This is a genomic window from Sphingopyxis sp. GW821-FHT10B01 (assembly GCF_059415685.1).
Map to the genome: position 1 here is coordinate 115344 of NZ_JBWKNS010000003.1, position 111865 is coordinate 227208.

At 64.1% G+C, this 111865-nt stretch carries 111 protein-coding genes and 1 tRNA gene (2 of these 112 only partly in view); 58 read left to right on the plus strand and 54 right to left on the minus strand.

Going from position 1 to position 111865, the window contains the following annotated elements; all coding sequences use genetic code 11:
* From AC07NV_RS09510 to AC07NV_RS09530, 5 genes are all read left to right on the plus strand, one after another.
* A protein-coding gene (locus AC07NV_RS09510) for an RNA polymerase sigma factor (RefSeq protein ID WP_495166106.1) crosses the window boundary here: on the plus strand, positions 1–287 show its end. It extends 289 nt beyond the left edge of the window; the window shows 287 of its 576 coding nt (coding positions 290–576); the start codon falls outside the window, past its left edge; its stop codon occupies positions 285–287.
* Positions 262–1230 carry a FecR family protein gene (locus AC07NV_RS09515; protein ID WP_495166107.1) on the plus strand — a complete coding sequence of 323 codons (969 nt, stop codon included), beginning with the start codon at positions 262–264 and terminating at the stop codon, positions 1228–1230. The genes AC07NV_RS09510 and AC07NV_RS09515 overlap by 26 nt, the downstream gene beginning before the upstream one ends.
* A gap of 111 nt (positions 1231–1341) precedes the next feature.
* A complete protein-coding gene (locus tag AC07NV_RS09520) occupies positions 1342–4557 on the plus strand; it encodes a TonB-dependent receptor (protein WP_495166108.1) in 3216 nt (1071 codons plus the stop codon).
* A gap of 23 nt (positions 4558–4580) precedes the next feature.
* Positions 4581–5090: a hypothetical protein gene (locus AC07NV_RS09525; RefSeq protein ID WP_495166109.1), complete on the plus strand. Its 510-nt coding sequence runs from the start codon at positions 4581–4583 to the stop codon at positions 5088–5090.
* Positions 5087–7573, plus strand: a complete 2487-nt coding sequence (locus AC07NV_RS09530; RefSeq protein WP_495166110.1) for a prolyl oligopeptidase family serine peptidase — start codon at positions 5087–5089, stop codon at positions 7571–7573. The genes AC07NV_RS09525 and AC07NV_RS09530 overlap by 4 nt, the downstream gene beginning before the upstream one ends.
* Positions 7574–7579: 6 nt before the next feature.
* Here the strand turns inward: AC07NV_RS09530 and AC07NV_RS09535 are convergent, their stop codons facing one another.
* From AC07NV_RS09535 to AC07NV_RS09550, 4 genes are all read right to left on the minus strand, one after another.
* A complete protein-coding gene (locus AC07NV_RS09535; RefSeq protein ID WP_495166111.1) occupies positions 7580–8413 on the minus strand; it encodes a hypothetical protein in 834 nt (277 codons plus the stop codon).
* Positions 8410–9747 (minus strand): lipopolysaccharide biosynthesis protein, encoded by a 1338-nt coding sequence (locus AC07NV_RS09540; protein WP_495166112.1) that lies wholly within the window; start codon positions 9745–9747, stop codon positions 8410–8412. Before AC07NV_RS09540 ends, AC07NV_RS09535 begins: the two co-directional genes overlap by 4 nt.
* Before the next feature lie 14 nt (positions 9748–9761).
* Entirely contained in the window at positions 9762–10406 is a 645-nt protein-coding gene (locus AC07NV_RS09545) for a nucleoside triphosphate hydrolase (protein ID WP_495166113.1), read from the minus strand.
* Between the two features lie 102 nt (positions 10407–10508).
* The gene (locus tag AC07NV_RS09550) at positions 10509–11174 is read right to left on the minus strand and encodes a nucleoside/nucleotide kinase family protein (RefSeq protein ID WP_495166114.1); all 666 of its coding nucleotides are present in this window, start codon (positions 11172–11174) and stop codon (positions 10509–10511) included.
* Between the two features lie 326 nt (positions 11175–11500).
* Here AC07NV_RS09550 and AC07NV_RS09555 point away from each other — a divergent pair, with 326 nt between their 5' ends.
* The 3 genes from AC07NV_RS09555 to AC07NV_RS09565 all read left to right on the plus strand — a co-directional run bounded on the left by AC07NV_RS09555 (position 11501) and on the right by AC07NV_RS09565 (position 16159).
* Positions 11501–12169, plus strand: a complete 669-nt coding sequence (locus AC07NV_RS09555) for a response regulator transcription factor (protein WP_495166115.1) — start codon at positions 11501–11503, stop codon at positions 12167–12169.
* A 17-nt stretch (positions 12170–12186) separates the two neighbouring features.
* Entirely contained in the window at positions 12187–13539 is a 1353-nt protein-coding gene (locus tag AC07NV_RS09560) for a sensor histidine kinase (RefSeq protein ID WP_495166116.1), read from the plus strand.
* 121 nt (positions 13540–13660) lie between these two features.
* Positions 13661–16159, plus strand: coding sequence for a M28 family peptidase (locus AC07NV_RS09565; RefSeq protein ID WP_495166117.1), 2499 nt, complete (start codon positions 13661–13663; stop codon positions 16157–16159).
* Between the two features lie 68 nt (positions 16160–16227).
* Here AC07NV_RS09565 and AC07NV_RS09570 read toward each other — a convergent pair whose 3' ends face one another.
* Entirely contained in the window at positions 16228–16503 is a 276-nt protein-coding gene (locus AC07NV_RS09570; protein WP_495166118.1) for an HU family DNA-binding protein, read from the minus strand.
* Positions 16504–16745: 242 nt separating this feature from the next.
* Here AC07NV_RS09570 and AC07NV_RS09575 point away from each other — a divergent pair, with 242 nt between their 5' ends.
* Positions 16746–17732 carry an MBL fold metallo-hydrolase gene (locus tag AC07NV_RS09575; protein ID WP_495166119.1) on the plus strand — a complete coding sequence of 329 codons (987 nt, stop codon included), beginning with the start codon at positions 16746–16748 and terminating at the stop codon, positions 17730–17732.
* A gap of 31 nt (positions 17733–17763) precedes the next feature.
* Here AC07NV_RS09575 and AC07NV_RS09580 read toward each other — a convergent pair whose 3' ends face one another.
* From AC07NV_RS09580 to phhA, 4 genes are all read right to left on the minus strand, one after another.
* Positions 17764–19575 carry a DUF885 domain-containing protein gene (locus AC07NV_RS09580; protein WP_495166120.1) on the minus strand — a complete coding sequence of 604 codons (1812 nt, stop codon included), beginning with the start codon at positions 19573–19575 and terminating at the stop codon, positions 17764–17766.
* Positions 19576–19722: 147 nt separating this feature from the next.
* A complete protein-coding gene (locus AC07NV_RS09585) occupies positions 19723–20019 on the minus strand; it encodes a 4a-hydroxytetrahydrobiopterin dehydratase (protein WP_495166121.1) in 297 nt (98 codons plus the stop codon).
* 41 nt (positions 20020–20060) lie between these two features.
* The gene (locus AC07NV_RS09590) at positions 20061–21260 is read right to left on the minus strand and encodes an amino acid aminotransferase (RefSeq protein WP_495166122.1); all 1200 of its coding nucleotides are present in this window, start codon (positions 21258–21260) and stop codon (positions 20061–20063) included.
* Entirely contained in the window at positions 21257–22123 is an 867-nt protein-coding gene (gene phhA, locus AC07NV_RS09595) for a phenylalanine 4-monooxygenase (RefSeq protein WP_495166123.1), read from the minus strand. Before phhA ends, AC07NV_RS09590 begins: the two co-directional genes overlap by 4 nt.
* 94 nt (positions 22124–22217) lie before the next feature.
* Here phhA and AC07NV_RS09600 point away from each other — a divergent pair, with 94 nt between their 5' ends.
* Complete coding sequence (locus tag AC07NV_RS09600; protein ID WP_495166124.1) at positions 22218–22688, plus strand: Lrp/AsnC family transcriptional regulator; 471 nt, start codon at positions 22218–22220, stop codon at positions 22686–22688.
* 62 nt (positions 22689–22750) lie between these two features.
* Here the strand turns inward: AC07NV_RS09600 and AC07NV_RS09605 are convergent, their stop codons facing one another.
* The 3 genes from AC07NV_RS09605 to leuC are packed head-to-tail and all read right to left on the minus strand — an operon-like array spanning position 22751 to position 25700.
* A complete protein-coding gene (locus AC07NV_RS09605; protein ID WP_495166125.1) occupies positions 22751–23656 on the minus strand; it encodes an alpha/beta fold hydrolase in 906 nt (301 codons plus the stop codon).
* On the minus strand, positions 23653–24264 hold the full coding sequence (gene leuD / locus AC07NV_RS09610; protein ID WP_495166126.1) for a 3-isopropylmalate dehydratase small subunit: 612 nt from the start codon (positions 24262–24264) through the stop codon (positions 23653–23655). The genes AC07NV_RS09605 and leuD overlap by 4 nt, the downstream gene beginning before the upstream one ends.
* Entirely contained in the window at positions 24264–25700 is a 1437-nt protein-coding gene (gene leuC / locus AC07NV_RS09615; protein ID WP_495166696.1) for a 3-isopropylmalate dehydratase large subunit, read from the minus strand. Before leuC ends, leuD begins: the two co-directional genes overlap by 1 nt.
* Before the next feature lie 102 nt (positions 25701–25802).
* Here leuC and AC07NV_RS09620 point away from each other — a divergent pair, with 102 nt between their 5' ends.
* From AC07NV_RS09620 to AC07NV_RS09640, 5 genes are all read left to right on the plus strand, one after another.
* Positions 25803–26720 (plus strand): LysR family transcriptional regulator, encoded by a 918-nt coding sequence (locus AC07NV_RS09620; protein WP_495166127.1) that lies wholly within the window; start codon positions 25803–25805, stop codon positions 26718–26720.
* Positions 26721–26983: 263 nt separating this feature from the next.
* On the plus strand, positions 26984–29905 hold the full coding sequence (locus AC07NV_RS09625) for a TonB-dependent receptor plug domain-containing protein (RefSeq protein ID WP_495166128.1): 2922 nt from the start codon (positions 26984–26986) through the stop codon (positions 29903–29905).
* A 98-nt stretch (positions 29906–30003) separates the two neighbouring features.
* Positions 30004–31611 carry an AbgT family transporter gene (locus tag AC07NV_RS09630; RefSeq protein ID WP_495166129.1) on the plus strand — a complete coding sequence of 536 codons (1608 nt, stop codon included), beginning with the start codon at positions 30004–30006 and terminating at the stop codon, positions 31609–31611.
* Between the two features lie 11 nt (positions 31612–31622).
* Entirely contained in the window at positions 31623–32828 is a 1206-nt protein-coding gene (locus AC07NV_RS09635; protein ID WP_495166130.1) for a M20 aminoacylase family protein, read from the plus strand.
* A 13-nt stretch (positions 32829–32841) separates the two neighbouring features.
* On the plus strand, positions 32842–35277 hold the full coding sequence (locus tag AC07NV_RS09640; protein ID WP_495166131.1) for a penicillin acylase family protein: 2436 nt from the start codon (positions 32842–32844) through the stop codon (positions 35275–35277).
* 45 nt (positions 35278–35322) lie between these two features.
* Here the strand turns inward: AC07NV_RS09640 and AC07NV_RS09645 are convergent, their stop codons facing one another.
* A complete protein-coding gene (locus tag AC07NV_RS09645; RefSeq protein ID WP_495166132.1) occupies positions 35323–37380 on the minus strand; it encodes a S9 family peptidase in 2058 nt (685 codons plus the stop codon).
* A gap of 353 nt (positions 37381–37733) precedes the next feature.
* On the opposite strand from AC07NV_RS09645, the gene AC07NV_RS09650 reads away from it, so the two are divergent.
* Positions 37734–37810, plus strand: a tRNA-Met gene (locus AC07NV_RS09650).
* Positions 37811–37848: 38 nt separating this feature from the next.
* Here AC07NV_RS09650 and AC07NV_RS09655 read toward each other — a convergent pair.
* From AC07NV_RS09655 to AC07NV_RS09690, 8 genes are all read right to left on the minus strand, one after another.
* Positions 37849–38334, minus strand: coding sequence for a 2'-5' RNA ligase family protein (locus AC07NV_RS09655; protein ID WP_495166133.1), 486 nt, complete (start codon positions 38332–38334; stop codon positions 37849–37851).
* 73 nt (positions 38335–38407) lie between these two features.
* The gene (locus AC07NV_RS09660) at positions 38408–38968 is read right to left on the minus strand and encodes a peroxiredoxin (protein WP_495166134.1); all 561 of its coding nucleotides are present in this window, start codon (positions 38966–38968) and stop codon (positions 38408–38410) included.
* 145 nt (positions 38969–39113) lie between these two features.
* Positions 39114–39863 (minus strand): alpha/beta fold hydrolase, encoded by a 750-nt coding sequence (locus AC07NV_RS09665; RefSeq protein WP_495166135.1) that lies wholly within the window; start codon positions 39861–39863, stop codon positions 39114–39116.
* A gap of 103 nt (positions 39864–39966) precedes the next feature.
* Entirely contained in the window at positions 39967–40887 is a 921-nt protein-coding gene (gene mltG / locus AC07NV_RS09670) for an endolytic transglycosylase MltG (protein WP_495166136.1), read from the minus strand.
* Positions 40888–41190: 303 nt separating this feature from the next.
* On the minus strand, positions 41191–42450 hold the full coding sequence (gene fabF / locus AC07NV_RS09675; RefSeq protein ID WP_495166137.1) for a beta-ketoacyl-ACP synthase II: 1260 nt from the start codon (positions 42448–42450) through the stop codon (positions 41191–41193).
* Between the two features lie 179 nt (positions 42451–42629).
* Positions 42630–42866: an acyl carrier protein gene (locus AC07NV_RS09680; RefSeq protein ID WP_003039428.1), complete on the minus strand. Its 237-nt coding sequence runs from the start codon at positions 42864–42866 to the stop codon at positions 42630–42632.
* 239 nt (positions 42867–43105) lie between these two features.
* Complete coding sequence (locus AC07NV_RS09685; protein WP_495166138.1) at positions 43106–44869, minus strand: tetratricopeptide repeat protein; 1764 nt, start codon at positions 44867–44869, stop codon at positions 43106–43108.
* Between the two features lie 636 nt (positions 44870–45505).
* Complete coding sequence (locus AC07NV_RS09690; RefSeq protein ID WP_495166139.1) at positions 45506–46021, minus strand: DUF3617 domain-containing protein; 516 nt, start codon at positions 46019–46021, stop codon at positions 45506–45508.
* A gap of 89 nt (positions 46022–46110) precedes the next feature.
* Here AC07NV_RS09690 and uvrB point away from each other — a divergent pair, with 89 nt between their 5' ends.
* The 5 genes from uvrB to AC07NV_RS09715 all read left to right on the plus strand — a co-directional run bounded on the left by uvrB (position 46111) and on the right by AC07NV_RS09715 (position 51011).
* A complete protein-coding gene (gene uvrB, locus AC07NV_RS09695; RefSeq protein ID WP_495166140.1) occupies positions 46111–48297 on the plus strand; it encodes an excinuclease ABC subunit UvrB in 2187 nt (728 codons plus the stop codon).
* Positions 48298–48344: 47 nt separating this feature from the next.
* A complete protein-coding gene (locus AC07NV_RS09700) occupies positions 48345–48779 on the plus strand; it encodes a hypothetical protein (protein WP_495166141.1) in 435 nt (144 codons plus the stop codon).
* Positions 48776–49141, plus strand: coding sequence for a type II toxin-antitoxin system RelE/ParE family toxin (locus AC07NV_RS09705; protein ID WP_495166142.1), 366 nt, complete (start codon positions 48776–48778; stop codon positions 49139–49141). Before AC07NV_RS09700 ends, AC07NV_RS09705 begins: the two co-directional genes overlap by 4 nt.
* Complete coding sequence (locus tag AC07NV_RS09710) at positions 49119–49409, plus strand: addiction module antidote protein (protein ID WP_495166697.1); 291 nt, start codon at positions 49119–49121, stop codon at positions 49407–49409. The genes AC07NV_RS09705 and AC07NV_RS09710 overlap by 23 nt, the downstream gene beginning before the upstream one ends.
* Before the next feature lie 96 nt (positions 49410–49505).
* Positions 49506–51011: a S10 family peptidase gene (locus AC07NV_RS09715; RefSeq protein ID WP_495166143.1), complete on the plus strand. Its 1506-nt coding sequence runs from the start codon at positions 49506–49508 to the stop codon at positions 51009–51011.
* A 254-nt stretch (positions 51012–51265) separates the two neighbouring features.
* Here AC07NV_RS09715 and AC07NV_RS09720 read toward each other — a convergent pair whose 3' ends face one another.
* On the minus strand, positions 51266–51703 hold the full coding sequence (locus tag AC07NV_RS09720) for a hypothetical protein (RefSeq protein WP_495166144.1): 438 nt from the start codon (positions 51701–51703) through the stop codon (positions 51266–51268).
* A 153-nt stretch (positions 51704–51856) separates the two neighbouring features.
* On the opposite strand from AC07NV_RS09720, the gene AC07NV_RS09725 reads away from it, so the two are divergent.
* Complete coding sequence (locus AC07NV_RS09725; protein ID WP_495166145.1) at positions 51857–52558, plus strand: NRDE family protein; 702 nt, start codon at positions 51857–51859, stop codon at positions 52556–52558.
* A 98-nt stretch (positions 52559–52656) separates the two neighbouring features.
* Here AC07NV_RS09725 and infC read toward each other — a convergent pair whose 3' ends face one another.
* Together infC and AC07NV_RS09735 are read right to left on the minus strand one after the other, a co-directional pair.
* Complete coding sequence (infC, locus tag AC07NV_RS09730; protein ID WP_495166146.1) at positions 52657–53193, minus strand: translation initiation factor IF-3; 537 nt, start codon at positions 53191–53193, stop codon at positions 52657–52659.
* 158 nt (positions 53194–53351) lie between these two features.
* The gene (locus AC07NV_RS09735; protein ID WP_495166147.1) at positions 53352–54488 is read right to left on the minus strand and encodes a penicillin-binding protein activator; all 1137 of its coding nucleotides are present in this window, start codon (positions 54486–54488) and stop codon (positions 53352–53354) included.
* A 76-nt stretch (positions 54489–54564) separates the two neighbouring features.
* On the opposite strand from AC07NV_RS09735, the gene rsmI reads away from it, so the two are divergent.
* From rsmI to AC07NV_RS09755, 4 genes are read left to right on the plus strand one after another with little or no spacing between them, the layout of a single operon-like run.
* Positions 54565–55425, plus strand: coding sequence for a 16S rRNA (cytidine(1402)-2'-O)-methyltransferase (gene rsmI, locus AC07NV_RS09740; protein ID WP_495166148.1), 861 nt, complete (start codon positions 54565–54567; stop codon positions 55423–55425).
* A complete protein-coding gene (locus AC07NV_RS09745) occupies positions 55422–55772 on the plus strand; it encodes a YraN family protein (protein WP_495166149.1) in 351 nt (116 codons plus the stop codon). Before rsmI ends, AC07NV_RS09745 begins: the two co-directional genes overlap by 4 nt.
* Before the next feature lie 10 nt (positions 55773–55782).
* Complete coding sequence (gene gshB / locus AC07NV_RS09750) at positions 55783–56733, plus strand: glutathione synthase (RefSeq protein WP_495166150.1); 951 nt, start codon at positions 55783–55785, stop codon at positions 56731–56733.
* A 24-nt stretch (positions 56734–56757) separates the two neighbouring features.
* Positions 56758–57366: a DedA family protein gene (locus AC07NV_RS09755; protein WP_495166151.1), complete on the plus strand. Its 609-nt coding sequence runs from the start codon at positions 56758–56760 to the stop codon at positions 57364–57366.
* Here AC07NV_RS09755 and AC07NV_RS09760 read toward each other — a convergent pair.
* The 6 genes from AC07NV_RS09760 to AC07NV_RS09785 form a co-directional block, all read right to left on the minus strand.
* Positions 57363–58241 carry a tyrosine recombinase XerC gene (locus AC07NV_RS09760; protein WP_495166152.1) on the minus strand — a complete coding sequence of 293 codons (879 nt, stop codon included), beginning with the start codon at positions 58239–58241 and terminating at the stop codon, positions 57363–57365. The two genes, AC07NV_RS09755 and AC07NV_RS09760, sit on opposite strands and share 4 nt — an antisense overlap.
* A gap of 120 nt (positions 58242–58361) precedes the next feature.
* A complete protein-coding gene (gene hemW / locus AC07NV_RS09765) occupies positions 58362–59507 on the minus strand; it encodes a radical SAM family heme chaperone HemW (RefSeq protein WP_495166153.1) in 1146 nt (381 codons plus the stop codon).
* A 58-nt stretch (positions 59508–59565) separates the two neighbouring features.
* Positions 59566–60084 carry a DUF2239 family protein gene (locus tag AC07NV_RS09770; RefSeq protein ID WP_495166154.1) on the minus strand — a complete coding sequence of 173 codons (519 nt, stop codon included), beginning with the start codon at positions 60082–60084 and terminating at the stop codon, positions 59566–59568.
* A gap of 58 nt (positions 60085–60142) precedes the next feature.
* Positions 60143–60772 carry an RdgB/HAM1 family non-canonical purine NTP pyrophosphatase gene (gene rdgB / locus AC07NV_RS09775; RefSeq protein WP_495166155.1) on the minus strand — a complete coding sequence of 210 codons (630 nt, stop codon included), beginning with the start codon at positions 60770–60772 and terminating at the stop codon, positions 60143–60145.
* A gap of 92 nt (positions 60773–60864) precedes the next feature.
* Positions 60865–61581 (minus strand): ribonuclease PH, encoded by a 717-nt coding sequence (rph, locus tag AC07NV_RS09780; protein WP_495166156.1) that lies wholly within the window; start codon positions 61579–61581, stop codon positions 60865–60867.
* 48 nt (positions 61582–61629) lie between these two features.
* Positions 61630–62430, minus strand: coding sequence for a dienelactone hydrolase family protein (locus AC07NV_RS09785; protein WP_495166157.1), 801 nt, complete (start codon positions 62428–62430; stop codon positions 61630–61632).
* A gap of 89 nt (positions 62431–62519) precedes the next feature.
* Here AC07NV_RS09785 and hrcA point away from each other — a divergent pair, with 89 nt between their 5' ends.
* Together hrcA and grpE are read left to right on the plus strand one after the other, a co-directional pair.
* Entirely contained in the window at positions 62520–63563 is a 1044-nt protein-coding gene (hrcA, locus tag AC07NV_RS09790; RefSeq protein ID WP_495166158.1) for a heat-inducible transcriptional repressor HrcA, read from the plus strand.
* A gap of 4 nt (positions 63564–63567) precedes the next feature.
* A complete protein-coding gene (gene grpE, locus AC07NV_RS09795) occupies positions 63568–64113 on the plus strand; it encodes a nucleotide exchange factor GrpE (protein WP_495166159.1) in 546 nt (181 codons plus the stop codon).
* Between the two features lie 74 nt (positions 64114–64187).
* Here the strand turns inward: grpE and def are convergent, their stop codons facing one another.
* Entirely contained in the window at positions 64188–64721 is a 534-nt protein-coding gene (def, locus tag AC07NV_RS09800) for a peptide deformylase (protein WP_495166160.1), read from the minus strand.
* Between the two features lie 31 nt (positions 64722–64752).
* Positions 64753–65349, minus strand: coding sequence for a recombination mediator RecR (gene recR / locus AC07NV_RS09805; protein WP_495166161.1), 597 nt, complete (start codon positions 65347–65349; stop codon positions 64753–64755).
* A 117-nt stretch (positions 65350–65466) separates the two neighbouring features.
* Between recR and fmt the strand changes: the two genes are divergently transcribed.
* Both fmt and truA read left to right on the plus strand, forming a co-directional pair.
* Positions 65467–66387 carry a methionyl-tRNA formyltransferase gene (gene fmt, locus AC07NV_RS09810; protein ID WP_495166162.1) on the plus strand — a complete coding sequence of 307 codons (921 nt, stop codon included), beginning with the start codon at positions 65467–65469 and terminating at the stop codon, positions 66385–66387.
* Positions 66388–66499: 112 nt separating this feature from the next.
* On the plus strand, positions 66500–67243 hold the full coding sequence (gene truA / locus AC07NV_RS09815) for a tRNA pseudouridine(38-40) synthase TruA (protein WP_495166163.1): 744 nt from the start codon (positions 66500–66502) through the stop codon (positions 67241–67243).
* 137 nt (positions 67244–67380) lie between these two features.
* On the opposite strand, the gene AC07NV_RS09820 is transcribed toward truA, so the two are convergent.
* Positions 67381–67908, minus strand: coding sequence for a CarD family transcriptional regulator (locus AC07NV_RS09820; RefSeq protein ID WP_120215896.1), 528 nt, complete (start codon positions 67906–67908; stop codon positions 67381–67383).
* 315 nt (positions 67909–68223) lie between these two features.
* Here AC07NV_RS09820 and AC07NV_RS09825 point away from each other — a divergent pair, with 315 nt between their 5' ends.
* Positions 68224–69042, plus strand: coding sequence for an SDR family NAD(P)-dependent oxidoreductase (locus tag AC07NV_RS09825; RefSeq protein WP_495166164.1), 819 nt, complete (start codon positions 68224–68226; stop codon positions 69040–69042).
* 260 nt (positions 69043–69302) lie between these two features.
* Here AC07NV_RS09825 and AC07NV_RS09830 read toward each other — a convergent pair whose 3' ends face one another.
* The 6 genes from AC07NV_RS09830 to hisG all read right to left on the minus strand — a co-directional run bounded on the left by AC07NV_RS09830 (position 69303) and on the right by hisG (position 76211).
* Positions 69303–71420 (minus strand): sodium-translocating pyrophosphatase, encoded by a 2118-nt coding sequence (locus tag AC07NV_RS09830; protein ID WP_495166165.1) that lies wholly within the window; start codon positions 71418–71420, stop codon positions 69303–69305.
* Between the two features lie 155 nt (positions 71421–71575).
* A complete protein-coding gene (locus tag AC07NV_RS09835; RefSeq protein WP_495166166.1) occupies positions 71576–72640 on the minus strand; it encodes a tetratricopeptide repeat protein in 1065 nt (354 codons plus the stop codon).
* Positions 72641–72774: 134 nt separating this feature from the next.
* Positions 72775–73704 (minus strand): thiamine-phosphate kinase, encoded by a 930-nt coding sequence (gene thiL, locus AC07NV_RS09840; protein ID WP_495166167.1) that lies wholly within the window; start codon positions 73702–73704, stop codon positions 72775–72777.
* A 111-nt stretch (positions 73705–73815) separates the two neighbouring features.
* Positions 73816–74265 (minus strand): transcription antitermination factor NusB, encoded by a 450-nt coding sequence (nusB, locus tag AC07NV_RS09845; protein ID WP_495166168.1) that lies wholly within the window; start codon positions 74263–74265, stop codon positions 73816–73818.
* A gap of 10 nt (positions 74266–74275) precedes the next feature.
* Positions 74276–75568, minus strand: a complete 1293-nt coding sequence (hisD, locus tag AC07NV_RS09850) for a histidinol dehydrogenase (RefSeq protein WP_495166169.1) — start codon at positions 75566–75568, stop codon at positions 74276–74278.
* On the minus strand, positions 75555–76211 hold the full coding sequence (gene hisG, locus AC07NV_RS09855) for an ATP phosphoribosyltransferase (protein ID WP_495166170.1): 657 nt from the start codon (positions 76209–76211) through the stop codon (positions 75555–75557). The genes hisD and hisG overlap by 14 nt, the downstream gene beginning before the upstream one ends.
* 38 nt (positions 76212–76249) lie before the next feature.
* On the opposite strand from hisG, the gene AC07NV_RS09860 reads away from it, so the two are divergent.
* Both AC07NV_RS09860 and AC07NV_RS09865 read left to right on the plus strand, forming a co-directional pair.
* Positions 76250–77329, plus strand: coding sequence for a DUF2332 domain-containing protein (locus AC07NV_RS09860; RefSeq protein ID WP_495166171.1), 1080 nt, complete (start codon positions 76250–76252; stop codon positions 77327–77329).
* Positions 77330–77383: 54 nt separating this feature from the next.
* The gene (locus AC07NV_RS09865) at positions 77384–77731 is read left to right on the plus strand and encodes a hypothetical protein (protein ID WP_495166172.1); all 348 of its coding nucleotides are present in this window, start codon (positions 77384–77386) and stop codon (positions 77729–77731) included.
* 27 nt (positions 77732–77758) lie between these two features.
* Here the strand turns inward: AC07NV_RS09865 and AC07NV_RS09870 are convergent, their stop codons facing one another.
* Both AC07NV_RS09870 and AC07NV_RS09875 read right to left on the minus strand, forming a co-directional pair.
* Positions 77759–78208, minus strand: a complete 450-nt coding sequence (locus AC07NV_RS09870) for a DUF1465 family protein (RefSeq protein WP_495166173.1) — start codon at positions 78206–78208, stop codon at positions 77759–77761.
* A 111-nt stretch (positions 78209–78319) separates the two neighbouring features.
* A complete protein-coding gene (locus AC07NV_RS09875) occupies positions 78320–78517 on the minus strand; it encodes a YdcH family protein (protein WP_495166174.1) in 198 nt (65 codons plus the stop codon).
* 124 nt (positions 78518–78641) lie between these two features.
* Between AC07NV_RS09875 and AC07NV_RS09880 the strand changes: the two genes are divergently transcribed.
* Positions 78642–78800 (plus strand): DUF465 domain-containing protein, encoded by a 159-nt coding sequence (locus AC07NV_RS09880; RefSeq protein ID WP_495166175.1) that lies wholly within the window; start codon positions 78642–78644, stop codon positions 78798–78800.
* A gap of 49 nt (positions 78801–78849) precedes the next feature.
* On the opposite strand, the gene AC07NV_RS09885 is transcribed toward AC07NV_RS09880, so the two are convergent.
* Entirely contained in the window at positions 78850–79218 is a 369-nt protein-coding gene (locus tag AC07NV_RS09885) for a PilZ domain-containing protein (protein WP_495166176.1), read from the minus strand.
* 109 nt (positions 79219–79327) lie between these two features.
* A complete protein-coding gene (gene dksA / locus AC07NV_RS09890) occupies positions 79328–79789 on the minus strand; it encodes an RNA polymerase-binding protein DksA (protein ID WP_495166177.1) in 462 nt (153 codons plus the stop codon).
* A gap of 450 nt (positions 79790–80239) precedes the next feature.
* Between dksA and AC07NV_RS09895 the strand changes: the two genes are divergently transcribed.
* From AC07NV_RS09895 to AC07NV_RS09920, 6 genes are all read left to right on the plus strand, one after another.
* Positions 80240–81370 (plus strand): PEP-CTERM sorting domain-containing protein, encoded by a 1131-nt coding sequence (locus tag AC07NV_RS09895; RefSeq protein ID WP_495166178.1) that lies wholly within the window; start codon positions 80240–80242, stop codon positions 81368–81370.
* A gap of 125 nt (positions 81371–81495) precedes the next feature.
* Complete coding sequence (locus tag AC07NV_RS09900) at positions 81496–81840, plus strand: ArsR/SmtB family transcription factor (protein WP_495166179.1); 345 nt, start codon at positions 81496–81498, stop codon at positions 81838–81840.
* Complete coding sequence (locus AC07NV_RS09905) at positions 81837–82301, plus strand: SRPBCC domain-containing protein (RefSeq protein WP_495166180.1); 465 nt, start codon at positions 81837–81839, stop codon at positions 82299–82301. The genes AC07NV_RS09900 and AC07NV_RS09905 overlap by 4 nt, the downstream gene beginning before the upstream one ends.
* A 42-nt stretch (positions 82302–82343) precedes the next feature.
* Positions 82344–83624, plus strand: a complete 1281-nt coding sequence (gene serS, locus AC07NV_RS09910) for a serine--tRNA ligase (RefSeq protein ID WP_495166181.1) — start codon at positions 82344–82346, stop codon at positions 83622–83624.
* 96 nt (positions 83625–83720) lie between these two features.
* Positions 83721–84491, plus strand: coding sequence for a 5'/3'-nucleotidase SurE (gene surE / locus AC07NV_RS09915; RefSeq protein ID WP_495166182.1), 771 nt, complete (start codon positions 83721–83723; stop codon positions 84489–84491).
* A 33-nt stretch (positions 84492–84524) separates the two neighbouring features.
* Positions 84525–85592 (plus strand): potassium channel family protein, encoded by a 1068-nt coding sequence (locus AC07NV_RS09920; protein WP_495166183.1) that lies wholly within the window; start codon positions 84525–84527, stop codon positions 85590–85592.
* A gap of 9 nt (positions 85593–85601) precedes the next feature.
* Here the strand turns inward: AC07NV_RS09920 and AC07NV_RS09925 are convergent, their stop codons facing one another.
* Positions 85602–85928, minus strand: a complete 327-nt coding sequence (locus AC07NV_RS09925) for a DUF423 domain-containing protein (RefSeq protein WP_495166184.1) — start codon at positions 85926–85928, stop codon at positions 85602–85604.
* Positions 85929–85993: 65 nt separating this feature from the next.
* Between AC07NV_RS09925 and AC07NV_RS09930 the strand changes: the two genes are divergently transcribed.
* From AC07NV_RS09930 to AC07NV_RS09940, 3 genes are all read left to right on the plus strand, one after another.
* Positions 85994–86701 (plus strand): esterase/lipase family protein, encoded by a 708-nt coding sequence (locus tag AC07NV_RS09930; RefSeq protein WP_495166185.1) that lies wholly within the window; start codon positions 85994–85996, stop codon positions 86699–86701.
* Positions 86702–86869: 168 nt separating this feature from the next.
* Positions 86870–88237: a 30S ribosomal protein S12 methylthiotransferase RimO gene (gene rimO / locus AC07NV_RS09935; RefSeq protein WP_495166186.1), complete on the plus strand. Its 1368-nt coding sequence runs from the start codon at positions 86870–86872 to the stop codon at positions 88235–88237.
* 534 nt (positions 88238–88771) lie between these two features.
* A complete protein-coding gene (locus AC07NV_RS09940; protein WP_495166187.1) occupies positions 88772–90250 on the plus strand; it encodes a DUF4403 family protein in 1479 nt (492 codons plus the stop codon).
* A gap of 1 nt (position 90251) precedes the next feature.
* Here AC07NV_RS09940 and AC07NV_RS09945 read toward each other — a convergent pair whose 3' ends face one another.
* The 3 genes from AC07NV_RS09945 to AC07NV_RS09955 form a co-directional block, all read right to left on the minus strand.
* The gene (locus tag AC07NV_RS09945) at positions 90252–90713 is read right to left on the minus strand and encodes a DUF1579 domain-containing protein (RefSeq protein WP_495166188.1); all 462 of its coding nucleotides are present in this window, start codon (positions 90711–90713) and stop codon (positions 90252–90254) included.
* Between the two features lie 71 nt (positions 90714–90784).
* Positions 90785–91798 (minus strand): inorganic phosphate transporter, encoded by a 1014-nt coding sequence (locus AC07NV_RS09950; RefSeq protein ID WP_039572497.1) that lies wholly within the window; start codon positions 91796–91798, stop codon positions 90785–90787.
* Between the two features lie 141 nt (positions 91799–91939).
* On the minus strand, positions 91940–93064 hold the full coding sequence (locus tag AC07NV_RS09955; protein WP_495166189.1) for a DUF47 family protein: 1125 nt from the start codon (positions 93062–93064) through the stop codon (positions 91940–91942).
* A gap of 193 nt (positions 93065–93257) precedes the next feature.
* Between AC07NV_RS09955 and AC07NV_RS09960 the strand changes: the two genes are divergently transcribed.
* A complete protein-coding gene (locus AC07NV_RS09960) occupies positions 93258–94796 on the plus strand; it encodes a flavin-containing monooxygenase (protein ID WP_495166698.1) in 1539 nt (512 codons plus the stop codon).
* A gap of 26 nt (positions 94797–94822) precedes the next feature.
* On the opposite strand, the gene AC07NV_RS09965 is transcribed toward AC07NV_RS09960, so the two are convergent.
* On the minus strand, positions 94823–95656 hold the full coding sequence (locus AC07NV_RS09965) for a DUF4163 domain-containing protein (protein ID WP_495166190.1): 834 nt from the start codon (positions 95654–95656) through the stop codon (positions 94823–94825).
* A 55-nt stretch (positions 95657–95711) separates the two neighbouring features.
* Here AC07NV_RS09965 and AC07NV_RS09970 point away from each other — a divergent pair, with 55 nt between their 5' ends.
* The 3 genes from AC07NV_RS09970 (at position 95712) to argC (ending at position 99067) form a co-directional block, all read left to right on the plus strand.
* Positions 95712–97115 carry a leucyl aminopeptidase family protein gene (locus tag AC07NV_RS09970; RefSeq protein WP_495166191.1) on the plus strand — a complete coding sequence of 468 codons (1404 nt, stop codon included), beginning with the start codon at positions 95712–95714 and terminating at the stop codon, positions 97113–97115.
* A gap of 85 nt (positions 97116–97200) precedes the next feature.
* Positions 97201–98145 carry a C40 family peptidase gene (locus AC07NV_RS09975; RefSeq protein WP_495166192.1) on the plus strand — a complete coding sequence of 315 codons (945 nt, stop codon included), beginning with the start codon at positions 97201–97203 and terminating at the stop codon, positions 98143–98145.
* 4 nt (positions 98146–98149) lie between these two features.
* Complete coding sequence (argC, locus tag AC07NV_RS09980) at positions 98150–99067, plus strand: N-acetyl-gamma-glutamyl-phosphate reductase (RefSeq protein WP_495166193.1); 918 nt, start codon at positions 98150–98152, stop codon at positions 99065–99067.
* 3 nt (positions 99068–99070) lie between these two features.
* Here the strand turns inward: argC and AC07NV_RS09985 are convergent, their stop codons facing one another.
* Positions 99071–99286, minus strand: a complete 216-nt coding sequence (locus AC07NV_RS09985; protein WP_495166194.1) for a hypothetical protein — start codon at positions 99284–99286, stop codon at positions 99071–99073.
* Between the two features lie 183 nt (positions 99287–99469).
* Between AC07NV_RS09985 and AC07NV_RS09990 the strand changes: the two genes are divergently transcribed.
* On the plus strand, positions 99470–100810 hold the full coding sequence (locus AC07NV_RS09990; protein ID WP_495166195.1) for a PQQ-dependent sugar dehydrogenase: 1341 nt from the start codon (positions 99470–99472) through the stop codon (positions 100808–100810).
* Positions 100811–100861: 51 nt separating this feature from the next.
* Here the strand turns inward: AC07NV_RS09990 and dnaN are convergent, their stop codons facing one another.
* Complete coding sequence (gene dnaN / locus AC07NV_RS09995; protein WP_495166196.1) at positions 100862–101977, minus strand: DNA polymerase III subunit beta; 1116 nt, start codon at positions 101975–101977, stop codon at positions 100862–100864.
* Positions 101978–102147: 170 nt separating this feature from the next.
* Between dnaN and AC07NV_RS10000 the strand changes: the two genes are divergently transcribed.
* Positions 102148–102645, plus strand: coding sequence for a hypothetical protein (locus tag AC07NV_RS10000; protein WP_495166197.1), 498 nt, complete (start codon positions 102148–102150; stop codon positions 102643–102645).
* A 741-nt stretch (positions 102646–103386) separates the two neighbouring features.
* On the opposite strand, the gene AC07NV_RS10005 is transcribed toward AC07NV_RS10000, so the two are convergent.
* Positions 103387–104268: a LysR family transcriptional regulator gene (locus tag AC07NV_RS10005; RefSeq protein WP_495166198.1), complete on the minus strand. Its 882-nt coding sequence runs from the start codon at positions 104266–104268 to the stop codon at positions 103387–103389.
* 152 nt (positions 104269–104420) lie between these two features.
* Here AC07NV_RS10005 and AC07NV_RS10010 point away from each other — a divergent pair, with 152 nt between their 5' ends.
* Positions 104421–104750 carry a UrcA family protein gene (locus tag AC07NV_RS10010; protein ID WP_495166199.1) on the plus strand — a complete coding sequence of 110 codons (330 nt, stop codon included), beginning with the start codon at positions 104421–104423 and terminating at the stop codon, positions 104748–104750.
* 149 nt (positions 104751–104899) lie between these two features.
* Here the strand turns inward: AC07NV_RS10010 and AC07NV_RS10015 are convergent, their stop codons facing one another.
* Entirely contained in the window at positions 104900–105088 is a 189-nt protein-coding gene (locus AC07NV_RS10015) for a hypothetical protein (protein ID WP_495166200.1), read from the minus strand.
* A gap of 70 nt (positions 105089–105158) precedes the next feature.
* A complete protein-coding gene (locus tag AC07NV_RS10020; RefSeq protein WP_495166201.1) occupies positions 105159–105551 on the minus strand; it encodes a winged helix-turn-helix transcriptional regulator in 393 nt (130 codons plus the stop codon).
* 113 nt (positions 105552–105664) lie between these two features.
* Here AC07NV_RS10020 and AC07NV_RS10025 point away from each other — a divergent pair, with 113 nt between their 5' ends.
* From AC07NV_RS10025 to AC07NV_RS10050, 6 genes are all read left to right on the plus strand, one after another.
* The gene (locus AC07NV_RS10025) at positions 105665–106408 is read left to right on the plus strand and encodes an SDR family oxidoreductase (protein ID WP_495166202.1); all 744 of its coding nucleotides are present in this window, start codon (positions 105665–105667) and stop codon (positions 106406–106408) included.
* A 279-nt stretch (positions 106409–106687) separates the two neighbouring features.
* Positions 106688–107008: a hypothetical protein gene (locus AC07NV_RS10030; RefSeq protein ID WP_495166203.1), complete on the plus strand. Its 321-nt coding sequence runs from the start codon at positions 106688–106690 to the stop codon at positions 107006–107008.
* A 74-nt stretch (positions 107009–107082) separates the two neighbouring features.
* The gene (locus tag AC07NV_RS10035; RefSeq protein WP_495166204.1) at positions 107083–107889 is read left to right on the plus strand and encodes an AraC family transcriptional regulator; all 807 of its coding nucleotides are present in this window, start codon (positions 107083–107085) and stop codon (positions 107887–107889) included.
* A 30-nt stretch (positions 107890–107919) separates the two neighbouring features.
* Positions 107920–109167, plus strand: coding sequence for a 23S rRNA (adenine(2503)-C(2))-methyltransferase RlmN (gene rlmN, locus AC07NV_RS10040; protein ID WP_495166205.1), 1248 nt, complete (start codon positions 107920–107922; stop codon positions 109165–109167).
* A 238-nt stretch (positions 109168–109405) separates the two neighbouring features.
* Positions 109406–109861, plus strand: coding sequence for an outer membrane beta-barrel protein (locus AC07NV_RS10045; RefSeq protein WP_495166206.1), 456 nt, complete (start codon positions 109406–109408; stop codon positions 109859–109861).
* An 86-nt stretch (positions 109862–109947) separates the two neighbouring features.
* Entirely contained in the window at positions 109948–110271 is a 324-nt protein-coding gene (locus tag AC07NV_RS10050; RefSeq protein WP_495166207.1) for a YnfA family protein, read from the plus strand.
* On the opposite strand, the gene AC07NV_RS10055 is transcribed toward AC07NV_RS10050, so the two are convergent.
* Positions 110268–110981 carry an arylesterase gene (locus AC07NV_RS10055; RefSeq protein WP_495166208.1) on the minus strand — a complete coding sequence of 238 codons (714 nt, stop codon included), beginning with the start codon at positions 110979–110981 and terminating at the stop codon, positions 110268–110270. The genes AC07NV_RS10050 and AC07NV_RS10055 overlap by 4 nt on opposite strands.
* A gap of 16 nt (positions 110982–110997) precedes the next feature.
* Between AC07NV_RS10055 and AC07NV_RS10060 the strand changes: the two genes are divergently transcribed.
* Both AC07NV_RS10060 and AC07NV_RS10065 read left to right on the plus strand, forming a co-directional pair.
* The gene (locus AC07NV_RS10060; RefSeq protein ID WP_495166209.1) at positions 110998–111699 is read left to right on the plus strand and encodes an ABC transporter ATP-binding protein; all 702 of its coding nucleotides are present in this window, start codon (positions 110998–111000) and stop codon (positions 111697–111699) included.
* Positions 111700–111862: 163 nt separating this feature from the next.
* On the plus strand, positions 111863–111865 hold the beginning of the coding sequence (locus AC07NV_RS10065) for an ABC transporter permease (protein ID WP_495166210.1). 2499 nt of this gene lie beyond the right edge of the window; only the first 3 of its 2502 coding nucleotides appear in the window; its start codon is at positions 111863–111865; its stop codon lies off the right edge, out of view.

Genomic DNA, 111865 nt, shown 5'->3' on the forward strand with positions numbered 1-111865 from the left:
CGGACGATCCCTCGCCCGAGCGCGTCACCGCGGCAAAGCGCGAGCTCGAGATGGTGCAGCGGGTTATCGCCGGGCTGCCCGAACGGTGCCGGCGGATATTCGAGATGCGCAAGATCGAGGGCCTGTCCCAGCGGGAGATCGCGGACAGGCTCAAGGTCAGTGAAAATATTGTGGAAAATGACGGGGTGAAGGGCCTCCGCCTGATCATGCAGGCGATGCGTGAGAGCGGCGAGCTTCGAACTCCGGGAGAGAAGGCAGGCAATGGGCAAGCGGCAAAGCGCGTCTGAAATAGAGGAGCAGGCGGCCACCTGGATCTGGCGGCTCGACCGCGAAGGTCGCACGCCCATGCTTCTCGCCGAACTCGACGGCTGGCTTGGCGCGGATACGCGCCGCCGCGGCGCGTTGCTGCAGGCCGAAGCGACATGGATGATGCTCGACCGTGCGAGCCAGATTCCCGTGACCGAGGATGTGTCGTCCGCGCCTGCAATGGAGCCCCGTCGCTGGTGGCGCCGCGCATGGTTCGGCGTTGGCGGCTCGATCGCGGCATCGATTGCGGCCGCCTTTCTTTTCCTCCTGCAGCCCGATGCGCGCTACGATACCGGGGTCGGCGAGATTCGCCGCGTGCAACTCGCGGACGGTTCGTCGGTGGTGATCAACACGCAGAGCGCGGTGGATTTTGACGAGAAGGCGCGGCGCCGGATCGTCCGGATGACGCACGGCGAGGCGTGGTTCAAGGTGGCCAAGGACCGCACGCGGCCCTTCGTCGTCGAGGCGGGAAGCGTGCGCGTGCAGGCGGTCGGCACCGCATTTTCGGTGCGACGCAGGACCAACGGCGCGGAAATACTCGTGACCGAAGGTGTCGTCGAAACCTGGGTGACCGGCGCCGAGGGCCACCGCGTGCGCATCGCAGCCGGCGAGCGCGGCTTTGTCGCCGACAATGCCGCAATCCGGACCCGGGCGGCCGAGCCGACTGAAATCGATCGCACGCTGGCATGGCGAAACGGCAAGATCGACCTTCACGGCGAAACGCTCGGCTGGGCGGCCGCCGAGTTCAATCGATACAATAGCCGTGACCAGATCGTCGTTCACCCGTCAATTGCCGGCGAGCGACTGTTCGGGGTGTTCCGCACCGACGACCCGCACGGCTTTGCCGCCGCCGTCGCGATCAGTCTGGGCGACAAGGTATCGCGGACGGCGGACGGCACGATCATGCTTTCGCCCGCCAATTAGGCCACCCGCACGTCGATGACGAAAAAAAGACGGTTTGCGGAAAAGGAAATGGCACCGTCCGCCGTCTGTATCTTCGGGGCGTAATTGCGCGACGTTATCGAAGGGGGTTCTATGTCTTTCCGGTCCATCCATCTACACGCGGGTTTGTCCGCCACGGCGGTTGTCGCGTCGATCATGCTCGCCACGCCCGCTGCGGCACAGGTCAAGCGCTTCGACCTTGCGGCCCAGCCGGCTGCGGCCGGTGTCGCCGCGTTCGCGCGTCAAGGCGACGTGCAGGTTCTGATCTCCGCGAAAGACGCGCGTGGACGCCGCACCAATGCCGTGCGCGGAACGCTGAATGTCTCGCAGGCCCTCGACCAACTGCTGCGCGGGACCGGTCTGGTTGCGCGCCTGACGGGATCGCAAACCTATACGGTTGTCGCGGACCGGCAACCGGTGGCCGAACCCGCGTCGGTGACCGAAACGGTCGAGCCCGAACCGATCCTCGTCACCGGGTCGCGCATCCGCGCCACGACAAAGCAGGCCCCCGCCCCCATCATGGTGGTCAAGGGCACGGACATTCTCGGCAAGACCGGGCGCATCTCGCTCGGCGACGAAATCAACGAACTGCCGCAGTTCCGTTCGACGCTGTCGCAGGCCGCCTCGACGGGGAACCAGCCGCCCAGCCAGGTCGGCCTCAATCAGCTCGATCTTCGCGGCCTCGGCACATCGCGCACGTTGGTACTGCAGAACGGCCGGCGTCATGTCGCCGGGTCGCAGGTCGTTTCACAACCCGACATCAACGCCATTCCGGTCGAACTGCTCGATCATGTCGAGATCCTGACCGGCGGTGCTTCGGCGGTCTATGGCGCCGACGCGATCGCGGGCGTGGTCAACTTCGTGATCAAGGATGATTTCGAGGGAGTCGCCGCGCGCGCGCAGGGCGGCATCAGCGCCCGGGGCGACGCCGGAGCCTATATGGCATCGATCACCGCCGGGACGAATTTCGCCGACGGCCGGGGGAATGTTGCGGCGAGCGTGTCCTTTTCCCAGCGCGAGCAACTCCGCTACAGCGCGCGCTCCTTCTCGCGCGACCAGGCGAGCTTCGTGCCCAACATCCTCGATACCGATCGCACCGCTCCTCCCGGTACACCGGCCGACGGCATTCCCGACCAGATATTGATCAAGAAATTGCGACTGCTCGCCAACTCCAATGGCGGAACCGTCGTGCGCAGCACGACGACCAACCCGCCTGCCATTTACCGGTTTGCGCCCAACGGCAGCTTGAACCCGGCCAATTTCGGCAACGGCCATTTTCTGCCGCTCGCGCCGGTCAGCGACGGCGGCGACGGGCTCAACTCGATCGGCACCGCCACCCTGTTGCCCGATAACCAGCGCATCGCGTTCAACCTGTTTGGTCATTACGACCTGACGGACTCGATCCGGCTGTTCGCCGAGGGCAAGATGAACCGGCAAAAGGCGAGCACCTGGGGTCAGGCAACGGCGAGCACGCTGACCATTTCGACCGACAACCCCTTCCTGACCGATCAGGCAAAAGCGGTGCTTTCCACGCTGATCCCCGGCGGCGGCACCTTCAGCATGAACCGCGTCAACGATGACATCGGCGTTCAGGGCGAACGGACCGAACGGACGACATGGCGCGGCGTGGTCGGTCTGAAGGGAGACCTTTCGGATCGCTGGAACTTCGAAATCTCCTATAATTACGGCCGCACCGAAATCACGTCGGACTTCCTTAACAGCATCTATCCCGCCCGCCTGACGCTTGCTGCCGACGCGGTGCGTGACACCGCGGGCGTACTGGGAACCCGCGGCGCCATCGTCTGCCGCGCCCGGCTCCAGGCCGGCGGCGTTGCGACCGGGAATGCAGCGATCGACACTTGCGTCGCCGCCAATCTGTTCGGCAACGGGGCCATCAGCGACGCCGCGCGCGACTATGTCAGCGTCGACACGCGCGCCACGGGCTTGTTGCAGCAACATATTGTGAGCGGGTTCATCGGCGGCGACACCGGGGGCTTCTTCACCCTCCCCGGCGGGCCGGTCAAACTCGTCGCGGGTTTCGAATATCGCGACGAAAGCACGCGTTACGCGCCCGATGCCCGTGACCTTTCGGGCCAGACGAGCTTCGTCGGCTTCCAGCCGATCAGGGGCTCGCTCGACGTGATCGAAGGCTATGGCGAAGTGAAGCTGCCGCTGCTCGCCGATGTCCCCGGCGCACGGCTGCTCGAGTTCAGCGGCGCGGTCCGCGTCGCCAAATACAGCCTCGCCGGCGTCAATACCGAAATATCGTGGGGCGGCGGTGCGGTCTACGAACCTCTGGACGGGCTGCGGTTTCGCGGTTCCTATCAGCGGGCGGCCCGCGCACCGAACCTGGCCGAACTGTTCCAGCCGACGGTGGGGACGCGTTTCAGCGTTCTGGATCCCTGCTCGGTCGGTAACCTCAATCAGGGCACCTCGACGCGGACAGACAATTGCCGGGCGCTCGGCATCCCCGTCGGCTTCGTCGCCGGCACGATCGGTTCGACGGTTCCGGGCTCGACCGGTGGCAATCCCGATCTCGATGTCGAAAAGGGCACGACCTGGACAGCCGGCGTCGTGCTGATGCCGCGCTTCCTGCCCGGCTTCTCGCTGACCGTCGACTATTATAATATCAAACTGACCGACGCGATCACCTCGATCCCGGTGAACACGATCATCAACCAGTGCGTGGATTCGCCGACGACCGCGAACGTCTTCTGTCCGCTGATCACCCGCAATGCCACGACGCACGAGATCACCGATATCCGGCAGCGCGCGGTCAACCTGACCAAGCTGACCGCATCGGGCATCGACGTCGAGGCGGCCTATGGCCTTCCGGTCGGACCCGGACGGCTCGATTTTCGCGCCGCGGCGAGTTATGTGATCAAGCGCGACGATTATCTGTCGCCGACCCAGCCGGACTTTCCCACCCAGCAGGTCGAAACGGTCTCGCGGCCGCGCCTTTCTGCGAATTTCAGCACCACCCTCAGCCTCGGCTCGCTCAGCATCGGCCACGACGTGCGCTATTTCTCCAGCCAGTATCGCGGACCGGTCGCCAATTTCGAAAGCGTTGGCGGCAAACCCCCGCTGAACCCGGACTCGCTGCCCCCCGAATATCGCAAGACCGGTGATCGCTTTGTCCATGACCTGCGGCTCGGTGCGACGATCGGCGACAGCAGCGAATTCTATTTCGGCGTCGACAATCTTTTCGACAGCAAGCCGCCGCTCGGCATCTATGGCGCGGGCTTTGGCGGGGCCAATTTCGATAACGTCGGGCGCTTTTTCTACACCGGCGTTTCGCTCAAATTCTGACATCGGCCAGCCAGGAGGCGACCATGCGATCCATCACGAAGCGACTGACTTTCGCGGCCGTACTGCTCGCTGCGTCGCAGCCTGCGCTAGCCCTTGATCCCAGCTGGACCGGCACCTGGCGCGGCGTGCTCGAAAATTATCCCGGCAAGCAGGGCGCTGAGCGGATCGACGTGACCTTCGAAGCGGGCAAGCTGCCGGAGAAGGAAGGCGACTGCACCACGTGGCGTACGCGCTACCTCGCCGGCGCGGAAACCCGCCATCTCAAGGACTACCGCCTTTGCCGGCTGGCGGGGGACGGCGAATATACCGTCGATGAAGGCGATGGCATCAAGCTGCCCACGCGGCTGCTCGGCGACACGCTCTATGCGATCTTCAAGTTCGACAATCATCTGCTGACCGTCATCACGCGCAAGCGCGGCGATGCGCTTGAGCAGGAGATTATCTCGGCCGACGATCAGCCGGCGAGCAGCGGCGTGGTTACGCTCCACCCGCGCTCGGTCCAGCGGAGCAAGCTGCATCGGGTCCAGCCGTGAGGGCATGGCGGGCGCTGCTCGTGGCGGCCCCCGCGGTGCTGCTGATCGCAGCCGCGCCGCCGCAAAGCGATGACCCGTTTCTCTGGATGGAAGAGGTGCAGGGTCCGCGTGCGCTCGATTGGGTCGGGCACCAGAACGCCCGGTCGAAAAAAATACTGGAAGCCGGCAAGAATTTTCAACGCTGGCAGGAAGAAGCCGGCACGATCCTGAACGATCGCAATCGGCTGGCCATCCCGCAGCCGGCGGGTTCGAACATCCTGAATTTCTGGCAGGATACCAAAAACATACGCGGGATATGGCGCACCGCGGACCGGCAGAGCTTCGCAGGCGGCGAACCGCAATGGCGGACATTGCTCGACCTCGACGCCCTTGCCGCGGAGGAAAAGCGCAACTGGGTGTGGCGCGGTGCCACCTGCCTCGGCCCCGATTATCGGCGCTGCATGGTCGCCTTGTCCGACGGCGGAAAGGATGCGGTCGTCTGGCGCGAGTTCGATCTGGCGCAGTCACATTTCGTCGCCGACGGCTTCGTTACGGCAGAGGCCAAGACCGATATCGTCTGGCAGGACGCCGATCATCTGCTGCTGGTGTCCGATTTCGGCGAAGGCACTCTCAACACGTCGGGTTACGGGCGGCAGCTCCGGCGCTGGACGCGCGACCACCCGCTGGCGGACGCGGCGCTGGTCTATGAGGCGCCGTCGACCGACGTCTGGCTGCGCCCGATCGTCGAGCGCGACGGCGACACCCGCCATGTGCTGATCCAGCGCAATCGCACGACCTGGGCCTCCCAATTGCTGTATCTCGCGAGCGACGGGCGCACGCATGCCGTTCCATTGCCCGAAGATGCGACCTATCGCGCCATCATCGGCGACCGGTTGATCGCACAGCTGCAATCGACGCTCCGCGCCGGCGGCCGCGAACTGGGCGCGGGCACGCTCGTCGCCTACCGCCTCGGCGACCCCGCCGCGACGCTCGAGCCGGTCTACGAGCCCGCCGCCGGCGAGGCGGTCGTCTCCGTCGCCGCGACGCGATCGACGCTTTATGTCTCCCTGCTCCACAATGTCTCAGCGCGATTGATCGCACTTCGCCAGAATGCAGAGGGCTGGCGGTCGACGGCGGTGCCCGTCGCCCCCGACAGCGCGCTCGGATTTGCCGGCGCGGACCGCGACGGAGAGAGTTTCTTCTACATCGTCCAGGGGCTCACCCGGCCCGAGACACTCTACGCCCTTGCCGATGGATCGGCGCCGCGCCGCGTCGCGTCGGTGCCGCCCCGCTTCGACGCCGCGCGCTACACCGCCGAACAGCGATGGGCGGTGTCGGACGACGGCACCCGCATACCCTATTTCCTCGTTCGCCCGCGCGACGCGAAAGGGCCGATTCCGACGCTCGTCAGCGCTTATGGCGGCTTTCGCCAGCCATCGCTGCCGACATATCTACCCGCGATGGGCCAGCTGTGGGTCGAGGCGGGGAACGCCTATGCCATCGCCAACATCCGCGGCGGCGGCGAGTTTGGTCCCTTCTGGCACGCCGCAGCGGTCGGCGCGGGACGGCAACGGTCGTTCGACGACCTGCACGCAGTCGCCGCGGCGCTGCGGTCGTCCCGCGCCGCATCGACCGTCGGCATCTATGGCGGATCGAACGGCGGCCTGCTCGTTGGCGCGGCCCTGTTGCAGCAGCCGGGCCTATACGACGCCGCGGTGATGAATGTGCCGCTGACCGACATGAAACGGTACAGCAAGCTGCTCGCGGGCGCCTCGTGGATGGCCGAATATGGCGACCCCGATCGCGCCGAAGACTGGGGCTGGCTTCGCCGCTATTCGCCCTATCACAATATCCTGCCCCACCGCGTCTATCCGCGTCCTTTCATCCTGACCTCGACCAAGGATGACCGCGTCCACCCGGCCCATGCGCGGAAATTCGCCGCGCGGCTGGAGGAACAGGGACATGCCTTCTACTATTACGAAAATGTCGACGGCGGCCATGCGGGAACCGCCAATCGCAGCGAGCAGGCGTATCGTACCGCGCTGATCCTGACCTATCTGGAACGCGAACTCGGCCGCAAACCCGCGCCGCCCACAACAACCCTCGATGCCACAGCCCTGAATGCGCAACAGGCGTATCTGTCCGGCCCGGCAGCCGGTCCGGGATGGACGTCGACGGCGAGCGGGCTTCGCTACCGCATCCTCCGCACTGCCGACGCGAACGCCCCCCGGCCGCAGCCCGACGACCGCGTCACGGTCCATTATGAAGGGCGCTTAATCGACGGGCGCGTTTTTGACAGCTCCTATGCGCGCGGCGAGCCCGTCAGCTTCCCCGTCGCCGGCGTGGTCCGGGGATGGCGCGAAGCCTTGCCCTTGATGCGCGTGGGCGAGCAGTGGGAAATCGCCCTTCCCGCCTATCTGGGCTATGGGTTTGTCGGCCGGGGCGAAATTCCGGGCGGCGCCACGCTGATCTTCAAGATCGAGCTGCTGGCTCTGGCGCAATAGCGGACGCTATTGCCCAACGGCAAAAGTATCCGTCAAAGCCTCCAGTCGGCTGCGGATATCGTCGGGCAACGGGAACGCATCCCGATGATAGTCCCGATGGCCGGCGACGGCCTGTTCGACAAGATCATCGTGCATACTGCCCATGAGACCATTGATGGCGCTGAGGAAGCGCGACATTCGGTACATCTGCGGGTCGGGTTCGATCGTGCGCATCGTGTCGTAAAACGAGACTTGCCGGCTGACGATCTTGCGCATGACGTGAAAGCTGTGCCCGTTCGGCAATCCAGCCGCCAGCAACACCTTCAGCCGACCGAATTCTGCGCTGCGAAACGCGAGAAAGCCATCGGCATCGTCCAGACGGACAGCGTCGGCTTCGCGCTGCACCGCGGCCCACACGGGCCAGCAAAGGAGCAGGCGCAAGAGCAGGCCATATCCCAGCACGCTCCGCCTTCGCCGGTTACGGAACGCGTCCTGCAAATGCCCCATCACGGCGACGGTCGAACGGAACAGGAGCGGCGCCTTGTGTCGTTCGCCATATAGAACGAATGCGAAGCGGAGATGTTTGTAGCGGGCCCGGACATGTTTGTAAGCGACCCGGGAATCATGCGGCAGATCCCCACTGACAAGTAGCTTTCCAACCAGATGAAGCATATCGCCGCGCCGCGCACCGTCGCGCCAGAATTCTATGCACAGATCAAGGCAGCAACGCATTTCTTCCTGCGTGCAGGCGAAAGGGATCGGGTCGGGCAGGCTGACAACGGGATCGACGACATCGTCCATCTCGACGGCCTCGAAAAGCCTGTCCAACATTTCGCGCGAGTAGATCTTGCTGCCGGTCACGTCCGGACGCCCTGTGCCATGAGGTGCGAAAGCGTCGCGCGCCCGCGATAAGCGCTCAGGGTCGGTATCAGCATGAACACGGCCTTCAGGCAAACCCCCGCCACATAGGCCAGACCCGCGCCCACCAGTCCGAACAGGTGGATCAGAACGAAGAGCAATGCAGCATAACCCAGCGCCGCCGCCCCTTCGGCCACCATGGCCGCACGCTGCTGACCGGCCATGTAGAGCAGGGATTCGAGCGGGAACCCCATCATCGTGACGATCAGCGAAACAGTCATCAGCTGGAGCAGGTCAAAGGCTTCGAGGTAGCGATTGCCGAACACAAGGCCGATCAACGGCTCCCCACCCCCCAACACGAGGATCAGGATCAACAGCGCGACAAATCCGGATATGAGCGCGCTGCGTATGCCGAGCAGCCATGGGTGACTGCTGGCGGGGTCGAGCCTCATGATCTCGGGATAAAAGCTGCGCGACATCAGATCGGCGGGCTTGCCCGCGGCGTCGAAGAAGGTCGCGGCGATCTTGAAGAGCCCGGCACTGGCGGGTCCGAGCATGGCACCGACGATGAGATTGCTGACGGGTCCCCACGCCGCCCAGATCGAGTGGGCGATGTTGGTCGTCCAGACAAAATCCCACGCGCCGGACAGTCGGCGCGCGGGAACGAACAGGCCGGGGCGGAGAGCCTTCCGGATCTCCTTGCGACGCAGTTCTCTGACTGCCAGATACCAGAGGCAGAGATCACCGGCGAGATCGGCGAGATACCAGGTCAGCACGAACCCAACGAAACCGAAACCCCCTGCATAGGAAATGACACCGCCAACGGCCCGCAGCAACGGGGTAATCAATTGCTGTATCGCTATCTGGTCGAACCGGTCGAGGACGCGCAGGATACCGGTCGGCGTGGCGGCGGTCATCGTCGGGATCAGCGTGCAATAGAGCATCGCCGCGCTCATATCGTCCGCCTTGATACCGAACCGCTCCCCAAGGAACGGCAACAGGATCAGGCCAGCCGCCATCCCCAGCAAGCCGCTCACCAGATCGAGTCCGAAAGCGAAACCGGTCACATTCCGGAATTCGTCGATATCGTCGCGTCCGAGCGCCGGCGTGCCATAGCGGACAATGAACTGCCAGGTCTGGAATTTGACGATCGCACCGACGCCGTTCGCATAGGAATGGATCAGCACAAGCACGCCGAAAAACTCCGGCGTCATGCCGCGCCCGGCACAGGCAAGCGCGATCAGACCGAGCAGCGCTCCCACCAACTTGCTCGACCCCAGATAAGAGGCGTTGCGCATGATTGAACGCAGCACGCTATCGGAAAACCAGTGTTTCATGGCGAGGCTCTTTTTCACGCTGCCTCCGGCCAGCCGCCATCGAAACGCGACAGCCGCGCGTCGATGGCGGCTCGTGCCTGCGCCAGCACCTCTTCCAGCGACTGTTCGGCATCGATCTCGACGATGGGAGCGCCCTCGAAGCTGAGCAGCGGCACGTCTGCGATCTTGCGGGCCAGCGAAGACAGACGATGATCGGCCTTCCGCGCTGCCGCAACCTCCAGAGACACATTGAGGCGCAGAACAAGGTCGGGTGCGTAAGCGACCATGGCAGCGAAATGCCGCCGTTCCGAACGGGCCAGCAAGCCGACCAGCCCGGTCCGGCGCGCTTTCGCAAGGCCCAATCCGTCCATGGGGCCCGGCTGGGCCAGTTGTGGAAACCGGTCGGCAATAATCGCATTGCCTTCACCGCGCAGGCGCATCATGCGCCGGAACCGGCGGACACGCCGCATCGAGAAAGCATAAATCACCAGCGCGGCGAGCAGCCCCGGCCCCTTGTCGGTTTGTGCCTTCTGCGCTTTGGCGTGGATCGATTTGTCCAGCCGCCCGCCCAGCAAAGGAAAGCGCGAAATCCGGCGACCGATGTTACCCGATTGCTTGCCAAGGTGGCAGATTTGCGTCGGGGTGCGTGCGTTCATCCATATGCGAAGCGCCTCGGTCACTGTGGATTTTCCGGATCCATCGCAACCGATGACGGCAATGAGAGGAGGAAGGGAAGGACTGTTCAAGGAAAAACTGCCGAAAATGAGGGATTGGCCATGGCGTCAGGTAGTCAGCCCGTTGCGCCGCAACACGGCCAGGATCGTCTGAAGAACTTCGTGATAAGGCCGGGTGGCATCGACATCGACGATCGGCGCCCCGGCAAAACGCAAGGCCGGCACCACGGCGAGCTTCCTTTCAATGAGGTCGCGCCGATGGTCAGCCTTACGCGTCAACGCCGTCTCGGCGTCGATGTTCAGCCGGATGACGACCGTTGGTTTGCATGCCGCCATTTGCGCGTAAAGGACGCGTTCGCGCGAAGCGAGGCGCTCGACCAGAGCCGACCCCCTGCGGGTCCAGGACAAGCCCGGACCATCGAAACTCCCGGGCACCTCGGCCTGCGGATAGCGGTCGGTAATGACCTGCACACCCTCGCCGCGATGACCAAGAAGCTTCCGAAAGCGCCGATAACGGGCAAGCGAAAAGGCATACATCACCAACGCCGTCACGAGCCCCGGCAAACGCTTGTCCGGGTTGTCATGGGCCTTGCGGGCTTTGCCCGAAAGATACTGTTCTACGAACCGGCCGATGACGGGAGCCTCGGCAATCCGGCGGCCAAGCTCGCCTGTGCCCAGCCCGAGATAGACCGAATGCGTCGGCGCCTGCCGGTCGAGAAGCGCGACAAGATCACGCGCGAGCGTGGATTTTCCTGACCCGTCACAGCCGACCAACGCAACGCAAGGTGCGAGCCCCCGACGCGGCCGCGCGACGTCAGACGGGAGTGCAACGTCGCGCGGATAACTGTATGAGTTCGCGCGTAGATTGCTCTGCATTTGCATTTTTTCGGTCGCTCTTGTTTCGCACGGCCATCGTGGCCACAGCTCGGTCTTGGAGGTGAAGAGGCGCCCTAGACGCCGAAGCTGATGCGAAGCTGATGACTCCGAAAAAATAGCGGTGTGATTTGACGCACGCTCCGGAACTGCGATAATCCCGCCACTCTCGACCCGCGGCCCCCTGCCGGTCCGTCGGCGTCACCCGATTTGCCTGGAGCCTTGCCTTGCCCCGCCTGCTGGCTGCAGAAGACGATGCCGACCTTGGCTTGGCGATGAAGCGGGCGCTCGAACTCGACGGTAATGTCGTCGACCTCTTCACGCGCGGCGACGAGGTCCTCGCGGCCGTGCGCGTCAACAGCTATGACATCATTCTTCTGGATATCGGGCTTCCGGACCTCTCGGGGCTGGAAGTGCTTCAACACCTCCGATCGTCGGGAGACGCAACGCCGGTGATCGTCATCACCGCTTTCGACCGCACACCGCACCGGGTTGCGGGGCTTGACGCCGGCGCCGACGACTATGTGGTAAAGCCAGTGGACATGGAAGAGCTGGCCGCGCGCATTCGCTCGCAGCTGCGCCGCAAGGACCGCCGGCAGGATGACAGCATCAGCATCGGCGATGTCACGCTGGATTTCACCGGTCATGTCGCAACGTTGAACGGCGCGGACGTGCCGCTCACGGCCAAGGAATATCGGCTGCTCGCCCTGCTCATGCGACGCAGCCGGAGATTTGTTTCCAAGGCGGATCTCGAGGGCGAACTCTACGACCAGGACCAGTGGGTGGAATCGAATACGGTCGAAGTCGCCATTTCGTCGCTGCGGCGCAAGTTCGGGCGCGACTTCATCCGCACGGCACGCGGCCTCGGTTACATGGTGGGCGGACAGGAAAAGTGAGGCGCTCATCGCTCTCGATGCGGCTCTACCGGCGCTTGCTTCTCCTGCTCGCGCTGACCGGCTTTGCGATGGGCGCCATTCTATATACCGTCGCCAACAAAGAAGTCGGCCGCGCCGCCGACGCCCAACTCGTGAACGCCTCGCGCATGCTCTACATGATGATGCAGGACGAAATCGCCTCTGCGTTGCTCACAACCCACGGACACGAGCTTGCAGGGGACGGGGATCATTTGCTGACGGTCGAGGAACGCAAGGCCTTCCGGGCGTCATACGACTGGTACATGTTCGTCATATTCTGGGATGGCGAGCCCATCGCCCAGTCAGGCTGGGCAGCACCGATCAAGCTGGTTCCCCGCAAAACAGGCCTGCACGATTTCACGGCAGGCGACGATCGGTGGCGAAGCTATGGTTTGCATGGACGCGATCCCCGTCTGCTAATCGTTGTCGCCGAGCGCGACGCAATGCGCGAATTTGCGATCCTTCCCGTCTTGCGCCAGCTTGCGTTACCGATGTTTCTGCTCATCGCAGCCGGGATGGCTGTGCTGTGGTGGACTTTGCGCAAGGGCCTGTCGGAAGTCGATCGGCTGGCCGTGACCCTCAACGCGCGCTCGCTTTCCGACCTCTCGCCGCTGGTGCCGGCCGAATGGTCGAAGGATCTCGAACCGCTGATCATAGCGCTGAACAAGTTGTTCGCGCGCCTGGGGCAGGCTTACGAACTGGAGCAGGACTTTACAGATGATGTCGCCCACGAGCTGCGGACACCGCTGGCGGCGATGCGGGCTCAAGCACAACTGGTCCGAAAAATGGCGCCCCCTCCCCTCATGGAGGATGTTGGCCGGCTGATTGCGATCGTGGATCGCGCGAATGCGCTGATCGACGGCATGCTGACGCTGGCTCGACTCAACGCCACTTCGGTTTCCGTCCGCTCCGTCGACATCCATGCGCTGGTAGGCGAGGTCGTCGCCGACGCGCTGGGACAACTGCCTGCGGATGCTATGGAATTCAACGTGACCCCGGATCATGTGGTGCGCTGGCGGTGCGATCCCACACCCTTGCAAATAGCGCTCTCGGCAGTGATCGAGAATGCCACGCGCCATGCGCGCGCAGGTGCACGCGTCGATATTGCGATCACACGCAGCACCGATCGCCTTGTTATTACTGTCGGGGATCGGGGCCCCGGCGTGAAGCCGGCAGACCGCGACCGTCTGTTCCGCCGATTCGAGCGCGGCGTTTCCACCTCGTCCGGAAGCGGACTTGGACTGTCCATAGCCATGAAGGCTATCATCCTATCGGGCGGCTCGATCCGTCTGGAAGATCGCGGCGGCGCCGGCCTGCTGGTCATTCTCACCCTACCGGGATCCATGGACTAGAACCGGAAGGAATAATCGTCGAAGTTCCCTCGACAAGCTATCCGGCCTTGACCAGACATAAACCCGACATGCCGGGGCTCATGCTGAGTGCAAAGCCAGGGTTGACGCGGACGGGTACCGGATGATCAACCCGGCCATTGCCATGAAAGTCAAAATTCCGATGCAGTCCGCCTCTTCCGCTTCCGGGCTCGAACATCCCCCCCACCGGTCGCGGCGCTGGCTGTTGACGCTGCTTATCCTTGTCGCGGGTGTTGCACTTGCGGCGCTGGCCAACCGGTTGCCTCCACCTGCACCTGAAACGGCACCGGCAAGTCAATTTTCCGCAGGGCGGGCGATGATCGACGTACGGGCCATCGCGGCACGGCCCCATCCGATAGGCTCTCCGGAAATCGAGGAAACCCGAAGCTATCTTATGACCCGGATGTCCGCGTTGGGGCTCGATCCACAAATACGCGACCAGACGGCGATCGTTACGCGGCGTTATTCCGGCGATTTCGCGATCGGCGGGCGCGTGCGCAATATCGTGGGAGAACTGAAGGGCACCGATCCCGCCTTGCCTGCGGTGATAGTGATGGCGCACTATGATACCGCCCCCCTCTCGCCTGGTGCAGGCGATGATACGTCGGGCATCGCCGTCGCCCTCGAAGTTGCGCGCGGTCTGAACGCTGGGGCGCCGCTGCGACGATCGGTCATCTTTCTCTTTACGGATGGCGAGGAAGTGGGCCTCCTGGGTGCAACCGCCTTCTTCGAAAGTGACCCACTGCGCCGCCGTGCCGGTCTTGTCATCAATCTGGAAGCCCGCGGCGATAGCGGTAAAACGCTGATGTTCCAGACCAGTCCCGACAATCGCGCACTTGTCGAAATTTATCGTCGCCATGCCCGTACACCTGCCGCTGACTCCCTGATGGTGACGATTTACAAGCGGATGCCCAACGACACGGACCTGACGGCAGCGCTCGACAAGGGCCACCCCGGCATGAATTTCGCCTTCGCGGGGCATCAAATGGCCTATCATAGCCCACTCTCGACGGCAGAAAGCCTGAACCCTGCCAGCCTGCAGCATATGGGCGATCAGGTGCTCCCGGTCGTGCGCGCATTCGCGCGAGCGGACACGATCGATGCCCAAAAGGAAGACATGATATTCGCCGACCTCTTCGGCCAATATCTGATCGCCTATCCGCCTTGGGCAGGTTGGTTGCTGACGATCACAGCGGCCTTGGCGGCATTCACCCTGACCGGAATCGGCTTGGCGCGCGGCAGGATCGGCTGGCGCGATACGCTGGCCGGTGCGGGGGGCCTCCTGACATTGCTGCTCGGAATCGCGGCCGTTCTGATGGTCGCCCTCCGGCTTCTGTCCTTCCTGTTGCGCGGCGTGACGTCCCCCTACGCTCTGATCGGCCAATTCGCCTGGACGCTTCCGGCTACGATATTGCTTGGTGCAGGAAGCGGCGGGCTGCTCCTTTACGCCGCCGCCAACGGCCGCCGCTGGCCGGCCGCAGTGCTGTTGGCCGCAACGGGCATCGTTGCCGCTGTATCGGGCAGCTTCAGCCTGACACCGCTGTTGCTCGGAATCGCGGCCGCCGTTGCCGCCGCCGCAAGCCTTGCTCGACATGTTTCGCTCAATGGCTGGTTCGCAGGGGCCGTCACCCTGCTCGGCCTTCTTGCAATCGCATTGCAGATCATGTTGCCCAGCGGCGCGCATGTTCTGGCCTGGCCGCTCCTGCTTCTGCTGCCATCGCTGGCCTTGCTTCTCTTCTCGTCGACAGGGGCCTCCAGGCCGATCGAACAGCTTGTGATGGCCCTGCCGGCAGCGTTGCTCGCCGGCCTCATGGCGCGATCGACCTATGATTTCTTCGTGCTGATCGGTACGACGCTGCCCGCCGTCACGGCGCCGTTCATCGTAGTCGCCCTGCTGGCGCTGGTCCCGCTCGTGTGGCCGTTGCGCAGCCTGCGCCTGGTTGGCGGCATCTGCGTCGCTGGTGGCATGGCCATCTGCGCCGCAGTCGGAATCAACGGACAAAGCCCATCCGCCCGAAGCCCCGAAATGGTCGAAGCCTTCCATCTGGCGGAGATTGACGAAGGCCGCGCCAGTTGGGTCAGCGGCAAACTCGATCGCACTGGCTGGGTGGCTGCGGTGCTAGCGCAAGACGGCGGCACCCCGAGGCTTCAGTCGATCGCACCCCTCGCGAAAGACGATCATTGGGTTGCCCGAGCAAGGCCAGCGGCTTTTATAAAGCCTCAGCTGTCCCTGTCTGTCACGGGCGAAGGACGCTCGCGCATTATCGATCTCGGCGCCGCCAATACCAATGGCGGCCGTTACATGCGGATATTCGTCAAACCGTCGGTTGATCTGTCCGGCGTACGGATCATGGGTCGGCCCGTTCCAGGCACGCTGAAAGCCGGGGTCTGGTCACAGTTCATATATCACGCCAGTGGTGCTGGCGCGGTTCGCCTGTCCATCGCAGCGCCCAAGGCGTCGGGAAGCATCGAGGCAAAGTTGCTGGAAGTACGCGACGGCTGGCCACGAGGCAGCAAACCGCCGCCCCTGCCCCCGCACGTCATGGGTTTCCGCCGGGCCGGCAACAGCATGATCGTCACCAACGCGAGCCTGAAGTGGTAAGGCGCCAGGGTGCTTTCTGATCCGGCACGCCCCTTTCCCCGCCAGCCATGCTGGCGGGGAGGGTCGGATCAGCCGTTCAGACGGTCTTTGATAGCCTTGGCGGCCCCAAAGGTAAGCTTCTTCGAGGCTGCGATCTGGATCGTCGCTCCGGTCGAGGGGTTGCGGCCTTCACGTGCCGCCGATTCCTTGACCTTGAACTTGCCGAAGCCGTTGACCGACACTTCGTCGCCCTTGGCAGCGGCATCGGAAATCGCGGCGAAGACGGCGTCGACGGCCTTCTTGGCGTCGGCCTTGCTCAGGTCGAGCGAGGCTGCGACGGCGTCCGAAAGTTCGGCATGGTTCATCTAAAATCTCCTGAAACACCCGGGCCCATCCCGGACGGTGGGTCGCTATAGTCAGCAGCCGCGGCGAATGCCACGATGTTCAACGAAGAAATATGGCGGCTCGTCCGAAGGATCGCGGAAGAATAGCTCGGTGAAGCGACGCCGCGCGGCACCCGTTCGCTTCCCGAAGACCCAGACCTTGTTGCACAGCCAAGGAGGACCATATCGAGTCAAGCCGATCCGTTCAGGAGCAGAGCAACCGCATGTCCGCGCGCAATCGATACTATTCAGGGCCTATCTCCGATCATTTCGACGGAACCCGCTTCCTCAACCCCGCGGGTGAACCGGAGACAGACCGGTCGTTCGGTGACCTTCTCCGCTGGCGAAGGACCGCACCGGACAATCCATGGCCAGCCTCGGTCGACGTCACGCCGGTGGTGCCCGACGGCCGGGTGGAGCGTTTGCGCGTCACGATGGTGGGTCATGCAACGCTGCTGATCCAGATCGCCGGCCTCAACATCCTGACCGACCCGGTCTGGTCGGACCGTGCAAGCCCCCTTGGCTTTGCCGGTCCACGGCGCGTTACGTCGCCAGGCGTCGAACTGGCTGCGCTGCCGCCCATCGACGCGATCTTGCTTTCGCACAATCATTACGACCACCTCGACATGGCGTCGCTGAAAGCGCTCCATGCCCGGCACGATCCCTTGATTATCACGCCGCTGGGCAACGATACCATCGTCCATCGCCACCTTCCAACGGCGCGAATTCAGGCGGGCGATTGGGGCGATCATTTCGACGTCGCGCCGGGAGCAAGGGTGCATATCGTGCCCGCCCTGCACTGGTCATCGCGCGGCCCGCGCGACCGCCGGATGGCATTGTGGGGCGGCTTCATGCTCGAAGCGGCGGGCAAGCGGATCTATTTCGCAGGCGACACCGGATATGGCACCGGCAATATCTTCCGGACAATCGGCGCGCGCTTCGGCACGGTCGACCTCGCCATCCTGCCCATCGGCGCCTATGATCCGCGCTGGTTCATGGGGGCACAGCATTGCGACCCCGAAGAGGCGATCCGGATCATGGTCGACGTCGGGGCCAACGCCGCCGTTGGCATGCACTGGGGAACGTTCAAACTGACCGACGAAGACCGCGTCGATCCCGAGCGCCGCCTTGCCGCGGGCCTGACCGCGCACGGGATCGAGCCCGGCCGTTTCCGCGCCCTGCACCCGGCAGACGTCGTCGATTTCAGCTAGGCCGGCAACGCTCCATCCGCTCCCGGCTCCGTTACCGGCCTTTCGCGGCGATGTAGCGGTTGACCTGCTCCTCGAGCACGCTGAGCGGCAGCGCACCCTCGCTCAATATCGCTTCGTGGAATTCGCGAATATCGAAGCGCGACCCGAGATCGCGCTCGGCGCGCGCACGCAGTTCGGCGATCTTGAGCTGGCCGACCATGTAGCTCGTCGCCTGTCCCGGCCAGTTGAAATAGCGGTCGACTTCGCGCGCGATGTCGGTGTCCGACACCGAAGAATTCGCCTTGAAATAGGCAATCGCCTGGTCGCGCGTCCAGCGCTTCGAATGGATGCCAGTGTCGAGCACCAGCCGGATCGCGCGCCATACCTGCAGCGATAGCATCCCGAACCGGTCATAGGGTCCCTTGTACACGCCCATCTCGTTCGCCAACCGCTCGGAATAAAGCCCCCACCCTTCGACGTACGCGCCATAACCGCCAAACTTGCGGAACTTGGGGATGCCGGCCAGTTCCTGCTGGCGGGCTATCTGGAAATGATGGCCAGGGGCGCCTTCGTGCGCGGCAATTCCCGCGACCTGCACCTTCTGCGTCTGGTTCATGTCGACCAGATTGACGTAATAGATGCCCGGGCGCGATCCGTCCGCCGAGGGCGGGTTATAGAAGGCGGTCGACGCGGTCGCCTCGCGCCACTTCTCGACCGCGCGCACTTCCAGCGCCGCCTTAGGCAGGACGCTGAAATAGCGCGGCGCCGCGGCCATCGCCGCCGCGATCACGGCGCGCGCATCCTTCAGATAGTCTTCGCGGCCCGCCTCGGTGTTCGGATATTTGAACTGCGGGTCGGTACGGATATGGTCGAAAAACTGCTCGAGCGTCCCGTCGAACCCGACCTCGCGCTTGATTGCTTCCATTTCCTGGCGGATCGCTGCGACTTGCTTGAGCCCGAGGTCGTGGATCTGGTCTGCAGTCAGGTTGGTGGTCGTCGAGCCCTTCAGCCGGTCGGCATAATAGGCGTCGCCACCCGGCAGGCTCCAGACGCCGAAATTTCCCTTGGACTTGGGTGCGACTTCGTCGATCGCCGCGATCAGCACGCCATAGCCGCTGCGGAACGGCCCTGTCAGCACCGCGCTCGCATCGCTCAGCAGCTTCGCCTTTACCGCAGCAGGTGCATCGAGAGCCGTGACCTTCTTGCGGAAATCGGCGAGCAGCGTCGAATCCGAGCTGCCGTCGAACGGCGCCCCGACAAGAACCTTCATCGCATCGGCGCGGGCGGGTGCGAAATTGACCTTGTTGGGAATGATACCCGCCGCGGCCTGCTCACGCATCGTCGCCGCAACCTCGCGCATCACGCGATCGGTATCGCGAAGCCGCGCAATATACGCCTCGGCATCGGCGACGGTGTCGATCTTGTGGTTGTTGATCAGCAGCACCGGGATGTCGCCCGCGGGGCTGCCGTTGGTCGTGACGGGAAAGCGCAGTTTGCGAAAGGCAAAGGATTCGCGGCGGCGCTCGACATCATATTCGAACAGGCGGTAGCTGACCCGTGCACTCTCGCTCAGCTGTTCGGGCCGAAAGCGCGCGTGCATGTCCTTGAGCTGCCGTTCGGCGAGGTCCTGTTCGCGCACTGCGCCAGCGTCGGTGTAATCGTCGAGCCGGCCATAGTTGGTCTTGAACCCGAGCTGCGTCTGCGTTTCGGGCGCGAGGCCCACGCGCTCATCGAACGCCTTGTCGAGGAATTCGAGCAGCGCCGCGTCCTGGGCGTTTGCGGTCGCCGCCTGCGCCATCGCGGGCGCATGGACGGGAACGAGCGGGATTGCGGATGTCAGCAGCAAGGCAAGGGCAAGGCGCATGAAATTCTCCTGTTGAATGCCCGCTTGTTACGCAGCGCCCCGGACGACGCAATCGTCGTTCCGCTTTTTGGGCTCACAGCATCGTGAAATATCGTCCGAAACCCGGATGCTCCCGCGTTTTGCACGCCTTGCTGTCGGGATGCGCCCCTAGGAGGAAGCCCCCCACAGACGGTCGATTTCGGCCGCCATCCCGATATCGCGGTGCGAGACGCCGTCGGCATCATGCGTCGTGAGCCAGATATCGATGCGATTATAGACGTTCGACCATTCGGGATGATGGTCACGCTTCTCGGCAAGGATTGCAATTTGCGTCATCAGGCCGAAAGCGTCCACGAAATCCCGCGTTTCGATGCGCCGGTAGAGCGCTTTGCGCGTCTCGTCATAGGTCCAGGCGGGAAGTCCGTTCACCGCGTCCCGAAGCGCTTCGCCTTCCAGCCCGTCCATCGCCTATCCTCCCCTATTGGTCACGGCGATTCTCGCGCCAGTCACCGTGCGAGACGCGCGAGAAAATATGGCGCAAGCGCCGCAGCGAAACGCGCGATCGTTTCCTCGCCCAGTCCCGCGATATTGATGCGGCCGTTGCCGGCCATGTAGATCGCGTGCCGCTCGCGCAGCTCGATCACCGCTTGCGGGGACAAGGGCAGCATCGCGAACAGGCCCTGCTGACGGCCGACCGGTTCGAGCCGCGGGTGGCTGGCGGCGAGCAGGCAGCGGAGGTCGACGATCCGTCCGCACATCGTCGACAATTCGGTCTGCCAGTCGCGGCGCAGGTCGGGATCGTCGAGGATCATGCGCACGACCGCCGCGCCATGATCGGGCGGCATCGACCAGTTGATGCGCGCCAGCGCATAGAGGTTGGACCGCACCGTCCCGGCGATAGCGGCGGTGGGTGTCTGCACCCACAAGGCCCCGACCCGTTCGCGATAGAGGCCGAAATTCTTGTCGCAGCTATAGGCAATCACCGCCTCGGGCACGCGTGCAAGGAACGCCCGCATCCCCGCAACATCCTCGTCGAGCCCCGCCCCCAGCCCCTGGTAGGCGAGATCGATGAAGGGCAACAGGCCGCGCGCAATCACGAGGTCGGCCAGCGCCGACCACTGGTCGACGGTGAAGGACAGGCCGGTCGGATTGTGACAGCAGCCGTGGAGCAACAGCATGTCGCCCGCATCGGCCGCCGACAGATCCTCCAGCATCGCGCCGAAATCCACGTCGGACGTCGCGGGATCGAAAAAGCGGTGCTGGCGCACCGGCAGGCCCGCGCCAGTGAACAGCGGAATATGATTGGCCCAGGTCGGAACGCCGACCCAGATCGCCCGCCCCGGCGCCGCGCGGGCAAGAATCTCCGCCCCGAGGCGCAGCGCCCCGGTCCCGCCGGGTGTCTGCAGGCCGACCAACGTCGGCGATGCCGCCAGCGCCGGCCCCATCGCGACCGCAGCGAGCAGGTCCGTGAAGCGTGCATCGCCTTCGGGTCCCAGATAGGATTTGCTCGGCTGCTCGGCGACAAGGCGGCGCTCGGCGTCCTTGACCGCGCCGAAGACCGGGGTCTTGCCCCCGGCATCGCGATAGACGCCAACGCCGACGTCGATCTTGCCGGGCCGCGGGTCCGCGGCGTGAAGGCCGATCAGCGCGAGCAGGCCGTCGGGCGCTTCGGGCGCCAGTGCGCCGAAAATCGAACGCCCGGTCATGCGGCCTGCTCCTGCGAACGGGCATAAGCCTGCGTGCCGCGCGTGAGCAGCCGGTCGGTGGGCAGGATGAGGTCGACCGGAAATGCATCCGCCCCCTCGAGCTCGGCATAGAGCGGGGCGAAATCGGTGCGCAGCGTCTGTTCGAGCAGATCCTCGAAACTGTCGATGACGAAATAGGTCTGCTGGTAATCGTCGATGCGATAGTCCGTCCGCATCAGCCGCTTGAGATCGAAACCGAGCCGGTTCGGCGATGCATCGTCGAGCGCAAAGGTCGACTCGCCATAGGAGGACACGATGCCCGCGCCATAGATGCGCAGCCCCTCGGCGGTGTCGATGAGCCCGAATTCGACCGTATACCAGTAAAGGCGCGCGAGCTTGTCGATCGCCCCATGCGCCTGCGCGCGCTGCCCGCCCTGCCCATAGGCCTGCATATAATCGGCGAACACGGGATTCGCGAGCAGCGGCACATGGCCGAAGACATCGTGAAAAATATCGGGTTCCTGAAGATAGTCGAGTTGTTCCGGGGTGCGGATGAAATTGCCCGACACAAAGCGCCGGTTCGCGAGATGGTCGAAAAATACATCGTCGGGCACCAGCCCCGGAACCGCGACGACCTGCCACCCGGTCGCGCGCATGAGGCGCTCGTTCAGTTCATCGAAATCGGGAATGCCAGGCTTCGAAAGCCGGAGGATATCCAGGCCTTCGAGAAATTCCGGCGCAACGCGGCCCGGCAACATCTTGGCCTGCCGTTCGAACAGCCGGTCCCACATCGCATGCTCGGCGGAAGAATAATCCTTCCATCCCTGTGCGATCGTCCAATCGTCCGCGGCCCCCGCAGGCCGCTCAAGAATTTTGCTCGTCATGCGAATGGTTTGGCACATAATTCGCGAAATTGTGTTTCAATACGCATGATATTTGATAGTCATGTGAATAAAATATTTCGGATTTTTCCATATTATGAAACAAACTTCTCCCCTCGATGACATCGATCGCCGCATCCTTCGCGCATTGCAGGTCGACGCGCTCCTCAGCCATGCAGATCTCGCCGACCGCGTGGGCAGTTCGACCGCCTCCTGCTGGCGGCGCGTCCGGGCGCTCGAGGCAGCAGGCATCCTCGGCCCGGCCGTCCGGCTGCTCGATGCGGCGAAGGTGAATTGCGGGGTCAATATCATCTGCAACGTCCGCATGCGCAGCCACGCGCGCGAAAAGACCGCCGCTTTCGAGGCGTTTATTGCCGGTCGATCCGAAGTCATGGACTGCTATTCGATGTCGGGCGAATGGGATTATCTGCTCCGCATCGTCGCGGCCGATGTCGCCGGCTATGAACATTTCCTCATGCGCGTTCTGCTCGACCATCCGAGCGTCGCGACGGCGTCCTCGCACTTCGCGCTGTCGCAGACCAAATATTCGACGCGGCTCCCCGTCTGAACCTTTCGATCAGAAATCCGTAATCACGCTGATGCCCGGCCGGACGAACCGCCCCATCCCGGCTAGCCCGCCTCATCCGCAAAGAAGTCGTCCAGCGCCGAGAGCAGCGCCTCCGGCGCTTCCTCCTGCGGGCTATGGCCGCATGCGATCGCATGTCCCTCGACATGGCGCGCCTTCGACCGCCATGTTTCCGGAACATCGAACAGCGCCCCGACGGTCCCGAGCCCGCCCCAAAGAACAAGCAGCGGCGCTTCGATTTTGCAGTCGCTGTCCACCTCGTCATGCTCGAGGTCGATACTGGCCGCAGCGCGATAATCCTCGCAGATCGCATGCCGCGTCGCGGGATCGCGATAGCAGCGGCGATATTCGGCGAGCACGCGCGGATCGAGCGAGTCCGCTATCTTGGTCTGGCCCGAAATATGACGGTCGAGAAAGAAATCGGGGTCGGCCGAAATCAGCCGTTCGGGCAGGTCGAAGGGCTGGATCAGGAAGAACCACCAGAAATAGCGCGTCGCGAACTCGCGGCTGGTTTCGGCATACATCGTCGCCGTCGGCGCGATGTCGAGCAGGACCAACCGCGTGACCCGGTCGGGGTGGTCGAGCGCCATGCGGTGCGCGACGCGCGCACCGCGGTCGTGCGCGACCACCGCAAAGTGATCGAAACCGAGCGCGGTCATGACCGCCACCTGATCGGCCGCCATTTCGCGCTTGGAATAATTGCGATGATCGGGATCGCCTGCGGGCTTGTCGCTGTCGCCATACCCGCGAAGATCGGTGGCAACGACGGTGAAGCGCTGCGCCAGCTCGGGCGCGACCTTGTACCAGGTCAGATGCGTTTGCGGGTGGCCGTGGAGTAGCAGCAGCGGCGGCCCCTTCCCGCCGACCGCCGCGCGAATACGGGTGCCGCCGGCATCGATATCCTGCCAGCGAAAGCCCGGCATCAGATCGGGATATTCCGGGCGCGTCATTGCGCGGACGGCCCGGCCAGCCACGGATTGTTTGCCAGATAGGCCTGCTCGAACTCGCGGATGCGGTCGGCATGGGTCAGCGTCTCGCCGATCCGGTCGAGCCCGAGCATCAACGCCTGACGAACCGCGGGGTCGACGGCAAAGCAGATGATGCGGTCGGCGATCTCGATACGCTCCTGTTCGAGGTCGATGGTCAATTGTCCGGCCCCATCGTCGAGCATATCCGACAGCAAGGCAATATCGGACAGCGGAAGCGCCAGAAGCAGCAACCCGTTGTTCGCCGCATTGTCCGCAAATATCGCCCCGAACGATGTGCCGACAATCGCACGGATGCCATATTGCAGCATGCCCCATACCGCATGTTCGCGTGACGAACCGCAGCCGAAATTCGGACCCGCAAGCAGGAATCGCGTGTCCGCACCCCGGTTCAGAATGAAGTCGCTCCGGCGCGCCCCCGCAGCATCGAAACGCAGGTCGTGGAAAAGCCCGTCGGCGAGCCCCGAACGGTCGATCCCCTTGAGGAACGCCTTGGGCATGATCACGTCGGTATCGATATTGGCGCCGGGCATCGCCGCAATGCCGCCCGACAGGCGAAGAAAGCGCTCCATCACAGCAGCTCCTGCACGGCGAACGCGCGCACATCGGCAAGCTTTCCGGTCACCGCCGCCGCCGCCACCATCGCCGGGCTCATCAGGTGCGTGCGCCCGCCAACACCCTGCCGTCCCTCGAAATTGCGATTGGTACTCGACGCGCAGCGCTCGCCCGGTGCGAGGGTATCATCATTCATCGCAAGGCACAGCGAACAGCCCGACTGGCGCCACTCGAACCCGGCGTCGACGAAAATGCGGTCCAGCCCTTCTTCTTCGGCTTCGCGGCGCACGGTGCTGCTCCCCGGCGAGATCATCGCGCGGACCCCCGGCGCGACCTTGCGCCCCTTCAATATCCGCGCCGCGTCGCGAATATCGGTCAGGCGCGCATTGGTGCACGAGCCGATGAAGGCGCGGTCGATCGGAATATCCTGAAGCGCCATGTGCGATTCCAGGCCCATATAGGCGATCGCGCGCGCCGCATCCTCGCGGCGGTGCGCGGGCATGGCGGCGGGATCGGGAACCCGGTCGGTGATCGCCAGCGCCTGATCGGGGCTGGTGCCCCAGCTCACCATCGGCGGCACATCTTCGGCCGCAAGGAACAGCTCGGCGTCGAAGCGCGCATTGGCGTCGCTGCACAGGTCGACCCAGCTTTCGCGCGCGAGCGCCAGCATCTCGGGCGACGGCGCGCGTGGACCTTTGGCGACATAGTCGATCACCTTGTCGTCGGGTGCCATCAGCGCAACGCGCGCACCGCATTCGACCGCCATGTTGCAGATCGTCATGCGTGCCTCGACCCCCATCGCCGCGATCGCCGCTCCCGCGAATTCGACGGCATGGCCCGCCGCTCCGTCGGCGCCGATCCGGCGGATCACTTCCATGATCACGTCCTTTGCCGTCACCCCCGGCGCCAGTTCGCCATCGACGGTGACGCGCATCGTTTTCAACCGGCGATAGATCAGCGTCTGGCTGGCGAGCAGATGCTCGATATCCGACGTGCCGATGCCGAATCCGACGACGCCGAACGCACCGTAGGTCGTCGAATGGCTGTCGCCCGCCGCGATCACCATCCCCGGCAGAACCAGTCCCAGTTCGGGCATCACGACATGTTCGATCCCCTGGCGCGGGTGGAGCACATCGAAAATCTCGATCCCGAAATCGCGGCCATTCTCGATCAGATATTCGATCTGGCGTGCGGCGCCAGCGTCGAGCGTGCCTTCGCCGTGAACGGGGGCCGTCGAATTCACATGATCGACGACGCCGAGCGATGCAGCGGGACGCCAGAGCTTCCGGCCCGCGTCGCGCAAACCACTGAAGGCTTGCGGGCTTGTATATTCGTTGAGCACTGTTCTATCGATATAGAGCAACAGGCGCTCGCCCGCGCCTTCGGTGCCGCCCAACGACAATATCCGGTGTTGATCGATGATTTTGTCGTAAAGCGTCTTTGGCAACGACATACTTCTGCCCTTCATGCGGTTTCGCGAGGCAGGGCTTAGCTTGCCCTGTTCCGGCGAAGCCAATGCCGGGACAGTATCAATTGATGCGACAGATGGATTCTTATGGATATCATGTGGCTAGAGGACTTCATCAAGCTCGCTGATGAAGGCAATTTCTCCCGCGCCGCCGAGGGGCGCAACCTGACCCAGCCGGCATTCAGCCGGCGAATCCGCGCGCTCGAGGATTGGGTCGGCGCGACCCTGGTCGACCGCGACACCCACCGGATCGCATTGACCGAAGCGGGGCTGGCCTTTCGCGTGCTCGCCGAGGATATTCTGCGGCGCCTCGCACTCGGCCGCGACAATGTCCGCGAAATCGGCGGCACGCTCAGCAACGAAATCCGCTTTGCGTCGACGCATGCCCTGTCGACCTCCTTCTTCCCGTCGTGGCTGCGCAGCCTCGACAATGGGCAAGAGGCCGGCACGATCACGCTGATCGCCGACCACATGGTCGCCTGTGAACGCTTCATGCTGGAAGGCAAGGCCGATTTCCTGCTGTGCCATCATCACACCGCGGCATCGCATCGCCTCGATCCCGCCGGCTTCGCTTCGCTCCATCTCGGCAGCGACGTCTTGCTGCCGGTCACCGCCCCTCTTGGCGACGGGGCGCCCACCCACCAGCTCCCGGGGTCCGACGAACACCCCCTGCCTTATCTCGAGTTCGAGGAACGGTCGGGGATGGGACGCATCCTGCAGGCGGCGCAGATCGTATCAGCGGGCGCAGCAAAGCTTCGGCCCGTTTTCCGGTCGCATATGGCATCGGCGCTGCTGTCGATGGCGCGCGACGGACGCGGCCTATGCTGGGCGCCGCTCAGCCTCGCCGGGGCCGATCTCGAAAGCGGGCGGCTCGTGCTGGCCGGCAACGCCCAATGGCATGTTCCGATCGAGATCCGGATATACAAGCCTATCGCGCGGCGAAGCCCCAGCGTCGAAGCATTCTGGAGCCGGCTCAAAAAACACCCCGAAGAGGGCGCCTCCTGATCCGGCCGCCCGTTTGTCTACGCTATATGTCGGATATTGCAGTCAAATCCCTGAGTGAATGATTCTATGTCGAACCGGCATTGGGATCACGACCTGCGTTTACCTAGACAGAATGAGCCCCCGCATCGCCCGACGAACGGAACGAGTGGCAGAGGGGTCAAAGGGCGGAGATAAACATGATCCAGGGGCCGACTGCACACAGCAAATTCGACAAGCAATTCAGGATTTCCAGCTCCCTCCTCGCGATAGCGATGATGGCCGGAATGGCGACTCCCGCCGCGGCACAGGACGCCCCCGAGGATAGCGTCGCCGGCGAAGCCGCAGTGGACGGGACCGACATCGTCGTCACCGGCTCGCGCATCGGCCGCCCCGTCCTCGACCTTCCAACCCCGGTCGGCGTGGTCAGCTCCGAAACCCTCGAAAACAACAACGCACAATTCGACATCGGTCGCGCCCTTGCCCAGCAACCCGCGATCGGTTTTTCGGGCAGCATGCAGCAGAGCCAGCAGAGCGGGGCCTCGGGCTCGCGCGGCGAAAATAGCGGTGGCCTCGCGGTCGTCGATCTGCGCAACCTCGGGTCGAACCGCACGCTCACCCTCGTCAACGGCAAACGCCGTGTCGCGGGCGCCACGGACAGCGCCGCGCTCGACCTCAATTCGATCAACCCCAATCTGATCGAGCGGATCGAAATCATCACCGGCGGTGCGTCGGCCATCTATGGTTCGGACGCGGTCTCGGGCGTCGTGAACATCATCACCAAGGACGATTTCGACGGCGTTCGCCTGTCGTTCAACGGGTCGCAGCCGGCACGCGGCTCTGAAGGCTTCACCTACGGCGGAAGCATCGTCGCGGGCAAGAATTTCGCCCAGGGTCGCGGCAATATCACCGTGGCGGCCGATTATACGAAGGTGAAGGAAATCACCCCGCGCCAAGCCGACATGCACAACAATGTCGCGATGATCAATCCGGCCGATACCGGCCCGAACGACGGCATCCCCGACTATATTGTCGTTCCCGGCGGTGAAGCCTTTCAATATTCGGGCTATGGCGCTGTCGGCCTGCGCGGCGACACGGGCGGCCTCGGTGCGTTCGTCTTCAACGATGACGGCACCCCGCGCCGTGCGCCGACGCCGCTTTTGACCGACGGCAGCCTGTTCGGGAAATTCGACAATTGCGGACCGGCTTGTTTCCGCTTCGACGATTCGATTTCGATTGTCCCGGACATCGAGCGCTACAACCTCAACCTCAGTACCCATTTCGACTTCAGCGATAGCGTGCGGGCCTATTTCGGCGCCGACTATAACAACACGTCGAGCTATGGACGCGGACAGCCCGTGCTCCGCGCGGCCCAGCCGATCAACATCGCGCAGAATGCGTTCCTGAATCAGGCTTTCCGCCAGCAATTGCTGGCGGCCGGTGCAACGACACTGTCGCTCGATCGTCTCTACACCGATGTCGGGCTGCGCTATAGCCAGGTCGATCGCAACAGCCTGTCCTTCGTCGGCGGCCTGAAGGGTGAGTTCGAGACCGGCTTCTCCGATCTCCGCTACGATATTTATGGCACCTATGGCCGCACCAAGGCGAAGTTCGTCGGCTACAACCGTATGCTCCTGCCCAATCTGCGTGCCGCCCTCGACGCCGTGGTCGATCCCGGTTCGGGGCAGATTCGCTGCCGTATGGATGTCCCCTCGCTGCAACCCGTCGGCTATGTCCGGCCCGCCATCGTCGGCAGCGGCCCCTGCGTGCCCTTCAATCCGTTCGGTTCGACCGCCAGTTCGGCGGAGGCGCGCGATTTCGTCAGCACGACCACGGTATCCAACGCCTTCGTTCGCCAGACCACGGCCGGATTCTCGCTCTCCGGGGATACAAGCAAGTTCCTGACCATGCCCGGCGGCGGGGCGATCGGCATCGCGCTGGGTGCCGAGTATCGGAAGGAACGCAACGGCCGGACCACCGATCCGCTGATCAAGGCCGGCGTGACCAACCAGGCATCGTCGCAGGATTATTCGGGCGGCTATCATGTCACCGAGCTCTTCGGTGAATTGAGCGTGCCCATTTTGACCGACATGCCCTTCGCCAAGCTGCTGTCGGTCGAGGGCGCAGTGCGCCACGCCGATTATAGCCACGCAGGACAGGCGACATCGTGGAAGGCCGGCGCGATCTGGGAGCCGGTCGACGGCTTCCGCCTGCGCGCGACGTTGAGCCGCGCCATTCGCGCGCCGAACATCTTCGAAGCCTTCCGGCCGAGCGAGGGGCAGACGACCAACGTCAACGACCCCTGTTCGCAAAACAACCTCGGTCAAAATCCCAACCGCGCCGCCAACTGCGCCGCGCTGGGCCGTCCCGCGGGCTTCGTCCCCGTCAGCGGCGGGATCGGCATACCGTTCATCGTGTCGGGCAACCAGAATCTGCGGCCCGAGGTTTCGGACAGCTGGACGGCCGGTTTCGTCCTGACGCCGAATTTCCTGCCCGGCCTCCAGATCTCGGCCGACTGGTTCGACATCAAGATCGAGGACGCGATCAGCTTCCTCAGCCCGCAAGCGATTGCCGAAAATTGCGTCGATCGCGCCGGCGGCCCCGACCCGGACCTGTGCGCCCTGATCACCCGCGACAAGACCCCGGGGCCGAACTTCTTCAGCATCACCGGCGGCAACAGCACCTATGTCAACACGTCGAAGCTGCAGACTTCGGGCCTCGATACGCAGGTGTTTTATGCCCGTCCGTTGGGCGAGGGTCGCATCTCGGCCAACCTCGCCTTTACCTATCTGCACCGGCTGCGGACCTTCACCTTTCAGGCGCGACCCGACCTCTACACCGTGCTCGAGGGCTTTTACGGCTATCCCAAATACAAGGGTGTTGTCGGCCTCAACTATTCGGTCGGTGGCCTGACGGTCGGCTGGCAGGGCCGCTATCAGTCGAACCAGGCGCTGACCGATATCTCGCCGGGCATCAGCCGCGAACTGCTGTCGCCCGACCGGACGGGGTCGAAATTCTACAACGATATCTCGGCATCGTACAGCTTGCCGATCAAGGGCGATCAGGAAGCCAAATTCTCCTTTGGCGTCACCAACCTGTTCAACGTACGTTTGCCGGTAATGGAGTCGGTTCAGGTCATCGATCCGTCGGGGGGCGGCTTTGACCAGTTTGGCCCCGTGATCCGGGCCGGCCTTGAAGTGAACTTCTGATCCCAAACCGGCAAAGACGGGACTCGCGTCGCACTCGGGCACGCGGGTCCCGTTCCTTTCATTAGCAAAAACCGGTTTGCCATGCAGAAAGCGCGATCATGAGTTCTGAAACGGTTCGCCCCGCCCGGCAAAAGGGCTTTCTTGGCTTCGTCGAGCGTGTGGGCAATCTGCTACCCGACCCGACGATCATCTTCATCTATCTCATCATCGTGCTGATGCTGGTTTCGGCGCTCGGCGCGGCCCTCGGCTGGAGCGCCTCGCTTCCCTACACGGGCAAGGAAGCGCCGGCGAACGCCGAACTCGCGGGCGGCGTCCTGACCTATCGCGCGTCGAGCCTCTTCTCCGCCGAGAATATCACGCGGCTGTTCACCGAAATGCCGCGCACCTATTCCAGCTTCACGCCGCTCGGTATCGTCCTCACCATCATGATGGGCGCCGCGGTCGCCGAACGGTCGGGGATGTTCTTCGCGCTGATCCGCGGTTCGCTGCGCAACACACCGCGCCGCTACATGACCCCGCTGATCGCGGTCATCGGCATGGTGTCGCACCATGCCGCCGACGCCGCCTATGTCGTCCTGATCCCGCTTTCCGCGGTGCTGTTCGCATCGGTCGGGCGCCATCCGCTCGCGGGGATTGCCGCGGCGCTCGCCGCCGTGTCGGGGGGCTATGCCGGCAATATCATGCCCGGACAGCTCGACGTCCTGCTGTTCGGCTTCACGCAGGAGGCGGCGCGTATCGTCGATCCCGGCTGGACGATGAACCCGCTCGGCAACTGGTATTTCATCCTCGGCATCGTCGTCTTCTTCACCCCGATCGTCTGGTTCGTCACCGACAAGATCGTCGAGCCGCGGTTGGGCAAGTGGAACGAGGAAGTCGACGACCAGCTGCGCGCCGATCTTGAAAAGGGCGAACTCAGCGCCGACGAGCGCCGCGGGCTTCGTCACGCCGGCATTGTTGCGCTGCTCGTCATGGCCGCATTCGCCGCGCTATGCCTCTGGCCCGGCTACACGCCGTTCATCGATCAGGAAGCGCAGGGACCGATCCGGCTGCAACCGCTCTACGCCTCGATCATCGCGGCGCTGTTCCTGCTGTTCCTCTTCACCGGCACCGTCTTCGGGCGCGCGACGGGCGTGATCAAAAGCTCGTCGGACGTGATCGGCATGATGCGCGAAGGCGTAAAGACCCTCGCCCCCTATGTCGTCTTCGTCTTCTTCGCCGCGCATTTCGTGGCGATGTTCAACTGGTCGGGCATCGGCCCGATCATCGCGATCAGCGGCGCCGCAAAGCTCCAGGGCATGGGGCTCCCCGCCCCGCTGCTTCTCGTCTGCGTGCTGCTTCTCTCCTCGCTGCTCGATCTGTTCATCGGATCGGCGACCGCAAAGTGGAGCGTCCTGTCCTCGGTCGTCGTACCGATGTTCATGCTGCTCGGCATCAGCCCCGAAATGACCACCGCCGCCTATCGCATGGGCGACAGCTACACCAACATCATGACCCCGCTGATGAGCTATTTCCCGCTCGTCCTTGTCTTCTGCCAGCGCTGGGACAAGAGCATGGGGGTCGGATCGTTGCTCGCGCTGATGCTGCCCTATGCGCTCTGTTTCATGGCGATGGGGATCGCAATGACCGTCGCGTGGGTCGGTTTCGACCTGCCGCTGGGTCCCGGCGCCCAGGTCTTCTATCAACTGCCGGGGCACGTCCGCCCGTGAGGAACACCACCATGCCTGTCGATCTCTCGCACCTCGAAGCCGACATGACCGGCTGGCGCCGGCACATCCACCAGCATCCCGAGCTTGGCTTTCACGAGCATGGTACCAGCGCCTTCATCATCGACTTGCTCCGCGAGTTCGGGATCGAGGAGATCGAAACCGGAATCGGCGGAACCGGGATCGTCGCAACGATCCGCGCCGGGCAGTCGGACCGCGCCATCGGCATCCGCGCCGACATCGACGCGCTGCCGATGACCGAGGCGCGCGTGTCGGACCATAGCTCGGCCAATCCCGGGGTTATGCACGCGTGCGGCCATGACGGGCACACCGCGATGCTGCTCGGCGCCGCCAAACATCTCGCCGCAACGCGCAATTTTGACGGCGCGGTGCATCTCATCTTCCAGCCCGCCGAGGAATCGCTCGGCTACAGCGGCGCCGACGGGCATCCCGAGGGAGGCGCCAGCGCGATGATCCGCGACGGCTTGTTCGAACGCTTTCCGATGCAGGCAATCTTCGGCGTTCACAATCGCCCCGGCCTCCCCGCCGGAAAGCTCGCGGGGCGCGTCGGGCCGCTCTATGCCGCGGCCGACCTGTTCAAGATCAGTGTCAAGGGCAAGGGCGGCCACGCCGCGCGCCCGCATCTCGCCATCGACCCGATCCTCGTCGCATCGCACATCGTCGTTGCGGTGCAGAGCATCGTCGCGCGCAATGTCGACCCGATGGACGCCGCAGTGGTGTCGATCTGCAAGATGGAGGCGGGCACCGCGTTCAACATCATCGCCGACGAGGCGTATCTCGCGGGCACCGTCCGCACCCTGTCGCGGCAGAGCCAAGATCTGGTCGAGCAGCGACTGCGCGACGTGGTCGAAAGCGTCGCACGCTCGTTTGGAGCTGAGGCCGAACTGCATTACGAGCGCGGTTACCCGTCCCTGCACAATCCCGCTGACATCTATGGCCGGGTGCGCGACATCGCGATCGGGCTGATCGGCGCCGATTGCTTCGTCGATCTCGAAGCCCCGGCGATGGGGGGCGAGGATTTCGCACGCTACCTCGACGTCGTGCCGGGGTGCTTCCTGCTGCTCGGAAATGGCGATACCGGCCCCGGCTCGGTGATGCTGCACAATAATCATTATGAATATGACGACAGCATATCGCCCACCGGCGCCGCGTTGTGGGTCGCTCTGGCCGAAGATTTTCTCCCTTCATCAAGCTCGTAGAGAGGTCGCCCTTATGCCGAACCGTCGTTCGTCGCTGCTCCGCAAGGCAAGCTGCCTCGCACTCCTGTCCGCAACGCTGACGGCAGCGCAGGCACAAGAGAAGGTCACCATCTATCGCGGCGAATATGGCGTTCCGCACGTTCTGGCCGACACCTCCGACGCGGTGATGTTCGGTGCCGGCTATGCGATTGCGCACGACCGCCTCGCCGCGATGGAACTGGCGCGGCACAATACGCAGGGCCGCCGCGCCGAGCTGGTCGGCAAGTCGGCGATCGAAAGCGACAAGATGATGCGCGGGCGCCGGCTGTCCGATGCGCAGTTGCTGCAACGCTATCGCGCGCTGGCCCCCGAACATCAGAAGATGATCCAGGCGATGGTCGATGGCATCAACAAGCGCATCGACGAAGTGAACGCCGATCCCGAGACCAAGACCCCGCTCGAGTTCATCCGCTGGGGCATCCGTCCGACGCGCTGGAGTCTCGCCGAATATCTCGCGCTGATCAGCGCCGCGCCGCTGGGGCGCGACACCTATGAAATCCGCAATCTCGAATTTCTGAAGGCGATGACCGCGCGCTACGGTCAGGACAAGGCGTGGCAGATATTCAACGATGTCGTGCCGATCTCCGACCCCGATTCCCCGACGACCATTCCCGCCGGCGACAACCTTGCCCCTGCCCGGCCGATACCCAAGCCGGTCCTTTCGCCAGCGCAGCTGGCTCCAAATCGCAATCTCGCCTCCGCCTCAGCACAGACAAAGCCAACCGAGCCGGTAAAGGGCGCGAGCCGCTGCATGGTGATCGGCCCCGCCAAGACGGCGAGCGGCAAGGTGCTGATGCTGGAGGCCACCGCCGACGGCCCTGAAATCCACCTCAAGGGCGGTGGCTTCGACAACACGGGCTTCGGCTCGACCGGCTGGGGCGTCCCGACGATGGGGCGCGGCGCGCAGCACGGCTGGCTGCTGGTGTCGGGCAGCAGCGAAGCGGGCACCACCTTCGCCGAAAAGCTGAACCCCAAGAACCCGTATGAATATTGGTACAAGGGCGCGTGGAAGAAAATGGAGCACCGCACCGAGGCCTTCAAGGTCAAGGACGGCAAGCCCTTCACCCACGAAATCGCTTGGACGATCCACGGCCCGGTGATCGCGTGGGATATCGAAAACGGCACCGCTTACGCGCAGCAGATGGGCGTGCACGGCCGCGAGCTCGACACATGGGTCGCCTTTGCCGAAATGGGCCGCGCAAAGAGCCTGACCGAATTCAGGGAAAAGGGCGTCGATCGTCTCGGCTGGAATCTGGGCGCCTGCTATGGCGGCGAAGACGGCACGATCGCCTATTTCGAAGCTGGCGCACTCCCCAAAAAGGCCGCCGGGGTCGATCCGCGGCTGCCGACGCCGGGCACCGGCGAATATGAGTGGACGGGTTTCCTGACTCCGGCGGAAAAGCCGCACATGATCAACCCTCGCCAAGGCTATTTCATGTCGTGGAACAGCAAGGCGACGGGCTGGTCGCAGGAAGGCGACAATGCCCGCATCGGAGCGACCTTCCGCACATGGCTCGGCGACCGGCTCGCCAAGGCCGGCCAGTCGCTGACTTTGCTCGACATGCGCGAGTTCAACGGAAAGATCTTCAACGCGCTCGGCGCGGTTGACCGCAATCAGGCGGCGCCCGACTTTTTCGCGCCCTATATCCGCGCCGCGATCGCGGCGAGCGACGACCCCGAAGTCAAACGCGCCGGCGAGCTGATGCTCAGCTTCAACGGCCTCTATCAAGACCGCGACGCCGACCAGAAATACGACAATCCGGGGTTGACGCTTTACCGGGCCTGGCTGCAGGTCGCGCCGAAGGCCCTGTTCGGCGACGATATGGGCGACTGGTGGAAGGCTATCGATACCGACCGTTACCTGACCTATCAGTCGAGCCTGCTGCTGCGCGCGTTCCAGGGCGACAAGGCCGGCGCGCCGCTGGGCGTCGACTATTTCAACGGGCGTGATCGCACCGCGATGATGATCGACACGATCAAGGCAACGATCGCCGAGGTCAAACCGCGCTTCCCCGGCAAGGATATGGCCGAGTGGAAGCAGCCGATTTACTGGAAATATTTCGACGCGTCGCTCGAGACCCCCGACCGTCCGCAGATGGCCGAGGATTATCCCGAGCATCGCCTGTCGGCGGTCCTGCGCCTCGGCCCGACGATGGCGCCGCACAATGGCGGCGAGAGCTGGGTCGGGCTGATGGAGATCGCGCGCGACCGGCGCGCGCTCTATTCGGTAATCGATGCCGGCGGCCAGAATCTGTTCGTCGATCCCAAGGGCAAGGGCAATCCGCACCTCGCCGACCAGACGATGATGCACGAGACCAACGAGCTCAAGAAAACCCCGCTCACCGATGCCGAGATCCGCGCTACCGCGGCGTCGACCGAAACCCTCGAATATCTGCCGACGCGGAAATAGACAGCCGAGGGAATGGCGGAGGGCTTTATCGCCCTCCGCTCCTCATCATTCCGGCTTCGTCAGCGCCTGCTCGAGCCCCGGCACCAGCGATGCCCCTGTCCTGATCTCGATGCCCGAGTTTACAAGATCGCGGCCATAGGGCTCGGCGCGCCCGCCGAGGCATTTCGACAGGAAATGCTCGGCCACTGCGGCGAAGGAAATGTTGGTCGCATCCTTCGCATAGACATGCCCCTCGTCGGGATAAAAGGCATAGGTCACCGGCTTGCCCCGCGCCTTCAGCGCGTCGACGATTTCTTCCGACTGGCTGGGGAATATCCGGGGATCGTTCGCGCCGTTGGTGACGAGCAGCGGTTTGGAAATCGCATCGACCCGCGCGATCGGCGAGCGCCGCATCAAATCCGCAGCGCCCTCTTTCGTTTCCGGATCGCCCACCCGGTTGACGAATTGCGGGCGTTGCCACGTCCACCAGACGGGCATATTCGCGACCTGGCGCACCAGATTGCTGGGGCCGGCAAGATCGACCCCGCACTGGAACCTGTCGGGCGTGAAGCTGAGCGAAACGAGCGTCGAATAGCCGCCGTAGGACAGCCCCATCGCGGCCACCCTGTCGCTCGACGTCACACCCTTCGCGATGGCCCAGTCGACGGCATCGATCAGATCGTTGTGCATCGTTCCCGACCATTGCTTGTCGCCCGCCGCCATGAAAGCGCTTCCGAACCCGCCCGATCCGCGGAAATTGACCGACAGCACGGCATAGCCGCGATCGGCGAGCCAAGCGTGCTGGCTGTCGAACGAAAGTTCGTCGCGCAGCCACGGTCCGCCATGGACCAGCAGGACCAGCGGAACCGGTGTGACGGGCATGCCATCGGCGCGCCGCTTTGCACCGGCCGGCAAGGTCAGATAGCTCGGCAAGGTCAGGCCGTCGCGCGATGCGATGGCCACTGGAATACGCTTCGCGAGCGCCGCCCGGTCCAGTTCGGGGCGTGTCGAAAACAGCGCAGCGGTGGTGCGGCTTTTCCGGTTCCACCACCAATATCGGTCAGGACGCCCCGGCTCGGTTTCGAGCAGCAGCCATCGTTCATTGTCGGGCGTCTGCCCCGCGATCCGGAAGGGCCCCTTCAGCGCGGTCGCGATGGCCGCAAATTCGGTCTGCACCTCGGGTGCCCGCACCGTCCATTCGCTGACCAGCGGATCCTCGCGCGTCGCGAGCAAGGCCCCGGTCTTCTCGTCGAAAACCGCCTCGACGATATCGGCGCGCTTCGCATCCGCCATCGGCGTCCGCACACCCGTCGCGATATCGAGAGAAACGAGGGCCGCCCTGTCGGATTGCCGGCTGTCGAACATCAGCAACTGCCCCTTGCCGTCGAGCCCCAGCGGGCGCGAGTTACGCAGCGCAGCAAGCGGGATGGTCATCAGCTCGCTGCGGCCACCGGGGTCAAGGCGGAAATAGGTCGACGATCCGTCGCTATTGCCGCGAACCCCCAGCCGGATGTTGAAATCGGGATCGGCGACGACGTCGATATAATTGTCCGCATTCCGGTAAACTTCCGTGCGTTCGCCGGTCTCGAGATTGATCCGGTAGATGTCGCGGTAGCGGCGATCGCGAATATTGAGGCCCACGAGCACCTCGCCGGGATGGCGCGCGGAGGTTTTGACGATCTTGGTCTGGGCCTGCGGATCCGCCGTGACGTTGACGACGGTATTCTTTGCCAGATTCGCGATCCAGAGCTGGCTATGCTCTTCGCCGCCGACGTCTTTCATCACCAGGATGAAACGCCCGTCGGGGCTCCACTGGAAACCGTCGGGCGGCCGGTTATCGAACCGCGTCACCGGGGCGCCCGCCGTCGGATCGCCGATGGGGGCCACCCATATGTTCAGGACCCCGTTCACCGGATGGAGATAGGCGACCTGCTTTCCGTCAGGGCTGATCTGGACCTCGGAATAGGTCGGCGACGCGAACAACAGGCTGCGCGGGATGGCCGGTGCCGCTTCGGCCGACGGAGAGGCAGACGCCGCGGGGACGCCGGACCATGCGGACAGCATCGATGCACCGAACAGCAAGGCGCCGTACCGCAGGCCCCTCGTCGACGATATAGGGCTCAAAAATCGCTCTTCCCGCACAAACAATATCCTTTCCGCATCTTCCGCTTTCCGGCCGCAAGCCGGCGCACCCGCTCCGGGGATACCCTCTGCATGACCGAGGTCGGTTTTCGGCGCCAATGCGAATAACTGATCATTCCATGTGATAAAGATTGCGCTTGGACAGGAGACGGGATCGATCCCCGGTGCAATGTCTTTGATGTCTGGACCCAACAGGTGTGCGCCACGGGAAACCGGGGTTTCTGAAGATCCACGCGGCCGTCCGGCGGGCGGCGGTCGGATACAATAAGTCGGATATTGACCGGGGGCGGCAGCCTGCCTATAGGCGCTGCTCGCCCGATGCGGCGGCCCCTTGGGGCGGAGTAGCTCAGCTGGTTAGAGCAGCGGAATCATAATCCGCGTGTCGGGGGTTCGAGTCCCTCCTCCGCTACCAACTTCCTCAAATGGTCACTTGCGCGGCCGGCCCGGCTGCTATCCCCGCGCGCCGCGAAAATTGCGTGCGAACGCCGGCTCCCATGGTCCGCCCAGATAGTGATGCGCCGCCAGTCCCCCGATCGACAGCGCGCGCGGCTGGAAATCGGCGGCGAGATCCGCCTGCAATACGCGCGCCTCGGCTGGTGCCACCTTGTTCTGGACGGTGATATGAAGCCGCGGCGTTCCCTGATCCTGCTGCGTCAGCATTCCGGTGAAATGATCGGCGATGCGGTCGCGGATCGCGAGCAGATCGGGGCTGTCGATACGAAACGCGACCCCGCCGCCGAGCGAATAGACATCGCGCAAGCTGGCCGCCGGGGGCGGCGTGTCGCCGACGATGCGGCGAATCAACCGGTCGAGCTCATCCAGACACGACGGCGGCAACTGATGGAACAGCGTGATGTGCGCCGCCAGATGGTTGCGCTCGGGCGGGAAATGCGCCGCGCGCAAATTATCGAAATAGCGCTGGTCCGCCGCACCCATCGTCGCGGTCACAATGATGGGTACGGCGCCAGCGGCCCGGACGGGAGGGGGGGATGCCGGGCCGCTTATCGGTTTAAGCCGCCTGCGACAGCTTGCCCTGATACGGGTTCGCCTTCACCCATTCGAGGGCCTTTTCGGGGGTCGATTCGACATAGGGATCGCTGTCGGTGCCGACGTCGTTGATGCCGGGTTCGACGAACATCTGGACGACGACGCCGTCATCGACGATCGCGGTGTAGCGCCAGCTGCGCATGCCAAAGCCGACATGGTCCTTGTTGATCAGCATGCCCATGCGGCGCGTGAACGCGCCCGAGCCGTCGGGAACCATCTTCACCTTCTCGACACCGAGGCTCTTGCCCCAGTTGTACATCACAAAGGCGTCGTTGACGCTGATGCAATGAATGTCGGCAACGCCGGCGGCGGCGAAATCGTCGTACAGACGCTCGAAACCCGGGCACTGTTCGTTCGAACAGGTCGGGGTGTAGGCGCCCGGCAGACCGAACAGGATGTGACGGCCTTCACCGAAGGCTTCGCCGGTGTCGACATCCTGCCAGCGGAAGGGGTTCGGGCCGTCGACAGCTTCGTCGCGGACGCGCGTCTTGAGCGTCACGGCGGGAACATTCTGGTTGATCATGGGAAGAGCCTTTCTCTTTTGTTGATTTCGTGCGCCTAAGCGCATGAAAGGCCGCCGCGGTCCAATCGATAAATTGGCAGAGGTTGATCGGATTTATCGATCAACCTCGATTGCACGATTTGGAATGCCCCGCGGGCCGAACAGTCTATAGGCTGGTCCAGAATCCCTGCAGCGCAGCAGCAACCTCGGCGGGCCGTTCGGCGATTGCCCAATGCCCTGCCCCCGCGATCACCCGTAGCGGCGTGCCCGTGTTCGCAGCAAAACGCTGTGCCACCGACAGCTCGACAAAGGGGTCGCCTTCACCCCATATCAGGGTGCCGTTCGCGGGCAGCTTGTCGATGTCGCGCGCCCAGTCATGCTCGAAACTGAGCCCCTTCGCTGAACGGTAGAGCTTCAGGATCGCGCGGCGCTTGTCCTTGTTCGCCCATTGCACCGCTTCTTCCTGTGCGATGTCGGCAGGCATGCCCTGCGCGGTGAGGCCGTCCGCCAGCTTGGCGGGCTTGCTCAGCGCCATGAAGATTTCGCCGAGCACCGGCGTGTTCCAGATGCGCGCGAGCCGGTGGCCGCGATAGTCGGGGTCGATCACCGCGTTCGAGATCGCCCAGCTGCGAATCAGGTCGGGACGCAGCATCGCGACGCGCTGCGCGATCAGCGCCCCCCAGTCGTGCCCGACGATATCGACCGGGCCGTGCGCCGCATACAAAGCTTCGGCCTGCCCAGCCGCCCAGTCGGCATAGGCTTCCTTGGTTGCAGAGAAGCCCGCGGGGAGCGGGCCGGTGAAGCCTGGGAGCGCGGGAACCGCGACCGGCGTGTCGCCGAGGTCGAGCGCGGCGAGCAGTGGGCGCCAGATCGCCGGGCTGTCGGGAACGCCGTGGAGAAAAAGCTTTGCGGTCATAGTATCTCCGTCGCCCCCGCGAAGGCGAGGGCCGTTGTCGACCTTGTACTGCCTCTCCAGCGGCCCCCGCCTTCGCGGGGGCGACGATCAGGAGTTGCCGTGCCTATTCCATCTCGCCGCGATCGCGCCGCAGCTGGTACCATTTCTGCACATTCGCATTATGCTCGGCGAGCGTCCGCGCAAAGACATGCCCGCCATCGCCCTTGGCGACGAAGAAGAGATAATCATTCGTTTCGGGATCGAGCACCGCGGCGATCGACGCCTTGCCGGGGTTCGCGATCGGCCCGCGCGGCAGGCCGATCATGCTGTAAGTGTTATATCCGTTCACCGCCAGAATTTCCGAGCGCAGGATGCGGCGGCCGAGCGGTTTGCCCTTGGTGATCGGGTAGATGATCGTCGGGTCGGCCTGAAGCCGCATGCCGACGCCAAGGCGGTTGGTATAGACTCCCGCGACGGTGCGGCGCTCGGCGGCGACGCCGGTTTCCTTTTCGACGATCGACGCGAGCGTCATCGCTTCGTTGCGATCCTTCACCGCGGTGCGCGGCGTGCGTTTGGCCCAGAGTTCGTTGAACGCCTTGTCCATCGCCGCCTGCATCCGCTTGACGACCGCAGCGCGGCTCTCGCCGGTGGTAAAGGCATAGCTGTCAGGCAGGATGCTGCCTTCGGCCGGCACCGGGATCTCGCCCTTCAGCCGCTTTTCGGCCATCAGCCGGTCCCACACCATGATCGAGGGCATGCCCTCGGGGATCATGACCATGCGCTGGATCGTCTTGCCCGACTGGAGCAGGTCGAGGATATCGCCCGCGTCCATGCCCTTCTCGATCTTGTATTCACCGGGCTTGATCGGGTCGTCCGAGCCGAAGAAGCGCGCCTCGTTGCGGAAGCTGGAGGCCGAAACCGCACCCGCCTTTTCGAGGATATCGCCCGCCTTGGCGATGCTCGTGCCTTGCGGGATGACGACCTCGGTATCGCGCGGCGCGCCGCCCGAGCAGGCGGCGAGCAATAACGCAAAGATCGTGATCATTATCCAGCGGAACGGATGCACTCTGTTCTCCCAACCTTGCCCTTAAAGCGACAAAAGATACGTATGCGCGCGTTCAAAATGTCGCCTTTGTCGCTTTAAGCCAAGGCGCAGCGACAGAGCGATAGAGCACGGCGGTGCAATGTAGGAAAGGGTGATTTCGATCCTCCCTGTCGCGCAGCGATGGAGAGGTGGCAGCGCGTAGCGCTGACGGAGGGGCTTATGCTGCAGCGGTCGTAGCCCCTCCACCATTCGCTTCGCAAACGGTCCCCTCCCCATCGCTTCGCGACAGGGAGGATCTGTATATCAGTCGACCGCCTTGACGATGACGCTGGCGTTGGTGCCGCCAAAGCCAAAGCTGTTGTTGAGCGCGGCCTTTACGACGCGCTTTTTGGCGACGTGCGGGACGAGGTCGACGCCTTCGGTGCCCTCGTCGGGGTTGTCGAGGTTGAGCGTCGGAGGAACGATCTGGTCGCGGATCGCGAGGATGCAGAAGATCGTCTCGACCGCGCCCGCGCCGCCGAGCAGATGGCCGATCGCCGACTTGGTCGAGCTCATCGACACATTGGCGATTTCGTTACCGAACAGGCGCTTCACCGCGCCGAGCTCGATCGTGTCCGCCATCGTCGACGTGCCATGCGCGTTGATATAGTCGATGTCGGCCGGGGTCATGCCCGCCTTTTTCAACGCCATTTCCATCGAGCGGAAAGCGCCCGAGCCGTCGGGATGCGGCGCGGTAACGTGATAGGCATCGCCCGACAGGCCGTAACCGACGACCTCGGCGTAGATTTTCGCGCCGCGTGCCTTGGCATGCTCATATTCCTCGAGCACGACGACGCCCGCGCCCTCGCCCATGACGAAACCGTCGCGGTCCTTGTCATAGGGGCGGCTCGCCTGTTCGGGGCGGTCGTTATAGCTCATGTTGAGCGCGCGCGCCTGTGCGAAACCCGCGATGCCGATCGGGCAGATCGTCGCCTCGGCGCCGCCCGCGAGCATGATGTCGGCATCGTCGTCGCGGATCATCCGCGCCGCGTCGCCGATCGAATGCGCGCCAGTCGAACAGGCGGTGACGACGGCGTGATTGGGGCCTTGCAGGCCATATTTGATGCTGACCTGGCCCGAGATCAGGTTGATCAGGCGGCCGTGGACGAAATGCGGCGAAACGCGGCCCGGGCCCTTTTCGGCGAGAAGCAGGCTTTCGCTTTCGATGCCCGGCAGGCCGCCGATGCCCGAACCGATCGAGCAACCGGCGCGCAGCTTCATTGCGTCGGACATATCCTCGAGGCCCGCATCCTCGATCGCCTGCCCTGCGGCGTCGATGCCAAAGATGATGAAGGGATCGACCTGGCGCTGCACCTTGTGATCGACGCGCTTGGCGGGGTCGAAACCATATTCATGGTCGGGGCCCTTCACTTCGCAGGCGATCGTGCACTTCTGGTCCGACGCGTCGAAATGGGTGATCGTGCCCGCGCCAGATTTGCTGGCGAGCAGGTTGGCCCAAACGGTTTCCACATCGGCGCCCAGCGGCGTCACCAAACCCAAACCCGTCACCACAACCCGGCGCATAGTCGTTCCTTTCGTCGGTCCCCACCGGGGACCCGCATCACATCAGTCGGCGCGCTTCTAGAGAAGGCCGGGCCATAAAAAAAGCTTCCCGGCCACTGCGCGCGAACGCTCGGGACCGGGAAGCCGGAAACGCGTGGGCGGCGTTGCCGCCGCGTCCGGCTATGCCGGACCGGGCCCGATTAGCCCTTGTTCGCTTCGATATAGTCGATCGCATCCTTGACGGTGGCGATCTTTTCCGCCGCATCGTCGGGGATTTCGACGCCAAATTCTTCTTCGAATGCCATCACCAGTTCGACGATGTCGAGGCTGTCAGCGCCCAGATCGTCGATGAAGCTTGCTTCCTCGGTTACCTTGTCGGCTTCGACGCCCAGATGTTCGACGACGATCTTTTTTACCTTTTCGGCCGAATCGCTCATGCACAGTTCCTTTTTTCTGACTATGTCGTGAATGTTGAAAATTGCCCTAGTGCCCGTGGGCGGCACTGGCAAGAGGTCTGGCACCGGCCGATCGGCGAAGCGCTGCATCGACCGGGCCCCTCCTTTTTAACAGTGTTGGCCGAACCTGTCCCTTTCCGCCCTTCCCGGCACCTGCATGACGAAATAGGCAATGCGGTCGCCGCCTTCAAGACCGAACCGACCGGCACGGCGCGCAGGCATCACGGCGCGGATTTGACGGGAATGACCCCCGAATCGCGAAGCGCCGCCGAGGCGCGCTGGATCACCACCGGGGTGATGACGAACCGGCCCAGCACCTTTTCCGGCGCCGCGCCGGCCGGCTGGCGGGTATAGGCGAGCAGGCGTTGCCACTGGGCGCGGCCCTCCGCCACATGGCCCTGCCGCGCCAGCACGATCGCCCGCACCATCATATATTGCGGCTCCATGTTGCTGGGCGACGGCATCTGGTCGAGGATCTTTTGCGCCTCGTCCTGCTCGCCGCGCTGCGACAGGGTGAAGGCCAAGGTAACCGCCGGGACTCCGGGATAGGAGGAATCAAGCGCCAACGACCGCCGCAGCAGGGCCTCACCCTCGGGCGCCTGCCCGCACGTCAGCTTGAACAGTCCGAGAAAGCCCGACATGTCGGCGTCATAGGGGTTCAGTGCAATTGCGGCATTGCCCATGCTGTTGCCGCCGCCGCAATTGCCCGCATAGAAATTGGCGCGGGCCATCGCGAACAGCCCTGCCGCGGAATTGGGGCTGCTTTCATAGGCGCGCTGCGCAAGGGCGCGCGCTTCGCCCATTGCCGTGCGGCCCTCCTCTGTCATGCGGCGCGGCTGCCAGTCACCATATCTGACCAGCGACAAGGCGGAAAGCACGACAGGGTCGCGCGGATTCGCCTTGAGCGTCGCACGGAGGCATGCGTCGACCTGCTTGGGGTTCGCGGTGTTGCGCATCTGGCGCATCCGGTTGAACTGCGCGAGACAGGGAAAGCCGGGCGAAAATTTCTCGGGCTGGCGCTGGACCTGATCGCGCACGATGACGCCATAATCGCCGGCAAGCTGAGCGATAAGCGGCTCGACCGCGGTGAACTCGGGTGTTTCCTCCCGGGTCAGACGCAGTTGTTGCGACCATATCGCGCGCTGGTCGGCGACGCGGTTGAGGACCAGCGTGACGTCGGCGGTGCCCTCCACAGTGCGGACGATCGACGTATCGAGACGATAGTCGCTGTTGCCGGTGACCGCGCTGCCGGGGAGCTTCGAACTCAAAAGATCGACAAGTTCGAAGCGCCGCAGCCCGTCGCGCAGCTTTCCATCCAGCGCCCGGGCGAGCGCGCGCGATTCGGGCAGATTGCCCGCTGCCGGCGCGCTGACTTCGATCAACGGCACCGGCACCGGATCGCCGACGAACAGCCGGTCGGGGCCGCCACGGAGTGTCCACAGCGTAAAAAGCGCGAGCGCAAGGAGGATGAGCACAACGACCCACCGGCCAAAGCGGGCACCGCCATCCCGCGCGCTTCGCGCAGGGCCCGACGGCGTCGGCCGCCCGGGACCTGCCGCGGCGGCTGCGGTCTTGACGTCACCGCCATCGGCCTGTTCTTCGGCCGGTCGCGCCGAGGGGGGCGCCGAGCGATACTGGACGACGACTTCGTAACTCCCCTGCGGCACGCGCAGGCGGTGGACCCATGGTGTATCGGCGTAATAGCGGTCGAGCAGGCTGCGCAACCGTCCGACCATGACGCGCGGATAGCTGTCGACAGCAGGATCGAAATCCTCGCTACGGCCAAGCGCTTCGGTCGCGATTGCATAGGCCTTGGGTGAACTACGCCCCCCGCGCAGGCGATGTTCGACAAGGAATTGCAGCAGGCGCGACAGCACCGGCGAACGGACGAACATCGGGGAATCGAGCAGTCGCCCGAGTTCTTCCGCAATGATCCGGTCAATCTCGCCGGGATCCTGTGTCTCATTCGCTTTCGCGTGGTCCATGCTACCCTCAAATACCCCTGGCGGGCGGTGCGGTAGATACGCCAATCAGCCAGCGCGGCCACCCATTGTTACTTTGACGTAACGGTAACAAGGTGGCCTTGGGTCATATCAGAAGAAACCCCCCTCGCCAATCTGCAAGGAAAAGCGCGAAACCCGGTTAAGAATTGGTTATCAACCGGCAACATCGCGGCATGTGACCCCTTGTAACTGCCGCGTTTTCGAAACTCTGTCATTCTTTTGGACGTCGCGGCATTCCTACGATGGCGCGGCGCGAAGCCGAAAGGCGAAAGGTGCGAGCTGGTCCCTGGCACCCTTCGATCCCCCTCAGGCTTCATTTCTAGACTTCGCCGGGCGGCCAACAGCCCCACCTGTTCTGTCGCCCGGCAAGTCGACCAATCTTGCAAACGCAGCCTCGCCCGCAGACCGGAATGGTCCGGCCCGGCCGCGCGTCGCAGCGCCGCCCCCTATCCGGTCAAGGTCGGGCAGCGCCGCCTGCGCAGAGTCGGTTGCCGCGCAAGTCGCCGGCCCTCATTGCGACAGGGCCGGGCATCGGTTTTCCCTCTTCCACGTCACCCATATAAAAGGGGCGCCAGTTTTCACTGACGCCCCCTTCATTTGTTCCACTTCGATGACGGATCAGGTCGCCGCCGGTGCCTTGCAAGGGCCAGTGTGGCTGCTGGTCATCTGCATGACCATTTCCATGTCGCCACCGGTCGGGACCTTGCCCTTGGTCGTGATGGTCACGTCGGTCTTCTTGGCCTCCATCGTGCCCGCCATCGTCATGTCGACGGTCTGACCATTGGCCTTGCAGGTGCCGGCGATATCGATCTTGCCGCCTGCAATGTCCTTCTTCGACCAGGTGCACTCGCCGCCGTTGCCCGGACCCTTGGCGAGTTCGGCCGCGATGTCTTCCTTCTCGACCTGTTCCTTCGTGAAGCACTGCTCCATGCCGCTGGCGCCTTCCATCGCCTTCGCCATGGTGTCCTTCATCTCGGCGGGCATGCCGGGGACTTCGAACTTCACCAGCTTGACGTCGGTTTTCCAGTTGCCGGCTTCGCGCTTCACGGGACCGCTGGCAGCGGTCTCGCTTTTGCCGCAGCCCGACACTGCCATGAGGGCGCCAATGGCGGCGACCGTCAAAATTTTCTTCATACCCTGTCTCCTGTGACTATTCGTTTGGGGGGTTCTGTTCTGATTCATTGCGATTGTGGACCCGCCCCATCGATACCATATTGGCAGCAATGGCAATTCAGATTCGTACATCGCTCGATGAAATCGACACGGCGGAGGGCTATGTCCCCCACCGTCCTGCACGCCCCGACAAGGTCGAAGGCGGCAAACGATTCGAGTTAGTTAGCGATTATGAGCCCGCAGGCGACCAGCCCACGGCGATTCGCGAACTGGTATCGACCGCGCTCGATGGCGAACGCGACCAGGTGCTGCTGGGGGTCACCGGTTCGGGCAAGACCTTCACCATGGCGAAAGTCATCGACGAGTTGCAGCGCCCCGCGCTGATCCTCGCGCCGAACAAGATCCTCGCGGCGCAGCTCTATGGCGAGTTCAAGAGCTTCTTCCCGAACAATGCAGTCGAATATTTCGTCAGCTATTACGACTATTACCAGCCCGAGGCCTATGTGCCGCGGTCGGACACCTATATCGAGAAGGAAAGCTCGGTAAACGAGGCGATCGACCGGATGCGCCACTCGGCGACGCGCGCACTGCTCGAACGCGACGATGTGATCATTGTCGCATCGGTGTCGTGCCTTTACGGTATCGGCTCGGTCGAAACCTATTCGGCGATGATCTTCGACCTCAAGAAAGGTCAGGTCGCCGACAATCGCGAGATCATCCGCAAGCTCGTCGCGCTCCAGTACAAGCGCAACGATCAGGCGTTCGCGCGCGGCAATTTCCGGGTCCGCGGCGACAATCTCGAAATCTTCCCCTCGCACTATGAAGACATGGCGTGGCGGATCAGCTTCTTCGGCGACGAGATCGAGGAGATCACCGAGTTCGACCCGCTGACCGGCAAGAAGATCGCGACCCTCAATTACGTCCGCGTCTATGCGAACAGCCACTATGTCACCCCCGGACCGACGCTGAAACAGGCGAGCGAGGCGATCCGGCACGAACTCACCGAGCGATTGAAGGAGCTTGAGAGCGAAGGCCGCCTGCTCGAAGCGCAGCGGCTCGAACAGCGCACCAATTTCGATCTCGAGATGATCGCCGCAACCGGCAGCTGCGCCGGGATCGAGAATTACAGCCGCTTCCTCACCGGCCGTCTGCCCGGCGAGCCGCCGCCGACGCTGTTCGAATATCTGCCCGACAATGCCCTGCTCTTCGTCGACGAAAGCCACCAGACGGTGCCGCAGATCGGCGCGATGTCGAAGGGCGATCACCGCCGCAAGATCACGCTGGCCGAATATGGTTTCCGCCTGCCGAGTTGCATCGACAACCGCCCGCTGCGTTTCGCCGAATGGGACATGATGCGCCCGCAGACCGTGAGCGTGTCGGCGACCCCGGGCACATGGGAGATGGACCGGACGCAGGGCGTATTCGCCGAACAGATCATCCGCCCCACCGGGCTGATCGACCCGCCGATCGAGATCAAGCCGGTCGAAGAGCAGGTCGACGATCTGATCGTCGAGGCAAAAAGGACCGCCGCGGCGGGGTATCGCACGCTCGTCACCACGCTGACCAAGCGGATGGCCGAGGATCTCACCGAATTCCTCCACGAGGCGGGGCTCAAGGTCCGCTACATGCACTCGGACGTCGAGACGCTGGAGCGTATCGAGATCATTCGCGATCTGCGGCTCGGGGTGTTCGACGTGCTGATCGGCATCAACCTGCTGCGCGAAGGGCTCGATATTCCCGAATGCGGGCTCGTGGCGATCCTCGATGCCGACAAGGAGGGCTTTCTTCGCAGCGAAACCAGCCTCGTCCAGACGATCGGCCGCGCCGCGCGCAACATCGACGGCCGCGTCATCCTCTACGCCGACCGCATCACCGGCAGCATGGAACGCGCGATGCGCGAAACCGACCGCCGCCGCGAAAAGCAGCACGCCTATAATGTCGAGCACGGCATCACCCCGACAACGATCAAGCGCAACATCGGCGACATCATCGCGCATGTCGCGTCAAAGGATCAGGTGACGATCGACATCGGCGAGGACAAGCCCGCGCACATGGTCGGGCACAATCTGCGCGCGTACATCCAGGACCTCGAGAAGAAGATGCGCGACGCCGCGGCCGATCTGGAATTCGAGGAAGCCGGACGGCTCCGCGACGAGATTCGCAAGCTGGAGGCCGACGAACTGGGGCTGCCTGCAGGCGAGCAGGTCGCGCCGCGAGTCGGGCGGAGCAACGAAGGCAAGCCGGGCACGCGCAAGGGGCGGTTCGGGAAGTCGAGCAAGACCAAGTGGGGGCGTTGACTATTTTGTCTATCTAAGATAATTTGCGTGCTATTAGGGGAAATGGCATGCAGATTGAGGTGGATTTTGAGGTTTGGCAGGCACTTACGGCAAAGCTTCAGAACGAACGAGATAATTACAACGAGGCGATTCGCCGTTTGCTGAACCTGCCAGCGACCGAAATGAGTCCGGTCTTTGGCGAAATCGATACGCCCGGCATTCCAGACACCCTCCCCCTTCCCGTCGGAAACGCTGTCAGCGGCGCTTGGTTTTCAAATGTGTTTTTCCCTGATGGCACTCTTTTCAGAGCTACTTACAAGGGCCGCACCCATCGCGCACAGATAAGAGGGTCTCAATGGATCGATGAATTCGGCAACGTCCGGACCAGCCCATCTGATGCAGCCAGCGCGATCTCACGGACAAACGTAAATGGATGGCGGTTTTGGTACGTTCGGCGCCCGGTCGATGAGGACTGGGTGAGAATGGACGCGCTCAAATCATGACCCAAGGCCTTGACAATTCTGAAACCGTCCTCTATATAGGACAAACTTACCGGCTGGAGGAAACAACCGAATTCGCCCGTTGGCTCGGTTCGTTGCGGGATATTCGGGCGGTTGCAAAGATCGCAGACCGCCTGAAACGTGCGTCGAACGGAAATTTTGGAGACCATAAGTCGGTCAAGGGCGGCGTTTTCGAAATGCGGATCGACTACGGACCGGGCTACCGGGTTTATTTCTTCCGGCGCGGTCAGGAGCTTGTTATTCTGTTGTGCGGCGGTGACAAGCGCACTCAGGATGATGATATCGCCCGCGCGAAGCGGCTGAAGGAAGAGATTGAAGGCCGTGACGGAGCTACAACCGTTTGATGCAGCAACCTACCTCACGACCGAGGAACATATCCTCTATTATCTTGAAGCGGCGATGGAAGGGAATGATCCCAGACATATCGCTAGCGCGCTCGGCGATGTCGCCCGTTCGAAAGGTATGACCGAGATCGCCCGCAAGACCGGACTTGGACGGCAGGCGCTTTACAACGCGCTATCCGAAAATGGGAATCCGACGCTGGAAACGCTGATAGCCGTGCTCGACGCCCTCGGTCTTGAGTTGTCGGTGCAGCCCAAGAAGGCCGCCTGACTCCTTCGACGAAAGCCCCGCCGCGACCGACGAGTAGCCTTGCCCGCTCCCCGCACCCGGATTAGCGTCCGCCGCCTCAACCGGGGAGAAACACCAATGAAAACGGGTCCGTCGCTCATCGCCTTGGCGCTCGCCTTTGCCGCGCCCACCTTTGTCCATGCGCAGGACAAGGCTGACGACAAGGCCAAGGCCGAAAAGACCGAAGACGTCACGCCGCAGGTCCGCACCACCAAACTGTCGGGCACCTTCGGCGGACAGCGGATCAACTATGCCGCGACGATCGGCGAGACGATCATCAAGAACAAGGATGGCGTGCCCGAAGTCGCGGTCGTCACCACCTCCTATGTCAAGGAACCGCGCGACCCTACCCGGCCGATCACCTTCCTGTTCAACGGCGGCCCCGGATCGGGCACCGTCTGGCTGATGATGGGGGCGTTCGGACCGAAGCGCGTCGCGATTCCCGGCACCGGCGTCGACGACGGTGCGCCGCCCTATCCGATCGTCGACAATCCCGACGCGCTGATGGACGTGACCGACGTCGTCTTCATCGATCCGCCGGGCACCGGCTTCTCGCACCTGATCGGCAAGGCCGACCCCAAGGATTATTACGGGGTGACGCAGGATGCGAAGCTGGTCGCCGAGGTGATCCGCCGCTGGCTGAATGACAATGGCCGCTGGAACAGCCCCAAGTTCCTCGGCGGCGAAAGCTATGGCACGACGCGCTCGGCCGCGGTCGCCAACCAGCTGATGAACGAGACGTATAACGACGTCGCCTTGAACGGCATCATCCTCATCTCGACCGTGCTCGATTTCGCGGCGGGCGCCGATACGCCCGGCAACGAATTGTCGCCGATCACCAACCTGCCCTCGATGGCCGCGACCGCGCTCTATCATGGCAAGGCGACCGCCCCGTCGGTCGAGGCGTTCGTCGAAGAAGCACGGCAATGGGCGATCGGCCCCTATGCCACGGCGTTGCTCAAGGGGCAGAAGCTGCAGGGTGAGGAGCGCGCCGCGATCCGCCGCGAGCTGTCGCGTTTCACCGGCCTCTCCGAAACCTATCTCGAAAGCGCCGACCTACGCGTCACGCCAAACCGCTTCTACAAGGAATTGCTCCGCGACCGCGGGCTGACCGTCGGGCGCCTCGACAGCCGCTATACCGGCAAGGATTATGACAGCGCGGGCGAAGGCCCCGACAACGACCCGAGCTTTTATGGCATCGACGCGAGCTATACCGCTGCGATCAACAGCTGGAGCCGCGACGGACTGGGGTTCAAGACCGACCGCGAATATCAGTCGATCGGCAGCATCGGCGGGCAATGGGACTGGCGCATCGGTGGCCGCGACAGCAACGCTTACATGAATGTCGCGCCCTATATCGGGCAGGCGCTGCGCGAGAATAGCGGGCTGCGCGTGTTCGTCGGCCAGGGCTATTATGATTTCGCGACGCCCTTCTTTGCCGCCGAATATGCGCTATCGCGCACCGGCATCCCGCAGGACCGCATCCAGTATCAATATTATGGCGCGGGCCACATGATGTATATCCGCGACGAGGATCGCCACAAATTGTCGGCGGATATTCGCGCCTTCATCCGGGCACGATAGCGGAGGCCTAGGGCCGCTATCGATCGGCGGTCGACGTCGCTACATCGTCACCCCGGGCTTGCCCCGGGGCCTGCCTTTTCTTTGGGCGCGGGCTGTCCGGCCGAGAAATGACAATCGGTCATGAAGCCCTTGAGGCGCGATCGAGCCGATTACTTCGGATTGATCCCCTGCCGTTGGGCAAAGGAAGGCGGGTCCCGGGTCAAGCCCGGGATGACGAGAAGAAGTGTCCGCTCGCTACCCCGCAACCAACATCTTCAGCGCAGGACGCCCTTTGCCCTCATCGCGCGGGCGTAGAAAAGCAGCGCGAGCATGATCACCCATATGGTGAGCGTCACATATAGCGCGATGTTCTGAAACAGCGCCCTGGTCGTCTCGCCAGCCAGGACATGCTGATAAAGGGTCGTGCCGGCGAGGCCGATGATCGACACGATAAAGGCGGTCACCGCGTGGCGCGACCGCATGAGCAGCAGCAGCGAGCCGAGAAAGGCTCCGAAACCGCCGAGCGCCCAGCAGGCATCGGACCATAAAGGCGCACCGAGGATGAAGCTGCGCTGCGCAGCAGTCAGCGGCGACAGCCAGAATTCATTCTGCATGCTGGTCAACGTGAAATCAGCGACCGGAAAGGCGTTGATCAGCAAGGACACGCCCCCGACAACCCAAAGGTGCCAGGGTGTTTTGCGTATGTCAGTCATATTGTCTTCCCCTCCAGAAAGATCGGGCGAAGCTATCATCCTTTGCCGTCGCCAGCAACGCTGTGATGTATTCGCATAATACAGCTATGTTACGGTCGAAATAACCGGCGGACCGGACTTGGCAAACGGGCGCGGAGCGATGATATGCGCTGCATGTGCGTTGTCGCCCTTGCTCATCATGTTCATCCCGGCTGGCCCCTCATCCTTATCGGCAATCGCGACGAGTTTCACGCGCGTCCTGCCGCACCGCTCGCCGAATGGGATGACGGCAGCGGCATCGTCGCCGGCCGCGACCTCCAGGCCGGAGGAAGCTGGCTCGGCGTGCATCGGCCCAGCGGACGCATTGTCGTGGTGACCAATGTCCGCGGCGCCTTGCCCGATCCCGCGAAGGAATCGCGCGGTGCGCTGGTCGTCGACATGCTGCGCGGCGACGGACGCTTTGCCGATCCGGCAAAGGTCGATCTTGACCGATTCAACGCGTTCAATCTTTTCGCGGCGGCCAATGGCGGCGTGCGCCTGCTGACCAACAGGCCAGGACCATCGATCGCGCAGCTTGCGCCGGGCGTCCACGCGCTCGCCAACGAACCCGTCGACATGCCTTGCCCGCGCGCCGCGCGGCTGGGCTCGGCACTCGAGGCGATTGTCGGCGCCGGCGCCGATCCCGAGTCGCTGCTCGATACGCTGATGGCCGAGGATGGCCCCGCGCTGTTCCTGCGCGGCGATGTCTATGGCACCCGCGCCTCGACGCTGATGGCGGTGGGCGCCGACGGAATGGTGCAAATGATCGAGCGCCGATATGAAGCGGGCGGCCGTCCCGCTGGAACGACCGCCCTGCAATTTCATATCGGCTTCTAAATTCGCCATTCCGGCGAAAGCCGGAATCTCACCCTCGCCTTTGGAGGCACTGTCGAGATCCCGGCCTTCGCCGCGATGACGATGAAATCAAAAGCCGCCTATTTCGGCGCGATCACCATCAGCATCTGACGGCCTTCGGTGCGCGGATGCGCCTCGACCTTCGCAATCTCCGACGTCAGTTCGGCGACGCGCTGCAGCACGTTCAGGCCGAGCTGCGTGTGGCTCATTTCGCGACCGCGGAAACGCATGGTCATCTTGACCTTGTCGCCTTCGCCAAGGAAATCGAAGACCTTCTTCATCTTGGTGTCGAAATCATGATCGTCGATATTCGGACGCATCTTGATCTCTTTGATTTCCTGCGTCTTCTGGCTCTTGCGTGCGAGGTTCGCCTTCTTTTGCGCCTCATACTTGAACTTGCCGACGTCGAGGAACTTGCACACCGGCGGATCGGCGTTCGGAGATACTTCCACCAAGTCGAGGCCGACGGATGCCGCCTGCTCGATCGCTTCGGCCGTTAGCATGACGCCCAGATTTTCGCCTTCCTCGTCGATCACGCGGACTTTCGGGGAGGCGATAAATTCATTGTAACGCGGGCCGTTTTTAGGCGGCATCGGTGCCATTGAGCGACGGGTCATGGGCGGTGGTATAGCTGTATCTCCTGGGTCGTTAAAAAGTGGGCGTGCGGCATCGACGCTAAAACACGCGTAACGGTCATATAGTGATCACGAGGCCGCCGTAAAGGCCGCCCCGTCATCCCGATACCGCTTTTCTGACGACTGTGACTGGTCTGCCACTACCATTTGGTCGGCGCGGGATCCACGACCCGGAAACCGCCGGCGCCGATTTCGCTGACTTCGAGCGCGCGAACCGCAATGCCGCGATTGTTAAAGCGGAAGATTCCATCGATGCCGCCAAAACCGTCGGCGGCGAGCAGGCGCGCTGCGGGGAAGTTGGTGCCGGGTTTCCAGTCGCGCGCGATGCGCACCGTCAGCAGCACCGAATCATAACCAAGGCTGGCAAGCCGGTACGGCGCCTTGCCGAAGCGCGTGCGATATTTGCCTGCAAGCTGGCCATAGAGGCCGTCCGAGACGCTGGCGAACCACGACCCGCGCATCACCGCATTGCTGCCGAGCGCCGCGTCGGTGTTCCAGAGTTCGGTGCCGAGAATCTGCCGCGGGCCCGCGCTCTTGACCACCGGGACGGCGCGAATGGCATTGCCGCCGCTGTCGGCAATCAGCACCGCATCCATCGCGCCGGCATTGGCGAGGCGCCGCGCAGCGCCGGTCAGCGCCGTCGCGCTGCGGTCATAGGTTTCGACCGCGACCAGCGTGCCGCCGGCTTCGGCGACGGCGGTACGGAAGGCTGCGGCCGAGCGGTCGCCATAGACATTCTTGGGCACGAGAGCGCCAAAGCGCTGATGCCCCTTGGTCCGCGAGAAGGCGACGACGCGCTCGACCGACTGGCCGGGGACGAAGCCCATGATGAAAACGCCATTGCCCGCGACGCCGCTGTCGTTCGAGAAGCTCAGCACCGGCACTTTCGCATCGCGCGCGATTGGCGCCACCGCGGCGACATCCTCGCTCAGCAGCGGGCCGAGAATCAGCTTGTTGCCATCGGCAACCGCCTGCCGCGCCGCGGCGGCGGCACCGAGCGCGGTGTCATAGGTGGTGATGCGCACACGTTCGGTACGCGAATCGAGCAAGGCCAGCGTCGTCGCATTGGCGATCGCCATGCCGACATCAGCGTTCGGGCCGGTCTGCGGCACGAGCAGGGCGACGCGGTGACGATCGGTGTCGGTGGGCAGGCCCGGGCCGACATTGTCGTCGGGGTTGGTCGGCGGCGGCGGGGTCGCCGGGCCGCTTGTTTTCGGAACGACCTGACATGCCGCAAGCAGCCCTGCCACCGCCATCACCCCGAGCCCGCGCAACATTTGACGGCGCGGCGATGCATTACTTTGGCGCGCGCTTAATTGGTAATTGGGGGCAGTTTCTGCCATTTTCGGCGTCATGCCAGATTCGAACATCTCAGATTCTCCCTTGCCCGGTCTCTATATCGTTGCGACGCCCATCGGCAACCTTGGCGACATCAGCGCGCGCGCCGCGACGACACTCGCCTCCGCCGGCGTGATTGCCGCAGAGGATACGCGTGTCACCGCGAAATTGCTGTCGCATCTGGGTTTGCGTGTGCCGATGACCCCCTATCATGATCATAGCGACGAACGCACCCGCGCCGCTCTGGTTGCGCGGATGGCCGACGAAATTGTCGTTCTTGTGTCGGACGCGGGGACCCCGTTGATTTCGGACCCCGGATACAAGCTGGTGCGCGACGCCCGCGCGGCGGGGCGGCATGTGACCACCCTGCCCGGCCCCTGCGCCGCGATCGCCGCGATCACGCTGTCGGGGCTGCCCAGCGACCGTTTTCTGTTCGCGGGCTTCCTGCCCAACAAGGCGAAAGCGCGCGCCGACACGCTCGCCGAATTCGCCGGGCTGCGCGCGACGCTTGTGTTCTACGAAAGCGGACCGCGGCTGTCGGCTTCGCTGGCGGCGATGGCCGAAGGGCTGGGCAATCGCGAAGCCGCGGTTGCGCGCGAAATCAGCAAGCTGTTCGAGCAATGTGTCACCGGCACGCTGACCGAGCTTTCCGCGCGCTATGCCGACGCGCCGCCGAAGGGCGAGATCGTCGTCATCGTCGGGCCGCCGGGCGAAGCGGCCACCGAAGCGGCCGACGACGCGACGCTCGACGCCGCGCTGCGCGAAGCGATGGCCGACAAGCCCGTCGCACAGGCGGCCAAGGCGGTCGCCAAACGCTTCGGCCTCGACCGCCACGACGTCTACGCGCGGGCATTGTCACTGAAAGAGGGCGCTTGAACCGCGCCGCGGCCGAGGCACGCGGCCGCAAGGCCGAACGCCGTGCCGCATGGTGGCTGCGCCTCCATGGCTGGCGCATCCTCGGCGAGCGACTCCGCGTTCCGGTGGGCGAAGTCGACCTTGTCGCACGGCGCGGGCGCACCGTCGCTTTCATCGAAGTCAAATGGCGCGACCGCGCCGCCGATCTCGACCTTGCCATCGACCAATATCGCCTGCGCCGCGTCGCCGCTGCGGCCGAAATGCTCGGCCCGCGCTTCGCGGGGCCGCACGACGATATCCGCATCGACGTGATGCTCCTTGCGCCAAGGCGTCTGCCGCGCCATCTGGTCCACGTCTGGCAACCCTGAGGAATATCGAATGACCCTGCGCGCCGCGGTACAAATGGACCCGATGGATGGCATCAACATCGGGGGCGACAGCAGTTTCCACCTGATATTGAAGGCGCTCGAGCGCGGGTATGAGCTCTATCATTACGACGTGCGCGGGCTGACGTGGGAGGCCGGGCGGCTGACGACGAAGGCGCATCGCATCGTCGCGGCGCAGCGCGAGGCCGGCGCGCATTACAAGTTCGGCGACGAAGTCCTGCTCGACCTCGGCCGCGACATCGATGTCGTGTTGATGCGGCAGGATCCGCCCTTCGACCTCGGTTACCTCACCGGCACCTGGCTGCTCGAACGCATCGCCAGCGAGACATTGGTCGTGAACGACCCCGTCTCGGTCCGCAACGCCCCCGAAAAAGTCTTCGTGCTCGATTTCCCCGAATTTATGCCGCCGACGATGGTCACCCGCAGCCTCGACGCGGTGAAGGATTTCCAGGCGCGGCACGGCGCCGTCGTGATCAAGCCGCTCCACGGCAATGGCGGCAAGGCGGTGTTCAAGATCGACGCCGACGGCGGCAATCTCGGCGCGCTGGTCGAGCTGTTCGGACAGGTGTGGCCCGAACCCTTCATGGTCCAGCAGTTCCTGCCGAGCGTCAGCAAGGGCGACAAGCGCATCGTCCTCGTCGACGGCGAGGTCGCGGGCGCGATCAACCGCAAGCCCGGCGAAGGCGAATTCCGGTCGAACCTCGCGGTCGGCGGCTATGCCGAGGCGGCCGAACTCACCCCGCGCGAGCAGGAAATCTGCGACGTCCTCGGCCCGCAGCTGCGCGAACGCGGGCTGGTCTTCGTCGGCATCGATGTGATCGGCGGCGAGTGGCTGACCGAAATCAACGTCACCTCGCCCACCGGCATCGTCGCGATCGACCGTTTCAACAATAGCGACACTGCGGGCATGATCTGGGACGCGATCGTGCGGCGGATCGGCTGACGCCTCCCGCGCGTTACGCATCGCATGACCGATTTCATCCTGAACCTGATCCAGAGCTGGGGCTATGCGGGGATATTCATCCTCATGTTCCTCGAAAATGTGTTCCCGCCGATCCCGTCCGAAGTCATCATGGGGCTCGGCGGCATCGCCGTCTCGAAAGGCCATTTCGATTTCTGGACGCTCGTCGCGGTCGCCGTCGCCGGCACGACCGCCGGCAACTGGGTCTGGTACGGGATCGGGCGCTGGATCGGCTATGAACGGCTGAAACCCTTTATCGATCGCCACGGCCGTTGGCTGACGCTCGACTGGGACGAGGTCGAACGGCTGCACAACTGGTTCCTGAAATATGGTCCCGCGATCGTTTTCGTCGCGCGCTTCATGCCCGTCGCCCGCACGATGGTGTCGCTGCCCGCGGGCATGGTAAAGATGAATCAGGCGAAATTCTTGGCTTGGACCGCCGGCGGATCGACGATCTGGATTTCGGCACTCGCCGGCGCGGGAAACTGGTTCGGGGGGAATTTCGCGAACCTCGACGCCTTCGTCGGCCCGCTCGCACTCGTCGCGATCGGCTCGCTCGTCGTGATCTATGTCTACCGCGTCATCACCTGGAAGCCGAAGCCGCACAGCGACTAGGCGCGCGGATGCGCGCTGCGATAGATGTCGAGCAGATGCGCGGCGTCGACCGCGGTATAGACCTGCGTCGAGGCAAGGCTCGCATGGCCGAGCAATTCCTGCAAACTCCGCAGATCCGCCCCGCCCGCAAGCAGATGCGTCGCAAAGCTGTGCCGCAGCGCATGCGGCGTCGTGCGTTCGGGAAGCCCCAGCGCCCGCCGTGCCGAGCGTACGCTCGCGCGAATCACACCGGGCGCCAACGGCCCTCCCCGCGCGCCGAGAAACAACGCCTGATCCTTCGCGACCGGCCAGGGGCAAGCCGCGACATAGCGCGCCACCGCATTTGCGACCGCGGGCAGGATCGGCACGATCCGCGTCTTGTTCCTTTTGCCGGTCACGCGCAGTGTCTCGCCGAGCGGTATTGCCGCGCCGGTGAGCGACAATGCTTCGCCAATACGCAACCCGGCGCCATAGAGCAGCAGCAGCAGCGCAAAATCGCGCGCGCCGACCCAGCCTTGCCGAGCGTTGTCCTCAACATCCTGTGCGAGTTGCAATGCCTCGGCGGGCGCAACCGGGCGCGGCAGGCCCTTCTTGACGCGCGGCCCGCGCATCTGCGGCACGCTGGCGCCCGACCCGCCGACGAAGCGCAGAAAGCCGCGCAGCGCCGACAGTTCGCGCGCCGCCGAGGCATTGCCGAGCCCCTCGGCGCGGCGCTCGGCGAGATAGGCGCGCAGGTCGTTCGGGGTCAGCGTCGTCAGCATCCGCGCGTCGACGGTGCCGCCGCGATGCCGCGACAGGAAAGCGCAAAAGCGTTCGGCGGTCGCGATATAAGCGCGGCGCGTGTGCTCCGACCGGCGCTTCTCATGCGCCAGATGGGCATCCCAGTCGCGGATCATATCTTGCGCCAACGCGTCTTCCATTTCCGTTCGCATCGAGCGAAGTCGAGATGCCCATCGGCGTGGTGTGAGGTCGAAGGGTGTCTCGACTTCGCTCGACACGAACGGGTCAAGAGCAAGCTAGTGCGTTTTGACGACCTCTGAAAGGATGGAGTCGAGCAGAAGTATACCGTCGTCTGTGACAGCAAGCCGGTCGCCATCCGTCCGCATCAATCCTTGCCGCGACAGCCGCGCCACCGCACCGGCATCCACGAAAGCCGCACGCGCCAGTCCGCTCCGCATCTCGATCCGCGACAGATCGATCCCCTCGGTCAACCGCAGCCCCATCAGCATCGCCTCGGTCGCGCGCTCATGATCGGGCAGGTCGGCCTCGACCTTCAACCCGTGACCGTTGCGCTCCACCCCCGAAATGAAATTCTCGGGCTTCTTGTGCCGCTCGGTCGCCTGGCCCAGTCGTCGTCCGTGCGCGCCGGGGCCGACACCGGCATAATCGGCGTAGCGCCAGTAAGCGAGATTGTGGCGGCTCTCCTGCCCGATGCGGGCATGGTTCGATACCTCGTAACGCGGCAGCCCCGCGGTGCGCGTCATCGCCTGCGTCGCGTCGAACAGGTCCGCGGCGGCGTCGCCGTCGGGGATGGTGAGATCGCCTTTCGCCGCCAGCGTCGCAAAGCGCGTGCCAGGCTCGATGGTGAGCTGGTAGAGCGAGAGATGATCGGTGCCGAAAGCGAGCGCAGCGGCCAGTTCGCTTTCCCACGCCGCCATCGACTGGCCGGGCCGCGCATAGATCAGGTCGAAGCTGACCCGAGAAAAATGCTCCTGCGCGGTCGCAATAGCGCGCCGCGCCTCATCCTCGCTGTGCGCGCGGCCAAGAAACTCAAGCACTTCGGAATCGAAGCTCTGAACGCCTATCGAAACGCGATTGACGCCCGCCGCGGCAAGATCGGCGAAATTGGCGACCTCGACCGAGTTCGGATTCGCCTCCAGCGTGATCTCGACATCGTCGGCCAGACCCCATTCGGTCTCCGCCGCCGCAATCACCGCCGCCACCGTCGCGGGCGGCATCAGGCTGGGCGTCCCCCCGCCAAAGAAGATCGAACCCACGGTGCGCCCGGGCAGCAACGCCGCCTCATGCCGCAAATCGGCCAGCAGCGCGTCGCGCCACACCGCCTGATCGACGCGTTCGCGCACATGGCTATTGAAGTCGCAATAGGGGCATTTCGACACGCAAAACGGCCAATGGACATAGAGGGCGAGCGGTTCGGCCATAGGCGGCCCCCTACCCTCTTTCGTCCTTAGGGCGAAAGGCGGAATCGCCTACCGGCGATCAGTCCGCAGCCAGCAGGCGCCCGATATGCGCCCGGATATCTTCGGGCCAGGCCGCGATCAGCTCACCAAAACCCGCCTCATCATCGCGATATAGCGCGCGGAGCGCCTCTTCAAAGCCGGGGCGGTCGCCGCAGAGATGGCTCATGAAATTATAGGCGGCGTCGCGGCGCTGCCTGATGCTCGGCGTGCCCTTGCTCGCAGCTTCAACCAGCCGGCGCAGGGTCGCCGAAGCGCCGCCCTGCTGGGCTGCCAGCCAGTCCCAGTGCCGCGGAAGCAAGGTCACCTCGCGCGCTTTCACCCCCAGCCGCGGGCGCCCCGCGGTCGGGGCGGGCGCCGCTTTGGCGGCGTCCCAATAGTCGAGGTCGGACAGCCGGCCTGAAGCATCGTCAAACACGAGGATCGCGCCGAGATCAGCGGGGTAACGATCCTCGAGCGTGCGGGTGACGGCTTCGGGACTTCCCGATGCGAGCTGCGTATCGCCCAGAAAGGCCGTGACGTTTTGATGTTCCTGAGTCATGACGACTCATTATACCCGGGTGAAATGCAAGTCAATTCATCCGGGTATAATTGCAACCCTATTCGAACGCACCCGCGACCAGCTTGGCAAACGCATCGGCGCGGTGGCTGATCGCATGCTTCTCTTCGGGCGCAATTTCGGCATAGGTCAGCGCGTTGCCGGTCGGAACGAATACCGGGTCATAACCGAAGCCGAGCAGCCCGCGCGGCGGCCAGGTCAGGCTGCCCTGCGCCCGTCCCTCGAACACGTCCGCATGGCCATCGGGCCAGGCGAGCGCGAGGGTGCAGACGAAGCAGGCGCTGCGGTCGACGTCCGGCCCCTGTTCGGCGAGCAGACCTTCGACCTTGCCCATCGCCATATACCAGTCGCGGCCCGGCGCGCCCTCGAACACCTGCCGTTCGGCCCAGTCGGCGGTATAGACCCCCGGACGCCCGCCGAGCGCCGCGACTTCGAGTCCGCTGTCATCGGCGAGCGCGGGCAGCCCCGACGCCGACGCGCTCGCATGCGCCTTCAACAACGCATTCTCGCGAAACGTCGTCCCGGTTTCGTCGGGTTCGGGAAGCCCAAGGTCGCCCGCCGACACCGGCTCGATCCCGAACGGTTCGAGCAGCGCGCGAATCTCGCGCACCTTTCCTGCATTATGGCTGGCGATGACGAGCTTGCCGGGGGCAAGTTTGCGGTGGGTCATAAAGCAACCTCAATATCATCGTCATGCCGGACTTGATCCGGCATCCATTGCCGCGTGGACCCCGGATCAAGTCCGGGGTGACGAGGGGTGAATTACCGGCTCGTCGCCTTGTCCTGCGCCGCGAAAATTTCGGTACAGCCGATGCGCGCCAGCCGCAGCAAACGCAGCAGGGCTTCCTCGTCATAGGTTGCCCCCTCGGCGCTCGCCTGCACTTCGACGATCTGGCCCTTGGCGGTCAGCACGAAATTGCCGTCGGCCTCGGCGACCGAATCTTCGTCATAATCGAGGTCGAGTACCGGGGTGCCCTTGTAGATACCGCAGCTGATTGCGCCGACCTTGTCCTCGATCGGATCCTCGGCGATCAGCTTCGCTTCGAGCAGCTTGTCGACCGCAAGGCGCAGCGCGACCCATGCACCCGAAATCGATGCGGTGCGCGTGCCGCCATCGGCCTGAATGACGTCGCAATCGATGACGATCTGGCGCTCGCCGAGCTTCTTCATGTCGACGATGGCGCGCAAGCTACGGCCGATAAGGCGCTGGATTTCCTGCGTCCGGCCCGACTGCTTGCCCTTCGCCGCTTCGCGGCTCCCGCGTGTGTGCGTCGCGCGCGGCAACATGCCATATTCAGCGGTGACCCAGCCCTGCCCCTTGCCGCGCAGAAACGGCGGCACCTTTTCGTCGACGCTGGCGGTCACCAGCACCTTGGTATTGCCGAAGCTGACGAGCACGCTGCCCTCGGCATGGATGGTGAAATTGGTTTCGATCGCGATGGGACGCATCTGATCGGGCGCGCGGCCTGAGGGGCGCATGAGATTTCCTTTCGATTGACGATTGCCGTGGCCCTTAGGCCGCCGTCCTCAATCGCTCAACCGCATCTTGAAGAAATCGAGGATTTCGTCGCGCGCCTGCACCGTCGGCTGCCCCGCTTCGTCGATCAGGTGGATCGTGACGACGCTGTGCGGGTTCTTCATCGGGCTGTCGGGGTTCGCCGCATCGTCGGGCAGCACGCGCCCGATAAAGCGGTCGCCGAGCGCGTCCGCATAGGCCGCGAAGCGCGCCGCCTTGCAATATTTGTCACCCTCGAACCGGTAAGCGAGAATGGTCAGGTCCTCGGCCTCCATTCGTGCCTTCACCGCCGCCAGTTCGTCCGGCGCAATATGCATGCCGGCCGCATCGTTCAGCGGTAACGACGGCTGCGCCAGCACCGGTGCCAGCACCGACGGCTCGAGCATCATCGACAATGCGAAGTTACCCGTAAAGCACATGCCGATCGCGCCGACACCCTTGCCGCCGCATTCCTGATGCGCCTGCGCCGCGAGCGCCCGCAACCACTGTGTCGCGGGCGAGCTTTCATTCGCTTGAAAGGCACGAAACTGGCGGCTGATGCACCCGCCGATCATCGTGAACAACATTCGAGGCGCGCGTGGTACCGCGCCATCCTTGCCGAATATGTGCGGCATATAGACGGTGAAACCGGCGTCGCGGACCCAGCGCGCGAAGCGCGCGACATGCGGGCTGATCCCGGGCATTTCGGTCATCACGATGACGGCCGGGCCGCGGCCCATCGTGTAGACACGGTGCTTGCGGCCGAGCAGGACGATCTCGCGATGATCGAAATCGTCGAGCGGGTCGTCGCGGTCGAGTGGCGGTGTCGTCATGCGTCTCTCCCCGCGAGGAGGCTAACGCGACTTGCGGGCGCTGGCCAGCAAAGCTTGCCCCTTCCCCTCCCCGTCCCTAAATCCCCTTTATGACAACCCCGCCGATCACCGAACTGACCACGCGCGCGCGCGACGTGTTCCGGCTGGTCGTCGATGCCTATCTGGAAACCGGACAGCCGGTCGGATCGCGCACACTGTCGAAGTTCGCGGCGCTGAACCTCTCCCCCGCCTCGATCCGCAATGTCATGCAGGATCTCGAGGAATTCGGCCTGCTCGCCAGTCCGCACACAAGTGCGGGCCGCCTGCCGACCGAACAGGGCCTCCGCCTCTTCGTCGACGGGATGATGCAGGTCGCCGAACCCTCGGCCGAGGACCGCGCGCAGATCGAGGCCTCCCTCTCGGACGCCGGGCCGATCGAAAGCGCGCTTGCGCAGGCGACGTCGGCGCTGTCGGGGCTTTCGGCGTGCGCAGGCCTCGTCCTCGTCCCCAAGCACGAACGCGTGCTGAAGCAACTGGCCTTTGTGCCGCTGTCGGCGAACCAGGCGCTCGTCGTGCTCGTCGCGGGCGATGGCGCGGTCGAGAATCGCGTTATCGACATTCCACCGGGGCTCAACCCGTCGGCGCTGGTCGAGGCGGGCAATTATATCTCGTCGATGCTCGCCGGCCTGACGCTGACCGAGGCGATGGCGCGCGTGCGCCGCGAGATCGAGGCCGAACGCATCGCGATCGACCGCGCCGCGCAGGATCTCGTCAGCCGCGGGCTCGCCATCTGGTCGTCCGACGGCGCCGATCGCCCCGTGCTGATCGTGCGCGGCCAGGCGAATCTGCTCGACGACAGCGCCGTCGGCGACCTCGACCGCGTCCGGCAATTGCTCGACGAGCTCGAAAGCAAACAGGAAATCGCCGGGCTGCTCGACAGCGCGCGCGAGGGCACCGCAACCCGCATTTTCATCGGATCCGAAAATAAATTATTCTCGCTTTCGGGTTCGTCCGTGATAGCGGCACCCTATCGCGGATCGGACGGACGCGTGGTCGGCGTGGTCGGGGTCATCGGCCCGACACGCTTGAACTATGCGCGGATCGTTCCCATGGTGGATTTCACCGCACAATCTCTCTCCAGACTGATACGATAGGCTTATGACGAACATGGAAAACGACACGCCGGTCGACGACGGCGCGAACCCCGAAGTTGAAACCGCGGCCCCCGCAGAAGGCGACAACGAAGAGCTGGCACAACTCGCCGAACAACTCGCCGCCGTGCAGCAAGACCTGCTCTATGCGCGCGCCGAGACGCAGAATGTCACGCGTCGCAAGGACAAGGAAATCGCCGACGCGCATGCTTATGCCGCGACCAAGTTCGCGCGCGACATCTTGTCGGTCGCCGACAATCTCGGCCGCGCACTCGCCGCACTCAGCGAAGAACAGCGCGCCGACGACACGATCAAGCCGCTGATCACCGGCCTCGAAGCCACCGAGCGCGAATTGCTCAGCGTCTTCGAACGCAACGGCATCACGCGCATCGCCGCGATCGGCCTGCCGCTCGATCCGAACCAGCATCAGGCGATGCTCGAAATCCCGAGCGATCAGACGCCGGGCACGATCGTGCAGGAAATGCAGGCGGGCTATATGCTGAAGGACCGCCTGTTGCGCCCCGCAATGGTGGCGGTCGCAAAGGCGGGGTAAACGCCGCCGCGACATCGCAGACAAAAAGAAACCCCGGTGAAAGCCGGGGTTTCTTTTTGTCTGCTATTTGCCGATCACGCCGCCTTGCGCAGCTTCATCAGCTTCTTCAGCACCATGTCGCGCTTCATCCGCGACAGATGGTCGATGAAGAGGATGCCTTCCAGATGGTCGTGCTCGTGCTGGATGCACGTCGCCATCAGGCCGGTCATGCGTTCCTGATGATGCGTGCCGTCTTCGTCCTGCCAGTCGACCGTGACCTCGGCGGGGCGCGTCACATCGGCATATTGCTCGGGGACCGACAGACAGCCTTCCTGATAGACGCTATGCTCTTCGCTCTCGTCCGAAAAGACGGGATTGATGAACACGCGCGGCTCGCGGATCAGCGTCTTGCCCTCTTCATCTTCGGGATCGGGTTCCTGCAAGTCGATCACCAGGATGCGCTTCGCCACCCCGACCTGAATCGCCGCCAGCCCGATGCCGGGCGCGTCGTACATCGTCTCGAACATGTCGGCGACCAGCGTCTTAAGCTCGGCGTCGAACGTCTCGACGGGCTTCGAAATCACGCGCAGCCGGGGATCCGGAGTCTCTATGATAGGGAGTAAGGCCATGGGCGTCAGGTATGAATTCGAACGCCCGACGTCAACCCACCGGCCTTCTGGCCCGAAGCGCCTGCGCCAACGTCCCCTCATCGAGATAATCCAGCTCACCCCCGACGGGCAGACCATGCGCCAGCTGCGTCAGCCGCACCGGATAGCCCTCGAGCCGCTCGGCGAGATAATGCGCGGTCGTCTGCCCCTCCAGCGTCGCGTTCATCGCGAGCACCACCTCGTCGATCCCCCCGGCGGCGACGCGGTTCACCAGCGCGTCGATGCTGAGATCCTGCGGGCGGATGCCCTCCAGCGCCGAGAGCCGCCCGCCGAGGACATGATATTTGCCGGGAAACAGCCGCGACTTGTCGAGCGCCCACAGGTCCGACACTTCCTCGACAACGCACAGCGACCGCGCATCGCGGCGCGGGTCGGAACAGATTGCGCAGGGGTCCTGCGTATCGACATTGCCGCAAATGCCGCAGGTGACGAGCCGTTCGGACACGGTCTGGAGCGCCGCGAGCAGCGGCATGAACGCCGACTCGCGCTTCTTCATCAGGTGCAGCACGGCGCGCCGCGCCGAACGCGGCCCAAGGCCCGGCAGGCGGGCGAGTTGCTGGACGAGGGCTTCGATTTCGGTGGACGCCATGCGGCGGTGGTAGTGGGCCTGCTCGGCTCCCGCAACATTCGTCATTGCGAGCGAAGCGAAGCAATCTCCAGCTATCGACCTTGCACCATCCCGAAACCTGAGCCAAAGCCCCTCGCCATGCGCATCGCCTTCATGGGAACGCCGCCCTTTGCGGTGCCGACGCTTGCCGCGCTCCACGCTGCGGGGCATCAGATCGTGGCCGTCTATACGCAGCCTCCGCGCCCGGCACAGCGCGGCAAGAAAGTACAGCAGAGCGCTGTCCATGTCTGGGCCGAGGACCATAGCCTTCCCGTCCGCACGCCAAAAAGCCTGAAGGGCGCCGACGAGCAGGCCGAATTCGCCGCGCTCGACCTCGATGTCGCGGTGGTCGCGGCCTATGGCCTGATCCTGCCGCAGGCGGTGCTGGACGCGCCGCGCGAGGGATGCCTCAACGTCCATGGCTCGATCCTGCCGCGCTGGCGCGGCGCGGCGCCGGTGCAGCGCGCGATCCTGTCGGGCGATGCCGAGACCGGGGTGACGATCATGCAGATGGATATCGGCCTCGACACCGGCGCGATGCGGCTAATCGGACGCACGCCGGTCGACAGAAAGACCGCCGGAGAACTCACCGACGAGCTGGCGGCGGTGGGCGCCGGGCTGATGGTCAAGGGGCTGAGCGATCTCCACGCCTTCGCGCCCGAAGCACAACCCGGCGAAGGCGTGACCTATGCGGCAAAGATCGACAAGAGCGAGGCGCGGCTCGATTTCCTGACCAGCGCAGTGCAGGTCGAGCGACAGGTGCGCGCGTTCAACCCCGTGCCGGGCGCCTTTTTCGAACTCGACGGCGAGCGGTACAAGATATTGGCGGCCGAGGTCGTCCATCCCGCCGATACGGTCGCGGGCGCGGCCCCCGGCGTCACGCTCGACGACGCATTGACCATCGCCTGTAACCCCGGCGCGATCCGCGCGGTGCGCGTCCAGCGCGCCGGCAAGCCCGCGATGGACGCCGCCGAACTGCTCCGCGGGCGGACGATTCCCAAGGGCACGCGCCTCGCATGACGATCCACTTTTCCCTTTCGTCACCCCGGACTTGATCCGGGGTCGATAGCTGCGCCAAGCCTCATCGATGGCGGATCAAGTCCGGCATGACGAATTTCAGGACGATTTCCCAATGACCCGTTTCGCGCTCACCATCGAATATGACGGCCGTCCCTATATGGGCTGGCAACGGCAGGCGCACGGCCCCAGCGTCCAGCAGGCGATCGAGGAAGCGGTCCATCGCTTCACCGCCGAGACGGTGCAGGTGTTCAGCGCCGGGCGCACCGACGCGGGGGTCCATGCGATCGCGATGCGCGCGCATCTCGATATCGAAAAGCCGCTGACCCCGTTCAAGCTGACCGAGGCGCTGAATGCCCAGCTTCGCCCCGCGCCGATCGCCATCGTGGCGTGCGAGATCGTCCCCGACGACTGGCACGCGCGCTTCGCCTGCATCGGGCGGTCTTATGAATATCGCATCGTCAACCGCCGCGCGCCGCTGACGTGGGACAAGGGGCTGTCGTGGCAGGTCGCCCGGCCGCTCGATTCCGATGCGATGCACGCCGCGGCGCAGCACCTCATCGGCCTCCACGATTTCACCACCTTCCGCTCGGCGCATTGCCAGTCGCAAAGCCCGGTGAAGACGCTCGATAAACTCACGGTCAGCCGCCACGGCGAGGAAATCATCATCGAGGCCGCGGCGCGCAGCTTTCTCCACCATCAGGTGCGCTCGATGGTCGGCTGCCTCGCATTGGTCGGCTATGGCAAATGGTCGGCGCGCGATTTGAAGGCGGCGCTCGATGCCGCCGACCGCAATGCGCTCGGCCTGAACGCCCCGCCCGACGGGCTTTATTTCGTACGCGCAACCTACCCGGCCTGAACTGTACCCCGGCGAAAGCCGGGGCGCGGAATTTTAGCTCCGCGCTGCCCTTCATGAGCCCCGGCTTTCGCCGGGGTACAGAATCGAAAAGGGCGGCCCTTGCAGACCGCCCTTTCCTATATCGCTATCCCGCGCGCTTACACCTTTTCGGCGTAATACAGCGGCGCATGCTCGTTGAGGATCTGAAGGATCTTCGCCTGCGCGGTCTTTTCGTCGCTTTCTTCCATCGCGCCGAGTTCGCGCGCGAGGCGGCTCGAGGCGGCCTCGAAAATCTGGCGTTCCGAATAGCTCTGCTCGGGCTGGTCGTCAGCGCGGAACAGGTCGCGGGTCACTTCGGCGATCGACACGAGGTCGCCCGAATTGATCTTCGCTTCATATTCCTGCGCGCGGCGCGACCACATGGTGCGCTTCACCTTCGGCTTGGTCGTCAGAACCTGAAGCGCTTCCTTCAGCGTCTTGTCCGACGACAGCTTGCGCATGCCCACGCCTTCGGCCTTGTTCGTCGGCACGCGAAGCGTCATCTTTTCCTTTTCGAAGCGCAGGACATAGAGTTCGAGCTGCATTCCGGCGATTTCCGACCGCTGCAATTCGATGACGCGCCCCACGCCATGTTTCGGATAAACGACATAATCACCGACTTCGAACAAGAGCGTGCTTACGGACATGCAAATTCCTTTTCTTGTGCCTTGACCCTGATCTGAAAGTACGACAACACCGGTGCATTCCGCCCTCCGGTCGAGGGCGATGAACATTCGGGCGGCGCTAGCCAGTCAGAGTGACAAGGGATATGGCTCCATCGGAACGCCGGAAAGTGCCCCAGCCCAGTGACGGGAAGAGGCAGAATGTCGGCGTGTTGATATTTATTATAACAGATTCGCAACAAAATTGCCACCCCCCGCCCGGAAATCCGTGGGGTGACGCCTTGACGCTGCCTGACAGCCGTTTCACGCTGGGACAAAGAGGCAGATGGGGATGACGATATGAGCGATCAAATCTGGTGGATTACGGGTTCGTCCTCGGGCATCGGCGCCGCGCTGGCACGCGCGCTCGCGGCGCGCGGAGCGAAGCTGATCCTGTCGGGCCGCAACATCGCGGCGCTCGAAGCGGTCGCCGCCGATTGCCCCACCGAGACGCTGATCCTGCCGTTCGAGGCGACCGACTATGACGCGATCCCCGCTCTCGCCGATCGGGCCTGGGCGTGGCAGGGCCGCATCGACGGCCTCGTCAACAATGCCGGTATCTCGCAGCGCAGCCTTGCGATCGACACCGGTTTTGCGGTCTATCAACAGATTATCGCCGTCGACCTGCTCGCCCCCATCGCGCTGACGCAGGCCTTGCTGCCGCGCATGGTCGGCGCCGGCGGCGGGCAGATCATCGCCATCTCCAGCGTCGCGGGGATCGCGGGCGTCCCGCTGCGCAGCGCTTACTCTGCCGCGAAGCATGGCATCATCGGCTATCACGACAGCGTGCGCGCCGAGAATGAGCATCTGGGGTTGAAGGTGCTGGTGGTCGCGCCCGGATCGGTGCGCACCAACGTCAGCCGCAACGCGCTCAACGCCGACGGCAGCGTCCGCGGGACAAGCGACGCGGCGATCGAAAACGGCCTGTCGCCCGATGATACCGCCGCACAAATCCTTGCGGCACTCGATGCCGGGACCCGCGAACTGGTCGTGGCCGAGGGCGCCGAAGCGATGGTCGCCGCACTCCGTCGCAGCGACCCCGATGCCCTGTTCGACCGGATGAGTGCGATGGTGCAGGCGGGCTATGCACAGCAGATGAAGGCGACGAGCGCGTCCTGAGTGGCGGACGGCGTCGGACAAGAGCTGTTCCCCGGCGAAAGCCGGGGAACGAGAGTGGCGGCAAAAGACCAATAGTTGCCCTTCCTTTCATCGTCATCCCGGACTTGATCCGGGATCCATCGCCGCCCTCGCCTTCTGGACCCCGGATCAAGCCTGTCCTGAGCCTGTCGAAGGGTCCGGGGTGACGATAGAGAAAGACACAAAAAAGCCCCGCCGGATCGCTCCGGCGGGGCCTTGTTTTTGCCCGCAAGCGTCGGTCGTCAGACCGCGCCGTGCGCCAGCGCCGCGAGGAGCAGGATCGCCACGATGTTGGTGATCTTGATCATCGGGTTGACCGCCGGACCCGCGGTATCCTTGTACGGATCGCCGACGGTGTCGCCAGTGACAGCAGCCTTATGGGCCTCGCTGCCCTTGCCGCCGTGATTGCCGTCTTCGATATACTTCTTGGCATTATCCCATGCGCCGCCGCCCGAGGTCATCGAGATGGCGACGAACAGCCCGCCGACGATCACGCCGAGCAGGAGCGCGCCGAGTGCCTCGAGCGCCGCAGCCGGGCCTGCAACCGCGCGGATCACGAAGAACACGACGATCGGGGCGAGCACCGGGAGCAGCGACGGAATGATCATTTCCTTGATCGCCGCCTTCGTCACCAGATCGACCGTGCGCGCATAGTCGGGCTTGCTCTCATAGGTCATGATGCCCGGGTTGTTCTTGAACTGGTCGCGAACATCCTTGACCACCTCGCCCGCCGCCCGGCCGACCGCGGTCATGCCGAACGCACCGAACAGATACGGCAGCAGCGCGCCGAGCAGCAGCCCGACAATGACATAGGGCGACGACAGCGAGAAGGTCAGCGGCTCGGTCAGCCCGAGCTTGGCCGAATATTCGGTGATGTCGGCCGTATAGGTGCCGAACAGCACCAGCGCCGCGAGACCAGCCGACCCGATGGCATAGCCCTTGGTCACCGCCTTGGTCGTGTTACCCACGGCGTCGAGCAGGTCGGTCTTTTCACGAACCGAGTCATCGAGGCCCGCCATTTCGGCAATGCCGCCGGCGTTGTCGGTGACCGGGCCGTAGGCGTCGAGCGCCACGACCATGCCCGCGAGCGCCAGCATCGCGGTTGCCGCAAAGGCGATGCCGACGATGCCCGCGATCTGGAACGCGGCGATGATGCCCGCGCAGATTACCAGCGTCGGCGCCGCGGTCGATTCCAGGCTGATCGCCAGACCCTGGATGACGTTGGTGCCATGGCCCGTTTCCGAGGCCTTGGCGATCGAGCGCACCGGGCGGTAGTTGGTGCCGGTATAATATTCGGTGATCCAGATGATCAGCCCGGTGATGATCAGGCCGAGCAGCGAGCAATAGAACAGGTCGCTGCCGTTGAAGGCCTGCCCCGTGATATCGGTCGCCATGTCGCCTTTCAGGACATAGCTGGTCGAGAACCAGATCGCCGGGACCGAGAGGAGCGCGGTAACGAGGAAACCCTTGTACATCGCGCCCATGACATTCTTGCCGCCACCAAGACGGACAAAATAGGTGCCGATGATCGAGGTGATGATGCAGACGCCGCCCATCAACAGCGGCAGGCTCATCAACGGAAGAAGCTGGTCGCCCGCGCCCTTCAGCAGCAGCGCCATCAACACCATCGTGGCGCCGACGGTGACGACATAGGTTTCGAAAAGGTCGGCCGCCATACCGGCGCAGTCGCCGACATTGTCGCCGACGTTGTCGGCGATCACCGCGGGGTTGCGTGGGTCGTCTTCGGGAATTCCGGCCTCGACCTTGCCGACCAGATCGGCGCCGACGTCGGCGGCCTTGGTGAAGATACCGCCGCCCAGACGCGCGAAGATCGAAATCAGCGACGCGCCGAAAGCGAGCGCGACGAGCGCATCGACGACGGTGCGATCGTCACCGCCGACGGTATAGCCGCCGGGGCCGATCAGATACCAGAAGAAGACCGAGATCGCGAGCAAAGCGAGCCCCGCCACCAGCAGGCCGGTGATCGCGCCGGCGCGGAACGCCATGGTCAACCCCGCCTGCAATCCGGTCTGCGCCGCGGCCGCGGTGCGGACGTTCGCTTTCACCGAGATGTTCATGCCGACGAAGCCGGCAACACCCGACAGGACCGCGCCGATGACAAAGCCGGTCGCCGAGATCGGGCCGAGGAACAGCCCGACCAGAACGGCGACGACGACGCCGACGATGGCGATGGTGCGATATTGGCGGCCGAGATAGGCCTTGGCGCCTTCCTGAATGGCGGCGGCGATTTCTTGCATTTTTTCATTACCCGCCGATGCGCTGAGCACCTGCCGCGAGGTAATGAACCCATAGAGTACGGCCACCAGGCCGCACGCTATCGCGATCAAAACCGGATTCATGCGTGACTATTCCTTCCCCATTGAGAAGGGCGACGCAGAAGTTAGCAGTCGAGCACGTCCGACTTATTGATGCCGGTTCGCTCTCTCCCCTGATGCGACCGCCCCAAATTTGGACGCCGAGTTATGGGAAGAAAGAAAGCCAAGGGCAACCCCGGTTATTCGGCTGTTTTACGTGACTTCCGCCCGGCGCCCGTACCGCGCGCCTCATCCAGCGCCTTCCGCGCGTCGGCGGCAGAATCGGTGTCGGGATCCAGCGTCAGCGTCCGCTCGAGCAATATGATCGCGCGCGCGGCGTCGGGCGCGATGCCCTTTCCCGTCTGATAGGCGCGCCCCAGCGTGAAGCAGCTTTCGGGCTCGCCGAACTGGCACGCCCGGTCGAACAATTCGAGCGCGCGCTGGCGGTCCCGGCGAACCCCGTGCCCGTCGTTCACCAGCATCGCCAGATTTCCGCACGCCGCCGCCTCGTCGATGCCGCAGCTTTGCTGGAACAGCGCAAAGGCCCGCTTATAGTCCCGCGGCATGCCCAGGCCGTCGCGGTGGAGCACGCCCAGATTATAGCAGGCATGCTGGTCGTCGGCGTCGCAGGCGCGCCTGAAAAGCCGCGCCGCCTGCCGCTGGTTCGGCGCGACCCCTTTGCCGAGCGAATAGGAGGCGCCAAGGTTCGCGCATCCCGACATGTCATCCATGTCGCACGCCTGTTTGAACAGCTGCACGGCGCGCTTCGCATCCTTGGGAACGCCCTCGCCGCCGATATAGGCGAGACCAAGGTTCGAGCATGCTGTCGCCTCGTCCCGGTGGCACGCAAAGGCATAGTAGGTCGCGGCGCGCTCGTGCGAACGCTCCACCCCCAGCCCCGCGCTATAAGCATAGCCCGCCATCGAGCAGCCCGTCATATCGTCCAGATAGCAAGCGCGGGCAAAAAGCGCGGTGGCGCGCGCATCGTCTTTGGGCACGCCGTCGCCCTCATGATAGATATAGCCAAGCTTGGCGCAGGCGTCGCCGTCGTCACTCTCGCAATCCTTCGTCAGGTCCGCGGTGCGATCGGGCTGTTCATCGTCTTGCGACTGGTCAGGGGCGGCTATCAGCACTTGCGCCTCTTCGGCCGGCCGCTCCGCCGCACCGGCCGGCTGCGCGGCATGCGCCATGCTCCAGAGAGACGCGAAACAGATCGCCAATATCGCGCGGACAAAGCCGCTCCGCGCGCTCTTTCGGTCGATCATTCATGCGTCCTTTTGCTTTGCCGCGATTGCCAAGCGGATGGCCGCCATCCGTTCTTGTGCCCTGCCATCAGCCGGATTTCAAAGCGAAATTTTCGTTTCACACCAGCACTCGCCGCCTCGCGGCGGAGAACCTGCTAATGCATGAAACCAAGGCTGGCCGGCAACGCGATGCGCTGCGCGCGGTGGGTCAGCATCAGCCCCTCGCCCACCCCGGCATGGCCGAGGGGGCTAACGGCCATATTCAGCCCGGTGGCGATATCCCGGATCGCGGCGGCGGCCGACGGGTCGGCGGTGAACAGCAGCTGATAATCATCGCCCGCGGTCGCCGCCGCAAGCCGCGTGTCCAGGACATCGGGCCGCACCGCGAGCAGCGCGGCCGATAGCGGGATCGATTCGAGCATGATGCCAAACTCGCATCCGCTCGCCTCGGCCATGCGCTGCGCGTCGATCAGCAAGCCGTCGGACACATCCATCATCGCATGAACGTGCGGCACGACCGCCTGTCCGAAGGTCAGCTGCGGCTGCGGCCGTTTATAGGCGGCAAGGCAGGTTTCGTTCGCATCCTCCTGCCCCAGCCGCATCGCGAGGCCAAGGCCGGCGTTGCCGATCGATCCGGTAACCCATATCTGGTCGCCCGGCCGGGCCCCGCTGCGCGAGGGCGCCCCGCCCGGCGGCGCACGCCCGATCGCGGTCAGCCCGAAACTGCGCGGCGCACCCGCCGGTACGCGCACCGTATCGCCGCCGAGCAGGATGACGCCGAACCGGCGCAGCACCGTATCGAGCCCCTCGACGAACGCCGCGTCCCATTCCTCGTCACCCAGGCTATAGCCGACGAGCACCCCGACCGGCGCCGCACCCTTGGCGGCCAGATCGGACAGGTTCACCGCGACCAGCTTCCACGCAATGTCCTGCGGCGTATCGTCAGGCAGGAAATGGATGCCCTCGACGATCATGTCGTGGGTCAGGACCAGCCCCTCCCACACCGCGGCATCGTCGGCGAGCCCGCGCGCGGCGGGGTCGGTGGCAATGCAGCGCAGGCGGGCGATGAAATCGGCTTCGCTCATGGAAAGAAGCCTAGCCCAAGCTGTATCCCGGCGAAAGCCGGGACCCACAGCGGAATACGCCAAGGTCATTCCAAAACGCGATGGACCCCGGCTTTCGCCGGGGAACAATGGCTATTTCGCCCGCGCATCCTTGCCGATTGCGTCGAGCAGCCCATTGGCGAATCCCGCCTCGCGCGCGTCGAAGAACGCCTTCGCCACATCGACATATTCGCTGACCACCGCGCCGACGGGCACGTCGCCGCGCGCCATCAGTTCGTACGAACCCGCACGCAGGATCGCCTTCATCGTGCGGTCGAGCCGCTCCATCGACCAGCCGCTCGCAAGCCGCGCGATGATCGCCGCGTCGATTTCGGGCAGGCGCGCGAGCGTGCCCTTCACGATATCGTCGAAAAACGCCGTATCGGCGTCGGCATATTCCTCGTCTTCGATTGTCGCGCCGATGCGGTGCTGGTGGAATTCATGGATCAGCTTAGGCACGGGCGTCGCCTCCATCTCGTGCTGATAGAGCGCCTGGACGGCGGCGAGACGAGCGGCGGAGCGGGACTGGGTGCGTTTGTTCATGGTTCTTTTCTTAGCTGAGACGCTGGCTGACCGAAAGCGCATGGGCGGGAAGCCCCTCGGCGCCCGCGAGGGCAACCGCGGCCGGGCCGATCGCGGCAAGGCTCGCTTCGTCGAGCGCGAGGAAGCTGGTGCGCTTCATGAAATCGCTGACCGACAGCCCGCTCGAAAAACGCGCGCGACGGCCGGTTGGCAGCACATGGTTGGGACCCGCGACATAATCGCCGATCGCTTCGGGGGTCTGGCGGCCGAGGAAGACCGAGCCGGCATGGCGCACCCTGGCAAAAAGCGCGTCGGCCTCGGCGGCATCGACCGCGAGTTCGAGATGTTCGGGCGCGAGCCGGTCGCAAAGCGGGATCGCATCGGCCAGCGTCGGCACGACGATCACGGCGCCATTAGCGTCCCAGCTTTCGCGCATCGTCGCGGCGCTACGCAGCGTCGGGATGATCGCATCGACCGCGGCGGCGACCGCGTCGGCGAACGCCGCATTGTCGGTGAACAGGATCGACTGGCTCGTCGGATCGTGCTCGGCCTGGCTGAGCAGGTCGGCGGCGATGATATGCGGCGCATTCTTCGCATCGGCAACGACGACAATCTCGCTCGGCCCCGCGACCATGTCGATGCCGACGACGCCATAAAGCTGGCGCTTCGCCTCGGCGACCCAAGCGTTGCCGGGACCGGTGACCACATCGACCGGCGCAATCCGGCCGGTTCCAAAGGCAAGCGCCGCAACCGCCTGCGCGCCGCCGATCCGCCAGATTTCGTCGACCCCGCCGATATGCGCCGCCGCCATCACCACCGGGTTGGTCTCGCCGCCCGGCGTCGGGGTCATCATCACGATGCGTTCGACCCCCGCGACCTTCGCGGGCAGGATGTTCATCAGCACCGACGAGGGATAGGCAGCGCGGCCGCCCGGCACATAAACCCCCGCCGCATCGACCGCATTCCACCGCGCCCCCAGCCGCGCACCCGTGGCGTCGCGATAGTCGCGGTTCTCGGGAAGCTGCGCCGCATGATAGGCACGGATGCGGTCGGCCGCGAGGTTCAGCGCATCGCGAAGTTCGGGCGCCAGTGCTTCATAAGCGGCGGCGCATTCTTCCTTCGAAATGCTCCACCCGCTGGCATCGAGATCGAAGCGGTCGAACGTCGCGGTATAGTCGGCGAGTGCGACGTCGCCCTCGCCCTTCACCCGCGCAATAATCGCCGCGACGTCGGTGGAAACATCGGAATCGCTCTCGCGCCGATCGTTGACCAGCGCGTCGAACTCGGCCGCAAAGCCGGGCGCGGAGGCATCAAGCCGCCGCATCACCCACCGCCTGACGAAAGCGCTCGACCAGCGCCGGGACTTCGGCCGAGCGCAGCTTGAACGCCGCGCGGTTGACGATCAGCCGCGCCGACACTTCGCTGATGATCGTCTGCTCGGCGAGCGCGTTCTCGACGAGCGTGCGCCCCGTCGAGACAAGGTCGACGATGTGCGAGGCGAGGCCCAGCTTCGGCGCGATTTCCATCGCGCCGTTCAGCTTGATGCATTCGGCCTGGATGCCCTGCGCCTCGAACCAGCGGCGCGTCGTCGCGGGATATTTGGTCGCGACGCGGATATGGCTGGAGCCGATTCCCGGCGGCGCGCTATCTGCGGGCCCGGCGAGCGACAGGCGGCAGTGGCCGATACCCAGATCGACCGGTGCATAAAGCTCGCTATAATCGAATTCGTCGACGACGTCGGAACCGACGATGCCGAGCTGCGCCGCACCATGCGCGACAAAGGTCGCGACGTCGAACGCGCGCACGCGGATCAGCGAGATATGCGGCTGGTTCGTCCCGAACACGAGCGCGCGGCTCTTCGGGTCGAAGAAATCCGCAGCAGGTTCGATGCCGACGCGCGCGAGCAGCGGCAGCGCCTCGTCGAGGATGCGCCCTTTCGGGATGGCAAAGATGATCGGTTCGGGCATAAGCGTCGCGCACATAGGCGGCGAAGGAAAAAAGGGCAATGAGCGAGCGCTATCAACTCGTGGATATGGCCGAAACCGGACCCGAGGCCGTGCGCACTGCTTTTGCCAACCAGGTCGCCTATTGCCGCGCCAATGACGCACCCGTCACGGCGCGCGTCGTCGCGGCACTCGCCGCGCTGATCGACGCGCCGCGCAGCGAATTCGCCCGCCGCATCGCCGACTGGACAGGCGCGCCGCTCGCCGATGCGCTGCCGCTCCGCGCTGCGGGCGGCATCCATGCCCTGCACCTGTCGGGAACCGCCGACGAGCTCGCGCCCATCTATGCCGATGCCGAGGACATCAACGATGCCGCGATCGTCGCGGGTGCCGTCCATCGGCACGAGGCGGCGCTATTGCCCTGGCTCGACGGCCCGCCGCAGACCAACGAGGCGGGGCGTTCGTCGAACTTCATCGCAGCGATGCTCTGGCTCGCCGACCGGGGCTTGCCGCCGCTGTTCGACTGCCTCGAAATCGGGTCGAGCGCGGGGATCAATCTGATGATCGACCGCTATCATTACGAGCTGGCCGCCGTGCATGTCGGCCCGCGGCCGGGTGCGATGGCCTTCACCCCCGAATGGCGCGGCAATCATCCGCCGCAGCACAGCATCGGTTTCGCCGGCCTCAAGGGCTGCGACGTCGCGCCGGTCGACCTGACCGACCCCGCGCAGGCGCTGCGGCTGAAAGCCTATATCTGGCCCGAACATCATATCCGTTTCGCGCGCATGGCCGCCGCCATCGCCGCCGCAACCGAAGAACCGCCGCGGCTGGTCCACGCCAATGCCGCCGATTTCGTCGAGGCCGAACTCATGCGGCCGCAGGCCGAGGGGACAACGCGGGTGCTGATGCACTCGATCGTCTGGCAATATGTTCCCGCCGACCAGCAGGCGCGGATCACCGACGCGATAGAGGCTGCGGGTGCGCGCGCGACCGCCGACCGGCCGCTCGCATGGATCGCGCTCGAAGCGAACCGGACGGTGCATCACCATGAACTGGTGGTGCGCCATTGGCCTGGCGGCGCGGCGCCAGCGAAACTCGCCCACGCACACGCGCATGGTGCGTGGATCGAGTGGCTGGGATAGATGGCAGGTTTCGACCAATAGCGGTCATCACTGAAATCGCTTATGTGCTGGCAGATGACACGATACGCGCTTCTTCGCCAATCGATCGCCTATTTCGGAGCTTCGCCAGAAGCTCAGCTTGCCTACGACATGGGCGCCGATGAAGCGGTGAATGAGCTCCCTTACCCGCTGGAAGACATGTTCGAACACGGCGAGATTACTACGGCCGAAATCCGCACCATCCGTCCGTTAGAAGAACTTATCGAGCAGTATTGCTCAAGCCAGGGAGTCAAACCTTGGCACGATGAAGGCGCATTATTTTCCGATCCCCTTTGGGCACAGATCAGGTCCGTCGCCGTCGACCTCCTTGAGCAACTTCCCAACGAAAGCGACCATAAGCGCAAGCTGAGAGATGACCGCTAACCACCCCATAGCTGACGCCCTGCCCAGCTAAAGCCGCGCCTCAAGCTGCGCGAGCAACGCCTGCACCGGCGTCACCGCGTGCGGCACGTTCCACCCCGCCTCGATTGCCGCGATCCGCTCGAACAGCCGTTCGCTTGCGGAAATAATCCGGCGGACCGACGCATCGAAGCCCGCGCAAATCTCCCAGTCGGCGGCCACCGGTTCGCCGATCCGCGCCGCGCTGTCATTCGGTCCCGCACCGGGGTCTCCCGCGAACATCGCGCGGCGGTGGAGCAGCCACGCGATGACATGCATCAACCGTGTCGTCGTCTTCAGCGATTCGCACGCAAGGCCGATCTGCGCAGCAGCGTCGCCGCACAGCTTGCCCAGATCGCGCTGCGCGGAAAAGGCGGCGTGCGCCTCGTCGGCGATCAGCATCGCCTCGACATAGAGATTTTCGACCTGCGCGCGCTGCACGGGTACGCCGATTGCCATCATCTTCGCTCGCCCACCGACCATGGCAAAGTGGATGCCATGCCACGCGGGGCGGCCGCAATGGCGGTAACCATGTTTTCCGGCACGTGTCCCGTTTTGATTCAGGCCGTTAGTTCAAGCTATGATGTCGGGAACCAGCTGGTCCTCGCACCAGGCGATTTCGTCGCGCAGCCGCAGTTTCCGCTTCTTGAGCCGCGCGAGCTGCAACTGATCGGGGACCGCGGCGATGCCGAGCGCAATGATCGCGGCATCGAGGTCGCGATGCTCGATCTTCAGAAGTTCCAGGCGCTGGGTAATTTCTTCAGGGTTCACGGGAGGCTTCCTGCCACGTTCACCACTGGTCCGCAACGGGGACCGCTTGGCCGAATCGTCACGACAATGCGACCGATTCATGTTTTACTTCGCCTTGCCCATCGAGTCGAAAAGGAGAATGCCAATGAGCACGTCGCACCTTTCCACCTTGAAGTCCCGCCACGCGGACCTCGATGCGAAAATTGCGAATGAAGAGCGCCGCCCTGCCCCCGATACCGGAGTGGTCGCGCTGCTCAAGAAGCAGAAACTGAAACTCAAGGAAGAGATGCTCGCGACCGGCTGACGGTCGCCGGCGCTATCGCCCCGCTGATGCCGCCCTGCTCAAGGACGCATCAGCGCCGGCGGTAGGGAAGAGGGTCTCGCTCGAGGCCCGTGCGCCGCAGATAGGGCGGCAACTCGGACTCCGAAACCACTTGGCGGCGGACAGCCTGCGGGTCGACCGGATGGTCGAAGGCGATGCCGAATTTTCCCTCGCCCGCCCAGATGACGCGGCCCGAAACCGAACCGACGTTGCGCAGTTCGACCGCAACCGCCGTGCCCTGCGCGACCTGGACGCCGGCTTCGGCCAGCATTCCGCCCGGCGACAGATTGCGTACCCGCACAACGACGGGATCGGGGCTGCCCGGCAGAATCAGGCCAGCCTGCATGAACAGGCTGTCGCGATCGGCGCCGCGCGACAGCGCAGCGACTTCTTCATCCACCGATGTGGGTCCTTGCGAATCCATTGCGCCCCGTTCCTCATTCGATTGAGGAGCGGAATCTAGACGCTGGTCATTGCGGAATCGTAAATGGGACGGCGTCCCCGCGCGATCAATCTTCGCGCGAAATCCGTTCGTTGCGCTCGTGGCGCTCCTGCGCTTCCAGCGTCATCGTCGCGATCGGACGCGCCTGCAGCCGCGCCAGCGAAATCGGCTCGCCGGTGACGGCGCAATAGCCATATTCGCCTTCGTCGATGCGACGGATCGCCGAATCGATCTTGGCGATCAGCTTGCGCTGACGGTCGCGGGTGCGCAGTTCGATCGCCCAGTCGGTCTCGCTCGACGCGCGGTCGGCCAGATCGGGTTCGCGCAGCGGCCCATCCTGAAGATGCGCGAGCGTCGATTCGGATTCGGAGAGGATCGATTTTTTCCAGGCGAGGAGCAGGCCGCGGAAATAATCCTGCTGCCGCTCATTCATAAACTCTTCGTCGTCACGGGGGACATAGTCCGAATCGAGATTGGATTTGGCTTCGCGAAGCGCGTCTGCGCCAACGTCGGCAATCTTGGTCGGCATGAGGGGCTCTCGCGTCCTTTCCTGTCACCCCGCGGGCCGCCAAGCGGTGCGGGGAGTGGCGCGCCTATAACCAGCCGCTGGCGACGATACAAGCGCCGAAGCAGCGGATAGCGACAAGCCGTGAAGCGGGGATGAACCGGCGCCGCTCCGTACGCGATTTCGTCGCGGGCTCGCGACAGGAGCCGCACACCGCGCGCAGGGCGATTTAGGGCCGAAGATTAACCAAGCGCATAGAATTGTTGCAAATCCCGTTCTGTTTTGGGACAAATACAGTGATTTTTGTTGCTTTCGCTCTCCAATTCCCGCTGTCGGACAGGCAAACGCGGTTAACGCAATTGCCGTGTTCACAAAGCTTTGGCCTTTTAGGGTATAGCGAAGGTGAAATCGGGTGTCGGTCGGTGACGCTTCGCAGCTGCAACGGGAAAGAAAGAAAAGCCTATGTCTGTTCGAATGGCCCTTGCCAAACTTTGCGCCTGCACCTGCGGCGGCGCGATTATCGGTAGCGGTGCGATGCAGATCGCGGACGTTCCGAAGGCCCGCGCCCAGACCGTCCAGTCCTGTTCGCCCTGCGCCGGCAAGAAGGTCGTGCGCAAGCGCCACGCCGCACGCAAGCCGGTCAAGCGCGTGCGTCGCGTCGTCACCACGAAACGCATCATTCGCACCGCGACCCCGCAGACGCAGGTCGTGACGCAGACGATCCCGCTTCCTCCGATCCCGTACGCGCCTTTCCCGCAAACCGGGTTTGAAGGCGGCGGCGGCGGGGGCGTGACCGTCATCGGCGGCGGCTTTGGCGGCGGTTTCGGCGGCGGCTTCTTTGGCGGTTTCTTCGGCGGCAGCAGCGGCGGCGGTGGCAGCAGCGGCAGCATCGTGGTCACCTCGACGACGACCGGCGGCGTCAGCACCTCGAGCAGCACCTCGTCGGGCGTATCGACCTCGACCGGTAGCGTATCGACGTCCACCGGCGGCGTCAGCACGTCGACCGGCGGTGTTTCGACTTCGACCGGCAGCGTGAGCACCTCGTCGGGCAATGTGTCGACCTCTTCGGGTAACGTCTCGACCTCTTCGGGCAATGTCAGCACCTCCTCGTCGAGCAGCAGCTCGTCGTCGAGCTCGTCCTCGTCATCCTCCTCTTCGTCGTCGAGCTCGTCCTCGTCGGGCGGCTCGTCGAAGGGCGGCAGTTCGCACGGTCATGGCAGTTCGGGTTGGGGCAGCTCGTCCAAGGGCAGCTCGGGCTGGGGCAGCTCATCCAAAGGCGGTAGCTCGTCGAGCAGTTCGAGCAGCAGCTCTTCGTCCTCCTCTTCGTCGAGCAGCACGTCGAGCGGCGCGACCTCTTCGGGCGCAACGGGCAGCACCAGCAGCTTCGGTTCGACCGGCAGCACCAGTTCGTCGTCGAGCAGCAGCTCCTCCAGCTCGTCTTCATCGTCCAGCTCGGGCGGCAGCAGCAGCCATGGCGGATCGTCGGGCGATCCGACCCCTGTTCCTGCGCCGCCGATGATGCTATTGTTCGGCGCTGCAGCCGCTGCGCTCGTCGCGCGCCGCCGTGCGGCGAACCGCAACGACGACGACGCCAACGCGGCTTAAGAGATCCACTGGCGGTTTGGGGGGCTAACCCGGACCACCGAACTAAGGCCGCCCTTCGGGGCGGCCTTTTTATGCCGCTCCAGAACAGTTTGCCATTTGGAAAACTGTTGCATATAGTTCGCCACATGGTGAACCAATCAATGCCTCTCGACTCGGTCTTTCACGCGCTCGCCGATCCGACGCGCCGCGCGGTGATCAGCCGCCTGCTCAAGGGTGCAGCGCCGGTGAAGCGATTGTCCGAACCGTTCGCGATGGGCCTACCCGCCTTTCTGAAACATCTGTCGGTGCTCGAGGCATCGGGACTGATCCGCACCGAAAAACAGGGCCGCGTCCGCACCTGCCGCGTCGATGCCGAACGCCTCGCTGCGGCTGAGGGCTGGCTCTCGCAGCAACGCGCCATCTGGCAGGACCGCACCGATCGTCTGGCCAATTTCGTCGAATCGCAGACACCCCCGGAGAAAACAGGATGACCAACGACACGACCCTCACCATCTCCCGCCTGATCGCTGCGCCCCCGTCGGCCGTGTGGAATGCGTGGAGCATCCCCGAGAATCTCGCGAAATGGTGGATACCGGCCCCCATCGAATGCCAGGTCGTCACGCTCGACCTGCGCCCGGGTGGCGGCTTTGTCACGCGGATGCGCGAAGCGGGCGCCGCCGATTTCCAGCCGCACGTCGATGGCTGTTTTCTGGAAGCGGTGCCCGAAAAGAAGCTCGTCTTCACCACCGTGCTCACCGAAGGCTGGCAACCCGCCGAACCCTGGCTCGCGATCACCGCGATCCTGACCTTCGAGGCCGAGGGCGACGGCACCCTCTATTCGGCGCGCGTGCTGCACAAGACTCCCGCAGACAGCCGCAAGCATGACGAGATGGGTTTCCAGCAAGGCTGGGGCACTGCGATCGGCCAGTTGGCGGGCTTGCTCGAACGCTAAGACGGGCTTGCGCGGCGCGGGCGGCAACGCCATAGCGCCGCCATGCACGATATCCGCCTGATCCGGGAAAATCCCGAAGCGTTCGACGCCGGCCTCGCGCGCCGCGGCCTCGAACCCCTGTCCGCCCAAATCGTCGCGGCCGACGCATCGCTGCGCGCATTGCAGACGGAGATTCAGAGCTCGCTCGCGCGCCGCAACGAAGCGTCGAAGCTGATCGGCCAGGCGATGGCGCAAGGCGACAAGGAAAAGGCCGAGGCGCTGAAGGCCGAGGTCGCCGACCTCAAGACCGCGCTTCCAGCGAAGGAAGACGCCGAGCGCGAACAGCTTGTCGCGCTGCAGGATATCCTCGCCGCGATCCCGAACATCCCGCTCGCCGACGTGCCCGAGGGCGCGGACGAAGAGGGCAATGTCGAGATCGCGCGCTGGGGCACGCCGCGCAGCTTCGACTTCGCGCCGCAGGAACATGCCGATTTCGCCCCCGCGCTCGGCCTCGATTTCGAGACCGCGGCCAAGATGTCGGGCGCGCGCTTTGCGTTCCTGAAGGGCCAGATGGCACGGCTCGAACGCGCGCTCGGCCAGTTCATGCTCGACAAGCAGACGATCGACGCGGGCTACACCGAATGCGCGACTCCGCTGATGGTCCGCGACGAAGCCGCCTATGGCACGACGCAGCTCCCCAAGTTTCGCGAGGATCTGTTCCAGACCACCGACGGCCGCTGGCTGATCTCGACGGCGGAGATGAGCCTGACTAATGCGGTGCGCGAGGAAATCCTGCCCGAGGCAGACCTGCCGATCCGCATGACCGCGCTCACCCCCTGCTTCCGCTCCGAAGCCGGGTCGGCCGGGCGCGACACGCGCGGCTATATCCGCCAGCATCAGTTCTGGAAGGTCGAGCTCGTCTCGATCGTCCGCCCCGAAGACAGCGATGCCGAGCTGGAGCGCAAGACGCGCGCCGCCGAAACCATCCTCGAGGCGCTCGACCTGCCCTATCGCAAGATGCTGCTGTGCAGCGGCGACATGGGCTTTGCCGCGCGCAAGACCTACGACCTCGAAGTCTGGCTCCCCGGCCAGAACGCCTATCGCGAGATTTCGAGTTGTTCGACCTGCGGCGATTTTCAGGCGCGGCGCATGAACACGCGCTTCCGCCGCGACGGCGGCAAGAGCAACGAGTTTGTCCACACGCTCAACGGATCGGGCCTCGCGGTCGGCCGCACGCTCGTCGCGGTACTCGAAAATTACCAGCAGGCCGACGGGAGTGTCACTGTTCCGGCGGCGCTGCTCCCGTACATGGGCGGCATCACCAAGCTGACGCCCACAACCTAAACCCATCGCCACCCCGGACTTGATCCGGGGTCCATTCACGCTGCCGTCGATGGACCCCGGATCAAGTCCGGGGTGACGAAGAGAGAAAGTTCGAAAATGCGCATCCTCCTCACCAACGACGACGGCTATCACGCCCCCGGCATGGCGGTGCTCGAAGCGATCGCGCGCGAGCTCAGCGACGACATCTGGGTCTGCGCCCCCGCCGAGGAGCAATCGGGCGCCGGCCACTCGCTCACCCTCTCGCGCCCGGTGCGCATCCGCCAGCATGAAGAGCGCCGCTGGTCGTGCAGCGGCACCCCGACCGATTCGGTGATGATGGCGATCGGCAAGCTGATGCCCGAAAAGCCCGACCTGATCCTCTCGGGGGTCAATCGCGGCGCCAACCTCGGCGACGACGTCACTTATTCGGGTACCGTCTCGGCGGCAATCGAGGGCGCGCTCGCGGGCATCCGTTCGATCGCACTCAGCCAAGTTTATGCCAAGGAAGGCATGGGCGACAGCGTGCCCTTCGAAGCCGCCGCGGCGTGGGGCGCGAAAGTGCTGCGCCCGCTGCTCGCCATGGACATGGCGCCGCGCACGCTGATCAACGTCAATTTCCCTGCCATCCCCGCCGAAGAGGTCCGCGGCATCCGCGTCACCCGTCAGGGCTTCCACGATTACAGCCGCGGCTCGATCGTCGAGGGCACCGACCCGCGCGGCTATCGCTATTTCTGGTTCGGCCTCCACGGCATCGAACATTCGCCCGGCCACGACAGCGACCTCGAAGCGATCGACGACCATTATATCTCGGTCACCCCGCTCCAGCTCGACCTGACGCACGACGCGTCGCTCGCCGCGCTGCGCGGGGCTTATGGTTTAGCGGACTAGCCTTCGCCGCTGCGCTTTGGCACAAGGATGCCAATGAGCCGAAAACCGTCCGACAAGCTGAAGCTGCAGCACCGCTTCCAGCCGCTGAAGCGCGCAAGTCACTGGCCGATCTGGGCCGACGTCATCACGCGCCTCAGCGTGGCCTTCTTCCTGATCGGCATCGTCGTGCTCGTCCACTGGATCGATCGCGCGGGGCTCAAGGACAGCCACGACGGGCAGATCAGCTTCCTCGACGTCGTCTATTTCACGATGATCTCGGTCACCACGACCGGTTTCGGCGACATCGCGCCGGTGTCCGATCGCTCGCGACTGATCGAGGCGGTGATCGTCACCCCGATCCGCATCGCGGTGCTCTTCATTTTCGTCGGCACCGCCTATAATTTCGTCCTCAAACGCACATGGGAAAAATGGCGCATGGCCCGCATCCAGGCAAAGCTCACCAACCATATCGTCGTCCTTGGCTTCGGCATCAGCGGCAGCGAAGCGGTGAAGGAACTGATCGCGCGCGGCACCGATCCGGGCTGTATCGTCGTCATCGACCAGTCCGGATCGCGGATCGCCGAGGCCGAAGCGATGGGTTGCAACGTGTTGCAGGGCGATGCGTCGAACGACGACACATTGATCGACGTCCATATCGCAAAGGCCCAGTCGGTGCTGGTGTCGGCCGGGCGCGACGATACTTCGATCCTCATGGTCCTCACCGTCCGGCATCTCTCGCCCAAAGTGCCGATCAGCGTCGTCATCCGCGCGCAGGATAATGAACTGCTCGCGCGGCAGGCGGGCGCAAGCAATGTCATCAACCCGGTCAGCTTCACCGGTCTGTTGCTCGCAGGCTCGGCGCAGGGCGCGCATGTCGCTGATTATATGGCCGATCTTGCCAGCATCGGTGGCCGCGTCCAGTTGCGCGAACGCGCGGTGACGGCCGAGGAAGTCGGCCGCAGCATCGACCAGCTCGCCAGCGCCGGACGCGGCCTGCGCATCTATCGTGCCGGCAAGCCCTATGGCTTCTGGGAGGCCGAGGCGCAGCGGCTCGAACATGGGGACGAGGTCGTCGAGGTCATCCGCTGCGAAGAATGCGAAGCGAGCGTGCCCGGCGGCTAGCCCGACCTCCTAGCTGCGCCAGTAGAGCCAGCCGGCCCACAGCCAGCCGATAATCAGCAAGGTCCCGCCGATCGGCGTCACCGCGCCCAGCCATCGCGGCCCGCCGATCGCCATCGCATACAGCGTCACGGCAAACAGCGCCGCGCCGACCAGAAGCATGATCGCGGGACCGCGCGCAAAGCCCATGATCGCAAGCGCCGCAACCGCGTGGATCAGCTGGTACAGCCCGCCGGTGCGCAGCCATTCGGCCTCCTGTGGCCCTGCCGCGCCATGCGCGCCGAACGCGCCCGCCGCGACCGCAATCGCCGCCGAAATTGCCGCAAATACGCCGATCATCTTTCATCACCCTTGCAATGCCGTGCCGATGCCGCGAGCTATAGGCGGACAGGAGGGAGAAGGCGATGCCCCGCGACACACCGCTTCCCGAGGGATTGAAGCCGCCCAGCCGTCTCGCAACGCTCGGCGAGCTCGCGCTGCCGCTCGACATGTTGCGTTACGGGCTCTCGGGCTGGCACCTGATCGGCGCCCCGCGCGGCGACGGCCGGCCCGTCGCTTTGCTCCCCGGCTATGGCGCGTCCGAACTCTCGATGCGCCCGCTCGAGGCCTATCTGCGCCACCTCGGCTATCACGTCCGCGACTGGGGCATGGGCCGCAACAACGGCCGCGTCGCCGCCGACGTCGAGCGTTTCGCGGCGCAGGCGGCCTTGTGGGTCAAGGCCGACGGCGCCCCGCTCACCCTCATCGGCTGGAGCCTCGGCGGCGTCATCGCCCGCGAAACCGCGCGCACCCACCCCCACCTCGTCCGCGAGATCATCACCCTGGGTACGCCGATCATCGGCGGCCCCAAATATACCGCGCTCGCGCAGCGCTTCGCGGGCCGCGATTTCGACGCGATCGAGCGCGATATCCATGCGCGCAACCTCAAAGGCCTCACCCAGCCGCTCACCGTGATCTACTCCGACCGCGACGGCATCGTCGGGCCCGATATCGCGGTCGACATCTACAATGATCAGGCACGGAACATCAAAGTCGACAGCACCCATCTGGGTCTCGGCATCAACCCGCGCGTGTGGCGGATTGTAGCGGATACATTGGCGGGGAAGAGCTGATGGGGAACATCTCCCCTCCGTCACCCCGGGCTTGACCCGGGGCCTGCCTTGCCTTGAAGAAAGAGGCGGATCCCGGATCAAGTCCGGGATGACGAAGAAACGTATGGGCCTGACCAAGCACAGCCATGGTGACAAACGCCAAAAAATCGCCTATGCGCCCCGCCAATCATGACAGTCAAAACCCTCCCCTCCCAGCCGAAGGTCGGCATGGTTTCGCTCGGCTGCCCCAAGGCACTCGTTGATAGCGAACGGATTCTGACCAAGCTGCGTGCCGACGGCTATGGCCTGTCGCCCGATTATGCGGGCGCCGACGTCGTTCTCGTCAACACCTGCGGCTTCCTCGACTCGGCGAAGGAAGAAAGCCTCGAGGCGATCGGCGAAGCGATGGCCGAGAATGGCCGCGTCATCGTCACCGGCTGCATGGGCAACGAGGCAGAGGCCATCCGCGCCCGCTTCCCCAACGTCCTCGCGGTCACTGGTGCGCATCAGTATGAGCAGGTCGTCGACGCCGTCCACGACGCCGCGCCGCCCACGCAAGGCCCGTTCGTCGATCTAGTCCCCGAAGGCGGGCTGAAGCTCACCCCGCGGCATTACAGCTACCTCAAGATTTCCGAAGGCTGCAACCACAGCTGTTCCTTCTGCATCATCCCCGATCTGCGCGGCAAACTCGTCAGCCGCCGCATCGACGCGGTGCTGCGCGAGGCCGAAAAGCTCGTCGCCGCGGGCACCAAGGAACTGCTGGTGATCAGCCAGGACACCTCGGCGTACGGCGTCGACACCCGCCACGATCCGCGCGAGTGGAAGGGCCGCGAAGTCCGCGCCCATATGACCGACCTCGCGCGCGAACTCGGCCAATTGAAGACGAGCGAAGGCAATGCCCCGTGGGTCCGCCTCCACTATGTCTACCCCTACCCACATGTCGACGCGGTGATCCCGCTGATGGCCGAGGGTCTGCTGACCCCCTATCTCGACATCCCCTTCCAGCACGCGGCGCCGAGCGTTCTCAAGCGCATGAAGCGCCCCGCGAACGAAGCGAAGGTGCTCGAACGCCTCAAGAACTGGCGCGCGATCGCCCCCGACATTTCGATCCGCTCGAGCTTCGTCGTCGGCTTCCCCGGCGAGACCGAGGCCGACTTCCAATATCTCCTCGACTGGCTCGACGAAGCGCAGCTCGACCGCGTCGGCGCCTTCCGCTTCGAACCCGTCGCGGGCGCGCAGGCGAATGCGCTCGACGATCAGGTGCCCGAAGAGCTCAAGGAAGAGCGCTACCAGCGCATCATGGACAAGACGGCCGCGATCAGCGCCGCCAAGCTCGAAGCCAAGATCGGCCGCACCCTGCCGGTGATCATCGACGAAGTCGGCGAGGCCGACGAAGACGGCAGCATCGGCGCCACCGGCCGCTCACAGGCCGACGCGCCCGAAATCGACGGCCACGTCTACCTCCGCGACGTCGCGGCGACGCTTAAGGCCGGCGATGTCGTCGACGTCGCGATCGAGGACGCCGACGAGCATGATCTGTTCGGGGTGGTGGCCTAACCAGCCCCGAAAAATCGCTGTCCTACATTGCGTAGGCCGCATAGCCTTGCGGAATGACGCCTGCTCGCCCCTGCAAACAGCGGATCCAGTGTGAAGTTGCGCAGTTTTCTGCGACTCTTGGCAAACCTCTTCTCCGTCACCCCGGGCTTGACCCGGGGCCCGCCTTTTCCGGCAACATTCATTCCGCAAGTATAGGCAGACCCCGGGTCCAGCCCGGGATGGCGGACGGGACAATGGAGCGCGCGAAGATGCTGTTTCAGTGTGAAGTTGCGCAGTTTTGCGCCATTTCTGCGAAGGCTCCCCTTCCCTCCTTTCGTCATCCCGGACTTGATCCGGGATCCCTGCGACGTGGCGGCAATAAGTGGACCCCGGATCAAGTCCGGGGTGACGACGGAAGGTGCGGAACGGGAAAGAAACGCGATTCCAGTGTGAAGTTACGCAGATTTCCGCCCCTTTCCGCCGCCGCCCGCACCGCAAGGAACGCCTTAACCCAGCCGCCGTTATAAACAGCAGAAACCGCATCAGGGGCACCACATGCGTCTAATCCAACTGGCGACCGCCACCTTGATACTAACCGCCGCTTTGACCGGCTGCGACCGCAAGACCGACGTCGAAGCACCGCCGCGCGCCACCGACAAGGCGCCCTCCCCGACGCAGAAATCGATGATCGCGGTCCCGATCAACGCCAGCACCGCTTCGCTCAAGCAAGCCCTCGAACGCGCCGTGCCGAAAACACTGTGGACGATCAACCGGCGCGAGCCCGCGTGCGTGAAGCCGCAGCAGGTCAAGCTGTTCGGAAAGAAGGTCAAGGTCACCCCGCCGATCGCCTGCACGATCGTCGGCCAGGTCACGCGCGGGCCGCTGCGGCTGCGCGGCGAAGGCAGCGAGATCGTCGTCGACATGCCGCTTCACGCAACGATTGCCGCGCGCGATGTCGGCGGGGTGCTGAAGGGCGAGACCGCGACCGGCGCCGCGATGGCGCATGCGCGCGTCCGCATCGACCTGCTCCCCGACTGGCGCACGCAGGGCAAGGCGCGCATCAGCTATGGCTGGACCACGACACCAGGGATCGATTTCCTCGGCAAACGCATCACCTTCACCGACGAAGCCGACGCGAAGCTGCAGCCCGTCGTGCGCGACGTCGAGCGCGAAGTGAACCGCGAGATCGCGAAGATCGACATCCGCAAACAGGCCGCCGACGTCTGGCGGCAGAGCTTTACCGCGCTCGAACTCAACCACGAAAATCCGCCGGTGTGGATGCGCGTGACGCCGCAGCGCATCCTCTACGGCGGCTACCGCATCGCGGGCGATCGTATGAACCTCAACCTCGGGCTGGAGGCGATCACCGAAACCTTCGTCTCGGGCCGCCCGGCCGATCCGAAGCCCACCCCGTTGCCGCGCCTCGTGCGCGAAATACCCAAGCCACACCTCGATGTCCGCGTGCCGGTGATCGCCGACTATGCGATACTCCAGCCCGTCGTCGACCGTGCGCTCGCGAAGCGGTCGACGCGCCCCTTCGTCCTCCCGAAACTCGGCTCGATGATGGTGAAGTTCGGCAAGTCGACCATCTATGGCGCCCCCGGCGGCCGGATCGCGGTGGGCGTCGACGTCGAGGCGAAGCTGGAAATGCGATCGGGCGCGCCGACGCGTGGGCGCATCTGGATGACCGCCATTCCGGTCAACAAACCGGGCTCGGCCGAAGTCCATTTCACCAATCTTTCGATCAACGGCGATACCGACGGCGTCGGCGGCGACCTGCTCATTCTGCTCGGACGCAACGAGGGTTTCGCGCCGCTGATTGCCGAGGCGCTGACGCAGAATTTCGCGAATGATCTCGCCAAGCTGCAGGTCAAGATCAAACGCGCGGTCGATCAGCGGCGCGAGGGCGCCTTCGTCATCCGTACCCGGGTCGACAGCTTCGAGACGGGCGAGATAAAGGCCTATGGCAACGGCCTTTACCTGCCGGTGCGGATGGTGGGTGGGGCGAGCGTCGACTATCGTCCGGCGAAGTGAACTAGGGCCGGATAAAATCCATCGTCCAGTTCACTTCCCAACTCGCACCGCCATCGGCCGACATCGCCTGCTCCCAACGCGGCGAGTCGGTAACGGTGCGGCTCCAGACGAAGCGCAACCGGATCGGCCGGCCATCGAGCGTATCATCGGCATAGAATTGACCGACGCCACCCTCGAAGCGGCCGATGACCGGGACATCCAGCGCATGCGGACTGCGCGCATCGAGCCACCAGATCGCCCAGCTCTTCTGCGCCGGGTCGAAGGATCGCAGCGCGATCGCCCGATAGGTTCCGCTGGGAATATGCAGGACATTGTCTTCGACATTACCGTCACCGCCCAATATCGGCCGCATGTCGCACGTCCCGTCGAATTCTTCCCATTCGTCGCAGTTCGCAAGCCGCGTCTTCAGGCGGCGATGCTTCACCAGCCAGCTGCCAATCTGGAAATCGAAATCACCGGCCATGAAGGACCCTCCCCGATATCATCGAAGGATATGTTCCTATTACGTTCTCACTCAAACGCAACCCGTTCGACTCAGAACAGCCGGGTAATCCCATAGAAAGCCGCGGCGACGATCGCGCTCGCCGGAATGGTGATGAACCACGCCGCGACGACATTGCCTGCGACGCCCCATCGCACCGCGCTCGCCCGCCGCGCGACGCCAGCGCCGATGATGCTGCCGGTGATCGTGTGCGTCGTCGATACCGGGATGCCGAGCAGGCTGGCGGTGAAGACCATGATCGAACCGCCGGTGGATGCAGCAAAGCCCTGGTGGTGCGACAGCTTGGTGATGCGACCGCCCATCGTCTCGATGATCTTCCACCCGCCCGACAAGGTACCCAGCGCGATGGCGACATAACAGCTGAACGCGACCCAATGCGGGATATGAAATTCGCCGCCGAGATAGCCGGTCGAATAAAGGAGCACCGTGATGATCCCCATCGTCTTCTGCGCGTCGTTGAGCCCGTGGCTGATCGAATAAGCGGCCGAGGACAGAAGGTGGAGACGGCGGAAGGTCTTCTCCGCAAAGCTGGCGGTCGCACGGCGCAGCGCCCAGCTGCTGAGCAGCATCACCAGCATCGCAAGCATCATGCCGAGCAAAGGCGACAGGAAGATCGCGATCACCGTCTTGTTCAGCCCCGTCCACTCGATCCCCTCGAACCCGGCGTGAGCAACGCCCGCGCCGACGATGCCGCCGACCAGGGCGTGGCTCGACGACGAGGGAATACCCTTCAGCCAGGTGACGACGTTCCAGAACATCGCGCCGACCAGCGCGCCGAACACGACCGCAGGGGTTACGAGGTCCTTGTCGATGATCCCCTTGCCGATGGTTTCGGCAACCTTGTGCAATTCGGGAAAGATGACCGACAGGAAATAGGCTGCGAAGTTGAAGAAGGCGGCAAAGAGCACCGCCTGCACCGGCCGCAGCAGACGCGTCGCGACGACGGTGGCGATGCTGTTCGCGGCATCGTGCAGGCCGTTGAGAAAGTCGAACGCCAGCGCGAGGATGACGAGGCCGACGAGAAGCGGGAAAGCGAGTTCGTGCATGGTCTAATTCCTCACGATCTCACTGATCCGTTCGTGTCGAGCGAAGTCGAGACACCCATCGGCCATGTGCGGCTCCGAGGGGCATCTCGACTTCGCTCGATGCGAACGGATTCTTGTGCGGGGGACATAGGTGTCGCGCGCTTATGCGTGGTCGATGACCAGACCGTCGATCTCGTTCGCAACATCCTCGAAACTGTCGGTGACGCGCTCGAGATGGCGGAAAAGTTCGCGTGCGATCAAGAATTGCGTCGGGTTCGCCTCGCCATGCTCGCGGAACAGGCGCTTGAGCCCCGCGGCATGGATCTCGTCGGCATGGCCTTCCATCCGTACCAGTCGCTCGGTCAGTTCGTGAAGCCGCGGACCATTGGCGCCGATATTGCGGAGCAACGGCAGCGCCTCGGCAGTCAACCGCGCGGCGTCGACGATGATACCGCCGATGTCGCGCATTTCGGGCTCGAACTCGGTGACATCGTACAGATCCACTGCACCCGCAGTCTTCTGCATCTCGTCGATCGCGTCGTCCATCGAGGCGATCAGGTCGGTGATCGCGCTGCGGTCGAACGGAGTCAAAAAGGTGCGGCGGACGGTCTGCAGCACTTCGCGGGTGATCGCGTCGGCGTCATGCTCGCGCTCGATGATTTCCTGGACATGGTCGGCCATGCCCTCGCCGCCCTGCAGCATGCGCGACAGCGCATTGGCCCCCGCGACGAGCGTCGCGGCGTGGCTTTCGAACAATTCAAAGAAATTTCCCTGTCGCGGCAGCAAACGCTGAAACCATGCGAACATCCGGCTTACCCCTGTTTTTTCGCTAATATTCTGGACAACACCGCGCGGGGCGGCGACGGCGCGAAAACCGCCATCACCAAACGAGCGGATCAGCGCCTGCAGGTCGGGTTCCTCAACTGCCGAGGCGGCTTCGCGGAACGGGAACCATTTGCGGTCGCGTTCGTCCATTTCCTTCCAGTCGTCGAGCTCGTTCGTCACGGCGAGCGGAAAGACCTCGACATTATACATGATCGACGCACCATTCGCGCGGCGCTTTCGATACTCATAGCTGCCGATCGGCGTCGGACAGACAGCACCGATCACCCCCGCCTCTTCCTCCGCCTCGATCGCAGCGGCGGCGTGGCGTTCCATGCCCGTCAGCGGATTGCCCTTGGGCACGACCCACCGCTTCGTTTCACGCGATGTGATCAGCAGGATTTCGGTCGGCCCGTCGTTTGCAGGACCGCCGAATCGGTAGGGAAGGACGGCGATCTGACGCATCGGGCTTTCATCCTTTCCTGTGGTTTCGGGCGGCTAGCGTCCGGGGTGACAAAGAAGCTACGCCCCCTATGACAATAATGTGACAGCGACAAGGATGCTTCACCTGCTTCCGTGCTTTCCGTAAACGTCAATTCGATTGCAAAATGAAACGCGGTGCGTAAGCTGTATCCAAACATGGTCGGGAGACAGGATGATGGCAGGCATGGCGACGATGGAGCGCCCCGCGAACGGGAAAGCAGCACCGGTCGATCAGGATGTGTTGATCGTCGGCGCGGGCATTTCGGGAATCGGCATGGCCGTACATTTGCAGCAATATTCACCCGATCGCAGCTTTACGCTTGTCGAGCGGCGCACCAATCTGGGCGGCACATGGGATCTGTTCCGTTATCCCGGCATCCGCTCGGACAGCGACATGCACACGCTCGGCTTCGTCTTCGAACCGTGGAAGCATGAAAAGACGATCGCCGATGGCCCAGCGATCCTCGAATATCTCAATCGCATCGTCGACGAACGCCATATCCGCGAGCGCATCCGCTTCGATCGCAAGGTCGTGGGCGCGGACTGGGACAGCGCCACCGCGCGCTGGACCGTGACGCTGGACGACGAAAAGGGCGGTACGTCGACAACGACCGCGCGCTGGCTCTACCTTGGCGCCGGCTATTATGATTATGACGAGCCGTTCGACGCCAACTTCACCGGCCGCGACGATTTCAAGGGCCAGATCCTTCATCCGCAGTTCTGGCCGGAAAACCTCGACTATACGGGCAAGAAAATCATTGTCGTCGGATCGGGCGCGACCGCGGTAACGATTGTCCCCGCAATGTCGGACAAGGCCGCGCATGTGACGATGCTGCAACGCACCCCGACCTGGTTTGCAATTCGCCCTGCCAAGGACAGAATTGCCAATTTCTTGCGCAAAATCCTGCCCGAAAAACTGGCGTACAGGATCACGCGCTTCAAGAATGTGAAGATGCAGGACATCGTCTTCCGCAAAGCACGCGAGACGCCTGAAAAGGTGCGGGACTTCCTGACCAAGCAGATCAAGAAAACGCTCGGCGACCGCTATGATGCCGAAGCATTCACCCCGCCATATAACCCGTGGGAGCAGCGGCTTTGCCTCGTTCCCGACGCCGATTTCTTCGAAGCGATCAAGGCCAACAAGGCATCGGTCGTCACCGATCACATCGAGCGGTTCGATGCGGGCGGCATTCAGCTCAAGTCGGGCAAGCATCTCGACGCCGACATCATCATTACCGCGACCGGACTCAATCTGGCGGTTGCAGGCAAGATCCCGGTGCGCGTCGACGGCGATCTCGTCGACTGGAGCGAGCATTTCTATTACAAGGCGTGCATGTTCTCGAACGTCCCGAATTTCTCGGCGGTGTTCGGCTATCTCAACGCCAGTTGGACACTGCGTGCCGACATCGTCGCCGAATATGTCTGCCGCGTGCTCAACCATATGCAGGCCAGCGGGACGAATGTGGCGACCCCGGCGCTCGCCGATCCGGCGACGTTGACCGAAGAGAATATCTTCGACTTTTCGTCAGGCTACATCCAGCGCGCGCTCCACATCATGCCCAAGAATGCCGACAAGCTGCCCTGGCGCCTCAACCAGAATTACATTCAGGACCGCGTCGACATGAAGACCGGCGCGATCGACGATGGCGTACTGGCATTCGGAAACGCACGCGCCGTGGCGTCGGCCCCCGCGGAACTCGAGGCGGCCGAATAATCAGTCAAAATGTTCGGGCTTGCCCTTCAATTGATCGGAAGAAAATCGCGTGCGAATTCGTCTTTGACGGCTTTGACCAGCGTGCCGGTCACCGGCACGTTGATCTTGTAAGCCCCCTCGGCAAAAGGTCCGACTTCATATGGCGCGATCGCGATCGTCATGCGGTCGAGAAAGCGTCCGTCGGACGAACCGAGCCAGACGGTCTGCGCCGAGGCCGGCGGACATTTGGCAAAGGGGCTGTCGGGCGCCTCGTCGACTGTGATTCCCTTCGCTGCCTTTGCCCGCTTTATTCCGGCGCAGAAGGGATCGCGAATGGCAGCGTCGAACGCCTCCCCGCTTTGGAACAGGTCGAGCGGCTTGAGTTGCTTGCGGCGGGCGCGGTCCCAGATCAGCGTATCGAACGCCTGCATGCCATGGGCGCCGCCCGCATAAGTCTCGATCTCGGCAGAAAGGCTGAGGAATCGCGGCGTGCTCGTGACGCGCTGCCACATCTGCAAATGGCTGTGGGGACGATAGGGAAAACCGCCCTTCGCTGCCGCAGCTTTGTCGCGCTGCGCCGCGGCGATCAGGGCTTCGCGCTTCGTCGCCCGATCGCCGTCCAGCCACGCCGCGAGTTCGGGGATCGCCGCCGCATCGCGCGGATAGCCGTAAGCGAATTCGATCAGGTCATTGCTTTCCTTGACGTTCGACGCGGGCGCATTTTTCGTGGCGACATCGGCGACGCCGCCGGGGGGTGCCCCGGGTACGGCTGCAGCAGCAGCCTTCTCTGCTGGCGTCGGCTTGTCTTCGGAACAGCCCGCCAGCAGCGGCGCGCCGGCGAGGATCGGGATGGCGTTGTGCCAAGGCTTTGCAGTCATCATGCAGGCATAACGCCGGGAATCGACAAAATATCCCGACAGGCCTAGCACCACGCACATGACCGACTATTCCGACCTGATCCAGCCCGACAAGGGACAGGACGCCCGCACGATCCACCTCGTCGACAAGACATCCTACGACGCGTGGCTAAAAACTCGCAGCGCGCGCGAACGCGCACATCTCGCGGCGGTCGGTTTCAAACCCGATGCCTTTGTCCACGCGATCTTGCCGGGGGACGACCCTGAAAAATGGGCGGTCGTCACCACGGTCGCCAAGGTCGACAGCCTGTCGGCCTGGTGCCTCGCCAAGCTGGGACAGATCCTGCCCGAAGGCCGCTACCGCGTCGATGGTCAGCAACCGGGCAAAGCGCTGTTCGGTTGGATGAGCGCGCAATATCGTTTCGACACCTATAAATCGAACCCGCCCACCAAGGGCCCGCGCGTGCTGCTGACGACCGATGTCGGTGCAATCGCGCCGATGGTCGCCGAAATGCGCGCGACCGCGCTCGTCCGCGATCTCGTCAACACCCCCGCCGCCGACATGGGGCCGGCGGCGATCGAGAAGGCCGCCGAACGCATCGCGAAGGCGCACGGCGGCAAGCTGACCGTGACCAAAGGCGAGGCGCTCGAGCAGGGCTATCCGATGATTCACGCGGTCGGGCGCGCCGCCGCGAAATATCACGCGCCGCGACTGATCGAGATCGAATGGGGCAAGGACGATCACCCTCGCGTCGCGCTCGTCGGCAAGGGGATCAGCTTCGACAGCGGCGGGCTGGACATTAAACCCGCCGCAGGCATGCGGCTGATGAAGAAGGATATGGGCGGCGCTGCGCACGTCCTCGCGCTCGCCGAGTTGGTGATGGCGAGCGGCCTGCCCGTGCGGCTGCACTGCCTGGTTGCCGCGGCCGAAAATGCGATTTCGGCCGATGCATTCCGCCCCGGCGATGTGCTGAAAAGCCGCCTCGGCCTGACCGTCGAGATCGGCAACACCGATGCCGAAGGACGGCTCGTGCTCGGCGATGCGCTGGCCAAGGCCGGTGAAGCCAAGCCTGAGCTGATCATCGATTTCGCAACGCTGACCGGCGCCGCGCGCGTGGCGCTCGGCCCCGACCTTCCACCGCTTTTCGCCAATAATGATGCGCTCGCCGACGCGATGCTGGCGGGCGGGATCGAACGCGACGACCCCTTGTGGCGGATGCCGCTGTGGGACGGCTATGCCGACCTGCTCGAAACCGACATTGCCGACCTTGGCAATGCAGGTAGCTCGCCCTTCGCCGGGACGATCACCGCCGCCCTGTTCCTGAAGCGTTTTGTTCCCGAAGATGTGGCATGGGCGCATCTCGACACCTTCGCATGGCGCCCGTCGGCAAAGCCCGGACGCCCGAAGGGCGGTGCGGCACTAGGGTTGCGCGCCGCCTGGGCGATGCTGCAGGCACGCTATGACCGGCGCGGGAAAACCTGAACATTCTTGATAAAGCGGGGCCCGCTGGTCTAATGGCGCTCGATTGTCCGCGGCGCGCGGACCGTGGGTTTTTACAGGACGGCAAGTGACAGCAGAAAGTGGCGATAATTCAGCGGCTAATCGCGTGCGCATGGGGCGCCCTGGCGCCGTCGGCGCGGGCCGCGATCGCTTCGGCTTGACCGGTACGTCGCAGGCGTTCGATCCGCGCGTCGTCGCGATCCGCCCCGATCTGGCGGATATTGCGGCTGCGGGCCAGTATTTCGCTCCACATTATGCCGCGCCGATGATGCGCAGCGGGGTCCTGCCAGCCGCATCGTTGCGCGCGTCCCCCTCGGTCGATGCCGACCAGACAAGCGAATTGCTGTTCGGCGAAGGTTTTGCCCTGCTCGACCTCACCGGCGGCTGGGCGTGGGGCTATTGCCTAGCCGACCATTATGTCGGCTATCTCGCCGCCGAGGCGCTAGGCGCGCCGATCGCCCCGACGCACCGCGTCGAGATGATCGAAGCGATGCTCCACAGCGAACCCGATGCAACAAGCGGCGGTCCCGCCGTCCTGCCGCGCGGCGCGCTGGTGATGGGCGAGCCCGAAGGCGAATGGCTCGCGACGTCGCATGGCTATCTGCCGCTTGCGTCGCTCGTCGAGGTTGGCACGCGGGACGACGACCCCGCCGAACTGGCCGAGCAGATGATCGGTACACCTTATGTCTGGGGCGGCCGCACAGCGAAAGGCATCGATTGTTCGGGCCTCGTCCAGCTTGTCTGGAGTGCCGCAGGTATCCAGTTGCCGCGCGACAGCGATCTGCAACTTGCCTCACTGGGTTCCGACAAGGATGTCGATCCGGCGCAACTCGCGCGCGGCGACCTCGTCTTCTTTCCAGGACATGTCGGTATCATGGCCGACGATCGGACCATCCTCCACGCCAGTCGACGATGGATGGCGGTGAACAGCGAACCGCTCGCCGACGTCATCGCACGTTCGGCGGCGAAGGGACATGACATGCCGGTCACCGGCTACAAACGACTGCGATAAAATCATGACAAAGAAGGTCTTCATCGACGGCGCGGCGGGAACGACGGGTCTGGAAATCGCCGAGCGGCTTGCCGGGCGGAGCGAGTTTGCGCTGATCGGTTTGCCCGACGCCGAACGCAAGGACGCGCAGCGGCGTGCCGAGGCGCTGAACGATGCCGATTTCGTTATCCTCTGCCTGCCCGATGCCGCAGCGATCGAAGCCGTCGCGATGATCCGCAACGATCGCACAAAGGTAATCGACGCGTCGACAGCACACCGCGTCGCACCCGACTGGGCCTATGGTTTCCCCGAATTGAACGCGGCTCAGCGCAGCGCAATTGCGGGTTCGACGCGGGTCAGCAACCCCGGCTGCTATCCGACAGGCTTCCTCGCGCTCATCGCGCCGCTGGTTACCGCAGGCATCGTGCCGAACGACGCGCGGCTCAGCGTCAATGCCGTGTCAGGCTATTCGGGCGGCGGCAAGGAACTGATCGCCCGGTTCGAGGCCCAGTCCGATATCGGCTTTCGCAGCTATGGGCTGTCGCTGAACCACAAACATGTGCCCGAGATGCAGCAAGGTGCGGGCCTGTCCTATCCGCCTCTGTTCGCTCCCGCGGTCGTCCCCGTCTATCGCGGAATGCTGGTCGAGGTGCCGCTGAGCTTCGACACGCCGACCGCAGATGCCGTTCTCGACACGCTGGCAGCGCATTTCGAGGGATCGCCGCTGGTGTCAGTCCGCCGCGGGGACGAGAGCGAATTGCTGCTAAGCCAGGCGGACGAAGCGACGGATCGGATGGAGCTGATGCTCTTTTCCGATCCCGCCGGACGCCAACTGCGCCTCGTCGCGCGGCTCGACAATCTGGGCAAAGGCGCTAGCGGCGCGTGCGTCCAGAATCTGAACATCATGGCGGGATTGCCCGAAACTGCGGGCCTGCGGCTCTAAGGTCTAGTGCACCGTGTCGAGGATATCCTCGACCGATAAATAGGTGATCAGCCGCTCGATCTGGCGCCAACGGGCGAAATGGACGTGATTGCCGAGCACGCGATACTGCTCGGCGCGCGCCGCTGCCGCAAAACCGGCTTCTTCACCATGTATGCTGATCAGCGCATGGGCGTCCTCGACCGCGGCGCGATCGGTGAGAAAAGGGGCTGGCAGATCCATGAAATTCCCGGTCCGTTACGTAGAGCCCATCTCCTAGACCTGTCCCCTCACCGCGCCGTTCCCAACCGTGATAAACAATCGGGTAAGGTTAATCGCAATCCCTTGTCGGTTAACCCTCCGGAAGGGTACGGCTCGCGCATTTCGCCCCTTTGACGCCGTGCTTTGCCCGTGTAGACAGGCGTCATGCGCAAGATCCTGAAATATGTCGCCCTCGCCCTGTTGCTGCTCCTGATTGTCGGCGGCATCACCCTCTACATCATGTCGCGCCCCGATGTGGCGCGCTTCTCGACCGCTGAACTCAGCGGCCGGGTGCCGGTGATGGCGTCGCAAAAGACCGAGACCTTCCCGACGATGAACGTCCCCGAGGCGACAAGCTGGCCCGCCGGACAGGCCCCGCGCGCCGCGCAGGGCCTGTCCGTGGCCCGCTTTGCCGAGGGCCTCGATCATCCGCGCAACATGCTCGTGCTGCCCAATGGCGATGTGCTCGTCGCCGAGGCGCAAAGTCCGCCGCGCGACACCTCCGGTGTCGAGAACAAGATCATGGGCAGCCTGATGGGCAAGGCCGGCGCAGGCGGCGTCTCCGCCAACCGCATCTCGCTGCTCCGCGATGCCGATGGCGACGGCAAGGCCGAGATCAAAACCGCCTATATCACGGGGCTCAACTCGCCCTATGGCATGGTGCTGGTCGGCAGCACGCTCTATGTCGCCAACACCGATGCCCTGCTCGCTTTCCCCTATGTGGCGGGCGAGACGAAGATGAGCGGCAAGGCTACGAAGATCGTCGACCTGCCCGCCAAGGGCACCAACCGCCACTGGACGAAAAGCCTCGCCGCCGCGCCGAACGGCTGGCTTTATATTGGCGTCGGCGCAGATTCGAACATCGGCGAAAAGGGCATGGGCAACGAGGTTCGCCGCGCCAGCGTGCTTGAGGTGCGGCCCGAACAGAAATATGTCCGCACCTTCGCGGCTGGCATCCGCAATCCTGTCGGCCTCGGCTTCTACCCCGGCAGCGATCAGCTGTGGACCGTGGTCAACGAGCGCGACATGCTCGGCAGCGACCTCGTCCCCGACTATCTGACCGACATCGACGAAGGCGATTTCTATGGCTGGCCCTGGTATTATTGGGGCGGCTACATCGATCCGCGCGTCGAGCCCGAGGCCGAGGATCGCCGGCAATATGTCAAGCGCCCCGACTATGGGTTGGGCGCGCACACGGCGCCGTTGGGCTTCACCTTCACGCAGGGCCTCAATCTCGGCGAACGTTGGGCGAACGGCGCGCTGATCGCGCTGCACGGATCGTGGAACCGCGAGCCGGTCGCGGGCTACAGCGTCGTGTTCGTCAAGTTCGGAGCGGGCGGCAAGCCCGTCGATGCCCTGCCGGTCACATTGCTCGACCAGTTCCTCGCCAAGGATGGCAAGACGACGCGCGGCCGGCCGGCCGATGTGAAGGTCGCGAAGGATGGCAGCGCGCTGGTCGCCGACGACACCGGCGGGGTGATCTGGCGGGTCGCGAAGGCCGGATAAGAAAAGGCCCCGCAATCGCGGGGCCTTTTTCCTTTTAACCGGAGCGGGTCGTTACACCCGCATCGGCATCAGCACGTAGAGCGCCGGGCTCTTTTCGCTTTCGCGGATCAGCGTCGGGGCGTTGGCATCGGCCAAGTGCAGTTCGACCGTATCGCCGTCGACCTGGCCGAGGATGTCGCTGAGATAGCGGGCGTTGAAGCCGATCTCCATCGCGTCGCTGTCATAGGAAGCCGCGACTTCTTCGGCCGCGGTGCCGTTCTCGGGGCTGGTCACCGACAAGGTGATGCGATCCTTGTCGAGGCCGACCTTGACCGCGCGGGTCTTTTCGCTGGCGATCGTCGAAACACGGTCGACGCCCTGGTACAGGCTCTTCGGATCGACCTTGAGCAGCTTGTCGTTCGCGGTCGGGATGACGCGGCTATAGTCGGGGAAGGTCCCGTCGATCAGCTTCGAGGTCAGGATCGCGTTGCCGAGCTGGAAGCGGATTTTGCTCGCCGACAGGCTGATTTCGACATTGCCTTCGGCCTCGTCGAGCAGCTTGCGGATTTCGGTAACGCATTTACGCGGCACGATGACGTCGGGCATCGACGCGGCGCCCTCGGGACGCGTGACGGTGTAGCGCGCGAGGCGGTGGCCGTCGGTCGCCGCGGCCTTGAGCACCGGACCCGACGCATCCTCGGCGACATGCAGGAAGATGCCGTTGAGATAATAGCGCGTTTCCTCGGTCGAGATCGCAAAGCGCGTCTTGTCGATGATCTGGATCAGTTCGGCGACCGGCAGTTCGAAATTGGTCGGCAGCTCACCCTCGGCAATCACCGGGAAATCGTCGCGCGGCAGCGTCGGGAGGTTGAAGTTCGAGCGGCCGGCCTTGACCTGCATCTTGCCCTCGGCAGCGGCGAGGCTGACCTCGGCACCCTCGGGCAGCTTGCGCGCGATTTCGAAGAGGGTGTGCGCCGACACGGTCGTCGTACCCGCCGTTTCGACCTTGGCTGCGATCGTTTCGACAACCTGCAAATCGAGGTCGGTCGCCATCAGCTTCAGCTGGCCCGACGCATCGGCTTCGATCAGGACGTTCGAGAGGATCGGGATCGTGTTACGCCGTTCGACCACCGACTGGACGTGGCCGAGGCTCTTCAACAAAACTGCGCGTTCGATCGTCGCTTTCATTCTAAATCCGCCATCCCTGTGTTTCGCGGGAAAAGTCCCTTGGGGACAGACCATCGGAGGCGATTCGCACCCCGATTCTGGCCCCTGAAAATGTCCACCTTCCTTAACGCACGGGGCGACGCGTGCAAGCCATGCTTGCAAAGCATCCCCAATCGCGCGAACGAGAGCGCATGCGGCGGTGGGCTCCCTTTTTCCTGATGCTGGCGGCTGCGCCCGCTGCGGCATTCGCGGCCGCGCCGGCCGCGCTCGGTATTTTCGATGGTTGGGGGGCCTTCCGCGATCCCGCCACACCCCGCTGCTACGCCCTCGCCGCACCGTCCGCGACGATCGGCACGCCGCAGGTAAAGGCCTATGCCAGCATCGGAACGTGGCCAAAGTCGCGCATCCGCGGCCAATTCTATGTCCGCCTGTCGAAAGCGCGGGCGCCGGGCCGCGAACTGCGCCTGACGATCGGCAGCCGCCGCTTCATCCTGACCGGCAACGGCGCGCATGGCTGGGCAAGCGATGCGCGGATGGACGCTGCGATCGTCGCCGCGATGCGGTCGGCACCGAGCATGAGCGCCGAGAGCGGCACCGCGACCGGCGGCGCGATTGCCGACACCTATCGCTTGCGCGGCGCCGCAACGGCGATCGACGCGGCGGCACTGGGGTGCGCGAAGCTGCGGTAAGACGCTTTGGAGAAGTGGCGGTTTTCTGCGTAACTTCACACTGAAATCGCGTTTTTCACTCTCCCGGACCACTCCTTCGTCATCCCGCACTTGATCCGGGGGCCAGCTGGGCGACGGTGAGAAGCGGGATCCCGGATCAAGTCCGGGATGACGAAAAGAGGGAGGAGACGCCCTTGCTGAAACGGCAGAAAACAAGGCAACTTCACACTGAAACAACAGCTTTGCGCGCTGTATTGCCCCGTCCGTCACCCCGGGCCTGACCCGGGGCCCGCCTTTTTTGACGGCATGCACCCCACAAGAACGGGCAGGCCCCGGATCATGCCCGGGGTGACGAGAAGGGCGATTTACGCTCAGCCGCGGAAAACTGCGCAACTTCACACTGGAATCGCTTTTCATCGCGCGCGTAGACGGCTGCGGAAGAGCGTCTGTGGTGGTTGGGAGGAAAGCTGTGTCGTACGCCATCACTCGACAGGTTAAATCGGCGGAATATTGTAGGACAGCGATTTCTGACGCCGATAAACGGTGAAGAATTTTGTTTCGCACGAAGACACAAAGCCACCAAGAAGAAGAAACAAAACCGTCGCCTCCGCGAAGGCGGGGCCGCTGGCAGCCTGATGCCGCGCCCTCGTGACAAGCCGACCGCGGCCCCGCCTTCGCGGGGGCGACGATATTTAGTTCGCGCAGAGGCGCAGATGACGCATCATGGCGCCACCGTCCTTGTATCTTTGTGCGATATATCTTTCAGCCGCGCGCGAGCTTCGTCAGTCCGGCGGCGAGGAAATCGAGGACGAGGCGTACCCGCGGCACATGGCGCAGCCGTTCATGGGTCAGCAGCCACAAGCCCGTCGTGTCCTCGGTCTTCGGCGGGATGCAGCGGACCAGATCGGGTTCGCGGTCGGCGATGAACGCCGGAAGGATGGTGAGACCCATGCCCGAGCGCACCCCCGCGAGCAGGCCGGTTCCAGTGTCATATTTCATCACCACCGAATCCTCGAGCCGATATTGCCTTAGCCACGCCTGATAAGGCTCCCAAACGCCGCCACCACCTCCGATAAACGGATGGCTCGCCAGTTCTTCGCGGGTGTGCGGGATGCCGTGCAGATCGGCATATTCCCGGCTGCAATAGACGGTCCACGGATTGTCGGCGATGCGCCGCCCGACGAGGCCCGCGCCGCTCGGCTGCTTGCTGCTGCGGATCGCGATGTCCGCCGCGCCCGCCGCCAGGTCGCGCGGCTCGTCGGCGGTGTCGAGATGGATATGGATCCCCGGATGCGCAGCGCGCAGATCGCGCAGGATCGGCGGCAGGATCGTCACCGCGAAAATTTCCATCGTCGTCAGGCTGACGGTGCCGCCGGCGTCGCGCGACCGCGCGCCCGCGGCCTCGCCAAAGCGGTCGGCGGCGTCGCGCACCGCAAGCGCGCTCGCCAGCATCGCCTCGCCCACCGGGGTCAGCGCATAACCCGCCTGCCGCCGCTCGAACAGGATGACGCCCGTCGCATCCTCGAGCGCGGCGATGCGGCGCGCGACAGTCGTCTGGCTGACGCGCATCGATTGCGCAGCGGACAAGGTGCTCCCCGTTTCCGCCACCGCCAGAAAGGCTTTAAGGTCGTTCCAGTCGTACATGATGTCTTGTGGGTCATATTGGTCTTTGCCGCATTCTGCAATTTTGCAGAATGGTCGCGCAACATCGTTGCTCCTTTTGCCGGGGGCGATCGATTATCTGGTTCTCCACCGGCTTCCTCCCCTCCTCTTCAGCCGGCCGATGGAGACTCAAGATGCAAAAGCTTCTGATCCTCGCCGCCCTCGCTGCCGTATCGATCGGCCAGCCCGTATCGGCGCAAACTGCCCCTGCGAACCCGAGCGTCGCGGTGGCGCACAAAGACCTCGACCTTCGGACTGCCGCCGGCACCAAGGCGCTCGACCGCCGCATCTGGCGCGCGGTCGTCGAAGTGTGCGGCACCGCTCCGGAATTCGATCTCGCGGGCAAGAATGACGTGCGGCAATGCCGCCGCGATACGCGGATCGTCGCGTCGGCGCAGGCCGATCTGGTGGTCGCCAGCGCGTCGCGCGACCAGCTGATCCAGGTCAGCTCGATCCGCAACTGACCGGCGGACCCAAGTTGCAGGGCCCGTCAAAGCCGGGGCCATGATTCGGGCACGATCATGGTCCCGGCTTGCTATTTGGATTGATTGCCGCCCGAAGGTCGGAAGCTCCTTTCGTGACGAAGCGACGGCTTGGGACGAAACGCGGACGTTCAGGAGGCAACCGGCTCATCGTCCGAGCGGCCAGACCGTCCGTGACGCAGGGCCTGCCGAACCGCCGCTCTAATCTGGACGCGGAGGTAATCCGCACGATGATCTTCAGGCGCCGATAGTCCCATAGTCACGATCTTCTCGACCGTGTTGTCTTCCCATTCGGCATAGGTCCAATGATCGCTGCTCATGGGGCATTGTCGCCTTCCCCGCCAATTTTCGCAAGCGGTCGAAACTCGCTGCCGCAAAAGCGGCTCGGCCTCACCCGCGCGCGTCGAACGCCATCCGCGCCCTCGCCACCTTTTCCAGATTGGCTTCGGCCCAGACCCATACGCCGCAAAAGGCTTCGCCCAGACTGTGCCCCAGGTCGGTGAGGCAATATTCGACCTTTGGCGGGACGACCGGGTACACCGTGCGCACCACAAGGCCGTCGCGTTCCATCTGGCGCAGCGTCTGCGTCAGCATCTTCTGGCTGATGCCGGGAACCCGCCGCGACAATATGGTGAAGCGGCAGGTTCCGTGATCCTCCAACGCCTCGAGAACGAGTAAGGTCCATTTGTCGGCGACTCGGCCGATGAGTTCGTTGACGAGCGTTTCGACGCGCGGGTCGACCGGCGCATGTGGATCAAAGGCGATTTTTTCGGGTGCGGGCATGGCGGAAAATCCAAATCTCTCTTTTGGGTAACTATGGCACTTTTGGGTGTCTACTTTCTTTTGGAGAGTATAGGGATATTTTGGCCTTCTCACCACCCCTCAAGGAGGCCATCATGAAGACCATAGGCAACACCATCCTCGTCACCGGCGGGGGTTCGGGCATCGGCCTTGCGCTCGCGCAGCGCTGGCACGACGCGGGCAACAGCGTCATCGTCACCGGACGCAGTACCGAGAAACTCGCAGCGGCCATCGCGGGACGGCCGAACATGTCGGCGGTGTCGCTCGACGTTACCGATGCCGGAGCGATCGCCGCCTTTGCGAAGGAGATCGTCGCAAAATTTCCGGGCCTCAATGTGCTGGTCAACAATGCCGGCATCATGAACGCCGAAGATGCGAGCGCGAAGCGCGACCTGGCGCAGGCGGAGGCGACGGTCGTGACCAACATCCTCGGGCCGATCCGGCTGATCGACGCGCTCGTCGATCATCTGGCAGCGCAAGCGGACAGTGCGATCGTCAATGTGACGTCGGGGCTGGCGTTCGTGCCCTTTCCCAAGGCGCCGACCTATTCGGCCACGAAAGCGGCGATCCACAGCTACTCGGTCGCGCTGCGCATCCAGCTCGCGGGCAAGGTCGAGGTAATCGAACTCGCCCCGCCCGCAGTGCGGACCGACCTGACCCCCGGGCAATCGACACGCGAAGGCTATATGCCGCTGGGCGACTTCGCCGACGAGGTGATGGCGCTATTCGCGGTGGAGCCGACACCCGAGGAAATATTGGTGCAGAATGTCCTGCCGCTGCGCAATGCCGAAGCGAACGGGTCGGTGCCGCAGGTGTTGGCGATGCTGGCGTCGCTGTAACGTTCGCGCGCGCGCGCCCAAAAAGACGGAGCGTCCTTTTCTCGCCGCCACTGGCAAAAGCGCGCCCGTCTTTCTGACCCGGATATGCATGTCGATGGCCGGATTCGCCTATCTTTTGGCCGGTCGGTGAAATGACACAAGCAGCCACCTAAGCTACTGCTTTTGAATGGTATAAGGAATGCCTATCAAGAGCAGAAGGATTGGACGATGCAGATCGACGCTCGCGGATTTCCACTTGTCCGGATGAATTTCGCCCGCACAGGAGAGGCGATCGACGATATGCTGGCGCAATTCTCGCGATTGCTGATGTTGCGGGAGGATTTTGTTTTTCTCGGTGAAGGCGGGGATTTCGAAGATGGTTCGGACGATGACATCGCCGGTCGCAAACGCGCGGCGCTCTGGATCAAGAAAAATCGCAGCGCGGTGAAGCGTCTGGTCAAGGCGCTGATCTATATCGAACCGAATGAAGAGAAGCGCGCCGCCGGTAATGATTTCGCGGGGATATTCGAAAAATTCTGGGGGTACCCCATGCTCATGGTCTCCAGCGACGACGAGGCGCAGGCCGTCGCTAACCTGATGCTTCCCGATCGATGGCGATAGCGGGCACCCCTTCCTTCCGCAGGCAGGATCGAGGCCTGCATCGATCGGGTGCGCCGGCGGGACAGGTTACGGCCTTGCCCGATTCGAGACATCTCGACCGGATCGATCGCGCAACGGTCGTGACAGAGTTCAGAACGGCGTCCGGCATCTGGCAGGTATCGGACCATGCGCATCGCAAGGCGCAGCTATTATTTACAACAGCCGGTGTCGTCACGATGGAAACGGCGGCGGGTATCTGGGCCGTGCCGCCGCAACGCGCGCTATGGATTCCCGGCGGGATGCCTCACAAGGCGCATGGGTCTGGCTCGACGCACGGCTTTGCCCTCCTCGTCGAACCAGATGCAGCGCCCGGCCTGCCGACCGCCTGCTCTGCCCTGGCGGTTTCACCGCTGATGCAGGCATTGCTGGAGCGCGCGGCGACCATAGCAATCGAATATCCTGAAAATAGCGCCGAAGCGCGATTGATGGCCGTGCTGCTCGACGAACTGATCGCTGCTCCGCTCGCGGAATTTTGCCTGCCCATGCCACGCGATCACCGGTTGCGCCTGATCGCAGACCATCTGCTGACATGCCCCTCCGAACTGACACGGCTGGCCGAATGGGCACACCGGATCGGCATGAGCGAACGCAGTATGACGCGGCTCTTTCAGTCGGAGACCGGGCTGAGCATCGGGCAATGGCGCCGGCGGATGCATGTGGTTCTGGCCGTGCAACGTTTGGGCGCCGGCCAATCGATACAAGCTGTCGCATTTGACTTGGGCTATGACACCACAGGGGGATTTGCGATGATGTTCCGCAAGGCGACGGGCGCGCCACCCGGGCAGTTTGTGGCGGAACGCGCGGCGGCTTTCGCCGGAGGCGCGGGCTTTGCGTTGCGCTGACACGCCTTCCCCCCTATATGGCCGGCCATCATGCAGATTCCCGGCCATATCGACCCCGTCACGACGGGCACCGTTCCCTTGCGCGGCGGCAACCGCATCGACCTTGTCGGGCTGACGCGCGACGCGATCGGCGGGGTGCTGGTCGAGGCGGGGCTCGACACCAAGGGCGCGAAGCTGCGCGCCAAGCAGATCTGGCACTGGATGTATCACCGCGGCGTCACCGATTTCGAGGCGATGACCGATATCGCCAAGACGATGCGCCCGTGGCTGACCGACCGCTTCATCATCGGCCGCCCGACGGTGCGCGAGGCGCAGGTGTCGAGCGACGGCACGCGCAAATGGCTGCTCGCCGCCGCCGACGGCCAGGAATATGAAATGGTCTTCATCCCCGACGCCGATCGGGGAACCTTGTGCGTGTCGAGCCAGGTCGGCTGCACGCTCAACTGCCGTTTCTGCCACACCGGCACGATGCGCCTCGTCCGCAATCTCGCCGCAGGCGAGATCGTCGGGCAGGTGATGCTGGCGCGCGACGAACTCGGCGAATGGCCCAAGGGCACGATGGCGGGCTTCGGCCCCGATCCCGAGGACGGCGATGACGAAGATGAAGGCGGCAACTACACCGCCGACGGCCGCATCCTGACCAACATCGTGATGATGGGCATGGGCGAGCCGCTGTATAATTTCGACGAGGTCAAGGGCGCGCTCAAGATCGTTATGGACGGCGACGGCCTTGCGCTGTCGCGGCGCCGGATCACGCTGTCGACCAGCGGCGTCGTGCCGATGATGGCGCGCGCGGGCGAAGAGATTGGCGTCAACCTCGCGGTCTCGCTCCACGCGGTGTCGAAGGAAATCCGCGACGAGATCGTCCCGCTCAACCGCAAATATGGTATCGAGGAATTGCTGAAAGCGTGCGCCGATTATCCAGGTGCCGGCAATTCGCGGCGCATCACCTTCGAATATGTGATGTTGAAGGACAAGAATGACAGCGACGACGACGCGCGCGAGCTCGTCCGGCTGATCCGCGAATATGGCCTGCACGCAAAGGTCAATCTGATCCCCTTCAACCCCTGGCCCGGCGCAATGTACGAATGTTCGACCCCCGAGCGGGTGCGCGCGTTCAGCAACCTGATTTTCAAGGCCGGGATTTCGGCGCCGGTGCGCACCCCGCGCGGGCGCGACATCATGGCCGCGTGCGGGCAATTGAAGAGCGCGGCGACCAAGCCGACGCGCGCCGAACTCGACCGCATCGCCGAGGAAAAACAGGCCGCGCTCGGCTAAAACGCGGCATCGCGCCGCTCGACCGGCCGCCCGTCATCGACAAATAGCCGCACTTACCCGCCAATCTGGCGGGATTGCGGATGCATAGCTATTCTATACTGTGTGGTAAAAATAACACAGGTAAGAAAATTGTCACATTCTGAACGATCCATTCATTGCAGCGACAGCCGCAATCGCCATTTACGGCGTGGACCGCGACCCAAAGGGCGTGGCCGATAAAAAGCAGAAGGAAAATAACATGAAGAAATTCGCAGTTGCAGCCGCTCTCCTGACGGCCATCGTTGCAACCCCCGCCATGGCAGCTGACGGTGAAGGCCGCGTCGAAGTACGCGGCGGTTATGTCACCGGCAGCGGCCTTGACGACGCCACGCTTGGCGCGGCGGCTGGCTATGATTTCAACCTCGGCTCGAGCGCATTTGCGGGTGTCGAAATCGCAGGCGACAAGGTCCTCGTCGACGGCGCCAAGGTCCAGTTCTCGTCGGGCGCCCGCGCCGGTGCCAAGGTTGGCGCCAACGGCAAGGCCTATGTGAACGCCGGCTACACCTTCGGCCAGATCGACGATCCGTATGTCGGTGCCGGCTATCAGCACAAGCTGGGCCAGAACCTGTACGCCAAGGCCGAATATCGCCACCAGTTCATCGAGAACTTCAGCGACTTCGACACCTTCGCAGTCGGCCTCGGCTTCGCTTTCTGATCTTTCGGACCAGCGAAAACGAAAAGAGAGGGGCGGCCTGCGGGTCGCCCCTTTTCATTTGTGCGGCATCCGGCCACGGTGCGCCGGTGACGGCATGGGTATATATCGGCGCGGCGCTGGCCGAAATCGCGGGCTGCTTCGCTTTCTGGGCGTGGCTGCGGCTGGATAAGCCGGTGTGGTGGATCGCTCCCGGCATGGCGTCGCTGGCGTTGTTCGCCTATTTGCTCACGCTCGTCGACGCCGAGCATGCCGGACGCACTTATGCTGCCTATGGCGGCGTCTATATCGTGTCGGCGCTGATCTGGCTGTGGGCAGTCGAGGGGGCGAAGCCCGATCGCTGGGATCTGATCGGCGCCGCTGTGTGCCTCGGCGGCGCAGCAATCATCCTGTTCGGCCCGCGCGGGACCTAGCCCGCGTTCGGCAGCGCCTGTTCGACCAGCGGCGCCAATCCCTCTGCCACGACCTTCACCCCCTTCGCATTGGGATGCATATTGTCGCTCAGCATCAGCGATTTGTCGGTGACGACATTGTCGAGGATAAACGGGTAGAAGCTCACCTCATATTTGCTCGCGAGTTCGGGATAGATGGGGTTGAACTTTTTCGCATAGTCGCTGCCCATGTTGGGCGCCGCCATCATGCCGGTGAGCAGCACCGGGATCTCGCGCTTTTTCAGTTCGGCGAGCATGGCGTCGAGATTGGCGCGCGTCTGGTCGGGGCCGATCCCGCGCAGCATGTCGTTGCCGCCGAGCCCGAGAACGACGAGCGCGGGCTTCGCCTTCGCATTGTCGAGCACATAGGTCAGGCGCTGCCGCCCTGCGGCGGTGGTGTCGCCCGAGACACCCGCATTCTGGACGCGCGCGACGACGCCGTCGTCGGTGAGCGCAGCCTGCAATTGCGGCGACAATCCCTCCTTCGGGCCGAGCTGATAGCCGGCGTAGAGACTGTCGCCGAAGGCGATGACGAGCGGCGCGTCGGCGGGGATCGCGGGCACTGCTTTCGCCGCGACCTTGTCACTGGTCGAAGCCGACGGGTTTTCCGCCGATCCGCACGCGGCAAGCGGTTGGCAAAGCGCAATCGCGCAACCATATATCGACAAAGAGCGCCATCCGGCCGTTCTCATTTCAAAGGGTCCCTTCTTGACCGATGCGCCTCGACCTTCGCCAGACCTGGCGATCGCCGCCCATAATGTGACGCTCACGCTCGGAAGCGACAAGGCCCCTGTCGAAATATTGCGCGGCGTCGACCTGGAAGTGCCCGCGGGTGCCTCGGTCGCGCTGCTCGGGCCGTCGGGATCGGGAAAAAGCTCGCTGATGGCGGTGCTCGCCGGGCTCGAACGCGCCAATGGCGGCAGCATTCGTGTCGCAGGGCTCGATTTCACCACGATGGACGAGGACGATCTCGCAAGGGCGCGCCGCGGACGCATCGGCATCGTGCTTCAGGCCTTCCACCTGCTGCCGACGATGACGGCGCTGGAAAATGTCGCGGTGCCGCTGGAACTGGCGGGCATGGCCGATCCGTTCGGGCGCGCGGCTGCCGAACTCGAAGCCGTCGGACTCGGCCACCGCCTGACGCATTATCCCGCGCAGCTGTCGGGCGGCGAGCAACAGCGCGTCGCGATTGCGCGCGCGATGGCAGGCTCACCGGCGATCATCTTTGCCGACGAGCCAACGGGCAATCTCGACACCGCAACCGGACAGGCGATCATCGAACTGATCTTTGCGCGCCGCGCCGCGCTGGGCGCGACTCTGCTCATCATCACCCACGACCCCGAACTCGCCGAGCATTGCGATCGCGTCGTCGTGATGCACGACGGGAAAATCGAAGAGCGGGCGGCGTGAGTTTTCCCCAATTCCGTTCGCATCGAGCCCTTCGACTGCCTTGGCAGGCGCTCAGGATAAACTTCGGCCTTCGGCCGAAGTCGAGATGCCCGTCGGCCTTGCGCTGCTCCGATGGGTGTCTCGACTTCGCTCGACACGAACGGGTGGCGGAGGTTTTGCTCTGATG

Excerpts from the sequence above, each read along its gene's own strand:
- AC07NV_RS09515 (WP_495166107.1), top strand. The coding sequence starts at position 262 with ATGGGCAAGCGGCAAAGCGCGTCTGAAATAGAGGAGCAGGCGGCCACC.
- AC07NV_RS09520 (WP_495166108.1), top strand. The coding sequence starts at position 1,342 with ATGTCTTTCCGGTCCATCCATCTACACGCGGGTTTGTCCGCCACGGCG.
- AC07NV_RS09525 (WP_495166109.1), top strand. The coding sequence starts at position 4,581 with ATGCGATCCATCACGAAGCGACTGACTTTCGCGGCCGTACTGCTCGCT.
- AC07NV_RS09540 (WP_495166112.1), bottom strand. The coding sequence starts at position 9,747 with ATGAAACACTGGTTTTCCGATAGCGTGCTGCGTTCAATCATGCGCAAC.
- AC07NV_RS09560 (WP_495166116.1), top strand. The coding sequence starts at position 12,187 with ATGCGGCTCTACCGGCGCTTGCTTCTCCTGCTCGCGCTGACCGGCTTT.
- AC07NV_RS09565 (WP_495166117.1), top strand. The coding sequence starts at position 13,661 with ATGATCAACCCGGCCATTGCCATGAAAGTCAAAATTCCGATGCAGTCC.
- AC07NV_RS09570 (WP_495166118.1), bottom strand. The coding sequence starts at position 16,503 with ATGAACCATGCCGAACTTTCGGACGCCGTCGCAGCCTCGCTCGACCTG.
- AC07NV_RS09575 (WP_495166119.1), top strand. The coding sequence starts at position 16,746 with ATGTCCGCGCGCAATCGATACTATTCAGGGCCTATCTCCGATCATTTC.
- AC07NV_RS09580 (WP_495166120.1), bottom strand. The coding sequence starts at position 19,575 with ATGCGCCTTGCCCTTGCCTTGCTGCTGACATCCGCAATCCCGCTCGTT.
- AC07NV_RS09585 (WP_495166121.1), bottom strand. The coding sequence starts at position 20,019 with ATGGACGGGCTGGAAGGCGAAGCGCTTCGGGACGCGGTGAACGGACTT.
- AC07NV_RS09590 (WP_495166122.1), bottom strand. The coding sequence starts at position 21,260 with ATGACCGGGCGTTCGATTTTCGGCGCACTGGCGCCCGAAGCGCCCGAC.
- phhA (WP_495166123.1), bottom strand. The coding sequence starts at position 22,123 with ATGACGAGCAAAATTCTTGAGCGGCCTGCGGGGGCCGCGGACGATTGG.
- AC07NV_RS09600 (WP_495166124.1), top strand. The coding sequence starts at position 22,218 with ATGAAACAAACTTCTCCCCTCGATGACATCGATCGCCGCATCCTTCGC.
- AC07NV_RS09605 (WP_495166125.1), bottom strand. The coding sequence starts at position 23,656 with ATGACGCGCCCGGAATATCCCGATCTGATGCCGGGCTTTCGCTGGCAG.
- leuD (WP_495166126.1), bottom strand. The coding sequence starts at position 24,264 with ATGGAGCGCTTTCTTCGCCTGTCGGGCGGCATTGCGGCGATGCCCGGC.
- leuC (WP_495166696.1), bottom strand. The coding sequence starts at position 25,700 with ATGTCGTTGCCAAAGACGCTTTACGACAAAATCATCGATCAACACCGG.
- AC07NV_RS09620 (WP_495166127.1), top strand. The coding sequence starts at position 25,803 with ATGGATATCATGTGGCTAGAGGACTTCATCAAGCTCGCTGATGAAGGC.
- AC07NV_RS09625 (WP_495166128.1), top strand. The coding sequence starts at position 26,984 with ATGGCGACTCCCGCCGCGGCACAGGACGCCCCCGAGGATAGCGTCGCC.
- AC07NV_RS09630 (WP_495166129.1), top strand. The coding sequence starts at position 30,004 with ATGAGTTCTGAAACGGTTCGCCCCGCCCGGCAAAAGGGCTTTCTTGGC.
- AC07NV_RS09635 (WP_495166130.1), top strand. The coding sequence starts at position 31,623 with ATGCCTGTCGATCTCTCGCACCTCGAAGCCGACATGACCGGCTGGCGC.
- AC07NV_RS09640 (WP_495166131.1), top strand. The coding sequence starts at position 32,842 with ATGCCGAACCGTCGTTCGTCGCTGCTCCGCAAGGCAAGCTGCCTCGCA.
- AC07NV_RS09655 (WP_495166133.1), bottom strand. The coding sequence starts at position 38,334 with ATGGGTGCGGCGGACCAGCGCTATTTCGATAATTTGCGCGCGGCGCAT.
- AC07NV_RS09660 (WP_495166134.1), bottom strand. The coding sequence starts at position 38,968 with ATGATCAACCAGAATGTTCCCGCCGTGACGCTCAAGACGCGCGTCCGC.
- AC07NV_RS09665 (WP_495166135.1), bottom strand. The coding sequence starts at position 39,863 with ATGACCGCAAAGCTTTTTCTCCACGGCGTTCCCGACAGCCCGGCGATC.
- mltG (WP_495166136.1), bottom strand. The coding sequence starts at position 40,887 with ATGATCACGATCTTTGCGTTATTGCTCGCCGCCTGCTCGGGCGGCGCG.
- fabF (WP_495166137.1), bottom strand. The coding sequence starts at position 42,450 with ATGCGCCGGGTTGTGGTGACGGGTTTGGGTTTGGTGACGCCGCTGGGC.
- AC07NV_RS09680 (WP_003039428.1), bottom strand. The coding sequence starts at position 42,866 with ATGAGCGATTCGGCCGAAAAGGTAAAAAAGATCGTCGTCGAACATCTG.
- AC07NV_RS09685 (WP_495166138.1), bottom strand. The coding sequence starts at position 44,869 with ATGGACCACGCGAAAGCGAATGAGACACAGGATCCCGGCGAGATTGAC.
- AC07NV_RS09690 (WP_495166139.1), bottom strand. The coding sequence starts at position 46,021 with ATGAAGAAAATTTTGACGGTCGCCGCCATTGGCGCCCTCATGGCAGTG.
- uvrB (WP_495166140.1), top strand. The coding sequence starts at position 46,111 with ATGGCAATTCAGATTCGTACATCGCTCGATGAAATCGACACGGCGGAG.
- AC07NV_RS09700 (WP_495166141.1), top strand. The coding sequence starts at position 48,345 with ATGCAGATTGAGGTGGATTTTGAGGTTTGGCAGGCACTTACGGCAAAG.
- AC07NV_RS09705 (WP_495166142.1), top strand. The coding sequence starts at position 48,776 with ATGACCCAAGGCCTTGACAATTCTGAAACCGTCCTCTATATAGGACAA.
- AC07NV_RS09715 (WP_495166143.1), top strand. The coding sequence starts at position 49,506 with ATGAAAACGGGTCCGTCGCTCATCGCCTTGGCGCTCGCCTTTGCCGCG.
- AC07NV_RS09720 (WP_495166144.1), bottom strand. The coding sequence starts at position 51,703 with ATGACTGACATACGCAAAACACCCTGGCACCTTTGGGTTGTCGGGGGC.
- AC07NV_RS09725 (WP_495166145.1), top strand. The coding sequence starts at position 51,857 with ATGTGCGTTGTCGCCCTTGCTCATCATGTTCATCCCGGCTGGCCCCTC.
- infC (WP_495166146.1), bottom strand. The coding sequence starts at position 53,193 with ATGACCCGTCGCTCAATGGCACCGATGCCGCCTAAAAACGGCCCGCGT.
- AC07NV_RS09735 (WP_495166147.1), bottom strand. The coding sequence starts at position 54,488 with ATGTTGCGCGGGCTCGGGGTGATGGCGGTGGCAGGGCTGCTTGCGGCA.
- rsmI (WP_495166148.1), top strand. The coding sequence starts at position 54,565 with ATGCCAGATTCGAACATCTCAGATTCTCCCTTGCCCGGTCTCTATATC.
- gshB (WP_495166150.1), top strand. The coding sequence starts at position 55,783 with ATGACCCTGCGCGCCGCGGTACAAATGGACCCGATGGATGGCATCAAC.
- AC07NV_RS09755 (WP_495166151.1), top strand. The coding sequence starts at position 56,758 with ATGACCGATTTCATCCTGAACCTGATCCAGAGCTGGGGCTATGCGGGG.
- AC07NV_RS09760 (WP_495166152.1), bottom strand. The coding sequence starts at position 58,241 with ATGATCCGCGACTGGGATGCCCATCTGGCGCATGAGAAGCGCCGGTCG.
- hemW (WP_495166153.1), bottom strand. The coding sequence starts at position 59,507 with ATGGCCGAACCGCTCGCCCTCTATGTCCATTGGCCGTTTTGCGTGTCG.
- AC07NV_RS09770 (WP_495166154.1), bottom strand. The coding sequence starts at position 60,084 with ATGACTCAGGAACATCAAAACGTCACGGCCTTTCTGGGCGATACGCAG.
- rdgB (WP_495166155.1), bottom strand. The coding sequence starts at position 60,772 with ATGACCCACCGCAAACTTGCCCCCGGCAAGCTCGTCATCGCCAGCCAT.
- rph (WP_495166156.1), bottom strand. The coding sequence starts at position 61,581 with ATGCGCCCCTCAGGCCGCGCGCCCGATCAGATGCGTCCCATCGCGATC.
- AC07NV_RS09785 (WP_495166157.1), bottom strand. The coding sequence starts at position 62,430 with ATGACGACACCGCCACTCGACCGCGACGACCCGCTCGACGATTTCGAT.
- hrcA (WP_495166158.1), top strand. The coding sequence starts at position 62,520 with ATGACAACCCCGCCGATCACCGAACTGACCACGCGCGCGCGCGACGTG.
- grpE (WP_495166159.1), top strand. The coding sequence starts at position 63,568 with ATGACGAACATGGAAAACGACACGCCGGTCGACGACGGCGCGAACCCC.
- def (WP_495166160.1), bottom strand. The coding sequence starts at position 64,721 with ATGGCCTTACTCCCTATCATAGAGACTCCGGATCCCCGGCTGCGCGTG.
- recR (WP_495166161.1), bottom strand. The coding sequence starts at position 65,349 with ATGGCGTCCACCGAAATCGAAGCCCTCGTCCAGCAACTCGCCCGCCTG.
- fmt (WP_495166162.1), top strand. The coding sequence starts at position 65,467 with ATGCGCATCGCCTTCATGGGAACGCCGCCCTTTGCGGTGCCGACGCTT.
- truA (WP_495166163.1), top strand. The coding sequence starts at position 66,500 with ATGACCCGTTTCGCGCTCACCATCGAATATGACGGCCGTCCCTATATG.
- AC07NV_RS09820 (WP_120215896.1), bottom strand. The coding sequence starts at position 67,908 with ATGTCCGTAAGCACGCTCTTGTTCGAAGTCGGTGATTATGTCGTTTAT.
- AC07NV_RS09825 (WP_495166164.1), top strand. The coding sequence starts at position 68,224 with ATGAGCGATCAAATCTGGTGGATTACGGGTTCGTCCTCGGGCATCGGC.
- AC07NV_RS09830 (WP_495166165.1), bottom strand. The coding sequence starts at position 71,420 with ATGAATCCGGTTTTGATCGCGATAGCGTGCGGCCTGGTGGCCGTACTC.
- AC07NV_RS09835 (WP_495166166.1), bottom strand. The coding sequence starts at position 72,640 with ATGATCGACCGAAAGAGCGCGCGGAGCGGCTTTGTCCGCGCGATATTG.
- thiL (WP_495166167.1), bottom strand. The coding sequence starts at position 73,704 with ATGAGCGAAGCCGATTTCATCGCCCGCCTGCGCTGCATTGCCACCGAC.
- nusB (WP_495166168.1), bottom strand. The coding sequence starts at position 74,265 with ATGAACAAACGCACCCAGTCCCGCTCCGCCGCTCGTCTCGCCGCCGTC.
- hisD (WP_495166169.1), bottom strand. The coding sequence starts at position 75,568 with ATGCGGCGGCTTGATGCCTCCGCGCCCGGCTTTGCGGCCGAGTTCGAC.
- hisG (WP_495166170.1), bottom strand. The coding sequence starts at position 76,211 with ATGCCCGAACCGATCATCTTTGCCATCCCGAAAGGGCGCATCCTCGAC.
- AC07NV_RS09860 (WP_495166171.1), top strand. The coding sequence starts at position 76,250 with ATGAGCGAGCGCTATCAACTCGTGGATATGGCCGAAACCGGACCCGAG.
- AC07NV_RS09865 (WP_495166172.1), top strand. The coding sequence starts at position 77,384 with ATGACACGATACGCGCTTCTTCGCCAATCGATCGCCTATTTCGGAGCT.
- AC07NV_RS09870 (WP_495166173.1), bottom strand. The coding sequence starts at position 78,208 with ATGATGGCAATCGGCGTACCCGTGCAGCGCGCGCAGGTCGAAAATCTC.
- AC07NV_RS09880 (WP_495166175.1), top strand. The coding sequence starts at position 78,642 with ATGAGCACGTCGCACCTTTCCACCTTGAAGTCCCGCCACGCGGACCTC.
- dksA (WP_495166177.1), bottom strand. The coding sequence starts at position 79,789 with ATGCCGACCAAGATTGCCGACGTTGGCGCAGACGCGCTTCGCGAAGCC.
- AC07NV_RS09895 (WP_495166178.1), top strand. The coding sequence starts at position 80,240 with ATGGCCCTTGCCAAACTTTGCGCCTGCACCTGCGGCGGCGCGATTATC.
- AC07NV_RS09900 (WP_495166179.1), top strand. The coding sequence starts at position 81,496 with ATGGTGAACCAATCAATGCCTCTCGACTCGGTCTTTCACGCGCTCGCC.
- AC07NV_RS09905 (WP_495166180.1), top strand. The coding sequence starts at position 81,837 with ATGACCAACGACACGACCCTCACCATCTCCCGCCTGATCGCTGCGCCC.
- serS (WP_495166181.1), top strand. The coding sequence starts at position 82,344 with ATGCACGATATCCGCCTGATCCGGGAAAATCCCGAAGCGTTCGACGCC.
- surE (WP_495166182.1), top strand. The coding sequence starts at position 83,721 with ATGCGCATCCTCCTCACCAACGACGACGGCTATCACGCCCCCGGCATG.
- AC07NV_RS09920 (WP_495166183.1), top strand. The coding sequence starts at position 84,525 with ATGAGCCGAAAACCGTCCGACAAGCTGAAGCTGCAGCACCGCTTCCAG.
- AC07NV_RS09925 (WP_495166184.1), bottom strand. The coding sequence starts at position 85,928 with ATGATCGGCGTATTTGCGGCAATTTCGGCGGCGATTGCGGTCGCGGCG.
- AC07NV_RS09930 (WP_495166185.1), top strand. The coding sequence starts at position 85,994 with ATGCCCCGCGACACACCGCTTCCCGAGGGATTGAAGCCGCCCAGCCGT.
- rimO (WP_495166186.1), top strand. The coding sequence starts at position 86,870 with ATGACAGTCAAAACCCTCCCCTCCCAGCCGAAGGTCGGCATGGTTTCG.
- AC07NV_RS09940 (WP_495166187.1), top strand. The coding sequence starts at position 88,772 with ATGCGTCTAATCCAACTGGCGACCGCCACCTTGATACTAACCGCCGCT.
- AC07NV_RS09945 (WP_495166188.1), bottom strand. The coding sequence starts at position 90,713 with ATGGCCGGTGATTTCGATTTCCAGATTGGCAGCTGGCTGGTGAAGCAT.
- AC07NV_RS09950 (WP_039572497.1), bottom strand. The coding sequence starts at position 91,798 with ATGCACGAACTCGCTTTCCCGCTTCTCGTCGGCCTCGTCATCCTCGCG.
- AC07NV_RS09955 (WP_495166189.1), bottom strand. The coding sequence starts at position 93,064 with ATGCGTCAGATCGCCGTCCTTCCCTACCGATTCGGCGGTCCTGCAAAC.
- AC07NV_RS09960 (WP_495166698.1), top strand. The coding sequence starts at position 93,258 with ATGGCAGGCATGGCGACGATGGAGCGCCCCGCGAACGGGAAAGCAGCA.
- AC07NV_RS09965 (WP_495166190.1), bottom strand. The coding sequence starts at position 95,656 with ATGATGACTGCAAAGCCTTGGCACAACGCCATCCCGATCCTCGCCGGC.
- AC07NV_RS09970 (WP_495166191.1), top strand. The coding sequence starts at position 95,712 with ATGACCGACTATTCCGACCTGATCCAGCCCGACAAGGGACAGGACGCC.
- argC (WP_495166193.1), top strand. The coding sequence starts at position 98,150 with ATGACAAAGAAGGTCTTCATCGACGGCGCGGCGGGAACGACGGGTCTG.
- AC07NV_RS09985 (WP_495166194.1), bottom strand. The coding sequence starts at position 99,286 with ATGGATCTGCCAGCCCCTTTTCTCACCGATCGCGCCGCGGTCGAGGAC.
- AC07NV_RS09990 (WP_495166195.1), top strand. The coding sequence starts at position 99,470 with ATGCGCAAGATCCTGAAATATGTCGCCCTCGCCCTGTTGCTGCTCCTG.
- dnaN (WP_495166196.1), bottom strand. The coding sequence starts at position 101,977 with ATGAAAGCGACGATCGAACGCGCAGTTTTGTTGAAGAGCCTCGGCCAC.
- AC07NV_RS10000 (WP_495166197.1), top strand. The coding sequence starts at position 102,148 with ATGCGGCGGTGGGCTCCCTTTTTCCTGATGCTGGCGGCTGCGCCCGCT.
- AC07NV_RS10005 (WP_495166198.1), bottom strand. The coding sequence starts at position 104,268 with ATGTACGACTGGAACGACCTTAAAGCCTTTCTGGCGGTGGCGGAAACG.
- AC07NV_RS10010 (WP_495166199.1), top strand. The coding sequence starts at position 104,421 with ATGCAAAAGCTTCTGATCCTCGCCGCCCTCGCTGCCGTATCGATCGGC.
- AC07NV_RS10015 (WP_495166200.1), bottom strand. The coding sequence starts at position 105,088 with ATGAGCAGCGATCATTGGACCTATGCCGAATGGGAAGACAACACGGTC.
- AC07NV_RS10020 (WP_495166201.1), bottom strand. The coding sequence starts at position 105,551 with ATGCCCGCACCCGAAAAAATCGCCTTTGATCCACATGCGCCGGTCGAC.
- AC07NV_RS10025 (WP_495166202.1), top strand. The coding sequence starts at position 105,665 with ATGAAGACCATAGGCAACACCATCCTCGTCACCGGCGGGGGTTCGGGC.
- AC07NV_RS10030 (WP_495166203.1), top strand. The coding sequence starts at position 106,688 with ATGCTGGCGCAATTCTCGCGATTGCTGATGTTGCGGGAGGATTTTGTT.
- rlmN (WP_495166205.1), top strand. The coding sequence starts at position 107,920 with ATGCAGATTCCCGGCCATATCGACCCCGTCACGACGGGCACCGTTCCC.
- AC07NV_RS10045 (WP_495166206.1), top strand. The coding sequence starts at position 109,406 with ATGAAGAAATTCGCAGTTGCAGCCGCTCTCCTGACGGCCATCGTTGCA.
- AC07NV_RS10055 (WP_495166208.1), bottom strand. The coding sequence starts at position 110,981 with ATGAGAACGGCCGGATGGCGCTCTTTGTCGATATATGGTTGCGCGATT.